The following is a 111,899-nucleotide window of genomic DNA, read 5'->3' as shown; positions in this document are numbered from 1 at the left end:
CAGCTTGCACATTCAAAAGGAATAATTGTTGTAGTCGACGGATGTCAGGGAGCGCCACATTTAAAATTAGATATGCAAGATTTAGATTGTGATTTCTATGCAATATCATGTCACAAAATGTATGGACCTACAGGTTTGGGAGTTCTTTACGGCAAGAAAAAATGGTTAGAAGAATTACCTCCATATCAAGGTGGTGGAGGAATGATAAATGAAGTTAAAAAAGATAGGATTTCCTATGGCGAATTGCCAAATAAATACGAGGCAGGAACAATGGCCACAGCACAAGTAATTGCTTTCGACCAATCAATAAAATTTTTAGATAGCATTGGTATAGAAAATGTTATGAAACATGAAGCAGATCTAGTTGAATATGGACAAGAGCTGTTACAAAAAAATAACTCAGTTAAACTTATAGGAAATCCAAAAAATAAAGGTGGGGTTTTATCATTCACTATAGAAGGAGTTCACCCTCATGATATTGCAACTATCTTAGATGAAGACGGTGTTGCAATAAGAGCAGGACATCATTGTTGTCAAATTCTACATGATAAATTAAATATCCCAGCTAGTGCAAGAGCATCAGTTGGTATTTATAATACAAAAGAAGATTTAGATCAGCTAAACCAGTCAATAAACAACTGTAAAAAAATATTTAATTTATAATGAATTTAAAAGAGCTATATCAAGAAATTATATTAGAACACGGCAAGAATCCCAGAAATCTTAGAAAGACAGAAGGTTTTAATAAAGATGCTAAAGGTAATAATCCTCTTTGTGGTGATAATGTTCATGTTTACCTAAAACTAAATGGACAAAAAATCGTAGAAGACGCATCCTTCGAAGGGAGTGGTTGTGCGATTTCAATGGCCTCAGCTTCTATAATGACAGATCTAATTAAAGGAAAAAATGAGCATGAGGCTAAAGAAATAGTTGAGGACTTTTTAAACATGATTAAGGAAAATCCTGAATTAAAATCTGAGTACTTGAGCGAAGATGAAAAAACTAAACTAATGTGTTTATCTGGTGTTAAGCAATATCCAATGAGAGTTAAATGTGCAACTTTATCTTGGCATACAATGGTTTCGGCTTTTGATGAAAAAACAGAGGAAGTAAAAACTGAGAATTAAATTATGACAAAAAAAGATGAAATAATTGAGGAAATAAGAAAAATTTATGACCCTGAGTTACCTGTAAATATCTACGAATTAGGTTTGATTTATGATATAAAAGTAAAAGATGAAAAGTTTGCTATTATTAAAATGACACTGACAACTCCAAACTGTCCAGTTGCAGAAAGTTTACCAAAAGAAGTTAAAGAAGGTGCAATGCAAGTTGAAGGTATTGAGGATGTTGATCTTGAATTAGTTTGGGATCCTCCATGGAATAAAGATATGATGTCAGAAGCAGCAAAATTGGAATTGAATTTGTAATGAACCCGATAATTAAGTTAAGTAATAACGCAGCTTTAAGAATAAAAGAGATAATGTCTAATGCTGAAAAAGATTCTATTGGTGTAAGAGTATCAGTTAAATCAGGTGGTTGTGCAGGGATGTCCTATGTAATGGAGTATACAAAAGAGTTAAATCCTAACGATGAAGTTATTGAGGATAAGGGTGTCAAAGTATTCGTTGATTCAGCTGCTATTATGTATCTGCTTGGTACTGAAATGGATTATAAAAAAGAGGAATTATCCTCGTCATTTGTATTTAATAATCCTAATGAAACTGAGAGATGTGGTTGCGGGGAGTCCTTCAAAATATCATAAGTTGTATTATCCCATTACTTGCATATCTGTATTGCATTATATGCATATCTGATATATAGATTCTTTATGAACAAATTTGAGTTTAAAAATCTTGTTAAAAACCTAAAAGATTCTTTAAAAGAAAAAACATTTTTTAAAGAACTACGTAAAGAAGTGGAAACCGGTGCTAATGGAACACAGGATTATGTAGTCAAAAAAGGTGTTAACAAAGATACAATTGCAACAACTAGACAGTAATTAATTTTATTAGCTACTGTAATACATCTCAAACTCTACAGGGTGAGGTGCATGTTCAAATTTGTGAATTTCTTCAAACTTTAGAGCTATGTAAGCATCAATTTGATCGTCAGTAAAGACACCACCTTGAGTTAAAAACTCTCTGTCTTTATCTAAACTTTCCATTGCTTCTCTTAAAGAGCCACAAACTGTTGGTATGGCTTTTACTTCTTCAGGTGGTAACTCATATAAATCTTTATCAAAAGACTCACCTGGATGTATTTTATTTTTAATTCCGTCAATTCCAGCCATTAACATAGCTGCGAAAGTTAAATACGGGTTTCCAGCAGCATCTGGAAATCTAATTTCACATCTAGCACCTTTTTTGCTTAATGTGATCGGTATTCTACAAGAAGCTGATCTATTTCTTGCTGAATATGCAAGAAGAACTGGAGCTTCAAAACCAGGAATTAATCTTTTGTAACTGTTTGTTGTAGAGTTAGCAAAAGCATTAATTGCTTTAGCGTGTTTAAGAATTCCACCAATGTAATGTAGTGCAGTTTCACTTAATCCAGAATACGCATCACCTGAAAATACCGGCGTATCGCCTTTCCAAATAGATTGATGGATGTGCATTCCTGAGCCATTATCGCCAGCAACTGGTTTTGGCATAAAAGTTGCGGTTTTTCCAAATGAATGTGTAACCATTTGAACAACATATTTATATAATTGTACGTTATCAGCTTGGTTTACCAAAGTTCCAAAATACATTCCAAGTTCGTGCTGACTAGGAGCAACTTCATGGTGATGTTTTTCAACTTTAATACCAACTTCTTTTAAATTTTTTAGATATTCACCACGCATGTCTTGTTCACTATCAACTGGTGGCACTGGGAAATATCCTCCTTTAATTTGAGGCCTATGACCCATATTTCCATTTTCATATTCTTTACCTGAGTTGTAAGGACCTTCTTTGCTATCTAATTTAAATCCACATTCATTCATATCATTTTTGATTCTTACATCGTCAAACACAAAAAATTCTGGCTCAGGTCCAAAAAAGGCTTTATCACCTATACCTGAAGCTTTTAAATATTCTTCTGCTTTTTTAGCAACACCTCTTGGATCTCTTTCATAAGGATCTTTCTTAATTGCATCTAGAATGTCACAAAACAAAACTACAGTATTATGAGACGTAAAAGGATCCATAAACATTCTTGTAGTATCAGGTTTTAAAATCATGTCAGACTCGTTAATTGCTTTCCAACCAGCTATAGATGAACCGTCAAAAAATACACCTTCGTTCAACATACCTTCATCAACTACTGAAGCATCCATTGTTAAATGTTGCAATTTTCCTCTTGGATCAGTAAATCTTAGATCCACAAATTCTGCTTCTTTCTCTTTGATAAATTTTAATACGTTTGCTGAACTCATTTTGTCTCCTATGTAATTTTGTTTGGCCTAATTAGCAAAAAAATGCTTAAAAATATTGCTTATTTAATAAATAACACCTATGCAATTTTCACATAAGTAGTGTAATTAGTCACTAAAATAATAAATATATTAAATCTGTGAATTCAATATTAAATAAAGAGCCAGTTTTAAGAGCAGAAAAATCTCTAAAACAATTTAACCCAGATCTTAAAGTGATTGTTTTAGAGCAAACTGCAAGAACAGCTAACGATGCAGCTACAGCTTTAGGTTGCAAAGTAGGGGCAATTGTCAAAAGCTTACTTTTTAAAGCAGGGGATAGTTTTGTTTTATGTTTAGTTTCTGGAGACAAAAGGTGTTCATTAAATAAATTAAAAAAAATTTTAGGTGAAAAAGATGTTTCAATGGCCAACCCAGAAGATGTTAAAAAAATTACTGGATATACAATTGGCGGAGTATCTCCAACAGGACATTTAAAAAAATTAAAAATTTTGATTGATGAAACTTTAAATAGATTTTCTTCTATTTTTGCAGCTGCAGGCCATCCTAATGCGGTTTTCGAAATAAATTTTGAAAATTTAATTGAATTAACTTCTGGTGAGATAAAAGAGATAACTGAATGAGACAACCAAAATTAATTGATTACTTTCTATTAACAATATTATCTCTAATATGGGCTTCTGCGTTCTTTAATATAAAAATAGCAACTTATTCTTTTGGCCCAGTTACAATTGCTTTCCTAAGGGTATTTTTTGGAGCAATTCCAGTTTTACTATTGTGTTATTTTAAAAATATTAAAGTTGAAGCTTTTTCTAAAGATTGGCATTGGTTTGCAATGATAGGGTTTATTAATTTGGTAGCTCCATTTTTTCTAATTGCTTATGGAGTTAAATCAGTTCAAAGTAATTTGGCAGCTATATTGATGTCAACTACTCCTTTAAGCTCCACAGTGCTAGCTCATTTTTATACAAAAAACGAAAAATTTAATTTAGTAAAAACTATTGGAATTTTAATTGGGTTTTCTGGAATAGTTTTTTTATTTTCTGATAAACTTTTAATAGATGAAAATAATTTTGTATCAGCTTTATTGATATTACTTGGATCCACCTGTTATGTTGTAGGTGGGGTATTAACACTAAAAATAAGTAAGAAAAAAAACGAAAATGTAACAGGATCTATTTTAATTTGGGCAATAATTATTTTGTTACCATTAACATTTTTTATTGAACAGCCCTTTCAAGATATACCAAGAACAGACTCTTTGATATCGGTAATTTATTTAGGAATTGTTCCTACAGGTATTGCTTGGTTGTTACGTTTTAGAATTTTGACTACAAACGGATTAATTTTTCAATCTCAAGTTTCTTATTTGATACCAATTTTTGGAACCATTTTAGGATACATATTTTTAAGAGAATTGATAACGTTAAAGGTTTTAGTTTCTTTAATTGCAGTTTGTATAGGTATTTACTTTGTTAAAAAAGGTGGAAACAATCAAAGTGTTTAATTTTTACAATTGCTTTATTGTATGCTGTAAATATTTTAAAACTATCTGGTTAAAATAACTTTTGCATTAAAAGAAAAGGATCTTCTTTCAGAATTTATATTAAATGGATAAGCAGTATGCATTAAATAATTTGGAAAAATTATTAAGTCTCTTTCTTTAGGCACAACATTATAAATACTTTTGCTTAAAAAGCCTCTCTGTCCGTTTATAAAATCAATTGTGCCGTTAGTCTTATCTTTTTTGTTTTTTAAAAATTTATTTTTAGTCATATTTTTTGGTACTTTTAAATAACCAACGCCAGATAAATCTCCATCATGATAATGGATAGGATTATACTCATCTTTAAATTGACTAACTACCCATAAATTTAATATCTTTATATCTTTCACTTTTTTAATCTTTTCATTTTTAAGAAAATTTTTGATATTTTTTTTTATTTCCTTTTCCAAATTTTTTTTTAAAAAATTATTTGAAATTTTAATTTCTTTTTTAATCTGACTAGCTAATTTAGAACTATAATCATTTTTTTTTGTTAAAACTTTATTATCAATCTCTTTATTTAAGATATCTAAAAATTTCTTTGAAATTTTTGTTTTTCCTATAGATGGACCAAAAGGCTTGATATTTTTCATAATGCTCTAAATATCTTAAAAGTAAATTTATTCAATATTAAACCATAAGTTTAATTCCCATTCTTATTGCGACAAAAATTACAAGAAATGAAGTTAGAAGAGCTAAAATTTTGTTCGATAAGAATTTAATGTTTAAGAAGCTACCAATTTGTCCCCCAATAAGCACAATTAAAAATAATGGCCAATAGTTAATAACTTGATCTAAAGCCTGATTCTTTGTCAGTTGTCCAGCTATTCCAAAGATAGAATTGATTAAAATAAATAAAGATGCGCTACTGGTGATATGTACAGGGTATCCAGCTTTCATTAAAAATAGAATAGGGCTTAAAAATATTCCTCCACCAATTCCTACTAACCCTGACATAAAGCCAATTATCGATCCAATAGAAATTGACAGTAATTTTGGTATTTGATTAATTTTAATTTGCTCTTTATTAAAAGATTGACTCTCAATTAATAAAAAAATTCCTGCAGCTAACAAAACACAAAATAATAAAATCTCAAATAAACTTTTTTCAATTACTATTGATCCTCCAATAAAGGCAAAAGGTATGGAGCCTATTAAATAAGGAAATAGTAAATAAAAGTTTATATTTTTAGATCTTATAAAATTAATAGAATTACCAGATACTACAATAATATTACATACAAGGGCTATAATGGGAAATATTGTGTAAGGCACACCCCAAATTAAAAGTATTGCAAGATATGTTGACCCTCCTCCAAAACCAATACTTGCGTATATTAATGCCGTTACAAAGAAAAGAATTGATAATATAATCATTTTTAAATTATGGATGTAAATATAGCTTTATTGACTGTAACAGATACAAGAACATTTGATAATGATAAATCAGGCTCAATCTTGGTTGAAAAAATTAAAGAAGCTAAACATCAATTAATTGATAGAAAAATTTGCAAAGACAATAAAGAAGAGATTGTCAAAATTTTAAAAGAATGGACAAGCCAAAAAGATATAGACGTCATAATTACTACCGGAGGAACAGGTCTTACAGGGAGAGATATAACTCCTGAAGCATTAGAAGAAATTGCTGATAAACATATACCTGGATTTGGAGAAGTTTTTAGAACAATTAGCTTAAAAACAGTTGGTACATCATCAATTCAATCTAGAGCTTGTGCAATCTTATCTAACGGAAAATATATTTTTGCGTTACCTGGTTCCTCAGGTGGTGTAACAGATGCATGGGATGAGATCTTAAAACATCAATTAGATATTAATCACAAACCTTGTAACTTTGTTGAATTATTTCCAAGACTCAAAGAAAAATAATTATTTTTGATATTTTTCTTTCCATTCAGAATAAGGCATTCCATATATATGTTCTCTGGCATCTGGATCAGATATCTCTACTCCTTTTTTTTCTGCCTCTTCTCTATACCATCTAGATAAACAATTTCTGCAAAAACCAGCTAAATTCATTAGATCGATATTTTGAACATCTTTTCTTTCATTTAAATGACTCATTAATCTTTCAAGGGTAGCTGATTGAATTTCTTTTTTTAAATTTTCATCCATAATTTATATTCCTATTTTTAATCTTAATTCTTAAAGCTAACAAAACAAGTATAATTATTAAATAAACCAAAGGTCTAAAAAAAATTGTTTTTGATAACCATATATAATGAAGGGATCCAAAAATTGCGATTACATAAATTAATCTGTGTAATTTTTTCCAATTATTTTTTAGTAATCTAACCATTTTTTGGGAAGATGTAGCAGCCAAAGGGAGTAAAAGTAACCATGCTGCAAAACCGATGAATATATATTTTTTTTTAACAACATCGTCTAATATGGGAGACCAATTAAATCTATAATCTAAACCTACATAAGTTAATAAATGAAGCGTTGCATAAAAAAAAACAAAAAGACCCAATGTTCTTCTGAAACTTATCCACACAGTTAATTTTGTAAATCTTTTGAGAGGACTCATAGATAGTGTTAGGCAAATAAATATTAAAGTCCACTCACCCGTAAAATGAGTAATTTCTTTTACTGGTTCAGGGCCAAGTTTATTTAAAAAAATTTTGTATAAAATTATTAAAAATGGAGTTGAACTTAAAAAAAATACACCTGGTTTTAAATATTTTTTCATTAAAAATATTTTTTAAGATCCATACCAGCGTATAAGCCCGCAACCTCATCTCCATAGCCATTGAACATCAGTGTTTTTACTCTTGGCGCCCAAACCCCTTCGCCAATTATTCTTTCAGTTGCTTGTGACCATCTAGGATGATCTACATTTGGGTTTACATTCGAATAAAATCCATACTCTCTCGGAGAAGCCCACATCCATGAAGAAGTAGGCATATTTTCAACAAATTTAATTTTAACAATTGCTTTTGCACTTTTAAAACCATACTTCCAAGGAATAAAAATTCTTAATGGTGCTCCGTTTTGATTTGGAAGTTTTTTGCCATATAAACCTGTGACTACCGTAGTTAAAGGATGCATTGCCTCATCAATTCTCAAGCCTTCATTGTATGGCCAGTTTAAAACAGGGTATCTTTGTCCTTTCATTTGTGCAGGATCATATACACTTTCAAATTCAACAAATTTTGCTTTATTAGTTGGTTTAACTTTTGATAGTAATTCGCTTAAAGAAAAACCCATCCATGGGATAACCATTGACCAACCTTCAACACATCTTAGTCGATATATTCTTTCTTCAGAAATAAACATTTCTGAGATTTCCTCCATTGATAATTTAATTGGTTTTTCAACTTCCCCTTCAATAGCTATTTCCCAAGGCGTTGTTTTAAATGTTTGAGAATTTCTATAAGGGTCACTTTTTGATGTTCCAAATTCATAATAATTATTATAGGTCGTTATGTCCTTATAACTTGTTAATTTATTTCTTTCACTTGCTAAAGATTTATTTGCAAAGGGTATAGCAGATATCGCTAAAGAGCTTGCACCAAGACCTATAGATTTAATGAACGATCTTCTGTTTTTATAAATATTTTCTGGTGTAACTTCTGAACTTTTAAATTTTATCATTTTAATTATTTAAAGATATCCCCTTTAACCATTCGCTTTCTTTATTTTTATAATGTTCTTTTTTCCAAATCGGTGATCTTTTTTTAATTTCCTCAATTATATATCTAGACAATACAAATGCTTGATCTCTATGTTTGCAAGCTACACCAATAATAATACTTTTTTCTTTTAAACCCACATATCCTTTAACATGCTCAATAAATACTGCTTTGTCTTTAATACTTAACTTATTATCTGCATCTTCGTAAATTTCCTCAAAACTTCTGATCACCATACTGTCTTTGGTATCATAAGTAATACCAGTTACTAATTTATTTTCATTTAAATCTCTTACAGTTCCAACAAAATATATTATAGCTCCAAATTTTGATTGATTTAAAAAATTTTCTGCTTTCGAAATTTCAATACTCTCTTTTTTTGAAGTATCAATAATTTTAGCATGTAGCATTAACCGCCTCCTATTGGAGGTATAATGCTAAAGTTTTGTTTTTTAACTATTTTATAATTGTCTGAGACAATTTTATCATCAGAGGAACAAAAAGCTGATGATTTAATAATCTTTTTGAATGTTTCATTTCCTCTAAAATTTAGATCAACAAAATCTATCATTTGGTTTCTTAGATCTTTAATTGAGGAATTTTCAACTAATTCAAAGTCTAAATGCGCTTTAGTACTAAATTCTCTTGCTACGCCAAATAATTCAACTGATACTTTCATTAAAAAATATTTTTTAAAAAATCTGGAAGTCCATCAGGGTTTTTCCATAATCCACTTTTTCCACCTTCTTTAATTAACAATTTTACGTTATCAATTTTAAGATGTGGATTTACTATTTTGCTTAAATCGTAAATTGTTATCAAGGCAGAATTAACACCCATTATAGCTTCCATCTCAACACCTGTTTTTGCCACTGCTGAAACCACACAAAAAACTTCTAATGAACTGTCTAATTCATTCAAAGTTATTTTGGTAGCTATATGGTCAATTGGAAGTGGGTGACATAAAGGAATAAGTTCACTTGTTTTTTTTACACCCAGCAAAGCTGATATCTCAGCTAAAGTAATAGGGTCTCCTTTAGGCATCTTCTTATTTTTAATTAGATTAAAAACTTCTTTTCCTACATAAATTTTACCCGACGCAAGAGCTCTTCTAAAAGTTTCTTTTTTTGAAGAAACATCAACCATGTTGAAAGAATTTTTTTGAAATATTTCTTTCGCCCAATCTTTAAGTTCATCTTGATTTATAATTTTTAATTTTGACATTAGCCGCCTGTGGTAGATAAATTTTTAGTTAAACCAGTTTCACCAAGCTCTAAATAGTGGGTTTCTTTTTTAAATTTTATTTGTCCCATTATGAGATCTTGCAATTCATCTATTTGATTATCTTTTTGCAACAAATGTCTTATACTTATTCCAGTGTTGCCAAATAAGCATAATCTAAGATCTCCTCTTGATGTAATTCTTAATCTATTACAACTTCTACAAAAATCTTTAGAGTAAGGCGCTATAATTCCAAATTTCCCTTTATATCCTGGATTGATAAAATTTAGTGATGGCCCTGCATCCTTGCCTAATGTTTGAAAAATCCAATTATTTTTATTTAAGTATTCTTTGAAGATTTTCGAAGACATATGGTATTTTTTAAAATATTCTACGTTATCTCCTGTTTGCATTAATTCTATATATCTAAAATTAACTTTGTTAGCTTTAATAAATTCTGCCCAAGTTTCAAAATCTTTATAAGATGAATTTATTCCATTTAAAAGCACGGCATTAATCTTAATATTTTCAAAATATAAATCTTGAAGATTTTGTATTCCTTTTAAAATTTCAGGTAATCGATCATGACCTGTAACTTTTTTAAATGTATTTCTATCCAAACTATCAATACTAATATTAATACCATTTAAACCACTATCCACTAACATCTTTGCTTTTTTATCTAAGTGATAACCATTTGTGGTAATTACAACTTTTTTTATTCCTGCTTCATGTTTCAAGATCTTAATTATATCAAAAAAATCTTTTCTTACCGTTGGTTCGCCACCGGTAAGTCTAATTTTACATACACCCAATTTTGAAAAAACTTTTGCTAAACGTTTAATTTCTTCTAAGTGAAGAAATTTTCTATTGTCGCTCTTATCAATTTGATAGCCATTAGGTAAACAGTATCCACATTTAAAGTTACATACATCAGTAATTGAAAGCCTTATATATGGAAAAGTTCTACCAAAACTATCTCTTAAAATTTTCATTTTAGTTAAAGATATCATAATTAATAAAATTAATCATGATTGAATTAACTTAAAAATTATGAATAAATACTTAAAAACAATATTAACTCAAGATGGCAGAGATAAATATTTCGAATATAAATAAATCTTTTGGGTCTACACATGTCATCAAAGATGTATCTCTAGACATAAAAAGCGAATCTTTCACTGTATTTGTTGGGCCAAGTGGCTGTGGTAAGTCAACAATGCTAAGAATGATTGCTGGTTTAGAAGAGGTTAACTCAGGAACAATTTCAATTGATGGACAAGTTATTAATGATCTTCCACCATCAGAAAGAAATATAGCAATGGTCTTTCAATCATATGCTTTGTATCCACACATGACAGTGTTCGATAACATGGCTTTTGGTTTAGAAATTGAAAAAAAATCTAAAGAAGAAATTACAGAGAGAGTTATGGAGGCTGCTAAAATTCTTCAAATTGAGGAATACTTGGAGAGAAAACCAAAACAATTGTCAGGAGGACAAAGACAAAGAGTTGCAATTGGTAGAGCAATTACAAGAAAGCCAAAAGTATTTTTATTTGATGAACCTTTGTCTAATTTAGATGCAGCTTTAAGAGTTCAGATGAGAGTAGAGCTTGCTAAATTACATGATCAATTAAATGCAACAATGATTTATGTTACTCACGATCAAACTGAAGCAATGACACTTGCAGATGACATAGTTGTATTAGATCATGGAATAGTATCTCAAAAAGGATCACCTTTAAAATTATATAATGAACCAGAAAATTTATTTGTCGGTGGTTTTATTGGTTCACCAAAGATGAACTTTATCAATTCTAAAGTTATAAGCTCTAATAGCTCTGGAACCGAAGTTGAAATTTCAGGACAAGGAAAAATTATTGTTCCAAAAACTTCAGATAAAGTTTTACCTGGCGATAGTGTAAAGATTGGTATCAGACCTGAACATATATTAATTAATACTGGTGAAAAATGCTGGAATAGCAAGGTATTCGTAATTGAAAAATTAGGTTCATCTACATTTCTATATCTAGAGAAAGATGGGGAACCATTAGTTGTTCAAACAGATGGTGATAATTCAGCTAATATTGGAGACAGTTTAAGCTTAAGTTTTGATCTAAATAAATGTCATTTATTTGACGAAAATAATTTAGCTTTTAAATAATTTATCATTTTTAATAAGTTTCTATTTAGATTTAATAAATTAAAAATCTAAAGGAATCGAATTTTGTTCCACAAGCTTTTTGAAAAAATAGTATGATTTTTTAGGTGTTCTTTTTAAAGTGTTAAAATCAACATGCACTATTCCAAATCTCTTTTCAAATCCTAACGCCCATTCAAAATTATCCATGAATGTCCATGCAAAGTAGCTTTTAACTTTAGCTCCATCATCAATAGATTTTTTTACAGCACTTAAATATTTTTTAAAATAATCAATACGATCGCTGTCGTTTATTTCTCCAGTTTTTTCTATTAAATCTGGATATGCTGCACCATTTTCAGTTAGATAAATATCCGGATTTCCATAATTATTTTTTAAATCCATAATTTGATCATAATAAGCATCTGGAACAATTTCCCATCCCATAAGAGTTAACTTTGCATCTTTGCCCTCAAGACCAAAAGGCAATTCATCATTGAATGCTCCTCTTGCTTTAAGTAAACTTTTATTATCAGCTTTAATTCTAATATGTTGATAATGATTTAATCCAATAAAATCATTTTTTTGAAAAATATTTTTCATATCATCTTGTTGAATATGTTTTGAGACATCATCAATTAGTAATTCAGGATATCTTCCAAGATACATAGGGTCGGCAAATGATCTATTCCAATAAGTATCGAATAATTTAGTTGCATGAAGATCTTCACTTGATTTTGTGGCAGGAATACATGGCGCCATATTGAAAGTGCAGCCAATTTTTATATTATTATTTAAAGATTTCATTGCTTGGAAAGCTTTGCCATGTGCAACATTAACATTATGTATTGATGCAAAGTATTTTTCTAAATCTTTGTATCCTGGAGCCATGTAACCATCTACATATCCATGAATAGTAAATACTTGTGGTTCATTAAATGTGATAAAATGATTACATCTATCTCCAAAATTTTTAACAATAGCCTCTGAATAATCTGAAAATATATTTGTTATGTCTTTATTTGCCCAACCCCCTTTGTCTTGCAGTGATTGAGGAAGGTCCCAATGATATAAAGTTATGAAAGGCTCAATATTTTTTTCTAAACACTTGTCTATCAACCTTGAATAAAAATCTACTCCTTTAGGGTTTATTTTACCTATCCCTTCAGGGATAATCCTGGTCCAAGCTAAAGAAAATCTATATGAATTTAAATTTATATTAGCCATCAGCTCAATATCTTCTTCGTACCTATGATAATGGTCTACAGCAGTATCTCCGTTTTCATTATTTTTAACTTTTCCAGGTGTATGAGTAAAAGTATCCCAAATACTTTTGCTTTTTCCATCTTTATCTGTAGCACCCTCTATTTGGTAACTTGCTGTAGCCGTTCCCCAAAAAAAATCATTAGGAAATTTATTTTTCATGTTAGTTAAATTCTGGTATCCAATTTTTATGAGCTTTTAATAACTCATCTACCATAGAACTAATTTGATCTAAACTTAATAAAGAAGAAGTAAGTGGATCTAACATAGCCGCATGATAAATGGTCTCTTTTTTTTTGGTTCTTAAAGCTTCAACAGTTAATTGTTGAACATTTATATTAGTTTTCATTAGGTTTGCTAAATGCATAGGTAAATCCCCAACTTTTTGAGGGTTAATTCCCTCATTATTTATTTTACATGGTACCTCAACACAACAATCATCTGGTAAATTAGAAATTAACTTGTTATTCAAAACATTTCCATTAACCGTGTCTTCTTTTCCGTCAACAATTGATACAATTATCCGTGAAGCATACTCTAAAGATTTCTCACAAACAAATTTTTCTCCATCTAATAAATTTTGCTCTTGTTGATCCCACTCTTTAATTTGTTTTTTGCACCTTCGAATATATTCATTAATTGGAATATTGAATTCACTTAATAAGTCCTCTCTGTTATTTTTAATAAACCAAGGAGTATATTCTGCAAAGTGTTCGGATGACTCAGTAACAAAATATCCAAATTTTTCTAAAACTTTATATCTAACTTCGTTCGTGCATCCATCCCAATTAGTACCAAATGTTTTTTCTTTTCCAGCTTTAAAAATTTTAGGATAAAGATTTTCTTTTTTTCCATCAGGATTAATTTTTTCAAACTTAGTATAAAAAGACATATGATTGATACCTGAACATTCATAACTAATGTTCTTTATATCCTCGCCAATATCTTTTGCTAAATCTTCAGCAGTTCCTTGTACAGAATGACAAAGTCCAATATATTTAAGCTCAGGTGCAAATTTAGACAATGCTAAACAATTAATTGCCATAGGATTAACATACTGCAACATAGTTGCGCTTGGACAAACTTCATTCATATCTTTTACAACTGACAATAAAGCGGGGACAGTTCTCAATCCTCTCATGATCCCACCTATTCCTAAAGTATCACCAATAGTTTGTTTTAGTCCATACTTTGCCGGAATTTCAAAATCAATAACTGTAGAGGGCTCATAACCTCCTATTTGAAACATTAATATTACAAAGTCAGCTCCACTAAGTGCTTTTTTTTGATTTTTTTCGATTATAATCTTTGGATTTGCACTTATTGATTTTGCAACTTTTTCTGCAACCAAATTTGAGGTTTTTAATCTTCTATCATCAATATCTTGCAAAACTATTTCACAGTTACTGAAATTTTTTTCAAGCAAAATATCTGTTAGAATATTTTTCATAAATACAGTGCTTCCTGCTCCAATAAAAGTAATTTTAATCATACTAACCTTTAGTTGCTCCAAGAGTTAATCCAGCAATAAAATGTTTTTGCATTAAAAAAAACATAATAACCGGAGGTATTGCAGCAACAATAGATCCAGTTGATAGCAAGTGATAAGCTGTAATCCATTGACCATTTAATGATTTTAATCCAGCAGTAATTGGCATTGCATGATCACCTTGTATTAAAACGGTTGCCCAAAAATAATCGTTCCATATAAATGTAAAAATTAAAACACACAGTGCTGCAATAGCGGGTCTTGTCAAAGGTAATATAATCTTCCAAAATATTCTAAATTCAGATGCTCCATCCATTCTCGCAGCCTCGATAAGCTCTTGAGGTAACGCTTTAATAAAATTTCTCATAAAAAGTGTGCAAAAACCCGTTTGAAAAGCTACATGAAATAAAACCAATCCTGTAATAGTGTTGTATAGACCAATTTTAAAAGTCAGATCTCTAACCGGTATCATTAAAATTTGAAATGGAACAAAGTTTCCAGCTATAAAAATAAAAAATATTATTAAATTTGTCTTAAACTTATAATTCGCAAGAGCAAAGCCAGTCATACAACTTAAAGCAACCGCTCCTAACATTGTTGGTATAGTTACTTTAAAACTATTTAGAGTGTATTTGATCATTGGAGTGTTAGTGAAAACATCGTATAAATTTGAAAAAAGTAAAAATTCACTTGGTGTTCCCCACATATTTCCAGCAGTAATATCTCCTAAACCTCTTATTGATGTCATTAAAATACCAAAAATCGGTATCAACCAAATAATTAATGAGATAGGTAAAAATATTTTATAAATATATTGATTTACGATTGGTCTTTTATGAATTGGAGTAGGGAACATTTAGTTATTATCCTCCCTTTCGTTTCGATACATTCTGTATATAAAAAATAAAATATAAAACATCATTATTGTAAACAAAACAGTTGCTATCGCTGACCCGTATCCCATTCTATAACCGTATTCACTTAAAGCTTGCTCAAACATGTAATACGCTAAGACATTTGAATAACCATAAGGTCCACCTTGAGTCATTATCGCCACCATATCAAAACTTCTAAGAGCACCAATCACAGTTACTACAATTGCTAAAAAGGTAGCGTGTCTTAGTTGTGGAAGCACTATATTCCAAAATAAATGAAATCCTTTGGCGCCATCCATTCTCCCAGCCTCAATTTGTTCAGGGTTAATATTGTTAAGTCCTGTTAAATATAAAATTAAACAATAAGCAATTTGTGGATATAGACCTGCAAATATTATCCCATAAGTTGCAGTATTTTCATTTGCTAGAATTGAAAATCCTTCTAATCCAATAAAATTTAGAAAGGGTGCAATAACCCCATAATTTGGTTGGTAAAACCAAGTAAAAATAAGTCCAATGACTACTTGAGAAATAACAAATGGAAAAAAAAATAGAGATTTAATTAATCTTATTCCAAAAACAATTTGATTTAAAAATATTGCTAGTCCTAAGCCAATAGGAACTGCTAACATAAAAAATATTAACCATTTAAGATTATTCCAAAGTGAAATATAAAAATATTCATCATCTAAAAGTTCAATATAATTTTGAAGACCAATATATATAGATGGAGATAATCCATCCCATTGATAAAAAGAAATACCAATAGATACAAATATCGGTGCTATTACATAAATGGAAAAAAATATTAATCCTGGAGCAAGAAAAATCCATGGGCTTATTTTAATTTGATTTTTTTGCCACCAAGTAATTCTTTTAGCTTTTGGATTATTTAGTTCCATATATTTATATTTTAAAAATTGATGAAATCGAATTTTTAACTGAGGGGCCAGTAAGCCCCACAGTTAAGCTAAAAGTTTATTTATAAACTTTTTGACGTACTTTTTCTAATCTTTCTAAGATTTTTTGTCTTCTGTCAGGATTAGACATATATTCTTGAAAGCCTTTCATACCCTCTGATGCCATTTGAGCTGGAGCATCTCTATCGTAGAATTGCGCCATTGCATAAGCATTATTTAGCATATTCAATCCTGCTTTTAAGAACGGATCTCCCTGTTTAACACTAGAGTTCTTGTTAATAGGAAGCTGACCTAATATTTTATTGATCTCTTCTTGCACATCTGCTCGAGACATAAATATTAAGAAACGCTTAGCATCAGTTTTATTTTTAGCTTTAGAAGGTATATGCACAGTGTCCGTAGGTGCTTCTTCAGCCATTGGGATACCTGGTGTGATTTCAGGGAACTGGAAGAAACCTAAATTAGAATCTCTTAAGCCAGCCTCTTTTAAAGGAGCAACAGCAAAGTTACCCATTACATACATTGCTGCTTCACCGTTCACCATAGGAGTTAAAGCTTCTTGCCAACTAAGTGCTGCATGATTTTCTAAGAAGTAACCAGGCTTTACAAGCTCATCCCATTTATCAAATACTGCTTGCACTTTTGGATCTGTGTAAGGAACCTTACCTAGTGTTAAATCCATATGGAACTCATAGCCATTTGTTCTAAGATTTAAATAATCAAAAACACCAGCTGTTGTCCAAAGATACTTTGATCCAATTGTAATAGGTGTAATACCTGCTGCTTTTAACGTAGCGCATGCAGCTACAAAATCATCCCATGTTTTTGGTACAGATATTCCATTTGCTGTAAATAAATCTTTCCTATAATACACGCCCCACTGATAATAAGTGTAAGGAATACCCCATTGCTTACCACCAATCGTCATAGATTTTTTAGCATGCTCCATATTTTCAGAAAGGTTTCCGTCTACCCAACCTGAGTCTTTCCAAATATCAGAGACATCTTCAAACAAACCTGCTCTTACAAATGGTAACATTCTATTTCCAGCATACCAGTTTGCAACATCAGGTGGATCAGTGTTTAAAAAATTTCTTATGGATTGTTTGTAACCTTCATGGTCAAAAACATTCCATTTTACTGTGACGTCTGGGTTCTCTTCTTCAAATTTTTTAATAATATATTCAAAAGCTTCTTTTGGTGCTGCATCAGATGTATCTGTATTAATCACCAAAGTACCAGCAAATGAATTTGAAGAGATTATTCCAAACATCATTATTAATGAGATAATAACCTTTTTCATTTATGCTCCTTTTTTAATTTATGTTTGATAGATTATGTATTTTTAAAATTGATTACAATTAAAAATTATCCCCAGAAATTGTTGATTATTAAATTAACAAAATAAATATATAAATATATTATTCATTAATTCTTAAAATTTATCCAGGTGTGAATATTCTTTCAGACTCTGGATCTTTTGTTGAGTAAGGTAATTTTAAAAGTTCTTTCCAAAATTTTTCTGGGATACTTGTTTGAGCCCATGATAAGTTTTTTTCAATACTCTGAACACTAGTAACACCGCATAGAGTAGAAGTGATTCTTTTATCTTTCATTGAAAACTGTAAAGCAGCTGCGCCCATTTCAACATTATATTTTTTACAAACTTTTTCTATTTCTCTGGCAGGCGCAAGTTTTTCTTCGGTAACATCTTGATAAGTTATTTTTTTAAAGTTATTTGGACCTTTTGCTAAGACACCACCAGCGTAAGGAGCGGCATTAAAAATAGATATATTTTTACTGTGAGCATAGCTGTACATCTCATCCGCTTCTCTATTTAATAAAGTATATCTGTTATGATTAATTATCACATCAAAGTCCCAATTTTTTAAAATAGGAAACATTATATTTATTTTTCCCATTGCTAAACCGACTGCTTTAGCCAAGCCTTCTTCTTTTATTTTAAATAACTCATCCAATGCACCATCTTTTTTAGTGACATCATTTACATCTTTTACGTATTCTGGATCATGAAGAAATAAAATATCAACAGAATCTACATTTAAAGTTTTTAAACTTTCTTCAATAGATTCTCTTGTTCTTTTTTTATCAAGAACTAGCGTTTCCATGTTTCTATCAATTTTAGTTGATAAGATAAAATTCTCTGGCCAACCTCCATTTTCCTTTATTGCAATTCCAATCCTTTTTTCACTTTCTCCCATTGCATAATTTCTTGAAGTATCAAGCATATTTACTGGACCTTGAAAAAATCTTTTTAAAGTTTCTTGAGCTCTCTGTTCTGGTACTTCATAACCATAAGTATCTGGCATACTCCCCAGAGAGGATGTTCCAAAACTTAATTCTGTAACTTCCAAACCAGTATCTTTGATTTTATTTTTTTTCATAATTTAATTTAATTAGGTTCACTCTCCTAAAATACTATCATCTAATACCTTTGTGTCATATGCTGAATAAGAATGCCATCCGGCAACTGTTTGATCAAAATCAACAATACTACCAGTCATAATTCCTGACTCATCTGAGCACAAGAAAGCCAAAATCTTAGCAACATCTAAAGGTTTGTTTAATCTTTTAAAAGGAACTTTTGACTCAGCTTTTTTTAACCAATTATCATCTGCGTTGTGAAATTTTTTCTGAATTACGGTTTCTGCTGGTGTATCTGTCCATCCTAGATTTACACCATTCACTCTTATTTGATGACCAGAAACTGAATTTGCAACATTTTTAATCATTACTGCTAATGCTGCTTTAGAGGAGCTGTAAGCAGTTAAGAAAGGCATACCACTATATCCAGCCATTGATAAAATATGAGCTATAGTTCCTTTTTTTTTATCTCTAATCATTATTTTTATAACGTCTTGCATCATAAAAAGAGGAGCTTTTACATTTACATTAAAATTTTTATCATAATTTTCCTCTGTTGTGCTTAAGATAGTTCCTCTCTCAGTAAAAGCGGCAACATTTATAAAAGAATCTACCGTATTAAATTTTTTATCAGTTTCAGAAACTATTTTTTTACAGTCTTCAAGTTTTTCTAAATCTGCTTGAACGTATAGGCATTCTGCACCCATGCTTTCTATTTCAGATTTTACCTTGTTTCCTTTTTCATTATTTCTTCCACAAATAGTTATTCCCTTAGCACCTCTATTTGCTAGTAATTTTGCAGTCTCAGCTCCACTTCCTTGGGTACTTCCTGTTACAATTATTATCTTATTTTTAAATTGGTTAGATTGTTCAGATATATATTTATTAGACATGTTAAAATTTTATATCTATTACTTTACCACTTTCAAAGGATTCATATGCTGCATTAGCTATTATTAAGGCGTTTCTTCCATCCTCAAATCCTACTAATGGTTTTGTTTTATTTTCAATGCATTTTACAAACTCATTAAATTGATCTCTGTAAGCTTGCTCATATCTCTCAATAAAAAAGAAATGTATAGGTTCTTTTTCATTTGTTGATTTGCTTGTATATCTTTCTAAAGAAGTAGGAGTTTGATTATCAGAGATTACCATTCCTTTACTACCAAATACTTCAACTCTTTGATCATATCCGTAAACTGCTCGTCGTGAGTTGTTAATATGAATTAAAACACCATTTTTTGATTTTAAAATAAACATAGCAGTATCTAGATCTTTTACTTGTTGTGAATTTTTATCAAATAAAGCACCTCCAAATGCTGATACTTGAACTATAGGATCATCTCCCAATATAAATCTAGTTAAATCAAAATCATGAATAGTAGTATCTCTAAAAAATCCTCCAGCAGCTTTTAAATAGTCAATTCCAGGAGGTTCAGGATCTCTACTAGTAATAACAACCATTTCCAATTCACCAATTTCCTTTTTTACCCTTGCCTCTTGTGCCTTTGCATGACTGGAATCAAACCTTCTGTTAAATCCAATTTGAATAGGAACGTTTGTTCCTTTGATATTTTCCATGCACTCATTTACTTTATTGATATCCAAATCAATTGGCTTTTCACAAAAAATTGCTTTTCCTGCTTTTGCTGCCATTGTAATAAATTGAGTATGAGTTGGAGTAGCAGAAGCTATAAGAACTGCGTCTATATCATCTGCATTAATTGCGTCCTCTGGTGAAGAAGCAATTGAGCACCCTGTTGATTTTGCTACTTCTTCAGCGAATTCAGAATTAATATCGTAAATGTATTTTAATTTTGCTTTTGGATGTGCTGCAATAAATTTAGCATGCATTTTTCCAATCCGTCCTGCTCCCATTAACGAAAAGTTAATCATAAGAATATAGAACAGAATTAAAAAACAAAATCAAGAAACATTTTTAATGATGAATTAAACACTAATTAAAATATAATTTTCTTGATGCATATAACATCATCATTTAAAAATGATTTAACTTTTTAATAAATTTTATGTCAGTAAAATTAGGAATAGCACCAATTGCATGGAGTAACGATGATATGCCTGAATTAGGTGGCGATACTTCTTTAGAACAATGTTTGTCAGAAGCTAGTCAGGCAGGATTTATTGGAATTGAGTCTGGTGGTAAATTTCCAAAAAAATCAGAAGAATTAATCCCTAAACTTAATGAATTTAATCTAAATCTTTGTTCAGGTTGGTATGGCGCTAATTTAAGAACAAATAGTGTGAATGAAGAAAAAAAAGTTATTCAAGGTCAACTTAAACTTTTCAAAGATTGTAATTCACCTTGTATGGTTTTTGCGGAAGTTTCTGGTTCAATTCAAGGAGACCCAGATCGAAAATTATCTACAAGACCTCAAATGGATCTTGATGAGTCTAAAAAATATTATGAAAAAATTTCAGAAATGGGAAAATATCTCGAAGATGAAGGTATGCCACTTGCTTATCATCATCATATGGGTACGATAATAGAGACTGAAGAGGATACGGTAAGACTACTTGAAAACACACATGATAGTGTAAAACTTACATTAGATACTGGCCACATGTTATTCGCTCAAGGAGACTCTTTAAAAATATTAAATGATTTTAGCGAAAGATTAATTCATATGCATTGTAAGGATATTAGAAAAAGTGTCTTAGAAAAATCTTTAAAAGAAGACTTAAGTTTTAGAGGGGCATTTTTAGAAGGTGCATTTACAGTTCCAGGTGATGGATGTATTGATTATAAACCATTGTTTGATGTATTGAAGAAAAAAAATTATTCTGGATGGTTGGTAGTAGAGGCGGAACAAGATCCTGCAAAAGCAAACCCATTTGAATACGCAAAAATAGGTTATAAGTATTTAACTGAAACTTTAAATCTTAGTGGTATCGAGATTTATAAAAGCTAACTTTTAAAACGATATATCTTACTACAATCTTACAATTTTTGATTTTTCTAATGTATCATCGAAATAATCAATTATATTTTGAATTGTTTCTACACCCATTCTTGTCATACATTCATCAGTAAAAGCAGCAGTATGTGGACTTAAATAAACTTTGTTATTTTTTAAAAGAGGATTATCATTTTCTGGTGGTTCTTGTTTGAATACATCAATTCCTGCTCCAAAAATTAAATCTTCATTTAAAGCTTTATTAAGATCTTCTTCATTTATAATCCCACCTCTAGCAGCATTAATGATGATACAATTTTTCTTCATTGTTTTAAGCAAATTATAATTAATAAGGTTTTCTGTTTTGTCTGTTAAAGGCATGTGTAGAGATATTACATCCATTGTTTTTACTGCCTCTTCAATATTATTAACTTTTTTCCCACCAAGCTTATCTATTATATCTTTATCTACAAATGGATCATAGACGTAAACATTCATTTCAAATCCCAAACACCTTTTAATTAGTGCTTTACCTATTCTACCAAATCCCATAATTAGGAAATTTTTTTTCCATATTTCAATGGTTTTAGGTAATTTATTTCTGTCCTTAAAATTACCTTCTTTAACTGTCGTATGATAAAGTTCTCTTCTTTTTGCAATATTTAGCAGGACAAACATAACATGCTCAGCAACTGTAACTGCATTTGCATTAGCTGTAATAGCAATTTTTATATCTCTTTCTTTAGCTGTTTTTAAATCAATATTATCGTAGCCAACTCCATGTCTAGAAATTATTTTAAGATTTTTTGCTTCATTAATTACATCACCTGATAATTTTGCTATTCTAATTGAAGCGCCATCACAATCTTTTATTTTAGATTTTAAATTTTCTACAGAGGTATCATCAGTTACTTCAACATCAAAGTTAGGGTGGTTATTAATTAATTCCATACCTTTTTCATGGACTTTTTGAATAATCAATATCTTTTTTTTATTACTCATAATTGTATATAAATTTTTTAGAGAGCATTTTTAATACGAGAATTATTATATAAAGTAAATTAGTTTTTTGATTAAAGTTGTATTTATTAAATAATTAAAATAAATTTAGCTGTGAATTTGACAATTAATATTCTCCTATTTGTTTTTAATATCCTTGAGAAAATAAATACTTTTTTTTTAAGAATTGGCAGACAATTTGCATGGATAGCAATACTTTTGATGGTGATTGTTATCTTAATACAAGTATTTTTTAGATATGTATTAAATAATGCGTTGCCATGGCCTGATGAGGTTGCTAGATTTTTGATGTTATGGATGACAGGACTGATTGCACCTTCTGCTTATAGATGGGGCGGATTTGTTTCAATTGATTTATTAGAGAGATTTTTACCAAAACTTATATCAACTTTTTTAACTTTGTTTTTGTTAATTGTATCTCTTTTTGTCTTAGTTATAGGTTTAGAATTAGGTTTTAAACATATTAATGCAGGGTGGATATTTAATTCTTCTTCGATAAAAATTCCTTTTCATTTAATTGGTGGAAAAGCAGAACCAATAAAATTAGCTTGGATGTACATGTCTTTACCAGTTGGGATTATATTTTTAATATCTGTGAACATAGAATTAATTTTGAGAAATATTCTTACGAATTTTACTAGGTTAGATTTACCTGAAGATTACGATAAACAAAAGTTGGAGACACAATAATGTTAGTTTGGTTCCTTCCTTTGTTTTTATTATTTCTATTAATTGGCTTACCAGTATTTTTTGGTTTGTTAGCGGCACCAGGAATTTTACTTTGGTTAAATGACCAGGCCAGAGATGGTGCAATGTTGTATAGGAATATTTATAATGGAATAGATAGTTTTCCACTTATGGCTATTCCTTTTTTCATGTTAGCTGGGGAGTTAATGAATAGAGGGGGAATAACACATCGTCTTGTAGAGTTTAGTCAGGCGATGATGGGTCATTTAAAAGGTGGTTTGGCTCATGTGAATGTATTGACTTCAATGTTATTTGCAGGTTTATCGGGTTCAGCTGTAGCTGATACATCAGCAATTGGATCAATGCTTATTCCTGCAATGGAAAAGCAAGGATATACAAAAAAATTTGCAGCTGCTATTACCGCAGCTAGTTCTGTGATAGGACCAATTATTCCTCCGTCAGGGATTATGATTATTTATGCTTATGTAATGGGCGAGAGTGTTGCTGCATTATTTTTAGCAGGGATTGTACCTGGCATTTTAGTAGGAGTTAGTTTGATGGTCACAATAAAATTTATGGCTAAGAGATATAATTTTCCAGCAGTGACAGAAAAAACAACTTGGAGCCAAAGAGGCAAAGCATCTCTTAAAGCTTTTTTTCCTTTAATGACACCAGTAATAATTTTAGGAGGTATTCTTGGTGGAATTTTTACTCCAACAGAAGCATCAGCTGTAGCAGCTGCTTACGCAATGTTTATCGGTTTGTTTGTTTTGAAATCATTAAAATGGAAAGATGTTCCTAAAGTGATGACAAAAGCAGCGATGGTATCTTCAGTAGTTCTTCTTTTAGTAGGCGCTGCAATGGCTTTTAAAACCGTTGTAAGTTTATCACATGCTCCTGAGCATCTTGCCGCTTTTGTTTTAGGATTAACTGATAACCCTTATGTTTTATTATTTCTTATAAATATTTTATTATTTGTTGTTGGAATGTTTTTAGATGCAGGTCCAGCTATAATTATTTTGGGGCCTATTCTTGGACCAGTTTTTGTTGAGCTTGGAGTTCATCCTGTACATTTTGCAATTATTATGTCTGTAAATTTAACTGTTGGTTTAGCAACCCCACCCATGGGTCTTGTGTTATTTGTTGCATCCTCTGTTTCTGGGGAAAGAGTAGAAACAATTGCAAAAGCTATATTGCCATTCTTAGCTGTAGAAGCTATAGTTATATTTTTAATAACATATTTTCCATCAATTTCGATGACGATTCCTTTACTTACTGGATTCGCAAAATAAATTTTTTTTTTTACTAGTCGATAGACTCTCGAATTCAATTTAAGTATAGTTTTTGTACATAAATATTTAATGAGAGGGGAAATAATTATGAGTAAATTAATAAAATCATTTTTTTCATTATTATTCTTGATCAGTTTTACTGCGTCAGTTTCGGCTGCAGATTATAACTTAAGAATGACAATGAACTCTAATGATCAAGATGAAGACTATGATGGTGCTGTAGTATTTAAAAACTACGTTGAAGCAGCTTCAAATGGAAAAATAGCTGTAGAACTTTTTGTAGGTACTCAGCTATGTTCAAAGGGTGCTGAGTGTTTACAAGGTGTATCTGATGGAAGTATAGATATTTACATTTCTACTTCTGGAGGTGCTGCAGGTGTATTTCCATATGTTCAAGTTTTAGATTTACCTTATCTAATGGCTGATGACAGAATTGCTGAAGATGTAATGCAAGGTGATTTTGTAAGAACAATGAGAAAAATGGCTCTAAAAGATTCTAATGATTCAATTAGATTGATGACAATTGGAAATACTGGAGGATGGAGAAATTTTGCAAATACAAAAAGAAGAATTGCAAATCCATCCGACATGAAAGGTTTAAAAATCAGAACGGTTGTAGCTGATTTACCTCAGGAGCTTGTAAGAGCGTTAGGTGCATCTCCAACTCCTATTCCATGGCCAGAATTATTTACATCATTTCAAACTGGTGTAGTTGAGGGTTCTAAAAATGGAATTACTGACATTATGAACATGAAGTTTCCTGATGCAGGCCTAAAATATGTTACTTTAGACGGTCACGCATACATGGGAGCATTATGGTGGATGAATAATGCAAAATACGAATCAATGTCATCAGATCTTAAAAAAGTAGTGACTGATGGTTTCTATGCTTTGCAGCAAGCAACTTTTGCTTCGCCTAAGAGAAAATCAATCAAAGCTTATGAGGATTTTGTAGCTGGTGGAGGAGATTTGTATGTTCCTACGCCTGATCAAAAAGCTAGTTTTAAAAAAGAAGCTAGCCCTGTGTATGATTGGTTTAAAGCTAATGTTAAAGGTGGAAAAGAAATTTTCAACGCTTTAACTAAGGCAGTAGCTAAAGCAGAGAAAAAAGCGTCGAGCGCATACAAAAAAGATTTGTAATTTTAAATTAATATAATGGGGCGGATTTTAGTTCGCCTCATTATCTGAAAGGATATATCCAAGATTTATAATCTTTTATGAGAATATGAGCTTTTTCAATTTGTTCAGGAGTCATTTTTTTAATAACTTCTTCCTGAGAAATTGCAGCATCAGGATCTCCACCAATAGCAGACAAACCATACCACATATAAGCTCTAACAAGATCGGGAGCAGGAAGTCCTCTACCAATTTCGTAATACCATCCAACACCAGATTGAGCACCAGGATGACCTTTCATAGAAGATCTGAGATACCATTCAAAAGCTCTAACATCATCTCTTTCAACACCAAGACCCATAGCGTACATAATTCCAATAAGCTCCTCAGCATCAGCATTACCAGATCTAGCAGCTGGCATAAGTTCTTCCATAGCTTCTTTAAATTTTCCATCTTCCATCAAATCTCGAGCATTTTCTATTTCTGCAAAAAGTATGGATGGAAGAAACAAAAGTATAGAAAGATATTTAATCATTTAAAAATAATATTATTTATAATTCCATTTTTAATTTCAGTAAATAAAACTTACGCAACTGATTTACCAAAACCACTAAAGAGCGAAGATTTTCATGAAGTTGATATAGAAAAAGTTAAAATTGGAAGACTTTTATTTCATGACAAAATTTTATCTGCAAATCGAAACATTGCTTGCGCAACCTGCCATAGCCATGATCTAGGTGGTTCAGATGGACTTTCGTTAGGTATTGGTGAAGGAGGTCAAGGTATAGGTTTAGAGAGAACTGCAGGTGCGGGTGATGATAAAATAAAAAAACGAATTCCAAGAAATGCTTTAGCTTTATGGAATTTAGGATTTAAAGATATTACAACATTGCTTCATGACGGTAGAGTGACTAAATCTGATACATTTGGCAATGGTTTTAATACCCCAGCGCAAGAACTACTTCCAAAAGGACTTGATAATATAGTTGCAGTTCAAGCTTTGTTTCCAATGACTAGACAGTTTGAGATGGCAGGAAACCCAGGTGAAAATGAAATTATAGGTTTAGTCTCTAAAGTTGGAAAAGATAGTATGAGAATTGATAGGGTATGGCCTGTAATTACACACAGGATTAGAGGAATTCCAGAGTATGTTGAGTTATTTAAAAATGCTTTTGATGATGTTAACGGTCCTTTAGATATAAACATTACACATATTGTTAATTCAATTGCTGCATTTGAAATTCATGAATGGACATCTTTTGACTCTCCCTTTGATGAATATTTGAATGGAGATAAACATGCTTTAACTTTAAAGCAAATAAATGGGATGAATTTATTTTATGGAAAAGCAAACTGTAGTTCTTGTCATTCAGGATCTTTGTTGTCAGATCAAAAATTTCATTCAATAGGAATTCCCCAGTTTGGTCCTGGAAGGACACGCCCTTTTGATCCTTATGCACGTGACGTCGGCCGAATGGTCGAAACGGATAACATAAACGACATGTATAAATTTAAAACGCCAGCATTGAGAAACGTTTCTTTAACAGCTCCCTACGGTCATAATGGTGCTTATCCAACTTTAAAATCAATAATTAAGCATCATTTAAATCCAATTAAAATGAACAAGAATTGGAAACCTGAATATGCAAATTTACCTAAGGCAACTTGGTTAGAAGAAATTGATTTTGTAACCTTTTCAGACAAAAGAGAACAAGACAGAATTCTATCAAGCATTGACATACAGCCTATAGAATTGAATGATAAAGAAATTGATGAACTTGTTTCTTTTCTCAAATCTTTAACAGGCAGAAGTGGAAATCAGAGACCACTGGGTAAACCAGATAAAGTGCCAAGCGGGCTAAGTATTGATTAAGTTTTTAAATTAAACTGATACAAACATAATATGAAAAAAATAAAATATGGAATTATCGGAGCAGGGACAATGGCTCGAGAACATATTTTAAATATATCATTAATTGATAATGCTGAAGTAGTTGCACTTGCTGATCCTCATGAAGTTTCATTAAATCAATGTAAAGAAATTCTAAAAACAAAAGTTTTTTGTTTTAAAAATCATTTAGAAATGATTGAAAAAAATATCGTTGATGTGTACTTAATTTCATCTCCTAACTTTACTCATATAGAAATCTTGAAAGATGTAATCAAAACTAAAAAACACATATTAATAGAAAAACCATTATGCACTAATACAAAAGATTGCTTAGAAATAAAAAAACTTACAAAAGATTATCCTTCAGTATTTTGGACTGCAATGGAGTATAGATATATGCCGCCAGTTTCAAAGTTTATTAATGAAATTCATAATAACAAAATTGGTAATTTAAAAACTTTAACCATAAGGGAACATAGATTTCCTTTTTTAAAAAAAGTAAATGATTGGAATCGTTTTGAAGAAAATACCGGTGGTACACTTGTTGAAAAATGCTGCCATTTCTTTGATTTAATGAGATTGATTATTCAAAGTAAGCCGCTCAGTGTTTATGCAAGTGGTGGTCAAGACGTTAACCATTTGGATGAAGTGTATAATGAAAAAAAGCCAGACATCATTGATAATGCCTATGTGATTGTAAATTTTGAAAATGGAGCAAGAAGTTTGCTTGAGCTTTGCATGTTTGCAGAAAATTCTGACATGCAAGAAGAGCTTGTAGCCACAGGAAATAAAGGCAAAATTGAAACTTCGGTCCCTTCTAATGATTCAGGTAAAACCTCATCAAATATAAGAATTGGAATGAGAGATGGTAAAACACATATCGAAAATATTGAAGTAGATAAAAAAATTCTTGAGGCCGGCCACCATCATGGATCTACTTACTACGAACACTTAGCTTTTTTGAAAGCTATTGAAAGTAATTCAGATCCAGAGGTTTCATTACAAGATGGTTTAATTGCTGTTGCAATGGGTGAGGCTGCAGAAAAATCAATAAAACAAGGTCGATTGATAAATCTAGAGGAAATAATTAATTAAAAAAATCTGTAATTTTTTTAACTATAAAGTCACTTACTCTAATGTTTGACTCTGTTGTTACACCAGAGATATGAGGTGTCAAAATACAATTCATACCTGGTTTTATTTTGTGATAAAATTTGCTCTCTATTGGTTCATTTTCAAAAACATCTAGAGCAAATCCAGAAATAATATTTTTATGGTAAGCTTCAATTAAATCACTTTCATTTATTATACCTCCTCTTGAGGTATTTATTATAATTGGTTTATTCTTCATTTGAGAAAATGAAAATTCATTTACCATGTTTTTTGTTTCATCTGTTAAAGGCAAGTGTATGGAAATGATATCTGATTTTTCATATATCTCCTTTAAACTTGATAATTTAGCGTCAATTTCTTTATCATTTATTTCTTTAACATAAGGATCGTAGGCTAAAATCTTTAAACCATTTTTTGAAGAATACTCAGCAACTTTTTTTCCAATTATCCCAAATCCTATTATCCCTAAATTTTTTTGGTTTATTTCTATGGACTCAATTGTTGTTCTTGGCCATTCACCTTTGATAGTTCCATTATGAAACATTGGGATTTTTTTTATAAGAGACATTGATGAAGAAACGACATATTCAGCAACAGAATCTGCATTCATTCCTGTAGCTGGTTGAACATGAATTTTTTTATTTTTGCAATATTCTGTATCAATATTATCTAAGCCAACACCCAACCTTCCAATAAATTTTAACTTTAAGGCATTTTTTAAAATGTCTAAATTTACCTGAGTTTTATTTCTAACAATTAGACCTTCATAATCTTTAATCATGGTTGTTAGTTGTTTTTCATTTTCATATAATTTTTCATCATACTTAACATCAAATTTTTTATTTAAATTTTCTAAACTACTTTGATTGATAAATTCTGTAATTAAAATTTTAGTCATTAATTTTTTTAAATATCAAACTAAATTTGACAAGTCTCTTTTATTATTCTTAAATGTCGGTAAAGGATACTTAAATGCATGTTTTCCGATACGTCTTTCTTTAGCATTCTCCCAAAGAGATAACCATTGTTTAAAATTTTGAACTTTAAGATTGTTTTTATTTTTACTTCTAACATAGAAGTTTGGAAGCGGCTCCCTGCCTGATGGTTGTCCTGCAACATTATACCTTAAATCAGCACTAATTCTAAAATCATTTGATCTATTTGGTAAAGAGCAGTGAATAGAATGTTTGTGCAATAATATTATATCACCTACATTTGCTTCTAAATAAATGTGCTCCATATCATCAAGTAATTTACTATTTTTTAATTCCACCTGTCCTCTATATCCAGATACATGGTTTAATAATCCCATTTTATTAATTTTTTTTACTGTAATCATACATCCATTCTTTTTAGTAGTTTTGGTGAAAGGAATCCACACTGTAACCATATCAGTTAATTTTTGTCCTCTAGAATTTAAAACTGCAGCGTCTTGATGCCATGGTGTTCTACCACTTAAGCCGTCATTAATTGATCCTCTTGGTAATTTTTTTTCAGGTTGTTTGATTCTAGTATTTTGAACAGGGTTAGACATTATTTCTTTCCCTAAAATTTTTTCAACAACATCTAAAATTCTTTTATTTGTAATTAAATTCCATAATGATTGAGTAGCGAAATAATCACTATCTTTTTTAACATGGTCTCTTGGTAATCTTGTATTAAAATATTGATCCAGATCATAAATATTAAGTTTTGATATATATGAATATTTTTTTTTAAAATTTAGAGTAAGAACTTTTTTAATTTCGGTTTTTTTTGCATACTTTTGAATGAGACAATCCATGACAAATTCCATATCATTAAGAACTGGTTTTAAGTCTCTTCTATAGTCAAGTATATTTTTAACAATCAAGTACCCACTCTCGTATAATTTTTTTTGAAGAGTATTTGTCATTGTTTAAATTTATTTTATCATAGAAATAATTTCAATGTTTTGGTGCTATGGTTAAATAGTTCACGTCATGAAAAGAGGTTAACATTCTTTTTTTGTTGCTAATTATATGAGGATAATATGAGATTCCTTTGTAATTCCATATAACTGGTTTATTTAAAGCATAACTTCCATAAATAAAAAAACGTTTTGGACAATTTTTCTCCATAAAGCGCTTTACTCCATGATAGGAATTTGGAGTAGATTGAAAAAAAACAACAGTCCCTTTTTTGGGTGTAAAAGATTTAACTATTTCAAGCTCATCTATTTTTGGAAATCTTCTAAAACTTTTTCTTAAATTTTTTTTTGCCTTTTTCCTGTAGATAGTAAGAGAGCCACCATTCTTTTTTGGTATGTCTGTTAAATAAATTAAGAAATTATATAACCTAGTTATATCATCCCTATGAGGTCTTAATCTATATCCTCCTTTGGATACTGAAAAGTCAATATCTAAATTTACTTTAGGATTAGTATAATTATTACCCAACATTTTTTTCAATTCTTTAGAATTTACTTTTTTTTTAATAGTAAACTTTTTAGGATTAAAGGATTTTGGTTTATGTAAATTAACCCACGATCCATCTTTAAAATTTTTAATAAAAATACTCTCAATTTTTTTATAAAAAGTCTTGCTATTTAAAAGCTTAAAAAGTTTTGCAGAGTTAACTGAGTTTTTGATATATGAATTAAAATTTTTCGAACCTTTATTTATTCTGCTTCTGCCACCCATAATCATATCATCAAATGATTTAGAGTTACTGATTTCTTCAATTAATAAATTACAGATACTTTTAGAAACAACATTGTCACCAACTAAAACTGGAAAGTTACTTTTGATTTTTTTTAATTTATTTGTACTAAGCATTTAGCTGTACATACCTTCTTTCACTTTAATCATTTTATACATAAGGTCGTTTAATGGTGTCTTAACACCATGTTTTTTACCTATTTTTGAAACAGCACCACTAATAAAATCAATTTCAGTTTTTCTTTTATATTGAACATCAAAGGCCATTGAAGATTTGTTAGTTTGCATAGAATCTACAATTTTATTGAACATAAATAGACATTCATCTTCAGAAACATTTACACCATCAGCAAGTGCAACGTCTCTAGTTTCTAAAATTATTTCCTTACCCAAACCTCGAGATACTTCGTTTGCTTTATTATTTATATATAAATCTGTATGATGAAGATCAAAAATTGCAGATAATGGTCCAATTGCTGTTAAAGCGAAAAGTTTCATCCATTTTCTTTTCTTTACATCTTCCGCAGCAATCATTTCAAGATTATGTGCTGTAAAAGTATCTGCTATTTCTTTAATTCGATCAGTAATTCCTCCTTCGTACTCACCAATCCAAGATGGTAACGAACCATGATTCATTATATGACCTGGTCCTAAAATATTTGAAGCTTGAGTAGTTGTCCCACCAATTACTTTTTCATCACCCACAATACTTTGAATAATTGCTTCATGACCAATACCATTTTGAAATGACATAAACACTGTTTTATCTCCTATGATATTTTTAATACTGTTTAATGCTGGCTCTAAAGCTGTAGCTTTGCACATGACTATTACAGCATCTACTTTATCTAACCAGGATGGATCTGAAGTGGCTTTAACTTTTATTACTCGATTTCCGCCATGTCCATCCATCTTTAAACCATCTTTATTAATTGCATCAACATGCTCCTTCCAAACGTCAATTAAAATTACATTTAAACCTTTTTCAGAAAGTAAACCGCCAAACAAGCAACCCATTGCTCCTGCACCAAGTACAGCCACTTTTAAATCTTTGTTAATCATCGTTATCTTATTTAAAATTATTTATGTATAGAAATTATATATATTATCTATAGACAATATGCAAAATAAATTATAGCTTATTATTGTCATGCAATTAAAAATAGAAAAAGGAACTTTTAAAGATTATCCATTAGAGGATATTTCAGATGCGTTAAGAAAAGGATTGTCTGAAAATTTCAAAAAAGTTGAAGTAGAAGTGGTAGATTGCCCAAATCTTAGAGATTGGGATTGTCCATCAGAAGGAATTAGTGGAAATCAAAAAATAATAGACGTTGGCGGAGAGCCTTATATGCATGATCCAAAATTTATTGGTGCAGAGTTTGACTATCAAGAAATATCTAAAATGATTGATTCTGAAAAATCTTATGCTTTAGGAGCTGGATCAGGTGCAATGTCATGTTTAGATGGTCATTGTGGAGAATTAGTTATAAATGAAAATTTAATAACTGATGAATCTAAATCAATAATAGCAAGAGTAAGTCCTGACAAAAAATGTATTGTTGAAAAATATTCTGCAAAAAAACACGGTGGACTTGGAAATGTTTATTATACAGATGGCAAACAAGGAAAAGTAATTAAAATTAAAATCAAAGGCAGAAACGGAGAACAAGGTTCTTTGCCTCAAGCAATAAGGTTTTCTTTATTAAAAAATTTGAAAATTAAAGATAATGAGCACATGTCTCTTGCAGGTGTGTTTAGAGTATTAAATGGAAAAATAAGATCTCACGTGCAACCTGATTATAAAGATATTAAACACGAGTATTACGATCCAAAACAAATGAAATGTGTAAAAGATTTTCTTCAATTTTACGAACCTGTTGGACCAAAATTACAATGCTATACAGTTCTTTGGACTGGTGATCCAACTGGGGGAGAATTAAATTTAAGAGAATCTGGCGAACATACTCACTTTCATTCTTACGAGCATGATAGAGACGCCGGCCATTATCATTTTGATGTAACACCAGAGGAAATAGAATACGAATGTTATTTTAATACTGCAACAGAAGTACATAGAGTAAACAACATTTATAAAGAACTATTAAGTAAAAATAGTATTGAATAGAAAACTCAATGAGTTTAAATTTATTTAAATGAAAAGACAGTTCAAGTATCCAAAACACTTTGAAGAACAAAAAAAAATTCCAAAACTTACTCAAAAAAGAATTCAATTAGCAGAAATATCACTTGGTGATTTTGAAGGAAGATTAGCCAATGAATTATTGAATTGGTTTTCTTTAACCCCACAACATTGGATAATGTTGCATATGGTTATGCTTGCTTATTACAAAAATAAATCAATTACCAAAAATCAATTACTTAAAGTAATTGAGAAATCATATTTAACCTCAAACGTTTATATCGATACAGCAATTAAAAAAGGTTATTTTAGAATAATTAGAAACGAGAGAGATAAACGGTCTATTTTTATTTTACCTGCAGTAATTACTATCAAAACCTTTGAGGAGTTTATTGACAGAAGAGATATTCTTTATAAAGGAATTAAATGAAGAATATTTATACATGGGCTGCTAAACCAGCGAAGCGAACTTTGACTGTAGCAGATTTAAAAGCAGCTAAAGGAAAAAGAAAATTTACACAAGTAACAGCGAATAGCGTTGAAGAAGCTGATGCGGCAGAAAAGGCAGGCTTTGATATGATTATATCAAACGCAAAAAATGTAATTCCTGCAAGAGAAGGTTCAAAAAATTTATTTTTAACAGCTGCTTTAGTGTTAAATGAGTTTGTAACTGCAGAAGATATTATGCGTGGAGCTTTTAAAGCATTAGAGAATGGTGCTGATGCAGTTATGACACCAAGAAGTATGGACATAGTTGAAATGCTGGCTAAGGAAGATGTTCCTGTGATGGGACATTTAGGTTTAGTTCCAAGAAAATCTACTTGGATAGGTGGACTAAGAGCAGTTGGTAAAACAGCAAATGAAGCTTATGAGTTATTTCAAAAATTTAAAAGGCTAGAAGATGCAGGAGCTTTTTCTGCTGAGTGTGAAGTAATACCTGAAAACGTAATGGGAGAAATTTCTAAACGAACAGATATTGTTACCGTCTCTTTAGGATCTGGAAGAAATGCAGATGTGATGTATTTATTTATGGAAGATATCTGTGGTGATACTGAAAATCCGCCAAGACATTCCAAAGCTTATGGAAACTTATTAAAACTAAGAAATGAAATTAAAGTTGAAAGAGTTAAAGCGCTTAAAGCATTTAAAAAAGATTCGATGTCTGGAAAGTTTCCAGGTAAGAAAGAATCTTCTAATTTAGATAAAAATCAGTTCGAAGAATTTTTAAATCAACTTGATTAATAAGTAGCGTCGTCGTCTTTTTTAGACAAAGAACCTTTCATCTTATCTACAGTTGCTTTTGCGCCAGCGCTTAAAGCTCTTAAATCAGATGCTATTGTAACAAAATCAAAACCTTTTTTGATCATTTTAGTGGCATATTCTGTAGTACCGTTATGAATTCCTGCGAAAATATTATTTTTCTTTGCATGTTCTAAAATTCTCAAAATTTCAGAATAAGCTTTTGTTGTTTCAGCTCTATCAAATCCAGGTTTTTCACCTATTGCTAAACTTAAATCTGCTGGTCCAATATAAATACCATCGACACCTGGTGTAGACATAATCTCATCAAGATTATCTAAAGATTCTTTTGTTTCTATCATTGCTAATTTTAGTATTTCTTCATTAGCGTGATCCGCATAATCAGCTCCACCATAAATTAAACCTCTAATAGGACCAAAACTTCTGTAACCGTCAGGTGGATACATGCACGCTTGAACAAAATTCTCTGCCTCTTTTTTATTACTTACCATCGGACAAACAATTCCATAACATCCAGCATCTAAAATTTTCATAATTTGACCTGGTTCATTCCAATTAACTCTTGCTAAAGGAGTTACATCCGTTGTTGATATTGTTTGAAGCATAGGAAGCGCATTACTGTAGTCAACTAATCCATGTTGCATATCAATAGTTAAAGAGTCCCAACCTTGATGAGCCATTGCTTCAACTGAGGCTGTACTTGGAATAGCACACCAGCCGTTAATAACAGGTTTACCTTCCTTCATCATTTGTTTGATTTTATTTTTTCTCATTTTCTAGATTTTTAATCCCATGTGAGTGTATTTCACATTTAGATAATCTTTTATCGCACCTGAACCACCTTCACGTCCATAACCAGTTTGTTTTATTCCTCCAAAAGGTGCCTCAGCAATAGCAACAACTCCAGTGTTAACTGCAACACAACCAGACTCTAATTTTTCAGATCCAATGTGAGCTTTATCCATAGAGTTAGTGTATAAATAACTACATAATCCTAAGTCATTATCATTTGCTCTTTCAATTACTTCATCAAAAGTTTTAAAAGTTAAAATTGGTACTAGTGGACCAAAAGGCTCTTCTTTCATGATTGTAAAATTGTCTTTAACATCATCAAAGACTGTTGGTTCATAATAGTATCCTTTGTTGAAACCAGAAGGTCTTTGTCCACCCATTAATACTTTTGCTCCTTCTTTTTTAGTAGTTTCAACTAGTTTTTCTATTTCTTCCAATCTTTTAGCAGTAGTTAAAGGTCCAAGATCTACACCTTCGTCCATACCGTTTCCAATTTTTAATTTTTTTGCCCTTTCAATAAAGGCATTAACAAAATCCTCTTTTCTATTTTCTTGGATATAAAATCTATTAGGTGAAATACAGACCTGGCCGTTATTTCTAAATTTACCAGTTATTGCTATATCAGCTACTTTGTTCATATCCACATCTTCACATACAATAAAAGGTGAGTGTCCGCTAAGCTCCATAGTAACTCTTTGAACTTTATCAGCTGCTTTTTTTAAAATAATTTTTCCAACTCTAGTTGATCCAGTAACTGAAACCTTTTTAATAATATCAGATTCCATTAATTCATTTGATATTTCAGCAGGGTCACCTGACAAAAGACTAACCACGCCATCTGGTACACCAGCTTCTTTACAAATGTTTACTAATTCCATCACAGCACCAGGAGTAATTACGTCTGGCTTACAAATTACAGAACATCCTGCAGCTAACGCAGTAGAAATTTTTCTTGATGCCAAAACTATTGGGAAATTCCAAGGAACTAAAGCTGCAACAACTCCTACAGGTTGATAATAAACATGAACTCTAGTATCTGGAAATCTACTTTGTTGTGTTTGACCATAAATTCTTTTTGTTTCCTCAGCATTCCACTCAAAAATATCAGCACCACCACCAACTTCACCAACCGCTTCAGTTAAAGGTTTTCCAACTTCAAGAGTTAACCATTTTGCAATAACATCTTTTTTTTCTCTCATCATGTCAGCAATTTTTCTAAGTACATAAGCTCTCTGCCATGGTGCAGTGTTTTTCCAAACTTCCAAACCTTTTTCTGCAGACTTTAATGCTTTTTGCACTTCAATAGATGAAGCTTTCGATGCTTTTCCAATCACTTCTTCCGTTGCAGGGTTGATTACATCATAAGTTTCTTTTTTTTCAGCTTGTTGCCATTTACCATCAATGAATTGTCCAAATTTTTCGTACATAGAATTTATTTTTAAGTTTACTTAATTAGGTTTTTTAATTTATAATTAAAATTATATATAAACACTATACATATTAAAAGATAAACATATTTATGAAAAAAATTACCCTCACATGTGCTCATGCAATAGTTAAATATTTAATTGCTCAAAAAATATTAATTAATGGCAAAAAAGAACCTTTATTTCCAGGTGTCTTTGGAATTTTTGGACATGGAAATGTAGCCTGCTTAGGTCAAGCATTAGAGGAAAATCAAAAAGAACTTCCAACATATAGAGGGCATCATGAGCAAAATATGGCTCTTACAGGAATTGGTTATGCGAGAGCAAAAAGAAGACAACAAATTTTTGTAGCGACATCCTCTGTTGGACCTGGAGCAACAAATATGGTTACAGCTGCAGCAGTCGCTATGAGCAATAGATTACCAATTTTATTTTTACCTGGTGACACTTATGCAAATAGAATGCCAGATCCAGTACTGCAACAAGTTGAACAATTTAACAACCCAAGCATTACTGCAAATGATGCTTTCAAACCAGTTACGAGATATTTTGATCGTATCACTAGACCTGAACAAATAATTCAATCATTTCAAATAGCAGTTCAGACAATGTTAGATCCTGCTGATTGTGGTCCTGCTTGTATTTCATTGAGTCAAGATATCCAAGGCCAAACTTTTGATTATCCAGCAGAATTTTTTCAAGAAAAAGTTCACACAATTCGAAGACCAAGACCAGATGAATTTCAAATTAAAGAAGCAGCTGATAAAATTAAATCTTCAAAAAATCCAATAATAATATCTGGAGGTGGAGTATTTTATTCAGATGCAATGGAAGAATTAAGTCAGTTTGCAATTAAACACAACATCCCAGTTACACAAACTGTAATGGGCTACTCAACAATGAAGCGAGACCATTCTCATTTTGCAGGTCAAATTGGAGGCCTGGGAGGAAAAAATACAAATACATTAGCAAAAGAAACTGATCTTGCCATTGCGGTTGGAACAAAACTTGCTGATTTTACAACAGGATCATGGGCAAATTTTGAAAACGAAAATTTCAAATTAGTTTCTATTAATGTATCAAGATATGATGCTAATAAACATTTAGCACAAGCAGTTGTTGGAGATGCAAAAGTTTCATTAACTGAACTTTCTCAAGCCTTAGGTAATTGGAAAGTAGGAGAAGATTGGAATAAAAAATCTCAAATTGAGCTTAAGTCATGGAATGAACATATAGATAAAGAGAGTGCCCCGACTAATCAGGAAGTCCCAAGTTATGTCCAAGCAATTGGTGCGATCTATAGAAATTCTGATCCAACAGATATTGCAGTTACAGCTGCAGGAGGTTTAGTTGGTGAGGTAATTCAAGTTTGGAGACCAAGAGAACTCAATACTCATGAAACAGAATGGGGTTTTAGTTGTATGGGTTATGAAATTTCTGGAGCTTTGGGAATTAAAATGGCAAATCCAGATAAAGAAGTAATTTCTTTTGTAGGAGATGGATCTTATCTATTAAATAATACTGACATTTATTCTTCGGTTATCACTAAAAATAAATTGATTATAATTGTTTGCGATAACGGAGGCTTTGCAGTTATTAATCGATTACAATTATTTAAAGGTGGTAAAGAGTACAACAACTTATTAAAGAGTTCTAATACACCTGGCTTAGTTGATGTAGATTTTGCAAAACATGCGGAAAGTATGGGTGCAAAATCTGAACACGTTACTTCACTTTCAGATCTTGAGGCTGCATTTAAGAGAGCAAAAGCATCTGATGTGACTTATGTTATTTCAATTAAAACTCATGCTTACAAATGGGTTGAAGGTTCATCTTTTTGGGATAGCCCTACACTCGAAGTTCCAACCACTAAAGAGAATGAAGAAGCTTTAAAACTTTATAAAGAAGGAAAAGATAAACAAAGACAAGGCGTATAAACCTTTATGAATAAAATTTTTAAGGTCGGTCTTATTGGCTGTGGTCATATTGCTGAGACATACTTTAGGGGGCAACAATATTTTAATAATTTTAAAATAATTGCATGTGCAGATATTGATCAAAAAGCATCCGATAAATGTGCAAAATTATACAATATTAAATCTAAAACAGTTTCAGAAATTTTAAAAGACAATGAAATAGAAGTTATTTTAAACTTAACAATTCCACAATCTCATTATTCAGTCTCAAAAAAAGTTTTGACTTCAGGTAAACATGTTTATTCAGAAAAACCATTAGCAACTTATTTTGCAAAAGGTAAAGAACTCGTCTCACTAGCAAAAAAAAATAAACTTTATCTTGGAAATGCTCCAGATACATTTTTAGGTGGTGGAATTCAAAAAGCTCGAGAATTAATTGACTCTGATTTGATTGGAGAGATTAAATTGGGTAATGCCATTTTTGCATTTCCAGGAGTAGAGTCTTTTCATCCGAAACCTGAGTCATGGTATAAAAAAGAAGGAGGTCCAGTAATAGATATGGGACCGTACTTTTTTACAACTTTAGTAAATTTACTTGGACCAGCAAAACAAGTGCAAGGAAGAACATTAACAGCTTTTAAAAAAAGAATTTATGGAGCGGGTCCAAAAAAAAATAAATCATTTAAAGTTGAAACTCCTACAACATACTTAGCAACAATCCAATTTCACAGCGGTGCTATAATTCAAGTAACACTATCTTTTGATGTAATTAATCATCAAAGAAATCACATGGAGCTTTATGGCACAAAGGGATCGATTATTGTTCCAGATCCTAATATGTTTGGTGGTTCTGTTTTTATTTCTGTTACAGAAGGTGGAAAATGGGGTGAACATAAAACAGATAAGATGCATTTAGGAAAAATAAACATAACTTCTTCTAGTGGAAGATCAAATGAAGCTGCTACTAATGCGAATTATAGGAGCGTTGGTTTATCTGAAATGTTATATTCTATTCAGAAAAATAAAAAGCACAGGTGTTCAGGTGATTTATCTTTACATGTATTAGATATAATCGAGTCAACCATGAGGGCAGCAAATAGTGGAATTCCTCAAAAAATACAAACAAAATGTGATAGACCAAAAAAATTTACCGAAGAAGAAGTAAAAAAAATTTTAATTTAGTGTCAAAACCAATTGTTATATCTGATCCTTTCCCAAGAACACTGGACCTTATTTTTACGAAAAAAAAATTAATAGAATTGAAAACAAAATATAAGGTTTTAATAGCACCTGATAAAAAAAAAAGACAATTTTATGAAAACTATATTGATAAGGCTACTTTTATTATGGGTCAGCCAGACTTAGATAAAAAAATTTTGTCAAAAGCAAAAAAATTGAAAGCAATAATCAATGTTGAAAGTAATTTTATGAATAATGTTGATTATGTTTATTGTGCTAAAAAGGGAATCCATGTAATTGCAACTTCCCCGGTGTTTTCAAATCCTGTTGCTGAAATTGCATTAGGAATGACACTTTCTCTATTAAGGAATATTCATAATGCTCATTTTGATTTTGTAAAAGGTAAAGAAAAATATGGGTTAGAAAGCAATTTAAAATCATCTTTATTATCAAGAAAAAAAATTGGATTACTGGGTTTTGGTGATTTAGCTAAATCTTTATATCCAATGTTACTTCCATTTACTAAAGATATAAACGTTTATGACCCATGGTTATCAAAGAGTAAAATTAAAAGCTTCGGATTTAAACCTGTTAGTTTAAATCAAATGTTTAAAACATGTGAAATTATCTATGTTTTAGCCGCTGTAACAACTAAGAATAAAAATTTAGTTAATAAAAATTTAATTAACAAAATGAAACCTAACTCACTATTCATATTGATGAGTCGAGCAGCAGTTGTAAATTTTAAAGATTTAATCGATAGAGTTAAAAAGGGAGATATTTATGTAGCTACTGATGTATTTCCTGTGGAACCAGTGAGAAAAAATGACCCAATTAGGAAAGTCAAAAATATTTTGTTTTCAGCACATAGAGCAGGAGCTTTGACAGAGGCCTTTTATAGTATGGGGGATATTGTTTTAAAGGACATGCATCTAATTTCAAAAAATTTAAAACCAAAATTTTGCAAAAAAGCTGAATTGAAAACAGTACGATTATTGGCCTCAAAACCAGTTGCAATTAATTGATATTTTAATAATTTTATAAATTATGTCGGCAACTACCAATCCACTCTTAGAAGCTAAAGGGATAACAAAATATTTTGGAACTATTACTGCACTAGAAAATGTTAACTTAAAAGTTCATGCTGGAGAATGTTTGGGTGTAGTTGGAGATAACGGAGCAGGAAAATCAACTTTAATGAAAGTTTTGTCTGGACTTTATAAACCAAGTGCAGGTTCTTTATTTTTCCAAGGCAAAGAAGAAATATTAGAAAGTCCAAGAGACTCTCAAAATTTAGGTTTAGAAATGGTTTATCAAGATCTTGCTTTAGCAGGTAATTTACCTATTGGTGAAAATATTTTTTTAGGAAGAGAGCCAACAAAAAATTTAGGATTTTTAAAACTATTAGATTTTAGTAAAATTAAAGAGTTAACTAATGCTCATTTAGATAAGTTAAAAATAAATGTTAAAAGTGCCGATCAAAAAGTAGAGGAACTTTCAGGTGGTCAAAGACAAGCTGTGGCAATCGCAAGATCAACAGCCTTTAATGCTAAAGTAGTAATTATGGATGAACCGACTGCAGCATTAGCAATCAAAGAAGTGGGTAAAGTTTTAGATCTTATTAATAGTTTAAAAAAAACAGGTGTTGGAGTAATTGTTATAAGTCATAGAATGGATGATATATTTACAGTATGTGACAGAGTGATGGCTTTATTTCAAGGAACTAATTTTGCAGAAGCCAACCTATCAAGTACATCTAGAGATGAAGTGATTGGGTGGATTATGGGAAAAAAATAAATATGGAAGATAAAGATAAAAAAATTGTAAGTCTTCATTTGAAACTAATGCCATATTTAGAAAAATATGGAATTCTTCTTTTATTAGTAATTATGATTTTGGTTATGCACATTTTGCAACCAGATGTTTTTTTATCTTGGAGAAATGTAACTAACGTTTTTAAACAAATATCTTGGCAGTCAATGTTAGCCTTGGGAGTATTTATGGTAATTGTGACTGCTGGGATAGATCTTTCGGTCGGTTCAATCATGATGTTATCATTAATGATATTGGCTGTTGTTGCTAAAGCTGGAGCGCCTTGGTACATTGTAGTTATTACACCTTTGATTGCAGGGTTTTTATGTGGTCTATTTAATGGCCTAGGTATTACCTTACTTCGCATGCCACATCCTTTTATAATGACTTTAGGTACTCTTTATATATTTAGAGGAACTGGAAACTTAATTTCTGGCGGAACCCCAATAAGTGGTTTTACAGATGAAGTTAGGTACCTCGGTCATGGAAGAATTGATCTTCAATGGTTAGGATTAGAAAAATCGCAATACCTTCCAGTAAGTTTAGTATTAATTGCTATTGTGTATATAATTTTTTGGATTTTTTTAAATCATAGCAAAACTGGAAAATGGATTTATGCAATCGGAGGAAATCCAAATGCTGCTAGAGCATCTGGAATAAATGTTAACAAAATTTTAGTTATAGTTTACTCACTATGTGGATTTCTATCAGGTATTGGTGCTTTAATTTTAGCAGGCAGAACTGACTCAGGTTATCCCAACGCTGGACTTCAATCTGAACTCGATGCGATCGCTGCATGTATAATCGGAGGAGCAAGTTTTTTTGGTGGAAGAGGTACAGTTCTAGGAGTATTTGCAGGTGTAATGATAATGGGAATTCTGAGAAATGGTCTCAATTTGATGGATGTTAGTTCTTTTTGGCAGCAAGTTTTGATAGGTTCCATAATAGTTCTTGCAGTTTATGTAGACGTATTAAGAAGAGATTTGGGAACTAGAAAATAAATTATATATATTTACACGCCTTAGTTGTATTCAAAATTGTCTTAGCACACTTATAAATAGTTGAACTCTTCTGAATTTTTTTATTTAATTTAGTTTTAAATAACAATAGGGGAAATAAATGAAAAACTTAACTAGAAAAATTGTTGTTTTTTTTACAGCAATTTTTTTATCGATCAGTATAGGTTCAGCCTCTTTTGCTGATGGACATGGTAAAAAAATTCTATTCAGTATTAAAGGTCCTGGATCAGGAAATCCTTTTTGGGCATCTGTAACAAAAGGTGCTGAAGAGGAAGCTAAAAAACTAGGCGTTAAATTAATTTTAATTGCACCTCCACAAGAAGGAGATGTTCAGGCACAGATAAATCAAGTAGAGGACCAACTGGCAAAAGGTGTTGATGCTTTAGCGCTCGCACCAGGAGATCCAAATGCTTTTGCTCCGATCGTTGATGATGCGATTAAGAGTGGAGTTCCGGTAGTATTTGTTGATACAAAAGGAATAAATGAAGGAGTAACTTTTATTGGAACAAACAACATGAATGGTGCAGAGTTAGCTGCAAAATTTATATGTGATAAAACTCCTAAAGGTTCAGATGTTGCAATTTTAACTGGTATTGAGTCACAATCTACAGCGTTGTTAAGAAGAGATGGTGCAATAAAAGGTTTTAAAAATTGTGGATTGAACATTGTTGCAACTCAAACTGCTGAGTGGGACACTGCGAAAGGTAGATCTGTAACTGAGTCGATTATTTTAAAAAATCCAAATATTAAAGCAATATTTGCTTCAAATGATAATATGGGCTTAGGTGCTATGCAGGCTCTTAAAGATGCAGACATGAATGATGTTGTTGTAGTAGGATTTGATGCTACTCCAGATGCAGCTACAAGTATCTTAAAAGGAGAAATGACAGCAACAATTGCTCAGTTTTCTTACAACATGGGCGCATATGGAGTAAAATATGCTTTAGAGTTAGCTAATGGTGGAAGTATTGATCCAAACATTGATACAGGAACACAATTAGTAACAAAAGAAAACGCCAACGATTTTAAATAATCGATAGGTATATAATTTAAAAAAAAGGGTGGAATTTAATTCCACCCTTTTTTTTTATGTAATATAATAATTCATGCTTATTAAAATTGATCCAGTATTAAGCCCAGATTTACTTTTTCATCTAAGATCTATGGGTCATGGAGAAAAACTGATATTAGCTGATGCTAATTTTCCAGCATATACTACAAATGAAAAAGTAATAAGATTAGACGGAGTTGGTATAAAAGAAGCAGCCTGTGCCATACTTTCGGTTTTTCCACTAGATAGTTTTATTAATTCAAAAGGAGGATCTCCAGCTTTAAGAATGGAAGTAGATGATAAACCTGAGGAGTTAACTGAAACACATAAAGAATTTATTGAAGTTGTAAAAAAAATCTCAGGAGAAAATTGGAATGTGGGATCAATTTCAAGACAAGAATTTTATCAAGAGGCTAAAAAAGCTTATTGCATCGTTACTACAACAGATGCAAGACCGTTTGGCTGTTTTATACTTACCAAAGGAGTCATTTTACCTGACGGAAACGTTTGGACTTAAAAAATGAAAACCATTTCAGTTTTTGGTGTATTTGTTGCAGATCTCTGTTTTATATCTAATGCGATTCCTGAAAAAGGACAAACTATTCTAGGTTCACAACATATTATTGGACCAGGTGGAAAAGGGTCAAACCAAGCAATTGCAGCAGCTAAACTCAATGGGAGCGTAAATTTTATTTCAAAAATTGGCAAAGACAAAAATGGTGAAATGGCTTTAACTTTATATAAAGAATTGGGTATAAACACTGCCTGTATAATCCAAGACGAAAATCACTCAACTGGAGTTGCGGGAATAATGGTAAATGAAAAAACAGGCGAGAATGCAATAAATATAATACCTGGTGCTGCTGGAACTCTTACCCATAATGATATTGAAAAAAATTTAAATTTAATTACAAAAGCAGAAATATTTTTAACACAACTAGAAACACCTTATGAGGTTACTAGCTATGTATTAAAAAAAGCTAAAGTCAAGGGACTAGCCACAATATTAAATCCAGCACCAGCATGCAAAATTAAAAATGATGATTTTAAATTAATAGATTTTTTTACACCTAATGAAACTGAGGCAGAATTTTATTTAAATAAAAAAATTGAAACAGAAAAAGATATCAAAAATGCTTCAGAAGAATTTTTAAAAAAAGGTATTAAAAACATTGTTATAACATTAGGAGAAAGAGGATGTTATTTTGCAAATAAAAAAGAAAATTTTTTCTTAGAAGCATTCAAACTTAAAGACCCTGTCCTTGATACTACAGGCGCAGGTGATGCTTTCAATGGTGCATTAGCTGTAGGGTTATCAAAAGATTTACAAATTAAAGAAGTGCTTACTTTTGCAAATAAAGTTGCAGCAATTTCAACCACTAAACAAGGTGCAGCGGCTTCAATGCCATCTTTGGAAGATATAAAGAGTTATTAATATTATTTTTAAAAATGAAAACTGAATATTTTGATCTTAAAAATAAAAGAGCCTTAATTTCAGGAGGAGCTTCTGGGATTGGTTCTTCAATTGTTGAACATCTTTGTGAACAAGGAGTGGAAGTGTATTTTTTCGATATTGATAAAAAAGAGGCAAAAAAAACTATTAATAAGATCAAAAAGAAAAAATTTAAAATTCCAAATTTTGTGGAATGTGACATTAAAAATATTAAAAAATATATATTATCAATTTTAAACATTATCAAAAAAAACGGTCCTATTGATATTTTAGTCAACAACGCTTCTAATGACCAAAGGCATAGTTTAGAGAAAATTACAGAAAAATATTGGGATGATAGAATGGCGATTAATTTAAAGCATTATTTGTTTGCAATACAATCAGTTAAAAAAAGCATGATAAAAAACAAAGGTGGATCAATAATAAATTTAGGTTCTGTAAGTTGGGTTAGGGGAGCAGTAATGTTTCCAGCATACAGTATTGCAAAAGCAGGAATTTATGGATTAACAAAATCTTTAGCAAGAGATTTAGGAAAACATAATATAAGAATTAACTCGATTGCACCTGGTTCAATCGCAACAGCTAGACAATCCAAATTGTGGCTTAATCCAAAATTTAAAAAGGAAATATTAAAAAATCAGGCTTTAAAAAAACAATTATTACCTGAAGATGTTTCAAAAATGGTATTATTCTTAGCGTCTGATGTTTCATCAGGATGTACAAAACAAAACTTTACAGTAGACGCAGGATTAATTTAGTTTTTCTTATTTTGCGACATTGATAAAGCAATTTTAAAAGAGTTTAAAATTGGAGCTAGATTAGCTTTATTTTTTCCAGCGATAGCAAATGCTGATCCATGAGCTGTAGTCGTTACTGGTACAGTCAATCCACCTTGAACTGTTACTCCTCTATCAAAGCCAAATGCTTTAAGACCAGATTGAAGTGCATCATGATACATACCAACCATACAATCATGGTTTTTATTTTTGTAGGCTACTACAAAAGATGTATCGCATGGCAATGGACCATCGACATTGTAGCCAAGTTTTTTTGCCTCTTCAATCGCAGGAATGATTTCATCTTTTTCCTCTGTCCCAAACTCTGCGTGTGGATTTAGAGCTTGAATGGCAATTCTAGGGTTTTTTATACCGTTTAACTCCATAACTTCATTTATTAATTTTATAGGCTTCATGATATTTTCTTTAGTAATATGTTGAGCAACTTCTTTAATTGGAATGTGAGATGTTACTCTTGCTGTCCAAAAATTATCTATAACATTAAACTCACAACAAAAACTATTTACTTCAAGTTTTTCAGCCATTAACTGTAATTCATCTGAATGTTTATTGCCACCAAGTTTTAAACTAGTCTTATTCATTGGCGCAAAATTAATTGCATCTATTTTTTTTTCTTTAGCTAGTGTTAAGGCTAAATCTAAAGCTTGTAATACGCTTTCTCCAGATTCTTTTGATGGTTCTGCTAATTTATATTTATGATTTTTTCCTTTAGAAATATCTAACAAAAATTTATTTGCTTTATCAAAATTTACCTCATCAAAATTTTCTACAACATCTATATTATGTGAAATTCCTGTAATACTATTTCCACTTTCAAATACTTGCTTCTCACCAATTATGACAATGTTTGCTTTTTTTGTCATTTCATCATTTAAAAGCTTTGAAATTAATTCTGGCCCAATCCCAGCTGGATCACCAAGTAGAAGAGCAATGTTAGATTTATTTTCAGTCATTTTTTTCTTTACGTCTTGTAGCAGATTATGTTTAAATTATTAAATATAAATTAACTCAAGAGGGAAATAATGAAAAAAAGCTTTAAACTATTTTTAGCAGCTGCTTTTCTAGTAACTGAATTTTTTGTTGTAGCTCTTCCATTAATGATCACATCAGCTAGAGCTGATAGTCATCCAATACAGGCAATTACTCACGCTGGTTTTGGTGGTGGAACTGACGTTACTACTAGAATGATGTTATTGAGAGCAAGAAGAGTCCTTAAGCAAGACATGCAATTAGTAAACAAAAAAGGTGGTGGTGGGGCCGCATCTATGGATTATATGATGTCTTTACCAGCTGATGGAAATCACACTTTAACTTGGACAACAGGTCATGCTGTTTCTATGGCTTTAGGAAAAACTAAAGTCAAGTTAAGTGATATGCAACCACTAGCTAGAGGAACAGACGACCCTCAGTTATTTGTTGTAAATTGTAAAAACGACATCAAAGATGCTAAAAAATTTATTAGTACTCAAAAATCAAAATCACTAAAATATGGAACTACTCATACTGGCGGTATTGATGATGTTAGCGCGATTGCATTTACAAAAAAAGGTGGATTAAAAGATCCAACTATTGTTGCTTACAAAGGTGTTGCTCCAATTAAAACTAACCTTATCAAAGGAGATATTGATGTAGGTGTTTTAAACTTAGGTGAGGCTTTAACTGAAATTAATGAAGGTAAGCTTTGTGTTTCAGTTGTATTAGCAAATAATAGAATGGCAAAAATTGGAGATTCTCCAACAGCAAAAGAATTAGGTATACCTGTTTCTTTATCTACTGTTAGAGGTTTTGTAACTAAAAAAGGTGCTCCAGCAGACAGAGTAAAACAATTAGAAGCTGGAATGATGAAAGCTATGAGCCACAACTATTACAAAAATTTCTTAACTGAAATTGGTCTTGATGATACTAGTGTAGTTGGTGCCGACGAGTGGGGTAAGCAAATGGAAGAAATGCTTACTGAAATGACTGCTCAGCTTAAAGCTTTAGGTTATATTAACTAATCTAATTAAAAGTACATTTGCATATGAAAAATGTACAAAAACAAAAAAGGGCAAACAAAGGTTTGCCCTTTTTTTTTAGAGACGAATTTAAAGTCTCTTTTATAATTATTTTAATATCTGTAGCATTATTAATAACTACATTTACTTTCGATATTGTTCCTCCTATTTTAAATAGAGGAATACAACCAGCAACATTTCCAAAAGCTCTTTTGATTTTAATAATAGTGATGACGTTATTGATATATTATTCTGCAAATAAAAATCCTTGGAAGGTTCAAAACAAATTACCAAAATCATTCTTTTTAACACTTCTAAGTTTTTTGATTTTCGTTGTTATTTCAAAAACTTTGGATTTCTTTTTGGCAATTTCAGCTTTATCTGTTTTTGTTTCCTATTATTGGGGGGAGAAAAGAATAATTTATTTATTACTTGTTGGAATTATTTTTCCAGTTATCGTATTTGTTTTTTTTGAAACAATTCTGGGATTAAGATTTCCACCTGGAATTATAACCAATATTTATTATAGCTAGATGGACAATTTAATATTAATGATGTCTCCTTTGCTTAGCTCAAAGCTATTGTTAGTTTTATTTTTTGGAACTTTGTTTGGTTTAATATTAGGTGTTCTACCTGGTTTAGGACCAACGACTGGTGGTGCATTAATTTTACCTTTTACAATGACGCTCGACCCATTATCAGCAATTGTATTGTTAACCTCAATTTATTGTGCAGGTACATATGGAGGTGCAATTACTGCAGTTCTGATTAATACACCTGGAACCCCAGCTGCTGCAGCAACTTGTTTAGACGGTTACCCTTTAGCACAAAAGGGAGAGGCTGGAAGAGCTTTAGGTATGGCTACTGTTTCTAGTGCAGTAGGGGGTACATTTAGTGTTATTATTCTTGTCTTTTTCGCACCTATTTTAGCTCAACTTGCTTATGAATTTGGTCAACCAGAATATTTTGCATTAGCTATTTTTGGTTTAACGATGCTTGCATCAATAGGAGAGGGAAGTCCAATTAAGAATTTAATTGCAGGTGCATTTGGAATTTTAATTTCAACTGTTGGCAAAGATTTTATGACTTCAATTGATCGATTTACTTTTGGAATCAATGAATTAACTGAAGGGATTGGTTTTATTCCTGTTGTTGTTGGTTTATTTGCAATGAGCGAGATGTTAACTCAATCAACTTTAATTAACCAAGTATTTAATAGAATAGCTTTAAAAGCCATAAAACTTCCAAGTAAAGATGATTATAAAAAAACCTGGAAAACAATTTTAAGATCCAGTGGTATTGGTTCATTTATTGGAGTGTTACCTGCTGAAGGCGGAACAGTTGCCTCTTTAATTGGATATTCAGAAGCAAAAAGGTTTTCGAAAAAACCTGAAGAGTTTGGAAAAGGTTCTATAGAGGGTATTGCGGGTGCAGAGGCAGCAAATAATGCAGCAACAGGAGGTGCGATGGTTCCAACACTTGCACTTGGAATTCCTGGTAGTGCAACAACAGCTGTTATCCTAACTGGATTAATTATACATGGGGTTAGACCTGGACCTGATTTATTTAGAGAACAGCCTGATTTTTTATATGGAATCTTTGGAGCAATGTTAATTGCTAATGTTTTGTTTTTTATATTTGGGTTCTTTGGAGCAAAAATTTTTGCAAGAATAACACTAGTGCCAAATAAGATTTTATGGCCAATGATTTTTGCAGTTTCAGTTTGTGGAACCTATTCATTAAACCAATCTATAATAGATGTTTGGATAATGTTATTTTTTGGTGTTCTAGGTTTCTTTATGAGAAGATATGGTTTCTCAGTTGTGCCAGTTATTATCGGATTGATTTTAGGTGAGTTAGTTGAGGGTACTTTAAGACAATCTCTGGTTATATTTGGTGGAAATTGGTTAATGTTTTTCACAAGACCAATAGCTTTAACGTTCTTTATTTTGTCTTTAATTGCCTTAGCTTTTCCTTTAATAAGATCAAAAAAATTTAAAAAATAAAGATGATTAAATATGATTTAAAAAATAGAGTAGCAATTGTAACAGGTGGAGCTCAAGGATTTGGTTTAGCTATCACTGAAAGATTTATTGAGTCTGGAGCTAAAGTAGTAATTTGGGATATTGACGAAGGTGAAGCCAAAAAAGCTTTAGAAAAAGTAAATTCTGAAAACTTAACTTATCAAATAGTTGATGTGAGCAATTATGAAGCAATAAATTCAAAATTATCTGAAGTTGAAAAATCACATGATAAGATTGATATCTTTATTAACAATGCGGGTGTGGCTGGAATGAACACTACAGTTGCAGAATATCCAATAGAAGAGTGGAATAAGGTAATTAACTTAAATTTAAATGCAGTTTTTTACTGTTGCAAAGCAGTTGTTCCATTTATGGCTAAGAATGATTATGGAAGAATTGTAAATATTGCGTCTATAGCAGGTAAAGAAGGAAACCCAAACGCAAGCGCTTACAGTACATCTAAGGCAGGTGTTATAGGTTTAACAAAATCTCTAGGTAAAGAGCTTGCGCAAAAAAATATAGCAGTAAATTGTGTAACACCAGCAGCAGCAAAGACCAGGATATTTGATCAAATGACAGAAGAACATATAAATTATATGTTATCAAAAATTCCTAGAAATAAATTTGCAAAAGTAGAAGAATTAGCATCATTAGTAACATGGTTAGCCAGCGAAGAAAATTCATTTTCAACTGCAGCAGTTTTTGATTTAAGTGGTGGAAGAGCCACATATTAGTTATGCAAGTAGGTATTGATGTTGGTGCAACCAAAATAGAGAGTGTTGTTCTTGAAGAAAATGGGAACGAAAAACACAGATCAAGAATATCGTGTCCAAAGGAGTATACCCAAATTATAACTGCTATAAGAGATATTCATAGACAATTAGAACAAGAGTTTAAACAAGAACTTCCAATTGGAGTTTGTCATCCAGGAGTTCATTCTCCTCAAACTGGATTAGTAAAAAATGCCCCAAATATATCCTGGTTAGAAAAAAAACCATTTCAAAGTGATCTACGTAAAGCACTTGGAAAAGAAGTATTTTGTGAAAATGATGCAAATTGTTTTTCTTTATCAGAAGCAATAGATGGATCAGGCAAACATTACAAAATTGTTTATGGAATTATATTAGGTTCAGGAGTTGGAGGTGGTTTAGTAATAGACAAAAAAATTATTACTGGCTCAAATGGAGTAGCAGGAGAATGGGGACATAACCAAATTCCATATTTTGCCGCTAAGAAAGAAAATTTTGACTCAAGCAATGCTAGGGAAGCAGAGATTGAAAGTTTTTTATCTGGTTTAAGTTTAGCAAAAAGATTTAAGAAACTTTATGGAAAAAATTTAAAAACAAATGAAATTTTTGAATTGAACAGAAAACATGATTTAGATGCCGAAAGATTTATTGATGATTTTAAAGTGAATTTAGCAATGTCACTTTCAAGTATAATAAATATTTTAGATCCTGATGCTTTTATTTTTGGAGGTGGAGTTTCGAATGAAATTGATTTTTTACATGAAATAGATTCGTTAGTCAGAAAATTTGTTATTGGCAGAGAATACGAAGGTGTTTTTTTAAAACCTAAATACGGAGATGCTAGTGGCGTTAGAGGTGCCGCGAGATTAGGAAGAAGTGCGACGTATTAGAAAATTCAATTAATAATTTAATAAAAAAAAATTAAATTTTTCTAAAAATTTAAAAAATATATTAAAAATTATAAAAAATTATTATCAACTAAGGGTTGAATTTATTTTAATTTTACCAAATTAGAATTAGATATAGAAATTATATATAAATTGTTATTAATTTTATTTTTTACTTTACTACTTATGTTTGAATGTGTTTATATTCCGACTTAATAATTAATATATATATATTAACTAAACTAACTAATAAGAGGGAAATAATGAAAAAACTTATACTTTCGATTGCAGCTCTTGCATTATTTGCAACTTCTGCGTTCGCTGAAAGATACGTAATGATTACTCATGGTGAAGGTAAAGATCCTTTTTGGCCGGTAGTTCAAAAAGGTGGTGAAGATGCAGCTAGAGCAATCGGTGCTGACTTTGAATACATCTACAACCCTTCTGCTGATATGGCTGATATGGCAAGCTCAATTCAAGCTGCTGCAGCTACTCAACCAGACGGAATGGTAATTTCTTTGCCAGACCCAGATGCATTAGGCCCAGCTATTAAAGCTGCTGTTGCTGCTGGTGTTCCAGTAATTACAATGAATTCTGGTTTAGAGTCTTCTGCTAGCCTAGGTGCTTTAATGCACGTTGGTCAGCCTGAATTACTTGCTGGACAAAAAGCTGGTGAAAGAGCAAAATCTGAAGGTGCTACTAAAGCACTTTGTATGATTCAAGAAGCATACAACACAGCTCTTGTAGACAGATGTGAAGGTTACGGTGCAGCTGTTCCTATGCAAATGACTGATACTACATCTGACCCTGCAACTATTCAAACTAGAGCAACTGCTGCTTTACAAGCTAACAGTGATATCGATGCGATCCTTTCAGTAGGACCACACGTATGTGAAGCTGTTGATAAAGCTTTAGTTGATCTTGGTATGACAGTACACCACTCTTGCTTCGACTTGAGTCCTGCAGTTATGGACTTAATCGGATCTGGAAGAGTTTCTTTCACTATCGATCAACAACAAAGATTACAAGGTTATATGCCAGTTATCGTATTACACTTGTACAATAACAGTGCTGGACTTTTACCAGGAGCTAACATCCCTTCAGGACCTGGCTTCGTTGACAAGTCTAACGCTTCTTCAGTTGCTGCTTTAGCAGGTATTGATAGATAGTCTGTAATAATTTAAAGGGTCGATTATTCAATCGGCCCTTTTTTTTTAACACAATTAATAAGTCTTTTATAAATGAATACATCAACAACAAAAAAACCAAGACAAGAGTCAGACCGACAAGGTGAAAAAAAATGGTACTCTGCATTTACGTCTCGTCCAGAGGTTGGACCTTTTGGAGTGATGATTTTACTTTTTTGTATGTTGGGATACTTTTCAATTCCTGAAGGACAATTTTCTCTTAATCCTTTTTCTGGTGAAGGATTTAACGCTTTAGGAATTAGAAATAATTTTAGGGTTATTGCACAATTAGGGATCGTTGCACTTGCTGCTGGAATGTTAATTATAGCAGGTGAATTTGATCTTTCTGTTGGTTCAATGATTGGTTTTGCTGGCGGTTGTATGGCAATGATACTAAAATGGGGTTTTGCTGTTGTTATTCCTTACATATCTTTTGAAGGAGGTTTTCATTTTGAAGGATACACATTATTTAAAATTAAAGATGTTTCACCACTACTAGCAATATTAATTACACTATGTATGACGCTATCTTTTGGATGGATACAAGGATGGATAATAGTTAAAAGTGGTATAGCATCTTTCATTGTAACGCTAGGTGGACTTTTCTTTTTACGAGGTTTAACAGAAGTTTCGTATAGAGCATTTAACAGAGCTCCTGATCAAACTGCTGGATCAACAACTGTTACAGATTTACCAGATATTAAAAACATTATAAATGTTCCAGGTCATGGAGAAATGGAAAGAGATGCGGCTAAAGCTTTACCAAATGACCAATTATTAGAAATTCTTAGCACTGTACCAGCGAGCACGGTAGCAAAATTAACTGAACGACTAACATATATAAACGAAAAAGTTGCAGCTTACAAAACCGAAGCAAATGCTGAAAAAATGATTTCAACTTTAGAAAAATCATTAGCTGGAGCAAAAAAATCTGGCAATGATTCAATGGTCGAAATTTTGACAAAGAAAATAGAAGCTGGAGTTAATGTTCCTGATGTTGCTGCAAAAGCGGTTACTGATATTGATATAGCAAGAGCTTACATAGATACAATAGTTACTGCAAGACCGGTTGCTAATTTTTTTGGAGGCGACATTATGGAGCCAGTATTTAATTGGTTATATTATACGGTAGATTGGAATGTAAATAACTATGGGAATATTTTTGCTAAAGGAATGTATTCTGCATTAATGATTTGGGGACTTATAGCGTTTATTTGTTATTTAATTTTGAGTAAAACTCAAGCAGGTAATTGGATTTATTCAACTGGTGGAAATCTTAGTGCTGCAAAAGCTAACGGTGTGCCAACTAATAAAGTTAAGATTTCATTATTTATGTTTACTGCGTTCTGCGCAACTATGTTTGCTGCGTGCCAGGTATTTGAAGTTAATACTGCGGATACAGCAAAAGGTAATTTAAAAGAATTAGAAGCAATTGCTGCAGCGGTTATAGGTGGTGTTGTGCTGACAGGAGGTTTTGGAACAATAGGTGGAATAATCCTCGGAACAATTATTTTTGGAATTGCAAAAGAAGCCTTCTTTTATATTCCAGGAATTGATGGATCGTTCTACAGGGTTTTCCTTGGAGCAGTTCTTGTTACTGCTGCCTTAACAAATGAGAATATCAGAAAACGAATTATGGGAAATATCTAATGGATAAAAAACCATTAATTGAAATAAAGAATTTAGTAAAAAAATTTGGAACTTTTACCGCTTTAAATGGTGTTTCATTAGATGTTTATCCGGGCGAAGTTCACGCGCTTTTAGGTGACAATGGTGCTGGAAAGTCAACTTTGATCAAAGTATTATCTGGGGTTCATCCAATGACAAGTGGAGAAATAAAAGTAGATGGAGAAATTGTTAACTTTACTACACCACGTCAAGCATCTGATGCAGGTATTGGAACAGTTTATCAAGATTTGGCACTCAATGCTTTAACTTCAGTAACAAGGAATTTTTTTCTTGGACGTGAATTAATAAAAGGACCTAGCGGATTTGGTTTAATGCAAATGGATGAGATGGATAGAATAACAACAGAGGAAATGTCTAAAATTGGAATTAATATTGCAAACCCTAATCAGCCAGTTGGAACAATGTCAGGTGGACAAAGACAAACTTTGGCTATTGCAAGAGCAATTTACTTTGGTGCAAAGATACTAATATTAGATGAGCCTACTTCAGCATTAGGTCAAAAGCAGCAAATGGAAGTTTTAAAAACAATTAAAAAAGTGCAAAGTTTAGGAAATATTGCAATCATACTTATTACACACAATGAAATTCATGCGCGTCTTATAGCTGATCGATATACTTTCTTAAGTTTAGGAGAGGTAATTGGTTCAGGATTGTCTTCAGAACTTGGTAATGAAGATGTGAAAAGATTGATGGCAGGTGGTGCTAAAATTGGCGATCTAGCTAAAGAATTAGAGTTATAATTATTTTTATTTTTTTTTAATTTTTTTCAATTAAAATTTATCTATGCGCAAATTTTCGAGAGAAAGTTTTAATATTACTCAAGCAATAAATGAATTAATGCATGAATCTGGAGTTATAATTATTGAAAATGCATATAATTTAAATGATATCAAAGAAGCAAGAGAGATTGTTAATCATTTTGCTGATACACAGGAACAAAAAGAAACTCACTTTAATGCTGAGGCTGAAGCATCTGATAAGATTAAACTTCAGCAAAGGATATGGAATTTATTTGGTAAAGGAGAGGTATTTAGTAAGTTAATTACTAATGACATTATTTTCAGCTTAATGTCTAAACTTTTAGGTTCAGAATTTTTTTGTGGATCTTACTGCGCAAGTAGATTGCTACCAGGGTCTATAGGACAGGAACTCCATATAGATTATCCGTATTGGGATTTTTATAATAGTGAGACTTTTCCTATGGGTCTTAACAGTTCATTTGCACAAAACTGTCAGGCTACTATACCTCTAGATATTTGTTCAGAACAATCAGGTGCAACTGCATATATACCGGGATCACAGAAGAAATTACATTACCCAAATGAAAATGACGATTTTTCAAATAAACAACAAATGATTGCAAATCCTGGAGATTTAGTTTTTTTTAATGGTAACTGTTGGCATGGAGCATCACCGAATAAATCAAATAACCAAAGAGCAGCATTGTTGATAGAGTTTCTTCCTAAATATATAAAACCAGTAGAGGATTTAGTCACTTATTTATCTGAGGACTTCAAAAGTAATTCAAGTCCAAAAGTGCGACAGCTTTTAGGATTAAATTATGAATATCCAAAAATTATGGATGCGAGTAAAAAAATAAATAATATTGGTTTAGGTTATAAAGCTAAATAAAATCTATATTTTTAATTTAAATTCTCTATAAGTATTAAAAATTAAAAAAACAAAAAAATATTAAGCTGATATAATTTGTAAAAATTACGATTTTAAAAACAAAAGAGCATTTATAACAGGCGGAGGATTAGCAAAATGAAAGTAAAATATTATGATCTAGAAAATAAAAGAGTATTTATTACAGGTGGAGGATCAGGAATTGGAGCTTCAATTGTTGAACATTTTTGTGAACAAGGTTCTGAGGTTTACTTCATAGATATTAAAGTGTCAGAAGCTGAAAAATTAATTGAAGATATAAAAAATAAAAAATATTCAATACCAACTTTTATTGAATGTGATTTGTTAAATATAAAACAACTTCAAAAGACAATTGCAGACATCATTGATCAAAAAGGCCCAATTGATATCTTAATCAACAATGCTGCTAATGACACAAGACACAAAATTGATGATGTTACAGAAGAATATTGGAACGAAAGAATGAATGTAAACCTAAGACATTATTTTTTCACGGTTCAGTCAGTCAAAAAATCAATGATTGAAAACAAGGGTGGTGTAATTGTTAATATAGGATCTTCATCTTGGATGGTCGGACAAGGTGGAATGGCAGCTTATACAGCTGCAAAATCTGGAGTAGTTGGTTTAACAAGATCATTCGCAAGAGATTTAGGTGAATTTAACATTAGGGTTAACTCAGTTGTACCAGGCTGGGTTTTAACACAAAGACAAATTGATCTTTGGTTAAACGAGGAATCCGAAAAAGATTTGATGAAAAACCAATGTCTAAAAGAGAGATTGTTACCACATGAGCTTGCTCAAGCAGTATTGTTTTTTTCGTCAGAACAATCAGGTGGATGCACAAATCAATCTTATATTGTTGATAAAGGTTGGTTGTAATAAGCTTTTTGAAAGTACAAAGCTCAATAATAGAAAATAAATATTTAAGAGTTAGATCAATTAATATTGGAGCTTGTTTGTATGAAGTTTATGATAAGCAAAAGAAGATAAATTTAATTTTAAATCTTGGCTCTAAAGTAAATTATAGTAATAAAAATTTTTATGTAGGTGCTACGTGTGGTCGGTACGCAGGAAGAATATCAAATTCAAGATTTAAGATTAAAAACAAGATTTATAAACTCGATGGCAATGAAGGAAGAAATACACTTCATGGAGGAAAAATAGGATTTGATAGTTTGGAATGGAAAATACACCATCATTCAAAAGCTAAAATAATTTATCAACTATTATCTAAAAATCTAGATCAAGGTTTTCCAGGAGATCTAAATTCACAGTGTATTTTTGAAATTAAGAATAAAAGTTTATTTATCAAATATCAATACAAATCAAATAAATTAACGCATGTGAGTTTAACAAATCATAGTTATTGGAATTTAAATAAAAATAAAAAAGAAACAATTTTTAATCATGAATTAAAAATTAATTCTGAAAAATATCTTGAGGTGAACAATAAATTGATCCCAACTGGCAAATTTAAAAAAGTTAAAAATACTATTAATGATTTTAATAAGTTTCAAAATATTGGAGAAAAAATAAATATTATCAAAAATAAAAAAACAAAAATAACACTAAATAAAATAAATGCATTAGGATTTGATTTAACATTTTGTGTTAAAAAAAATTCCAAAAATTATTTAGCCTCATTAAAAAATAAAAAAACTAATATTCAATTAGATTTTTACTCAAATCTTCCTGGGATACAGCTTTATACTAGTCAGGGTTTGAGATATAAAAACAAACTTTATCCTTACCAGGGTGTTTGTTTAGAAACTCAACACTATCCAGATGCACCAAATAACAAAAATTTTCCAAGTACTTTAATTAAACCCAAAAAACTTTATAAGTACTTCACAAAGATAAAAATTTCATAAAATGAAAAAAAAAATAAACATATCAATTGTTGGAACAGGACTAATGGGTTTACAACATATAAAAGCTATTCAAAAATCAAAGAAAGCAAATCTTCATTCGATAGTAGAGATTGGTGATAACGCTAAAATTTTATCTAAAAAATACAAGATCCCATTGTATTCAAATACAGGTGAACTGTTAAATTCAAAAAATTTAGACGCAGTGATTGTTGCTACTCCAAATCAACTCCATGAAAAGCATACAGTAAGTTTTTTAAAAAATAAAATTCCAGTATTGTTAGAAAAACCTATTTCAGATAATATATATTCAGCTAAAAAAATTATTAGTAGTGCTAATAAAAATAAAACACCTTTATTGATAGGTTATCACAGAAGACATAACTCAATAGTTTCAAAGGTAAAAGGTCTAATTGATAAAGGAAAATTAGGAAATATAGTTTCAGCAAATATTTTATGTTGGCTTTATAAACACAAAGCCTATTACAAAGAAAAATGGAGAGTAAGTAAAGGTGGTGGGCCTTTAGGCATCAATTTAGTTCATGACATTGATATGATTTGTTATTTATTGGGTTCAATAAAATATGTTCAAGCGTTTACAACAAATATAACCAGAAAATTTCAAGTAGAAGATACAGCTACAATAAGTTTGATCTTTAATTCAGGAGCGCTTTGTACACTAAATTTGTCAGATACAATTGTTGCACCTTGGAGTTATGAATTAACCGCTGGAGAAAATCCTGCATACCCAATTACAAACCAATCTGCATATATGATTGGAGGTACAAAAGGTTCTTTACAGTTTCCTAATCTTAGATATTGGTTCTATAAAAAAGAACGAAGCTGGTGGAATAAGATTTTTGTAAATGAAGATAAAAACAAAAAAGATGACAATACATTAGTAAATCAAATAGACCATTTTGCTGATGTGGTTACTAAAAAAGCTAAACCAAAAGTGAATGGTAATGATGGTTTAATTTCTCTCAAAATTTTTGCAGCAATAACCAAAAGTGCAAAAACTGGTAAAAAAGTAAGAATATAAATTTTTTATTAAAATTTAAATCATTCATTGTTTTGACATATTTTATTTGTTAACTTTTTATATGAAAAAAATTATCTTACTTGCTTTATTTTGTTTTTTATTTTTTACAAATTCAAATGCTGCATGTGACGATCCTTTAACAGAAGGTGTAGATTATTCTAATTGTAGATTTTCAGACTCTCAAGACCTACAAGGAAGTTATCTTCCAAATTCAAATCTTTCTTTTGCAAGTTTTATTCAAGTAAATTTTGATAAAAGCATTATGATGACTTCAAATTTATCATTTGGAACTTTCCCAGAGTCTACATTTGTAAGAGCTAATCTTTATGAATCTGTTTCAATTGGTGCGAATTTTGAAAAAACCAACTTTACTGGAGCAAACTTAACTAGAGTTGATTTTATGGGCGCAACATTAATCGAAGCTAATTTTCAAAACTCTAATTTGATGGAAGCTAACTTTACATCATCTAACATTACCAATGCTAATTTTGATGGAGCTAATTTAACTGGAGCTACTTGGACCAATGGTCAAACGTGTGGTCCAGAGTCGATTGGTACTTGTAAACAATAGTTAATGAATACCTCAGTAAATACTGATGATGTTATTTTTAATTTTTTTAAACAAATTTGTGATGAAAAAGATGATCAAAAATGTGTTGAGCTTGGTAAAGAATGGATAAAAGCAATGGAAACAAATTTGTCTGAAATGGAGAAAAACTTAAATGGAGCTGATTACATTAAACATAAAGATGATATTCAAAGTAACAGAAACCATCTTAATAGCTTAAAAAATAAAACTTCATCTGAGTGGAGAGAATACGCCACACAATGTATGATCGAAATAATGAACCACAAAAGTCAGAAATAATTAAATTTTAAAAAGACTTTCAATAATAAACAAAATATATTAAGTATATCAATAAGGGGTGTCTTAACAGACTGAGATCATACCCTAAGAACCTGTCCGGTAATTCAGAAAGGGATAAAATGGATAAAACATATTTTTTAACTCAATCAACCTCATTAATATTAGTTTTTACAATTAGTTTAATATTTGCTTTCTTAGGAATTTTTCATTCTAAAAAATTTAGAGGAATTAATAATTATTTAACTGCAAATAGAAACATTGGTTTATTTCCACTAACCACAAGTCTAGTAGCATCAGCTTTAGGAGCCTGGATTCTATTTGGTCCAGTTGCGGCTGCAACATGGGGTGGAGTAGGTGCTGTTATTGGATATGCATTAGGCACAGCTTTTCCGATGATTTTCTTAATATATTTTGGAAAAAAAATTAGAAAGGAGTTTCCAAAAGGGTCTTCTTTAGTTGAGTTTATGAGAAAGAAATTTAGCAAAAGCCTATTTAAGTTAATTTTGTTAATGACAATTTTTTATATGTTTATTTTTCTTTGTGCAGAAGTAACAGCAGTTGCTGTATTGATTAATTATATATCTGGAACTGAATTGTGGATTACAGCGTTAATAGTTCTGGTAGCTACCTTAAGCTACACACTTTATGGGGGGCTAAGAGCATCAATATTTACTGATAATATTCAAATGATTGTAATTGGTTTTTTATTATTTATTTTGATTTCAATCATTAGTTCATCTTCAGGAGATAATTTTTCTTTTTCTTTAGTTAAAGAGAAAAACCCTCAACTAATAAGTTCAAAATATATTCCAGGATATACTTCTGGATTAACTTTTTTTATAGCAGTTGCAGCAACTAATTTATTTCATCAAGGAAATTGGCAAAGAGTATATGCAGCAAAAGATTATAAAACATTAAAAACTGGTTTGATAATTTCTTTCTTTATTATTGTTCCAATAGTTTTTTTAATGGGATTTATTGGAATGGTTTCATTTTCTATAGATCCATCTGTTAGACCTGATTTAGGATTTTTTAGTTTATTATTAGAAGATCAAACAGAAATTTTGTCCTTATTAATTGTTATCCTTGGTCTTGCACTAACAATTTCAACTGTTGATACTTTGGTTAATGCTATTTCTAGCTTGTTTGTAGTCGATGGCAAAGCAACTTTTAACTTAGATAAAAAAACTGATTACTTGAAAATATCTAAGTATTTTATTTTAATTTTGTCTGTAATTGCTTTTGGTGTTGCTTCAAAAGGATTTGATATTTTATATTTATTCTTACTTGCAGATTTATTTTGTTGCGCATTTGTAGTGACTGTTTTTTACAGTTTCTATAATAAAGTAAATGAAAATACTGCTTATTTTTCAATTATAATTGGTCTAGTTACTGGATTTTTAATGTTTCCATTTCCTGATTTTTCCAAAAGTTTATTAGTGGGAGTAATTTTTTCTAAAGATTTATTTTCACCTTTTATAGCTCAATCTTTATTATTTTTATCTTTTTTAGTTGCAACTTTCTTACCTGCAATAATTTTAAAAATTAAATTTAGATAGAAGAGTTTAAAGCTTCATAAATAAGTTCTTTAGTGGTCTCACCAATACTTCTGTAAACTTCTTTATTATCTTTAAAAATTAAAAGTGTTGTTTGATATTGAACATTAAAAAACTGAGCAATTTCTTTATTTGTTACATCAAAAGCAAAGTATTCCATATTTTTAAAATCTTTTTTTGCTTTCTTTAAGACTTCCATTTGACCTGCACATGATGAGCAATATTTAATCCAAGAACTTACCACAACAACTTTTCCTTCTGATATAGCTTTATCAAATAATTGTTTATCATAAGTCGTTTCTTTACCAGTTGCGTTGGAAGTCAATGCCAATACAAAATAAATAAATATTAAAAATTTTTTCATAGATAAATTCACTTAGCGTAAATTTTAATTTATTGTAATACAATAAATTGTCTCTATATATGATTATCAAATGTCTAGCGATCAAATTACCATAAATAATCTTTCAAAAGTATACGACAATGGTTTTGAAGCATTAAAAAACATAAATCTTAATATTAAAAAAGGTGAAATTTTTGCAATGCTTGGACCAAATGGCGCAGGGAAAACAACTCTTATAAGTATTATTTGCGGGATAGTAAGACCATCTTCTGGAAAGGTTACAGTAGACAAATTTGATATAGTTGATGATTACAGAGAAACAAGGTCAAAAATTGGTTTAGTTCCACAAGAGTTAACTCTGGAACAATTTGAAACAGTATTTAATAACGTTTCCTATTCTAGAGGTTTGTATGGAAAGAAACCTGACGCAAAACATATTGAGAAAGTTTTAAAAGATTTAAGTTTATGGGATAAAAAAGACTTAAGACTCCGACAATTGTCCGGTGGAATGAAAAGAAGAGTTTTGATTGCTAAAGCATTATCTCATGAACCAACTATTTTGTTTTTAGATGAACCAACTGCTGGAGTAGATGTTGAGTTAAGACAAGACATGTGGAAAGTTGTTGAAAGTTTAAGAAAAACTGGCGTTACAATAATTTTAACCACACACTACATAGAAGAAGCAGAGGCTATTGCGGATAGAGTAGGAGTTATCAACCAAGGAGAAATTATAGTTGTTGATGAAACAAAAGAATTATTAAAGAAAATGGGTCATAAGAAACTTACGATAGAATTACAGGAAGACATTAAAGAAATACCAAATAGTTTAGTAAAATACAATCTTGAGATTGGAAAAGATAAAATGTCAATTGATTATACTTACAATGTTCAAGCAAAACAAACAGGTATTACAAATTTACTTCAAGATTTAAAAGATGCAGGATTTAAACTAAAGGATCTAAAAACAGAACAGAGTACACTAGAAAAAATTTTTGTAAGTTTAGTAAAGGAAAACAATGAAATTTAATTATTACGCATTTAAAGCAATTTATCTTCATGAGATGGATAGATTTAGAAGAACATTGATGCAATCTTTATTATCACCAGTTTTATCTACCTCTTTATATTTTATAGTTTTTGGCTCAGTAATTGGAGGATATGTTGAAAATATTGATGGCATTAGTTATGGATCATACATCGTACCTGGTTTGTTGATGCTTACATTATTAACCCAATCAATAAGTAACACATCTTTTGGTATTTTTTTCCCTAAATTTAATGGAACAATTTATGAAATTTTAGCTGCACCAATTTCAACTTTAGAAATAGTTCTTGCATTTGTTGGTGCAGGAGCAACTAAAACTTTAATTGTAGGTTGTATGATATTTATTACTTCAACTTTTTTTGTTGAAGTTGAAGTGCAATTTCCAATATTAATGATTTTTCTTTTAGTATTAGTCTCATTTACTTTTGCATTATTCGGTTTTTTAATTGGATTGATGAGTTCTAATTTCGAACAAATGTCAATCATACCAACTCTTGTTATAACTCCAATGGTTTTTTTAGGTGGAAGCTTATATTCTTTAGATATGCTTCCAGAATTTTGGCAAATAGTTACATATTTTAATCCAGTAGTATATCTGATAAATGGATTAAGATTTTCATTTTATGGAGTATCAGATTTTAATATATGGATAAGTGTTGGTTTAATGTTAAGCTTTTTGATTATTTGTATAGTGATTGTAACATCGCTTCTTAAAAATGGTTATAATATAAAAGCATAAATAATGATTAAATATATTCTTCCAGCTATTATAATTTTTTTGATTGTTTTGTTCTGGGATAAAATTACCGAATTTGTAGAAAAAAAATTTAATATTAAGCTTAATTATATTGTTGTTAGCTCCATAATTGCTGCACTAGCAGTAATTCTTTTGCTCCTTAATTACTAGGATTTATGAACATTCTTGATGTTTCAAATTTTGAAATAAAGGAAACGGATGGAGTTTTTACCTTTAAAAATGAAAATACAACAATAGGCTTTGTTAGATTTAATGAGATAGGAGAGGTAGAGTATATTTTTGTTAATCCAATTTTTAGAAAAAAAGGATTAGCAACCAAATTATTAGAATTAGTAAAAGAAAAAACTGGAAAAGAAATAATACTTCAAGAACCGATAAGCCCTTTAGGATTGAAATTATTAAAATCGTTAAATAGATGGAAATAAACTTTTTATTTTTCTTAACGGTTGTTCCTGCCATTATTTTATATGGAATTGCAAAATCAGGTCTAGGTGGTTCCATGACTTTAATTTCTGTTCCTTTAATGACAATAGTGATGCCATTAAACCAAGCTTTAGGAATTATTTTACCAATTTTAATATTTTCAGATTTTATTGCTGTTTATAAATATAGAAAGGAATTTGACTTAGGAACTTTAAAATTAATGGTTCCATTTGCAGCAATTGGGATATTTATTGGATCATTAACTTTTTCATATTTTTCAGAGGAATTATTAAAATTTATTATTGGAGTTATGGGCTTCTTGTTTGCTGGTCATTACTTTTTTTTTAAAAAAAATAAAGAAAAAAAGTCAGAAAAAAACTTTTTTAAAGGCGGTACTTGTTCAGTCGTGGCAGGATTTACAAGTTTTTGCGTACATGCTGGAGGAACTCCAACTAGTCTTTATTTACTCCCGCTTAGAATGAAAAAAGAAATTTATGTAGGTACAAGAATATTTTTTTTCACTTTTGTAAATTTAATTAAACTTCCCTTGTACATTAGTTTATCTATGACAAACTTAGAGTCTTTTAAACAGTCAGCAACATTGTTTCCGGTTGCATTATTGGGAATATTGATTGGATATCAATTACTTAAAATTATTGAAGAGAAATTATTTTACAATATTTTATATGCTTTAATTTTTGTTACTAGTGTGAAGCTTTTGTATGATTATCTGGTATGATTTAATTACGCATTTAAACTGTAAAATAAATGGTAGATAATTATTAAAATGAAAAAAAAATTTAACCCAAGAATTAAAGCTAGATTAAGAAAAAATAGACAGGTTTTAACTAAAAATATTGATAATTTTTTTGCGTGGGTCAAAGGCGCAAAACTTGTCGAGCTTAAAGAATGCAATACAGATGAAGATCCTGTTAGACCAGAGTTAGATAACAAGTTTAGAACAGGATATGGAAGAAAAATTTTTGGTGTTGAATATCAAGGAGAAATTCACGCTGTAATGTGTTTTGCTTATACAAATGAAATTCCAAAAAGTGTTGAAGAGTTAGAAAAGTTAAGCACTGATGCATTTTTACAAACTGCTATGAGAGATCAATCAGGTGGTCAAATAGCTGTTGCTTATACTGTCTGGTCCAAAAAAAAAGGTGGGGGAAAATTGATTGTAAAAGAAGTTTTTAACAATATAAAAAAATCTAATCATTTAAATAGATTAGTAACCCTTTCACCATTAACAGAAATGGCAACTAACTTTCATGAAAGAAATGGTGCTAAATTAATTCAAATTAATGAAACTACACAAAATTTTGAATATAAAGTTATGTAACAATGAGAATTATTAAATTTTATTTAATAGTATTTTGTACTTTATTTATTTTACCATATTCTAAAGTTATGGCCTACGAAGAAGCAAATTATGAAGTTGTCACTAAAAATGAAATATATGAGATTAGAAAATATTCTGATCGTTTAGCGGTAGAAACGGTAACATCTGGAATAGATAGTAATTTTAGAAAATTATTCAATTACATTTCAGGTAGAAATGATACTCAGGAAAAAATTAAAATGACAACTCCAGTTACACAATTTGAGAAAAATGGAAATATGAGTATGCAATTTTATTTACCCTCTAAATTCAACTTAGAAAATGTACCAAATCCAAGCAGGAAAGATGTAAAAATAGTTAATATCGAGGGTGGACACTACGCGGTGCTGAAATATTCTGGACGAGCGTCAGACGGAAACTTTCTTAAGCATAAAGAAATTTTAGAAAAAGAGTTACAAAAAAATAATATATCAATTATAAGCCCACCAATTAGAGCAACCTATGATAGTCCATTTACTCTACCAATGAATAGAAGAAATGAGGCTATGTTTAAAGTGGAATTAAATTGAAGAAATCAAAATTTAAAGCAATGGTATTATCTTGTATAGATCCAAGATTTCAACATATAGTCCACAATCATTTACTGAAAAAAAAATTAATAGGAAAATACAGCGCTTTTACAATTGCAGGTGCAGCTGTTGGGGTTACACATAATAAATTTAAGCAATGGCATAAAACGTTTTATGATAATTTAGAAACTTCTATTCAATTGCATAAAATAGAAAAATTAATTATTATTAATCATAAAGATTGTGGTGCTGCCAAAATTGCAAATGGAAAAAAAGAATTTACCTCAGCTAATGAAAAAAAAATTCATAAAGAGTCGTTCTCAAAAATTAAAAAACAAATAAAAAAGAAATTTCCAAAATTGAAAGTAGAATTAAATCTAATTTCTTTGGATAGTAAAATTACTAAATTCTAATTATTGATTTCTTATTAGAGGATAAACTTTAGGATTTAGATATTTTAAATTTGTTAGTAATATGAAAATTAAAGTAACAAAGCCAATTGAAAATCCTAGATAAATTAAAACTTTAAAGTCAAACATCCATACTAGCTCAAAAATATTTTCCATAATAAATTTTGAACCAAGTACTGCAAAGAATATTGCAATCAAAATTACAGATTTAAAAATAATAATGAATTCAATTAGTGATGAAAAAATAATTTGTTTTTTTGAAAAACCCAAAATTTTAAAGACTAAATTTTGATATTCTTTTACTTTCCCTTGAACCATAATTGCACTCGAAATTACGATTAATCCTATAACAATAGTAACCGCAGAGATTAATGTAACTGCAATAAATACTTTATTTAAAACAGCTGTAACTTTAGATAAATAATCTGCAATTTTTATCATTGATAAACTTGGCATGATTTCAAGCATTTCAGTTTCATCAAATTTATTTGAATTAAATTTTGCAGTAGCTAAATATTCATGAGGTATATTTTTTGCAAATTGAGGATTAAATAACATTGCAAAATTGATGCTTAAATCTCGATAATCTACTTCTCTGAAATTAATGACCTCTCCTTCAATTTCTCGTCCATAAACATTTAAAGTAAAAATATCACCTAACTGAATGTTAAAATCTTTAGCAACTTTTGCATCAAGAGATATTTGAAGTTGATCTGGGTTTGATAAATCCCACCATTTACCAGCTAAAATTACATTATCTTCAGGTATATTTTCGACCCAGGAAGATCTTCTTTCACTACCAATTACCCAATAACTATCATTATCTGGTTTAATATAAGTGTTAGGATCCACACCATTAATTTTTACAATTCCAGAGGATACCATTGGCACAATTTCTATAGATGCATTTGGATCCATATTTAAAATACCTTGTTCAAATTTCTCTCTTTCACCTTTTTGAATACCGACAAAAAAATAATCAGGCGCAATATCAGGAATAGATTTCGCAATTTCTCTTTGAAAATTTGTACCAACTAAAGCTAATGTTAATAATAAAGTAACCCCTAAGCCAAGAGACATAACTGTAATGGGAGTTATACTTTTTGTTTGGGTAATATTTTTAATTGAAACTTTTAAAGAAATTATTGGACTAGATTTGAATTTTTTTAGAAAAAAAATAATTAATTTTGAAAGTAAGAAAAATACAATTAAACACACAAAAAAGGCAGCAAAGTAACCCAAACTATATGAAGGCTGTTCAGATCCAACTGTGAATAATAAAATTAAAATAGATAATAAAATAAAGCTTAGAATAACTGATCTCTTAGAATAATAAAATTGAAGGTTTTGAAATACGTTTCTAAATAAATTAGAAGCCTTCACTTGGTCAATAGAACTGATTGTTGGGATAGAAAAAATTACAAGTACCAGTAATCCTACTAAAAATATTTTAAGAAAATTAATAATTGAAAATACTGGATAAACATTTAATCCCAATCCATCAGATAAATATTTATCTACTAGTGGTACAATTAAGAAACTCGATCCATAAGCAACAACAGTAATGATAAATAAAAGTATAAATAACTGCAGATAATATAGTATTTTAATATTGCCCGAATAAAAGCCAACTGCTTTTCTTACAGCTATCGACATGTTGTTTTGATTAATAAAAGAAAGCAGAGTATTTGCTATTCCAATACCAGCTATCAACATTGCACTGATAGATACAAGGGATAAAAATTGAGAAAAATTATTTATAATTCTCTTTATCCCACTTGCAGAATTTTCAGGATATCTAAGTTTAACTTTTTGATCGTCTTTAAAGATTTCTTCAATTCGTTCTTCAATTTCTTCTGGCTTATCATTTTCATTAAACTTTACTTTATATTCATAGTTTAAAAAGCTTCCAATTCCATTTAGTTTTAAAATTTCTAAAGTTTGTTTTCCTGCTAAAGCCCAATCGCCAAATGCAACAAATCCACTTACATCTGGTACTGATTTAATAATTCCAATTACTTTAAAATTTTTATCTTGTACTTTTACTAATTCATTAATTTTAATATTCAGGGTTTTTGATAAACTTTCATTGATAAGGATTGTTTTAGGTTCTTTTTGCATTCTTTCATAAGCACCAATTGGCTCATATACAACATTTCCATATAAAGGATATTTTTCATCTACAGTTTTAATTCTAGTAAATAATGATTTATTTTTTTCTCTGCCAGTAGTTGAAAGCATAGTGCTGAACTCAATCATTTGAGAAACAGTTGCAAATTCTTTTACTTTGTTAACTAGATCTAAATTTCCTTGATTACGATTGTAATCAATCTCTAAATCTCCACCTAAAAGTGCTTTAGCATTATCATTTAGTTCTTTTTTAAGACTATCTTCAATTGTGAAAATAGCACTTAAGATAAATAAACTTATAAAGAGTGTAACAATGATACTGGAAATTTTATGATAATTTCTGCTTAAGTCCTTTAAAGCATATTTAATGATCAAACTAAATTCTGAAGGATTATTTAATTTTTCCATCTTTAATTTTTATTTTTCTTTTTGCTTTGTCTGCAAGTTTAGGATCATGAGTTACCATGATTAAAGACGAACCTTCTTCTTTGACGTACTTAAATAAAATATTTGCAATCATTATAGAATTTTCAGTATCTAAGTTTCCTGTTGGTTCATCTGCTAAGATTAATTCTGGTTTCATCGCAATTGCTCTAGCGATAGCAACTCTTTGTTGCTCACCACCTGATAATTGACTTGGAAGATTATTAAAACGATGCTTCAAACCAAAACGATCTAATAAAATTTTCGCTTCTTTTTCTGGATTTTTAAAATTATTAAGTTCAAGAGTTAAAGCAACATTTTCAACTGCTGTGTAATTAGGAATTAAATAAAAAGACTGAAATATTATTCCAATATTTTTCTTTCTTATCTCAGATACTTTGTCTTCACTAAGGCCTGTTATGTCAAGATCATTAAAAATTACTTTACCAGAAGTTGGTTTTTCTAAGCCCCCAATTAACATTATTAAACTTGTTTTCCCTGAACCACTTTCTCCAACTACTGAAACAGTTTCTTTTTTCTTAATATTTAAATCAATATTTTTTAAAACACTGATAGTATCTTTACCAGTTTGGTATTTGAGATTTATTTTTTTTAATTTAAGAAGAGTACTCATGAACAAAAGTTTATTTACAAAAATTTTGATAATCTTTCTAGTGCACATAAACGCAAGTGCAATAGAAAAGGTAGTTTTATTTGGTGATAGTTTGATGGCTGGTTATGGATTACCTAAAGAACAGCATTTATCAATAGTTTTAGAAAACAATCTAAAGCAAGCTGGGTTAAATATTAAAGTCATTAATGGAAGTGTCTCTGGTAGCACGTCATCAGGTGGATTAAATAGAGCTAATTGGAGTTTATCAGAGCCAGGCATTGATTTAATAATTTTAGGTTTAGGTGCTAATGATATGCTTAGAGGAATCCAACCAGAGGAAACGGAAAAAAATTTAGAACAAATAATAAAAGTTGCTCAGAATAAAAAAATTAAAATTATTTTAGCTGGAATGATGGCACCAGATACTCATGGGGAAAAATATAAAAAAGAGTTTGATGCTATTTATCCAAAGTTATCAAAAAAATATAATTTAGCGTTAATCCCATTTCTTCTTGAAGGTGTGGCACTTAATCCAAGTTTGAATCAACAGGACGGTATACACCCCAACAAAGATGGAACAATAAAAGTAAGTGAAACAATAAAAAAAAGTATTATTAATATAATAAATTAAATGAAAGTCTTTCTATCAATATTTAGCTTATTGTGTTGCTTTAGTTTTGCTCAAGCTCAAAATACAAATATTACATTAAATTCTGATTTGAATTTAAATTGCAAATTTGAAAAAGTAATTTTGAAAAATCCAGACCATAACTTTGAATCTTTCACAAAAGATCAAATTAATAGAAAAGATATTAATAAGTTAATAATCGAGTCTAAAACACCAGACATTCTAAATGTTAAAAATTTATCAGAATTTTTTAATAAAATTGATTTAGAGGTTAAAATTTCTAATAAGGATATATTTTTAATTCAAGCGTTCGATAAAGAGAGGAATTATTCTGAGTCCGCAGTCTATACTAGAAAAACAGGTGAACTTATTCATGAAATCACAATCAATATAAAACAACAGGAAAAAGAAAAAGATATTTCTTTTTATAGTTGTAAAAATAACAACAAAGACACTTAAGACCAAAGACTCTAATTCTAATATTTGATAATATTAAATGATGAAGAAAGTATTCCTAGTAATTTTGTTTTATTTATTTTCACAAGTTAGTTCTTTAGCAAACGAAAGAGATATTAGACTGAACCAATTGTTTAATGAGTTAAAAGCAAATAAATCGAAAGTAGCTTTTATAATTGAACAAGAAATTTGGGCCTTGTGGAGTACCCATCCAACAGATGAAAAACTTACTGCAAGATTAGAAGAGGGCTCACAATTTGTGAGAGATCAAAACTATATAAAAGCAAAAGATATTTTTACTGAAGTAATTAATCTTGATCAAAATTGGGCTGAGGCATGGAATAAAAGAGCAACCGTACTTTATATGCTAGGAGAATTTCAAAAATCCCAAGATGATATAGATCAAGTATTAGCCTTAGAACAAAGACACTTTGGAGCTTTAGCAGGTCAGGGTTTAGTAAATATTCAACTCAAGAATTATGAAAAAGCGATTAGAAGTTACGAGCAAGCGCAAGAAATTTATCCTGCTATGAGATCACCAAAAATTATGATTAAACAAATAGAAGAATTAATGAAACAGCAAACAATATAATGTGTGGAAGATACGTAGTAAAAAACCCCGTAACAAAAACAAATAAATTGGTTAAATCTGCAATTTATGTTGAAGATGTTGAAAACTATAATGCTCATCCATATCAAAAACTTCCTGTAATTAAAAAATATAAAAATGGAAATACTTTAGAAAATCTACAATGGGGTTTAGTTCCAGGATGGGCTAAAGATAAGAATTTTAAAGCTTTAATAAATGCAAGGTTAGAGACTATTGATGAAAAGGTTTCATTTAAAAAACTTATAAAAAACAATCGATGTATTGCAGTTGCAGATGGTTTTTATGAATGGAAAAGAGAAGAAAAAGAAAAAACTCCACATTATTTTACTCGTGAAGACACAAACCCTATTTTTTTTGCTGGTATCTTTGAAAATGATCAGTTCTGTTTAATTACAGAAGAAGCAAAAGAAAACATAAATGAAATTCATCACAGACAACCAGTTATTTTAAATCAAGCTGATATTAATCGTTATTTAAATTTAGAATTACAAGGTTCAGTGTTTTTAAAAGAACGTAAAATTCCAAATTTAATTTTTCATGAAGTTTCAAAAGATGTTAATAAGCCTACAAATAATAGTGCATCCTTAATTCAAAAAGTTTAATTAGTCTCTAAAATTAACAAAATCAATTGGAAGCCCAATATCAATTTTTTTGATTGCAGCGATAGCTCCTTGCAGGTCGTCTTTTTTTTTGCCATCTACTCTTAATTCATCGCCTTGGATTTTAATTTGAATTTTAAGTTTAAGTTTTTTAATGTCAGCAATAACTTTTTTAGCATTTTCTTGGCTAATTCCCTCTTTTAATTCACTGACTTGTCTAATGGATCCTCCCGAAGCTCCTTCAGAACTTTTAACCTCTAAAATTCTTGGATCTACTTTTCTTCTAACTAAATGGGTCTGTAATAATTCATTTACTTGCTTTAATTTTAATTCATCAGGTGCAGTGGTAGTCACCGCTTTATCTTTTCGCTCAATTGAAATATCATGTCCTTTAAAATCATAACGGTTACTAATTTCTCTTAAACAATTAGCTAAACCATTATCAAATTCTTGATAATTTATTTTACTAATTACATCAAATGAAGGCATATTTGTAGTATACAGTATTAATGATCAAAATTTAAACTAAAATATAAATTCTAGCAATAATAAGGCATTTTAGCTTATTGAGTTAATTATAAATAATAATATATTAAACGCATGCTCAGTTATATCATTCCATTTTTAATACTTATCTTAGTAGTAGTTTTTATACATGAATATGGACACTACTATTTTGCAAGAAAATATGGAGTAGGTGTTACAGATTTTTCAATTGGTTTTGGTAAAGAGTTATTTGGTTGGAATGATAAATCAGGTACAAGATGGAAAATATGTGCAATTCCTCTAGGTGGTTATGTTAAATTTTTTGGTGATAGAAATGTTTATTCTCAGGCTGATCATCAAGAAATTTTAGAAAAATATAATGAAGAGGAGCGGGAAAAATTATTTATTTTAAAACCTTTATACCAGAGAGTTTTAATTGTATTTGGCGGACCTTTGGCTAATTTTTTATTAGCTTTAGTAATATTTTTTTCAATTTATACCTTTATAGGTAAAGATTTTACTCCTGCAGTTATTAATGAAGTCCAGAAAGATAGTCCTGCAATGGCAGGAGGGCTAAAAGCTGAGGATATAATTTTAGAAATAGACGGTAATGAAGTTAAAAGTATTATGGAAGTTTCTAAATTTATCACAATGTCTACTGGTGACTTTATAGACTTTAAAGTTAAGCGTTCTTATCATGAATTAATATTAAAAGTAAAACCCAATATTGTTGAAGGTGATGATGGATTAGGGAATAAGATAAATAAAAGAATGGTAGGTATTAAGCTTGGTGCCTATAATAATAAAGTTAACCATGTTAAATTAGGACCTGCTCAGGCTTTATATCATGCAAGTTATGAAGTTTATTTTGTAAGCGTTTCCTCATTAAAATACATCGGAGGAATGATTTTAGGTAAAGCAGATACTTCTCAATTGGGAGGTCCAATTAGAATTGCTAAAATTTCTGGACAAGTTGCAACTTTTGGAGTGTTGGCGTTTATCAGTATGATGGCTTATATTTCAATAAGTTTAGGGCTTATTAATCTATTTCCAATACCAATGTTAGATGGGGGACATTTAATGTTTTATGCATTTGAGAAAGTGTTAGGCCGACCTTTATCTCAAAAAACTCAAGAGGGTTTTTTTCGAATCGGATTGTTTTTGTTGCTATCATTAATGTTTTTCACCACATTTAATGATCTAAAAGACCTAGGTTTATTTAGATAATTTACATTCTAAAAAGTTTAAAAAAGTCAATAAATCCAACATTTATTTAAGTTTTTACAAGATGTTGTGTGTTTTAGAAAACTAAACACTAAAAAAAAGCTTGATTTATCAACGTTTATGACAAGTATAAATATTAACCAACAAAACCGGAGCTAAAATGAACAAAAAACAACTAATTGCTAAGCTTTCTGGCTCATTAAATTTGAGCAAAGCAGATGCTGAGCGAACTTTTGATACAATTACCAACACTATTTTAGATGCTCTAAAAGGTGATGATTCAGTAAAAATTGCTGGGTTCGGTACGTACAAAGTTGCTAAGAGAAAAGCAAGAGTTGGAAGAAACCCTAGAACAGGTGAGCAGATTCAAATCGCTGCTTCTCAAAAGGTAAAATTCTTACCAGCCAAAGCTTTAAAAGAAGTATTCAACAGATAATATTCTTTTTCTACAGCCCTAAACGTTTTAAAAGCACGTTCAGGGCTGTTTCTATATGCAAAAACTGCATAGCCACTTTTCCTAATCAGCGTTACTTTTAAATTTAATTAAAACTATAAAACATCACTTAACAAGTGGAGGTCTTATGACTAAATTTATAAAAAAAATGTCCGCACCAATTCTTAGTTTGATATTTTTATTAAACATGAGCAGTGCGGGTATGGCAGAAACAACAGTTTCTGCTGAAGTTCAAGCTATATTCAATTCACTATTGTTTTTAATGTGTGGTTTCATGGTCATGTTCATGGCAGCGGGTTTTGCAATGCTAGAATCTGGTATGGTAACTTCCAAAAGTGTTTCTGTAATTTGTGCAAAGAACATTGGTCTTTACTCAATTGCCGGAATTATGTTTTGGTTATTTGGATATAACTTAGCGTATGGTATACCTGAAGGTGGATACATTGGAACATTTACACCTTGGTCTGATGCAAGTTCAGTTGATACTGGATATGCTGATGGGTCTGATTGGTATTTTCAAATGGTTTTTTGTGCAACAACAGTTTCAATTTGTTCAGGTGCAATGGCTGAAAGAGTAAAACTTTGGCCATTTTTTCTATTTGCAGCTATCTTATCTGGAATTATTTATCCAATCGTTATGGGTTGGCAATGGGGTGGAGGCTGGTTAGCAGAACTGGGCTTCTCTGATTTTGCTGGTTCAACACTAGTTCACTCAACAGGTGGTGCAGCAGCTTTAGCTGGTATTATGTTGTTAGGTGCTAGATATGGAAGATTTGGTAGTAAAGGTGAAGCGAAAGCTATTAGACCTTTTGCTGCTTCATCAATTCCGCTGGTAACAGTTGGTGTTTTCATCTTGTGGTTGGGTTGGTTTGGATTCAATGGTGGATCTCAACTTGCTATAGGAACATTTGACGATGCAGTTGCTGTATCAAGTATTTTTATTAACACTAATCTTGCTGCTGCTGGTGGTGTAATGGCTGCTGCAATAATCACAAGATTAATGTTTGGTAAAACTGATGTTATTCAAATGTTAAACGGAGCAATTGGTGGTCTCGTGGCTGTAACAGCTGAACCATTAGCACCATCGCCTTTAGCAGCTATTTTCATAGGAGCTGTAGGTGGTTTAATCGTTGTATTTGGAACTAAGTTACTTTTCAGTTTCAAACTTGATGATGTAGTAGGTGCAATTCCGGCTCACATGTTTGCTGGAATATGGGGAACATTAGCTGTGCCATTAACTAACACTGATGCATCTTTTAGTGCCCAATTAATTGGTGTGCTATCAATTAACATTTTTGTATTTGTGGTGTCGTACATCGTGTTCTCTGCTATGAAAGCTACTTTTGGAATAAGACTAAGTAAAGAGGCTGAAGCCAAAGGTACTGACGTAACTGAAACAGGAGTAATAGCATACGCAATACGTGACTAATTGCATGTAATATAGAGGCTCTTCGATCTCCATGTCGTTATCTCATTGAAGAGCCTCTAAAATTAAAAAAAAATTAACTATAATCTCTCTCTCTAGTTAGTTAACAGAAGGCCTCGGTAACGGGGCCTTTTTATTTTTTACTGATATTTTCTAAAGTTTCCAAGACCTCTTGAGCATGTCCATTAACTTTTACATTGTTCCAAATTTTTAATATTTTACCCTTTTTGTCGATCAGAAAAGTTGTTCTAACTATTCCTAAAAACTCTCGACCCATGAACTTTTTTTTTGCCCATACCTTATATTTTTTAAGTACTTTTTTTTCTTCATCAGCCAATAAATCAAATTTAATCTTGTATTTATTTTTAAATTTTTCATGACTATTTAAATTATCTTTAGAAATTCCTAATATTTCGCAATTTAATTTTTTAAATTTTGGAAGCAATTTATTAAAATCGTTAGTTTCAGTTGTGCAACCTGGCGTATCATCTTTGGGATAAAAATAAATAATGACATAATTACCTTTAGAGTTTTTAAGAGAGTAATCTTTGTTACTTGTAGATGGTAATTTAAAATCTGGTGCCTTTGTATTTTCTTTAATCATTTATTTCATTTTCCTCCCAAAGTTTTTTATAATCAATTAATGGTGATAAGCCGTAACTTGAATTAATATTTGTTAAATGTAGTGATAAACTTTTTAAGGGAGAAATACAAATTTCTTTTAAATATATTTCATTTAAATATTTCTCAAATGGATCGTGTCTATCTAGACAATTCTTATAAAAGTTGTCCCAATATTTATCTAATAAGTTTTTAGTTGTCATGAAGGTACATAGTGTTTTATCTACAGTTCTCCAATGACGTTTATTTCCAATTAATACATTTGTTTTAGCATTATTCATGTAAAGATAAGGATAATCAGATGGACACATAAAAATATCCTTGTTTAGTTGTGATGCAATTCTTTCAAAAGAAGCTACCATTTCCTCCAACATTGGTTCAAAATGCAAATAATCATCCTCAATAAAGTAAATTAAATCTTCGCCAGCATTTTTTCCAATCTCAAAACTTTGAAGTAAACTCGCAAGGTTTGCAAAAGTTTCTTTATTTTTTTGTTCTGATATTTTTTTTTTATATTTTGAGTAATCTAAATTAATTATCTGTATATTATTTCTATCAATTACTTTTTTAATTATATTAAGTTTTTCAATACTTGAATTATCATCAACAATTATTGTTTTAACATTTATGGTTGGATATTTATTTTTTAAAAAATCAATTGATCTAATAAGCGAATTTAATGATCTTTTAGTATATTCAATTTTTGGATGCTCAAATAACCTTCTTCTATTTTGATCCCAAATCTCAATATCTGTATTCATTCTTAGTACAATGAGTATTGAATTTACTTTTTTTGTAATTTTGACCTCTCCTAAAGGTAAAACTATAGATTTTTCATTCAAAATTGATAATTCTTCATTTAATTCCTTTCCTAATGTTGGAGACGAAAAATTATTTTGATCTAAAATTTCGTATCCTAAAAATTTAGAGATTTTTATAAAAAATTTTTTCATAATGTGTTATAGGTTTTACAATATTATGGTCATTAAATCATTACAAACGCTAGTTAATGAAACTTTAAAAGAGATTAAAACAATTAATGCAGATCAAGCTTATCAAATGGTCCAAGATAAAAATTGTAATCTAATCGACATAAGAGAAAGTAATGAACTAGAAAATACAGGAAGCGTTGAAGGAGCAAGTCATATTCCAAGAGGAATGCTTGAAGTATATTTAGATCCTAATAGTCCTGTATTTCAAAATGGACAAATAGACCAAAATAAAGAATTTGTTTTATTTTGTGCGGGAGGTGTAAGATCAGCTTTAGCTGTAAAATCATTAAAAGATATGGGATATCAAAAAGTATCACATATTGATGGTGGCTTTGGATCTATAGCTAGCAGCAAATTTAAAATAATTTAATCAGCATTAAATTCTTCTAAAGCATATTCAAGTCTATCTTGTCCCCAAAAAATTTTATTATTGACTATAAAGGTTGGAGTTCCAAAAACTTCTTTTTGAAAAGCATCAGCAGTTAATTTAATCAATTTATCTTTAACTGATTGTTCCTTTATATTTTGAAAAAATTCTTCACTATCAATATTTAAATTCTTTAATAATTTAGAAATATTTTCACTATTTGATAAGTCATGATTATCTTTCCAATATGCATCAAAAAAGCAATTTAAGTAATCGTTTTGCTTATCCTTACTAACACTAATATATCCTCTCATTATATTTAATGAATTTATTGGAAAATTAGAATTCCATTTAAATTTAATGTTATTTTTTTCAGATACTAAATTGCAATCATTTATATTATTTTTTAATTTATATTTATTAAATGCAGGAGAATCAATTCCAGCTAGTTTATGAAGACCTCCTAAATAAATTGGTTTGTAATTAAATAAGATACTTTTAATTTTAAGAATTTTTTTGTGTGCGATATATGCATAAGGGCTAATTATATCGAAATAAAAGTCTATATGATTACTCATATAAACTAATTCTTTTTGCGTAAAAAATTCTAATTATCCAGTATAAAAATAAACCTATTGGACCAATTAAATAAGTAACTATTAATGGTACAGCCATCAAAACTTTGTTTATAGAAAACTTTTGAGAATCTTTAACAATCCAACCACCAATAAATAAGTTTATTGCTATGAAATGAGTCCAAAAAATCATTATGTACAAATGGTCTTCAAATAATCTAGATAGCTCGCTTAGACCCAAGTAAAGAGAGAAATTGCCATCAAAATCATAACCAATTAAATAAGATTTGTATAGAATGAAGATATATACACCACTTAATATGAAAAAAGGAAAAATTGATGTTACAAAAATTCTACTTAAATGTGATTGAGGAAACACTATCAAGATAAACCAAAAAGGCAGAACTCCAAGGTTGATCCACATGTAAAGTGTCTCTATTGTGAAATAAGTATAAATTTGTTCAATCATTTAGATATATTATATTAATTCTAACAATGATTCCTATAAGAAATAGAAAAAAAACACTTCAAGTAACCGTTGATGAGATGCGTAATTTTGCCTTTGCTTATGTTGAAAAGTATGCTCCTTCAAAACAACAACTTAAAACTTATTTATTAAAAAAATATATGAAACTATCTGCGTCTGATGTGAGAAAAAAAGATGTTAATAAATTGATTGATATTGTTTTGTCCGACTTAGAAAAAAACAGATTTATAAATGATCAATTTTATTCTGAAAGTAAAGCTAAAAGCATGATCCAAAGAGGAAACTCAATTAACAAGATTAGAAATTATTTAATTGGAAAAGGAATTGACGAGACATTTATTAAGGGCACGGTCGAGAAAATAAAGGAAAATAATTCTGATCAAGATTTTTTTTCAGCAATAAAATTATGTAAAAAGAAAAGAATTGGCCCAGCTAGAGCAGAGGATAATAGAACTTTATTTTATAAAAAAGATATATCTCTACTTGCAAGAAATGGTTTTGATTTTGATACATCAAAAAAGGTAATGGATATAGAAAAAGATGAATATCTTAAAATAATTAATCTACTTTAAATTTTTATCTTTTTCTTCTTTAACAAGCTGATTTATTTTATTTCTTATATAATTTTTTACGAAAACAAATAATAACAACCCAAAAATTGAAACAGAAACAATTATTATTAGTATTATTCTTAATTGTTCATCCATTATAAAATATTTTTATTTTTCAAAATTATACTTGGATTTTTAAAATCTTTTTTACCATACAAAATTTCATTTCCTTCAAAATCAGTTACAGTTCCACCCGAATGTTCTAGAATTGCATGGCCAGCAGCTATATCCCATTCATAAGCTCTTGGTTCAGCAACATAACCATCATATTCACCAGCAGCAACGACACAGAATTTTAAAGAACTTTTCATTCTAATATTTTCTTTTACTCCCAAATCATCATAAATTTTTTGAATTTCAGGCTTTATTATATTTGAGTATGAAATAAATTTTAAATTTTCTTTTTTCTTAGCAGTTAAATTACTTAAGTTTGTTTTTTTACTGTTTCTTAGCTCAAATGCATTACCTTTCTCATATGAATAAAACATTCTTTTTTTTGCAGGAGCATTTATTAATCCTGCAACAGGTTTGTTATTAACTATCAAACCAGCATTAATGGTAAATTCTTCTAAATTATTAATATAATCATAAGTTCCATCAATAGGATCAATAAGCCAGAAATCTTTTAAATTTAGGTTATCTTTATTTTCAGAGGTCTCCTCTGAAATGATAGGTAAATTAGGAGTAATCTCAGAAATTTTTTTTAATAAAAATTTGTTAACTTCCAAATCGCCATTACTTACTGGTGTATTGTCTGATTTTATTTTTTTTTCCAAACCCTTTTCTCTTAATTGAATAGCCAAATCTCCAGCCTCTAAAAAATTATCGATTAAATTTTCAACAATCTCTTTTAATTTTAACTTCATTTTCCTAGTTTTTTTAATTCAACATTTTTTGCGTTAATTACTTTTTTTCCAGCATTTTCAAAATTAACTGTCACTTTATCGTTAATTATAGATTGCACTTGCCCAATTCCCCATTCTTTTTTTTGAGGATTAGTGACTTTGTCACCTGGTTCATAGTCTAAAATCATTTAATTTAACTTATATTGTAAATAAGTATAAATACCACCTTATGAATAAAAATTTAAATTCTATCGGTTTAGATAAGAAACCTTCAGATACTACCGTAGTAGTCGCAATGTCAGGTGGAGTAGATTCCTCCACTGTTGCAGGCATTATGAAAAAAGAGGGATATAAAGTGATTGGAATAACCTTGAAGCTTTATGACGATGGTAAAGAAGTCGCTGCATCAAAGCAGTGCTGTTCAGGTCAAGATATAATGGACGCAAAACGCGTTGCACATAAGCTAGGTATAGAACATAAAATTTTATATTACCAAGATAAGTTTAAACAAGGTGTTATAGATAATTTTGTTCAAAGCTATTTAAAAGGTGAAACGCCAATTCCATGTGTTCAGTGTAATCAAACTGTTAAATTTAAAGATTTATTTGAAGTTTCAAAAGAACTCAAAGCTGATGCATTAGTAACAGGTCACTATGTAAAAAGTGTTACAGAAAATAAAACCACAAACATGTATAGAGCAATAGATGAAAATAGAGACCAAAGTTATTTTTTATTCAACACAACTAGGGAACAATTAGACTATTTAAGATTTCCATTAGGTGGAATGTTAAAAGATAAAACTAGAGAGATTGCAAAAAATTTAGATTTAAACGTTGCAGATAAACCTGACAGTCAGGACATCTGTTTTGTCCCGAATGGCGATTATTCTTCTGTGATACAAAAGTTCAGACCTGACTCGTTTCAAAAAGGAAATATAAAAAATTTAGATGGTAATGTAATTGGTGTTCATGATGGAATTATCAATTTTACAATTGGACAAAGAAAAGGCATTAAAGTTTCAGACAAAGAAGCTCTATATGTATTAAAGATTAATTCTGATAAAAATGAAATAATAGTTGGACCTAAAGAAAAACTTGGGAAAAAAACAATTTCATTAAAGGAAATAAATTTATTAACCAACAAAGAGGATTTAGATCAAAATCTATTTGTTAAAGTTAGATCTACCGGAAGTCTTTTAGAGGCAAAGGTTGATTTAATAGATAACAAAAATGCAAAAGTTAATTTAGCTTTTCCGGAAGACGGCATTTCACCTGGTCAGGCATGTGTATTCTACCGCAAAGACCAGTTTGGTCACAAAGTTCTTGGTGGCGGATGGATTAAAGAATAGTAGAAGAATTATTTCTTTTTATTTTTTCTTTTAGCTCTTCTTTTTTTAGACCCTTGTTTTCTTCGGCCTCTATGTTTTTTTGGGTAACTCATTTAATCCTATGTTAATTTTATTGACATTTTAGTGGGATATAGCATTGTCTTATAAACATATCAAATTTTTTATGGGTAATTCTTTTAAAACATTCCTTAAACATACAGCAAAAGATTTTCATAACCAGTCAGTAAATCCTCCAGTAGTTAGAGCCTCTACAATTATCTTTAAATCTATGCAGGATATTAAAAAAACACAAAATAAATATTTGAAAGATCCAGTTAGCGGAAATTTTGATTATGGGAGACAGGGAACATCTACTACTTATGCATTGCAACAAATTTTACGAAAAATTGAAGAATGCTATAAAGTTTATCTAACCCCTACTGGTTTTGGTGCTATATTTCTTGGGGTATTAAGTGTTGTTAAACCAGATGATGAAATACTTGTAACTGACTCTGTTTACTCGCCCTCACGACTTTTGACAGAAACATACTTAAAGAAATTTAATATTAAAGCAGTATTTTATAATCCAAATGATTTAAATGATTTAAAAAATAAAATTACAAAAAAAACAAAACTTATTTTAGTAGAAAATCCTGGAAGTAACACTTTTGAGTTTCAAGATTTATCTAAAATTGTGTCATTAGCCAAAAAAAACCAAATTTATACAGCAATAGATAACACTTGGGGAACGCCATATTTTTTAAAGCCAATTAAATTAGGTTTCGATATGTCAATTGTTTCTGCAACAAAATATTACTCAGGTCACTCTGATGTTATGGGTGGTAGTTTGGCAATAAGTAAAAGAGTTTTTAAATTAGTAGAAGCGACAAGTAAGGTTTCGGGTTTAAGATTGGGTCCTGATGATGCCTACTTAATTCTTAGAGGTATCAGAACCTTAGATGTAAGATTGGAAAAACACCAAGAAAATGCATTTAAAGTCTCTAAGTTTTTATCAAAACAGAAAAAAATAATTAAAGTTTTTTATCCGTATAAAAAAAGTAGTCAAAATTATAAATTATGGAAAAAATATTATTCTGGAGCATCGGGTTTATTAGGATTTAAAATAAAATCAAAAAATAAAAAATCAGTTTTAAAATTTGTTAATTCTTTAAAACTTTTTGGGTATGGATTTAGTTGGGGAGGTTTTGAAAGCTTAGCACTTTATCAAACACACCAAGCACTAGGAAAGAGACAATTTACACATATAAATAAGGATGAACATATAATAAGGATGCATATTGGACTTGAAGATCCTAAAGATATTATAGATGATATAAAACAAGCATTAAAATTTATTAAATGAATTCAGAAAGTTTTACTATTAGCAAAAAAGCACTAATCACTTTAATTGCCGCTTCTATAGTTGTAATTATTTCTTTAGGAATAAGACAGACCTTTGGATTGTTTTATTTTGATTTTAATACTGACTTAGATATTTCAATATCCCATTTTGGTTTTGTTATGGGATTGCAGTTATTACTTTGGGGGGTATTCAGTCCGTTGTTTGGTGTAATTACTGATAAATACGGAGGAGCTGTTGCAATATTTATTGGTTTTGTTTTTTATTTAGTTGGGGTTTTGCTTTTTTATTCTGGCTATAATACTGGAGGTTATTTTACTTTAACTATAGGAGTGATGATTGGAATAGGCTTAGGCTCCACTGCAATAGGTATTCCGGTATCAGTGGTAGCTAAACATTTTCCAGCATCTAATAGAACTATTGCAACTGGAATTGTTACATGTGCAGGTTCATTCGGATATTTTGTATCACCTTTACTTGTAAGATATTCCTTAGTTGAAACAGGCTGGGAAAATACACTTTTATATTTTTCTCTTCTTTTAGGTTTAGGATTAGTGGTAGCTTTGTTTGTTAGTACTCCAAAAATACCTGTAGGAGTTAATCAAGATAACAATCAAACAGCAATAGATGCTCTAAAAGAGGCATTTGCAAACAAAAGTTTTATTTATCTCACTTTAGGTTTTTTTGTTTGTGGTTGGCATATTGCTTTAGTAGCAACACACATTCCTACTTATATGGCAGACAAAGGTTTGCCTAACTGGACGCCTGCAATGGTTTTAGCTTTGATTGGTATATTTAATATGGCTGGTACGATTACCAGCGGTTATTTAGCAACAAGGTATAGTAAGAAAAAAATTTTAAGTGCCATTTATCTATTAAGAGGAATTTCTATAATTTATTTTATTTTCTTACCACCAAGTATATTTAACTCGATAGTTTTTGGAGTTACTTTTGGTTTTTTATGGTTATCCACAGTTCCTCCAACAAATGGAATTGTTGCACACATTTTTGGTACAAAATATGTTGGACTGTTATATGGAATAGTTTTTGTAAGCCATCAAATTGGTTCTTTCCTAGGAGCATATCTTGGTGGTGTATTTTATGAGTTAAATGGAAATTTTGATTATGCATGGTACGGATCTATCGCATTATCAATTTTTGCAGGTCTGATACATTTACCTATAGTAGAAAAAGCAATTGAAAGAACTCAGCCAGCATAAGTTTAAATTTAACCCATATTTAGAGGATCTGTATCAATCAGATAAACCTTTAATTATTTATAAAGTAGATGATGGGTATAATATTTACACTGATTTTTCCAAAAAAATTGTTTTAACAAAAAAAAATATACATAATTTTCTTAAATCGTTAGAGAAAAAAAAATACAAAAAAGAGACAGATTTATATCTTGGTTTTTTTGGTTACGAAATTTTATGTAATTTAATTGGTATTAATTTAAAAAATAAAAAAAGGATAAATTTTTATAAAGGGGTTTTTTATAAACCTGAGACAATAATTAAAATCAGAAAAGATATTAAAGTTATATCTAGTATAAAAAAACATACATTCAATTATCAATTCAGCAAAACTCAAATACTAAGTCCCTTTAAGATCAATATTTCTTATGAAAAATATAAAAAAATATTTGAATTATTTTCAAAAAAAATAAGACAAGGTGAAACTTATCAAATTAAAATTTGTACAAAATATAAAAATAAATCTTTAATTAATCCTATTAATTTTTTTTGGAAATTAATGCGTGTTAATGCTTCCCCAGAGTCATTTATGATAAAAGACAAGGATTATTCGATAGTAAGTTGCTCTCCAGAAACATTGATAGATAAGAAAAAAAACAAAATAATTACAAAACCAATTGCTGGTACTTTTAAGAAAAAATACTCTTCTAATAAAAATATAGCTCTTAAATATTTTAAAAATAATGAGAAAGAAACCAAAGAACACAACATGATAGTTGATATGGAAAGAAGTGATTTATCTAAAATTTGTAAACCAGGAAGTGTTAAAATACTCAAAAAAAAATATGTTGAGGAATACAAGCATCTTTTTCACTATGTGACTTCAATAGGTGGAATATTAAATAAAAATACAAAATTGATTGATATTATTAGAGCGATGATGCCTGGAGGATCCGTAATTGGTTGCCCTAAAATAAGAACATTAGAACTTTTAAATAATCAAGAAAAAGAAAGCAGAAATATTTTTACAGGTAGTTTTGGATTTATTAAATTTAATCAAGATATGAAGTTTAATATTATTATTAGATCTATATTAAATTATAAAAATCAATCAGAGATCTCTGCTGCATCTGGTGTAGTGTTAGACAGCTCACCAAAGAAAGAGTTCAATGAAAATTATATTAAAGCAAAATCTTTACTGGAGTTATTTAAATGATTTACATAATTGATCATCAAGATTCTTTTACTTGGAATGTTGTTCATCAATTTGCAAAATTTGATAAAGTAATTTGCGCAAACTATTATGAAGTAAATGATAAATCGCTTGATAAAAGTGATGCGATCGTTTTATCTCCAGGACCTGGTTCACCAAAAGATTATCCAACAACATCAAAAATTTATAAAAAATATAAAGGAAAGAAAAAAATTATTGGTATTTGTCTTGGTTATCAAATGATTTTGTATAATGAAGGAGGTAAAATCATACAGCAAAAAAGAATATATCATGGATTTCAATCAAAAATAAAAACAAATAATCAAAGTAAAATTTTTAAAAATAATCAACAATTTAAAGTTGGTAGATATCATTCATTAAAATTAATGGAGCCATTCAAATCGAATTCAATTAAAATAACTATGAGATGTAGTAAAACAAAAATACCAATGGGCCTTGAGGATAATAAAAACAAAATATATGGGTTTCAATTTCATCCAGAATCTTTTTTAACAGAAAATGGCAACACTCTTATTAAAAAAATCTTATCAGCTTAGTAATCTTAAAGAAGTTCATTTTAATGATCTTTGGGGGTCTAGAGGTGTATTTACCACAATGCGAATGGTTGGAAAACCTCCTAAGTTTATACTTTTAAAACCGCATTTAGAGAACCTAATAAAATCTACAAAAAAATATGGAATAAGAAAAAACAATTTAGAAAATATTATTAAAGATTTAATTAACAAAAATACTCTACAAAAAGGTTCTGATAATTTATTTCGTATAGCGTTAAATAAAAAACTGATATCAGTCTCAATTAGAAAAAGACCAAAACCAAAAAGTAAATTTAATCTTTTATTGTTTAAATATAAACGAGTAGAACCAAATTATAAAAATCTCTATTATAAAAAAATATTATCAAAATTAAGTAAAGTTGACTCAACTAAATTTGATATTGCCCTAGTCGCTAATGATAAAATTTTAGAAACTGGTACTTCAAATTTAGTTTTTGTGAAAAATGGAAAGATTTTTTCACCTAAAAAAAATTGTTATTTTGGAAACACACTTAAATTTATAAGTAAGAAAATTAAAATTAATTTTAAAGATATTTCTATTAAATCAATTGATGATTATGATGAAATAATTCTTATTGGATCTGGTAAAGGAGTAACATCAGTTTCAAAAATAAATGATCTTAAATGGAAGAGAAGAAAGACTGGTTGTTACACTAAGTTAAATAAAATATATAATTCTCTTATTTAAACATGAAAGATCCAAACAACCCTTGTATATTTTGTAAAATTAAAAAAGAAGAACTACAGTTTGAAAATCAATCAGCATACTCATGCATAGATAGCTATCCTGTCTCAGAATTTCATAGTCTTATCGTTCCAAAAAGACATGTAGAGACATACTTTGATCTTACTAAAGAGGAAATTCAGGCATGTAATGAGTTAATTTTAAAAACTAAAGAAAAAATTTTAAAACAAGATTCTAGTGTTAAAGGTTTTAATATAGGCACAAATGCAGGTAAATCTGCAGGCCAATCAATTATGCATTGTCATATTCATCTAATTCCAAGAAGAGAAGGGGATGTCAAAAATCCTCAGGGTGGTATTAGGTCAGTGATTCCTAATAAACAACACTACAAACGCAAACTCTAAGTTGTTATTAAAAAAGACAAATTGACCAATACTTTTGATTGAAGTCTTTAGATAACTAGATTAGAAAACTCTAAACTAATTCAAAATTATTTTAAGGGTATTTAATGTTCACGATCAATCCTTTTTCAGTACTGGCAGAAACAGTTCCATCTATACTTATACAAGGCTTTGTAGTTTTAATGCTTTTATTGATTGTTACAGGTACACTTTTGGACATAATTCATAAAAAGAATGTGAAATACTTTTTTGAAAACGCTAAGAAAGCAAAAAAAAATGCGACTAAAGAACTATCGACTGGTGAAAGAATAGCAGTGGTTTCAAAAACAATTGCATACGACATTGGAACTACATCGGAACTAGGTGCAGGAAAAAGAAGAGTAGCACATGTTCTTGGTATGTATGGAACTATTCTTTTTTGGGTAGGATCTGTAGTAATGATATTCGGGTATTCTTCGGCAAATTCTGAAACTCCAACTATATGGCCTATGATTTGGCACATTGGTGCTTTAATGACTATTTTGGGGGGATCATGGTTTTGGTTCTTCTTAAGGGTAGATGTATATTCTGAAGCGCAACCATGGTACAGAATTATTAAAGCAGATTTATTTGTGCTAGCATTAATTGCAACTTCATTGACAGGATTTATTTGGTCATATCTTCAAAGTTTAAATTTGGATGGAAGATGGGACGCAAATTTATTTTTAGTATTATTTATAGTTTCAAATTTAGTTTTATTTGGTGGAGTTTATTGGTCAAAATTTGCTCACATGTTTTATAAGCCTGGTGCCGCAATACAAAAGAATTTAGCAGAAGCAGATGGTTCAAGAGACAATTTGCCTCCACCAGCAGATGCACCTGAGCAATTTGGATTGGGTATAAAAAGAGAGAAACCTAAACACTATTAATTGAAAATAATTATGATAAAAATAATAAAGGAGAAAAAATAATTATGTCAACTTTTGTTTATATGACTAGATGTGATGGATGTGGTCATTGTGTGGATATTTGTCCATCAGATATAATGCATATTGACGAAAATATTAGACGAGCAAAAAATATTGAACCTAATTTTTGTTGGGAATGCTATTCATGTGTCAAAGCATGTCCTAATCACGCAATTGATGTAAGAGGCTACGCTGATTTTGCTCCAATGGGGCATAGTGTTAGAGTAAGAAGAGAAGAGGAAAAAGGTACTATCTCTTGGAAAATTAAATTTAGAAATGGAACTGAAAAAAACTTTGTTTCTCCAATAACTACAAAACCTTGGGGAAAATTTATTCCAAAACTTGCAGAAGGTGAAAAAGTTAAACAAGGTGAGTTAAATTCTCAAAGATTATATACTGAACCAGAAGGTTTGAATATTGATGGAGAACTTCCATCTGTGCCTAAAGAGTCTTTCAAAAAAGGAGTTTATTATTAATGGCTAGTCATAAAACTCATTACGAAGATTGCGATATATTAGTTGTTGGTGGAGGTATGGCTGGTACGGGTGCTACCTTTGAAGCAAGACACTGGGGTAGAGATATGAAAATTGTTTGTGTCGAAAAAGCTAACATCGATAGAAGTGGAGCTGTTGCTCAAGGACTTTATGCAATTAACTGTTACATGGGAATGCAATGGGGTGAGAACCAACCAGAGGACCACGTCAGATATGCAAGAAATGACTTAATGGGAATGGTTAGAGAAGATTTAGGTTATGACATGGCACGTCACGTAGATTCTACAGTTCATATGTTTGATGAATGGGGTCTTCCAATGATGAAGAATGAGGAAACTGGTAGATATTTAAGAGAAGGTAAATGGCAAATAATGATCCATGGAGAAAGTTATAAACCAATTGTTGCTGAGGCAGCAAAAAAATCTGCCGATAAAATTTATAACAGAATAATGGTTACACATCTTTTAATGGACGAGTCTCAAGAAAATAGAATTGGTGGTGCAGTTGGATTTAACATGAGAACAGGTGATTTCCATGTATTTAGAGCAAAAGCGGTAATTGTTGCTGCTGGAGGAGCTTCACACATTTTTAAACCAAGAGCGGTTGGAGAAGGAATGGGTAGAACTTGGTATGCTCCATGGAGTAATGGATCTGCATATGCATTACCTATTGCTGCTGGTGCAAAGATGACCCAAATGGAAAACAGAATTGTATTATGTAGATTTAAAGATGGGTATGGACCAGTTGGGGCATATTTCCTTCATTTAAAAACGTACACACAAAATGCAAATGGCGAAAATTATGAAAAAAAATGGTATAACCAAACCAAAGAGTTAGTTGGTGAATATATCGATCATCATCCAACACCAACTTGTTTGAGAAATCATGCATTTATTCAAGAAGTAGCTGCTGGTGGTGGACCAATCCATATGGTGACTACTGAGGCATTCCAAGATCCACATTTAGAAACAGTAGGTTGGGAAAATTTCTTAGGAATGACTGTTGGTCAAGCTGTTGTTTGGGCTTCCCAAAATATTGATCCAAAATACACAAATCCAGAGTTGACTACATCTGAGCCCTATGTAATGGGTTCTCATGCTACTTGTTCTGGCGCATGGGTGAGTGGCCCTGAAGATTTATCACCACCAGAATATTTCTGGGGTTATAACAGAATGCTGACTATTGACGGTTTATTTGGTGCAGGAGATACAGTTGGTGGAAGCGCACATAAGTTTTCATCTGGATCCTTTACAGAAGGTAGATTAGCTGCAAAAGCTGCCGTTAAATATATTGAAGACAAAAAAGCAGAAGGGGTTAAAGTTTCAGATAAACAGTGTGAGGATTTCAAAACTGCAGTTTATAAACCATTAGAAAACTATACAGTTGCTAGAAATGAGATTACTGGTGGGACAGTTTCTCCTAGCTATATATCTCCTATCCAAGGCCTTCAAAGGTTACAGAAAATCATGGATGAATATGTTGGTGGAATTACTTCAAATTATATGACTAATGGTAATATGCTAAAAAGAGGATTAGAATTGTTAGCTTGGCTTGAGGAAGATCTTGAAAACGTGGGAGCTGAGGATTATCACCAGCTTATGAGAGCCTGGGAATTAAAACACAGAGCTTTGACTTCTCAGTGTGTAACAGAACATACATTATTTAGGGAAGAGACTAGATGGCCAGGATATTATTATAGAGGTGATCATATGAAACTTGATGATGAAAATTGGCATTGTTTAACAGTTTCTAGACGTGACCCTAAAACTGGTAAGTTTAGTATGGAGAAAGTTCCTGTGTACCATATAGTGGATGAGAACGAGAAGAAAAAAGCTTCTTAATAAACTTTTCAAATAAATTTTATGGATATTTTATCTAAAACAGATGATGAGATATTTGAAATAGCCAAACCTATTTGGAACAATTTAGTTAAATCATCTAATCTCAAAGATTATGGTGGTTTTACTAAAGATTTCTCCACTCAAATGCTTTTTGGTGCTAACGAAGTAGAGCTTGGTAAGCAGTGGGCTAATAACAAGCTAATTACTAATCTTAAAGAGACTTTTGAACCGTTTGGATGTCTTAGAAGAGGAGACCATATAACTGTTCTAATTAAACAGACAAATAAAGAGATCCCAGGAGAGTTCCTTGGAAGATTGGTTTTAGGAGTTGAGGACGATACAATTAAAGTTTTTGGGGCTACCATCTACTAAGCAAAAAAAATTGCTTAATAACAAATAATTGTTTGACAAATTTCGTTGTGGGTGTATTGACGAATTTAATGTTACTCTCTAACGTAAAAATTATTAATAAACTCTCAAATTTTAAAACTACATTTATTAAGGCAGGAATTATAGTAAGCTTAACAGCTTACTGGGGAGTGATTTTAGTTGGAACTTTTATCACTTTTAACTAAGTTGTTTTTTTAACAACTTTTAAATTTTTTATGGAAGTATTTTTACCGATAGCTCAAGTTTTTGTTAACCCAATCGAGATACTTTTACTTAGTGCAATTGTTGGAGTGCTTTCAGGTTTATTTGGTGTTGGTGGTGGGTTTTTGATGACACCTTTTCTAATTTTTTTAGGAATACCTCCTGCATACGCAGTTGCCAATGAAGCAAATAATATTTTAGCTACTTCAGTTTCTGGATCTACCACGCATTACTTAAAAAATACTTTAGATTATAAAATGGGCTCAATGATTGTGATTGGAGGTGTAATTGGAACTTCTTTAGGAATTTACACTTTTACTTATTTTAAAGGTATTGGAAAAATTGATACAGTAATCTCTCTAGCTTATATGTATATATTGGCAATTATCGGAACTTTAATGTTGGTTGAGAGTTTGGGTGAAATAGATAAAGCAAAAAGAAACATCGTAGTTAAAAAAAAATTACATGTTCATTATTGGATACATGGACTTCCATTAAGGATGAGATTTCCAAAGTCAAAATTATATGAGAGTATTTTTACACCAATTATAATTGGTCTATTAGTTGGATTTATTGCAGCTATTATGGGAATTGGAGGTGCGTTTATTTTAGTTCCAGCAATGATTTATATTATTAAAATGCCTACTAAATTAGTTCCTGGTACATCTTTATTTGTAACAATTTTTGTAAGTGTGGTTGTTACTTTTCTTCATTCATTTAATTATGGATCTATAGATTTATTTCTAGTCCTTATGTTGGTTATAGGATCGATCATAGGAGTTCAGGTTGGACAAAAATTAGGAGAAAGAATTGATAGTTCTGGTTTAAGAGCTTTATTAGCAATTTTATTACTGATAGTGGGTATAGCGATTGCATACGATACTTTTTTTGCAGAAAAAATTATAAATGGCGGTGTTAAAGCAACTAGTTCAGATTTAAACTTCTTTTCTAAATTTATAATTGATTTTTCAAAGGAGATGCCATTCTTTTATGGACTATTTACAATTATGTTTGCAGTAATTTTAGGTGTTGGAGCTGCTTTTATAAGACGATTCATTTCAAATTTTAGAAAAAAATTATTAGTTAAATCTTAATTAAAATAATTTAGATATAATTCGATAGTTGTAATACAAACTAAACCAACAGTTGCCATACTTATAAAACCAACAACAAATGGTTTATAACCCATATTTTTAATTTCTTTTAAATTAGTTGAAAGACCTATTGCTGCCATCGCCATTGTTAAAAATATTTTTGAGGACAATTGAATACCTTCAATTGTAACCAACCATTTGTAATTATTTGAGTACATTAGATCGCCTAAATTTCTAATAATTATCATTGCTACAAAACCTAATACAAAGTAAGGAAAAATACCTATTATTGAGTATTTTTTTTCTGTAGTTTTTCCCCGATTATAAAGAAATGCAAATAAAGGGATCATGATAATCAAGAAGGTATTCCTTATTAATTTCGTTACTGTTGCGATATTTAAAGTTTCAGGACTATTAAACTGTTGGTCATAAATTAATCCTGCAGCTGCAACTTGAGAGGTTTCATGAATAGATGTTCCCAAAAACAATCCAATTAATAATGGCTCACTTTCAAAATAAAAGTTAGCAAAGTAAGGATAAATAAGCATTGAAAGTATTCCAAACAATGTAATATTAGCAATTGCATACGACACCTCGTTTTTTTTTGCACCAATAACGGGAGCAGTAGCCATAATTGCTGTGGTGCCACAAACAGTACTGCCTATTGATATTAGGTAAGCCATTCTTGTCGGTATTTTTAATTTTTTAATAAGAAGTTTAATTACTATTAACACACTGATTATACAGATTATAATTAATGGAATAGCTATTGCTCCAAATTCTAAAAACTCAAATGGCTTAAGTTGAATACCCAAACAGATAATACCAAGTTTTAAAATATATTTTTGTGTAAAATCCAATCCTTTTCGAAAAGATTCTCTAATTTGAAAAAAATTTCCAAAAAACATACCTAGCAAAATAGCAATCATTGCTGTAGAAATTGGACTTTTTTCATAGCCCAATAACTCAATACCTATGATATTATTAAAGCCTTCAGATAAAGTGTAAAGAACGAAAGCTAATATAATACCTGGTAATAGTACCAGATATTTTTCAGTTTTCATGTTAGTCTGAATTTATCAAGCACTTCTGTAAAGTTTAGTCATAACAAATTCTCTATGACCTAAAGCTTCAGCGCAAGTTAATCTACCGTTTGCCACTCTTAGTGTAGTTTTAATTAATTCATCACCCGCTTCAGATAAATTCATTTCTCTTGAAAGAATTTTTGAAACATCACAATCAATGTGCTCTCCCATACCTTTTACAGTTAATGGATTAGCTGTTAATTTAACAACAGGTTCAATTGGATTACCGACAATATTACCTTGTCCAGTTGGAAATAAATGAATATTAAAACCAGCAGCAGCTTGAAGTGTCACACATTCAGCAGCAGCAGATGATGTGTCCATAAAATATAAACCTTTTCCTTTAGTTGGTTCTTCGGCTGGTTCAAGAACGTCAATAAATTTACAATTTCCAATTTTTTGAAAATTCCCAAAAGCTTTTTCTTCAATTGTTGTAAGTCCTCCAGCTATATTCCCTGCTGTTGGTTGACTTTCAGAAAGATCATCTGTCGCTTCTTTTAAAATAAAATCATTATAAGAGCTCCAGGTTTTCATAAATTTGTCAGAAGCTTCTTTTGTAGCACCTCTTGTTGCACAAACTTGTTCTGCACCAGTTAATTCAGATGTTTCACCAAAACATAAATGAACACCTAATGGTTCAAGTTTGTCCATTAAGTTTCCAACAGTTGGGTTTGCAGCTAATCCTGATGTAGTATCAGACTCTCCACACTTAACTGAGATCCATAAATCACTTAAAGGACATTCTTCTCTTTGTTTTTCTGAAGCCCACATCACAAATTCTTGTGCTTTTTTTGATGCTTTCATTGTCGTACCAATGTCACCTGTACGCTCAATATGAAATCCTTCAACAGGTTTTCCAGTTTTAGCAATTCCATCTACAATTTTTTTTGTCCATTTCGGTTCAATACCGATGACAATTACAGCTGCAACGTTTGGATTACATCCAGTTCCTATCATTGTTCTAAAATGAAGCTCTAAATCTGCACCAAACTGAAGTCTTCCGTAAGAATGAGGAAGAGCGATTGTACCTTTAATGTTATTTGCAACTGCCTCTGCACATGCGTTCGAAATATCATCAACTGGCAAAATAATTACATGATTTCTTGTTCCAGCTCTGCCGTTTTCTCTTTTATAACCTAAAAAGCTCTTTGGGATTTCCATACTATTACCATTTCTTTGTTTTTACGTTGTGAACATGTACATGCTCACCTTTTTTGATTGATTTAACAACTTTACCAATATCGTGACCATACTTTAAAATAGTATCACCCTCTTTAAGATCAACCATTGCAATTTTATGACCTAAAGGTATTTCATCTACGGATTGAATATTTGTTGAACTGTCGTCTTCCATTATCCAGCATTTACAGTCTTGTTTAGGAGTGATTTTTTCAATAACAACTACTCCCACGTTGTCTTTTTTATCATGTATGATTATATCTGTTGCCATATCGTGTCGATTTGTTTGTTTGAATTTCGTAAAAACTTATATATTAATCGCACAAATTAACAAACGAATTTTATAAATAGTATAATTACACTTTAGAGAGGTTCTAGTTTTATGACAAAAATGACAACAGAGGAAGCTTTTGTAAAAGTTTTACAAATGCACGGTATTGAACATGCGTTTGGAATTATCGGTTCAGCCTTTATGCCAATTTCAGATATTTTTCCAGATGCAGGTATTACTTTCTGGGATGTCGCTCATGAAACAAATGGTGGTTTAATTGCTGATGGTTACACGCGGGCTACTGGTAAAATGTCAATGGTTATTGCTCAGAACGGACCTGGAATTACTGGATTAGTTACACCAATCAAAACAGCTTATTGGAATCATACTCCTCTTTTATTAGTGACACCGCAAGCAGCAAACAAAACAATAGGGCAAGGTGGATTTCAAGAAGTAGAGCAAATGAATTTATTCAAAGACATGGTTTGTTATCAAGAAGAAGTAAGAGATCCATCAAGAATGGCTGAAGTACTAAATAGAGTTATAGAAAAAGCTATAAGAGGATCAGCGCCAGCACAAATTAATGTTCCAAGAGATTATTGGTGTCAAGTAATTGATATCGATCTTCCTCCAATTGTAAGACTTGAAAGACAAGGGGGAGGAAATGATGCTGTAGCTCAAGCAGCTGACTTGCTATCTAAAGCAAAGTTTCCAGTAATTTTATCAGGAGCAGGTGTCGTTATTGGAGGAGCTATAGAAGCTACAAAAAAACTTGCAGAAAAATTAGATTCACCTGTTTGTTCAGGTTATCAACATAATGACAGTTTCCCAGGGAGCCATCCTTTAGCAGTTGGTCCTTTAGGATATAATGGATCAAAAGCTGCAATGGAATTAATTTCAAAAGCTGACGTAGTGCTAGCTTTGGGAACTAGATTAAATCCATTTTCGACTTTACCTGGTTATGGAATTGATTATTGGCCAAAAAATGCAAATATCATTCAAGTTGATATTAATCCTGACAGAATAGGTTTAACTAAAAAAGTTACTGTAGGAATAAGTGGTGATGCAAAATTAGTTGCTGAACAAATTTTTGAAAAATTATCTTCAAATGCTGGTGACGCTGACAGACAAGCTAGAAAAGACTTAATTCATCAAACTAAGTCAGCTTGGTTACAAAAGCTCTCAAGTTTAGATCATGAAGACGATGATGAGGGAACAGTCTGGAACAAAGAGGCAAGAGAAAGAGATGCAGATAGAATGTCACCAAGACAAGCTTGGAGAGCAATTCAAGCAGGAATGCCTGATGATGTAATTATATCAAGTGATATTGGCAATAACTGTGCGATAGGTAATGCTTACCCAACGTTTGAAAAGCCAAGAAAATATTTAGCACCAGGTTTATTTGGTCCTTGTGGTTACGGCTTTCCATCAATATTGGGAGCAAAAATTGGTTGTCCGGATACTCCTGTTATTGGATTTGCTGGTGATGGTGCTTTTGGAATAAGCATGAACGAAATGAGCTCATGTGCAAGGGAAGAGTGGCCCGCAATAACAATGGTTATTTTCAGAAATTATCAATGGGGTGCGGAAAAAAGAAATACGACACTTTGGTTTGATAATAACTTTGTCGGCACAGAATTAGATCCAGAATTAAGTTATGCTAAAGTTGCTGACGCATGTGGCTTAAAAGGTGTAACTGTTAGAACAATGGAAGAAACTACAAATGCAATCAAGCAATCTTGTGAGGATCAGAAGAAAGGAATTACAACATTTATTGAGGTAATTCTTAATCAAGAGCTTGGAGAACCATTTAGAAGAGATGCTATGAAAAAACCAGTAAGAGTAGCTGGCATTAAAAAAGAGGATATGAAGAAGCAGCCTTCTTTAAATTCTTAAAATCTTTTAAATCACAACCAATTATCGTAATCTTCTTTCATGGAAGTATTAAACGATAATAGCTGTAGCTGGGTTAATGATTTAATTCCAAGAAATGATATTGTAACAATTTCATCTGATATAGATTGTGAATGGTTAATTGTAGGAGCGGGTTATACAGGATTATCTGCAGCAAGAAAATTAGGTCAACTTTACCCAAATCAAAAAATATTATTAGTTGATGCTCAGCTAGCAGGCGAGGGTGCTAGCTCAAGAAACTCAGGATACTTAGTGGATACAACACTTAATGATGGTTTTACTTCTAATAAAGAATTATATAATTATAAAAAAAAAGCAGACATCTATAAATTGGGAATAGATGTTATTAAAAAATTTATTAAAGAATATCAGGTAGATTGTGATTGGAATGAATGTGGCAAATATTTTGCATCATCAAAGCAAGAAGATAAAAAAATATTAGAAAATTTTTCAGACACTTTATCAAAATTAGGTTTTGAACATAATTTGCTATCAAAAAAAGAACTTAAAAAAAGATTAGGCACCAATTTTTACAATATTGCTCTTCATACAAAGGGAGGGATTTTATTACATCCAGGTAAATTGGTTAGAGCTATGATTGATACATTGCCAGAAAACGTAAATCTTTATGAAAATTCTTCATTATTAAATTGGAAAAAGAAAAATGATACAGTCATTTGTAAATTTAAAAATGGTTCAATTAAAACTAAAAAGATTATTTTTGCTACAAATGGGTTTCTGAAGTCATTAGGAATAAAATCAAATTATAATTTTCCAATTACTTTAACAGCTAGTATGACCAGATCTTTATCAGATGAAGAGTTTATATCTCTTGGTGAGCCTAAAGAGTGGGGAGTTTTACCTGTAAGGCCAATGGGGGCCACTATCAGGATGACTAAAGATAGAAGAATTTTAATTAGAAATACTGCAGAAGTTTTTAATCCTTATCAAATGTCTAAATCTGAATTAACCAAAAGATCATTGAAACAAAAGATTGGAATAAAAAAAAGATTTCCGGAATTACCTGATGATATTATTCAATCTTCTTGGTCAGGGATTGTTTCAAGAACAAGAAATAGTTCTCAAATTTTTGAAAAAATAGATGAAAATATATTTGTTGCAGGTTGTTATAATGGCTCTGGTATTGGAGTTGGTACTTTATTTGGAGAGCAAATAGCAATCAAAGCAAGTAATGAAAACACAAAAGAGATAGAAACTATTGAAGCAAGAAATAAACCCACTTGGCTTCCTCCTGATCCAATTTTAAGTTTAGGAGTTAGAGCTAGATTAATTTATGAACGTTTTAGAGCAAAATCTGAGATTTAGTTCAAAACAGACATGGGATCAAGTCTAGTTTGAAACCAATTCACTCTAAAATCTAAATGTGGTCCTGTTGATCTTCCTGTTGATCCTACAGTTCCTATTATTTCTCCTTGATTTATCTGATCACCAACTGAGACTAATACATTTTCTAAATGAGAATATATTGTTGATATCCCATGACCATGATCCATAATAACTGTGCCACCAGTATAGTATAAATCATCTTCAGCCATAGTAACGACACCTGTGCCAGAAGATTTAATCATCGTTCCTTGTTTAGCAGCAATATCTATTCCATAGTGAGGCCATCTTGGTTTACCATTCAAAATTCTTTGACTACCATAAACACCACTGATTATTCCTTCAACTGGCATGATAAATTTTTCTTTAAAAAATTGTAGATCTGAATTAATTGCTCTTGCTTCTCCAATTGCATTATTTTCTTTTTTAATTCTTTTATAAACAGACTCAGGTGGAGTGACTTTACTTTCTGCCAAACCATCTATTCTTTGTATATTATATTTTCTCTTTAAAACTTTTTTTGTAGTCATTGATTTTTTTCCATTAATAATTTTTGTAAATGTTAGGTCGTATTTTTGATCTCGATCTATACCAAAGACAAAAAAACCATCTTTTGAGACTTTAACTTCTTTTTTTCCAACCAAAATTTTAGCATCAGGATTAGTTTTACCTAATATAAAATGACCTTGTAGAAATTTACCTTGGAATTCAATAGCTTTTACTGGTGATATAAAAATTAAAAAAACAAAAAAAAGTCTATAAATTATTGAGCTGTCCATCCACCATCTATAATTATTGATGTTCCAGTTATCATTGAAGATGCTGATGATGCCAAAAAGCATACTGTTGTAGCAACATCACTTTCAGTGGCCGCTTTTCCTATTGGTATATTTCCAAGGGCTAATTTTTTAAATTTTTTGTTTTTAAAAAATTTTTTAACCATAGGTGTTTCAACAAAAGTAGGTGCTACCGTATTAACTCTGATATCTTTTTTTGCTAACTCTACACCCATTCCCTTAGTTAGTCCTTCTATTCCAAATTTTGTCATATTGTATATGTTTCTACCGCTCATACCAACATGACCTAGTTGAGACGACATATTAATAATTGACCCAGGTCTTTTTTTATTTTTTAGCATCTTTTTTACAACAAGTTGTGCCACGTTAAATGCTGCTTTTAAATTTAAATCTACAAGGTAATTCATGCTTTTTTGTTTAATTTTTTCAAAGGGCTCCGGAATATTAGTCCCTGCATTGTTCACTAGTACATCAATTATTTTAATTTTTTCTAATTTTTGTTTTAAATCTTCATAATTCATTACATCACATGAAACCTTAATAATTTTACCTTTAACTTTTTTTATATCCTTCTCTAATTTATTAAGATCCGAAGATGTTCTGCTTAAAGCAATAACTGTTGCACCTGCTTCAGCTAATGCAATTGAACATGCTCTTCCTAGTCCTTTACCTGCTCCTGTAACTAAAGCATATTTGTTTTTAAGATTTATTTTTTGAAGATACATTAAAAGAATAATATTTTAATATCTGTGTAAATCAACTCAACTGCTACAATTAAAATAGCAAATAATCCAAGCCAAGCTATCCATCTATATTTTTTAATCCATCCTGAAATTAAAGTTGCTGCGGTTGCCATTAAAACAATTGATAAAACTAACCCAAAAACAAGAAGTCCATAATGTTCACCAGCTGCACCTGCTACACCCAGGACATTATCTAAACTCATTGTAAAATCAGCTAATAGAACAGTCCAAATAGCCTTTAAAAAACTAGAGCTATCTACCTTTATGCCTTCTTCGGTCTGTGAGCCTTTTATTACATCCACATAAAGTTTGTAAACAATATAAAGAAGCAGCAATCCCCCTATTAACCTTAAACCTGTAATTTGTAAAAGATATGCAGTAAGCAATGTTAAAATTATTCTTAAAATAACTGCACCACCAATTCCCCAAAAGATAACTTTTTTTCTTTGTTCAGGTGGAAATTTAGATGCAACCATTCCAATTATAATTGCATTGTCTCCAGCTAAAACTAAATCAATAAGAATAATTTGAGTTAATATTGCTATTTGCTCAGGTGTAAAAAATTCTGCAAACATTATTGTTGTAGTATCATGTCTGCACCTTTTTCTGCAATCATTATTGTTGGGGCATTTGTATTACCTGAAGTGATGTTTGGCATTATTGATGCATCTATAACTCTCAAATTATTAATTCCTCTAACCTTAAGTTTTTCATCTACTACAGACATTTCATCTTGACCCATTTTACAAGTTCCAACTGGGTGAAAAATAGTTTGAGCATAATTAGAGGCTTCTTTAACTAATTCCTCATCGTCATTTAAATGAATGCCAGGTCTGTATTCTTCTGGAGTGTATTTTTTGAAAGTTTTCGACTCCATTATAATTTTTCTAGTTAATTTAAGTCCTTTAGCTGCAATCATTCTATCGTGATCAGTTGATAGATAATTTTGTTTTATTTTTGCATAAGTTCTTGAGTCTTTATCAACAATGCTAACATGCCCTCTACTTGTTGGTCTGATATTTGAAACAGTAGGGGTGAATGCATGAAAATCGTGATTTTTTGTTGCTCCCAAAGTATCCATACTCATAGGTTGAACATGCCATTGTAAGTCTGGTAGTTCTAAAGATGGATCGCTTTTAGCAAACATACAAAGTTGACTAGCACCCATAGTCATTGGGCCGCTTCTTTTAAAAACGTATTCAAGGCCAATCATTAAATTTCCAAATAAACTATTTATTTTTTTATTTAAGGATTTTAATCCATTAATTTTATAAATTGGTCTAAGCATTAAATGATCATGTAAGTTCTCTCCAACCCCATTTAAATTTAGCACCATATCAATTCCAAGATTTTTAAGTTTTTCAGGATTTCCTATACCAGAAACTTGTAAAATTTGAGGAGAGCCAATAGCTCCTAATGAAATAATAATTTCTTTATTTGCTTGTACTTTTTTTAATTCGTTTCCTTCCCAATACTCAACTTCCTTGGCAGTTTTATTTTCAAAATTTATTTTTTTGACATGTGAATTAGTTAAAATTTTTAAATTTTGTCTGCTCTTGATTGGGTTTAGATATCCAACAGCTGTACTACATCTAAAGCCATCTTTTTCTGTTACTTGGAAATAACCACAGCCATGATTATCACCAGTATTAAAATCTTTAGTTTTTGGAATACCAAATTCTTCGGCAGCATTTTGAAATTCATCTAAAAGAGGCAGATGTATTCTTTGATCTGAAACAGATAAAGGACCTCCAACCCCATGAAACTCATCTTTTCCTCTTTCTTGGTTTTCTGCTTTGATGAAATAAGGCAAAACATCATCCCATCCCCAACCTGTGTTACCTAATTGTCTCCAAATATCATAATCTCTATGTTGACCTCTTATGTAAAGTAGACCATTTATAGAAGAACTACCTCCTAAAGTTTTTCCTCTAGGATATCTGATGGAAATGTTGTTCATACTCTCATCAGGCTCTGTTTTGTAGCACCAGTCAGTCTTTGGATTATGCATTGTTTTGAAATAACCAACAGGAATATGTATCCAAGGGTAATTATCCTTCCCTCCAGCTTCAATTAATAGCACTTTGTTTGAAGGATTTTCAGACAACCTATTAGCAAGCACACATCCTGCAGATCCAGCTCCAAGAATTATAAAATCAAAATTATCCATTACTTAGAACTCTTATAAATTAAATTTTTTTTATTTGTAATATTTCTGTACACAAAAAAATTAAAATAATCCAATATTAGCACTTGTTTTAGATTTCATTCTTTGACAAGCTTTAATTTTTAAAAATATAGAGAGGGAAAAACGATATGAAAAAAATCATTTCAATGTTATTTGCAGTTGCGATGGTATTTGGATTTATTTCAAATGCTAATGCTGCAAAAACACTAAAATGTCAGACAGTTCTTAACACTAAAGCTGACGAAGTTAAGATGTTAAAGGACTTTACTGATACAGTAACTGAATTAACTGGTGGATCTTTAAAATTCGAAATCTTACCTGCAGGAGCAGTTGTTGGAGTTAAAGAGACTCTTGATGCTGTTGACAAAGGTTTGATTGACTGTGGATTTGCATGGACTCACTACTGGTCAGGTGAACACCCTGCTGCAATGCTATTTGGTTCTCCAGTAGCTGGTGGTGGAATAGGTATAGATAATTTAGCGTTTTTATCTTGGTTCCAATATGGCGGTGGAAAAGCGCTTTATGATCAATTATGGAAAGAGATGAACAGAGACATTAAAGGATTTATGCTTCAACCTGTTGGACCAGAGGCTTTAGGTTGGTTTCCAAAACCAATTAAAGATATGGCTGACTTTAGAAAATATAAGTTCAGAACTCCTCCAGGAATTCCAGGACAAACTTATAAAGACATCGGTATAGCATCTGTTGCAATGGGAGGTGGAGATATTCTACCAGCTTTAGAAGCAGGAACTATTGATGCTGCTGAATGGTGTTGTCCAAAACCAGACTTAACATTTGGTTTCCAAAAAGTTTTAAAGCACTATTACTTACAAGGTTTACACCAAGTGGTGGTAAATGCTGACTTTTATATTACTGGAAAAACATATGATGCTATGACTGCACATGAGAAGAAGTCTCTTGAAGTTGCTGCGGATGCGTCTTTGATAAAATCTTTAAGTTATAGAATTTTATCAAATGGTGAAGCTTTACAAGAACTTACAACAAAACATGGAGTGATTTTAGAAGATACTCCATCTGACTACTTCACTGAGTATATGGCAGCTGCTAAAGCAACTTTGAACAAAAATGCTGAAAAAAATGCATTTTTCAAAGAAGTTTATGACTCTATGAAAGTATTTGCTGATAAAGCAGTTCCTTTCTGGAGTGGTGCTCAAATGTCAAATGCGAAGCTAGGAATGGCTCACGCAGCGACATTAAAGTAATCATTAAATAATTAGAATATTAGAGCGGACTAATAAGTCCGCTCTAATTTTTTTTAATAAAAATTTCTATGGCAGACGAACCAAGTAAATTAGATATTTCTGACGAAATGATTGCCGAAAGGCGAGGTGGTTCAGGAAAAATGCCAGAGGACATGCCAACTTGGATGGCAAAGTCCATAATTAATATAGATAAATTTAGTAAGTGGATTGGTAGTGTAGTTTGCTGGATATTAATGCCACTTATTTTTGCTATGACCTATGAGGTACTAGCAAGAAAATTATTTTTAGCACCAACAATATGGGCTTACGATATAAGTAGATTTTTATATGGGGCTCTTTTTATGTTGGGCGCAGGTTATGCACTTTCAAGAGGAGTTCATATTAGAGCAGATTTCTTATACAGAAATTTTAAAATCAAAAATCAAGGATTAATTGATTTTTGGCTGTATCTCTTGTTTTATTTCCCAGGTCTTATTGTCTTTTTATATATGACTTTTGGATTTGTTTTAGAGTCTATCCAAAGAGGTGAAAGAGGAATGGATACTACCTGGATGCCATATATGTGGCCAATCAAAACATGTTTATTAATTGGAATTATATTTTTACTTATCCAGGGATTTTCAGAATTACTTAAAAGCTACTGGGCAGCTAAAAAGGGTGAATGGCCAGGAGAAGATAAATGATAGCAGAATTAATTGATCCAGCTATTTTAGGTTTTATTTTAGTTGGGGTGATGCTTTTTGCAATTTTTGTTGGATTTCCAATTTCTTTCACTTTGATTTTTTTAGGTTTTGTATTTGGTTATTTAGGTTTTGGAAAATTAGTTTTTTATTTAATGACGCTCCAATTTTCGATGGTTATGACCGAACAAACCCTCGCCGCCGTTCCACTCTTCGTGTTTATGGGAATTATGATGGAACAAGCAGGTTTAATGGAAAGACTATTTTCAGCCTTCCAGATGATGTTAGCAAGAGTAAAGGGATCATTATACTACGCAGTATTATTTGTTTCAGTTATTTTTGCAGCTGCAACTGGAATAGTTGGTGCCTCAGTTACTATCTTAGGAATTATGGCTGCAAAATCAATGAACAGATCAAATTACGATGTAAAACTTGCTGCAGGTACAATTACAGCTGGTGGAACTTTGGGTATTTTAATACCACCAAGTATCATGCTTGTGGTTATGGGGCCAATAATGGAAATTCCAGTTATAGATTTATTTGCTGCTGCAATTATTCCAGGAATTCTTCTTGCAAGTTTATATGCAGGCTACACAACAATCAGATGTATGATAAACCCAAAACTTGGGCCCGTGCTACCTGAGGAAATGCGTGCAGCTAGTATGAAAGAAGTTTGGATTGAGTTTTTTTTAGGTTTAGTTCCACCCGCAGCATTAGTTTTTGCAGCATTAGGAAGTATTTTATTTGGTTTTGCTACACCGACAGAGGCTGCTGGGTGTGGTGCAATGGGTGCATTGCTACTTTCATTAGCATATAAAAAATTAACTTTATCAAAACTTCAAGAAGCTTTAGTTAAAACTTTAGAGATTACTGCTTTAATAATGGTTTTAGTTGCTGCCTCAAATTTTTTTGGAGCAGTATTTGCTAGATTGGGAACACCAACTTTATTAACAGAATTTTTATTAGGTTTAGAAATGAATAAATATCTGATCTTAGGAATGATTATGGTCATGATATTTTTGCTAGGTTGGCCATTAGAATGGGTACCGATAGTTATGATTATTGTTCCAATAATTTTGCCACTAGTAGAAGCATTAGGATTTAATTTAACTTGGTTTGCAATTCTGGTTGCTGTCAATCTCCAGACCGCCTGGCTATCTCCACCTGTTGCACTCTCAGCATATTTTTTAAAAGGAGTAGTTCCAGAATGGGATTTAAAAGATATTTATTACGGAATGATGCAATTTATGGTTCTACAAATAATAGGTTTGGTTTTAATTATTATATTTCCTAAAATTGCCTTATGGTTGCCAACTCTCTTATATGGACAGTAGAATTTATTAGTTTAAAATAAATTTAGTGAATCAGCCAAAAGTAAAATATTCTCTTTCAAATTGGGACCTGGTGACAGTTAACCCAAATTACAAAACTTGGAATTGGAAAGATCTATTTTGTTTTTGGGGAACTAATGTACAAAGTGTAATTGGTTTCTCATTAATCTCTTCTCTTTACTTAATGTATAGCTTGAATGTGTTTGTAGTATTTTTTGGAATAATATTGGGATCTTTTTTTGTTTATTTATTTTCAAATGCAATTGGAAAGCCTTCTCAAAAATTTGGTTTACCTTTTGCAGTATTGTTAAGATCCTCTTTAGGATTTAATGGTGCTAAATTATTTGGATTAATTAGAAGTTTGGTTGGGATTTTTTTATTTGGTATCCAAACTTATTTTTTATCTAAAATATTAGTTTACCTGATAAGGATAACAATTTTTTCAATTGATAATTCCTTATTGGAGCAAGAAATTTTTATTATCTTTTATTTTGGTTTAAATATTATTGACTGGTTTGCAATAGTTATATCAATTGTTCTACAGACTTTGCTTTTTACTGTTGGTATGCAATATAACAAAAAAATAATTAATTTTTCAGCAATGACGGTCTATGCTGGTATGCTTATTTTTTTCTTTGTTGTTTTATTAAGTGATGTAAAAATAACTACTGAAGCTTTTTCAAATATTTTTAGTCAAAATAATTTTTTAGACGTTAATAATTTGGCCCCTTTACTAACAGTTGCCGGAACAATATTTGCTTATTTTTCAATTTTAATCATTAGTTTTGGTGACTTTTCTAGATATTTAAAAAATGAGCAAGAATTAAAAAAAGGGAATTTAAGTTTAATTTTGAATTTAATTATTTTTTCTTTTTTATCTGTTTTTGTTGTTACAGGTTCTGATGTTTTTCTTAATCAGAAATTTTCAGATATAGATAGAATTTTTACTAATCCTACAGATATAGTTGGAAAGTTTGACAATATACAAATAACAATAGTAGTTTTATTTTTTATTATAATCGCCTCAGCCTCAACAAATTTAGTTGCTAATTTCATACCATCTCAATACTCTTTAATAAATTTTGCTCCTTCAAAATTAGGCCTAAAAAGCGTGAGTTATTTAATTTCATTTTTTGGTTTGTTGATTGCAATCTTCTGGCTGACTATATTGAGCCAAATAGGAATTTTATCCTTTGTTGATACTTTCGGTGCTTTTTTTGGACCTTTGTTTGGAGTGTTGGTAGCTGATTATTATTTAATTAAAAATCAAGAATTAAGTAATAAAGATCTATATTCTATAGATAAAGAGAGCGCTTATTATTATTCAGGTGGCTGGCATATAAAAGGTGTTTATTCTATAATATTAGGATTTATTTTTTCAGCATCTACAATTTGGAATACTAATTTAATGTTTTTACAATCTTATTCTTGGATAATAGGTGCATTTGTTGCTTGGATAACATACTACTTGTTAGCAAAAAAATAATTTTAATGCACAAATTTGATTTTAAAAATAGAACAGCTGTAGTTACTGGTGGAGCTCAAGGTTTTGGTTTAGATGTTGCAAAAAGATTTTTAGAGTCTGGTGCTAAAGTATTTATATGGGATATCGATGAAAAGCTTCTTAAATCAGCAGCTGATGAGGTTAAAAACCCCAATTTATTTTATAGAGTTGTTGATATTGCAAATTATCAAGATGTAGAGAAAAACGTTGCAGAAATAACCTCAAAAATAAATATTGATATTTTAATCAATAATGCTGGGATTACAGGTCCTACAGGTCCTCTATGGGAGTATGATGTCGATATGTGGAACAAAATAGTTCAGATAAATTTAATTGGCACTTTTAACTGCTGTAGAGCGATTGTGCCAAATATGATTAAAAATAATTATGGAAGAATTGTTAATGTTGCCTCTGTTGCAGGTAAAGATGGTAATGCAAATGCAAGCGCATATAGCTCTGGAAAAGCTGGCGCAATTGGATTAACTAAGGCTTTAGGTAAAGAATTAGCTAGCAAAGATATAGCCGTAAACGCTGTCACACCAGCAGGTGCTAAAACTAGAATTTTAGATCAAATGAGTAAAGAGCATGTGCAAAGAATGCTGTCAAAGGTTCCAAGAGGAAGATTTCTTGAAATACACGAGTTTACTTCACTAGTTTGCTGGCTCTCTTCTCAAGAGAACACTTTTTCAACGGCTGCGGTATTCGATATCAGTGGTGGTAGATCCACATATTAGTCTCAAAAATTTGAAACTATTTTTAGAACTTTGTTTTGATTTTTAATAGAATTTTTACTCATAACTGGTGCTGAGATCATTATTGACCAATAGATAAGAAGTATAAATACAGAAATTATTTTCATAGTATTCATTTAGCAATCAATTTTGAATTTAGAATGTTTAAATTGTGACTGAATATTGAATTTATAAATAATTTATTTATAAGAAGATCATGTTTAAAATTTTTTATATTTTTATTACATCATTAATTTTTCTTAACTCTGCACTCGCTGAAAATATGAATATTTTCAAATTTACAGAGCAAGAGCTTTCAGAGCTCGATGTTCGTAAGGTGAGAGGAGCAGATAATAAAACAGTTTATTCTGTTGGATCAAATGAGAATGGTAATTATTTAAAAGCAGTAGCTGATAATGCTGCTTCAGGCCTTGGAAAAGAGATCAAAATTGACCTAAATAAAACACCTTTTATCAATATTACATGGAAAATTGAGAAGGATCTTCGGGGGATTAAAGAGAATACCAAAAAAGGACATGATTATGCCGCCCGTGTTTTTGCGATTAAAAAAACTGGAGCCACACCTTTATCAAATAGAGCAATTAATTATGTTTTTTCAAGTAATAGTGAAGTTGGTGAAAATAGACCCAGCCCTTATACAAAAAAATCTATAGACAATGTGTTAGCAACTACAAAAGATAATCTGAATGTTTGGGTAACGGTAAAAGCCAATGTTAAGGAAGATTTTAAAAAATTTCATGATTTAGACGTGAATGAATTAGACGGCTTAGCTATAATGGCAGATACTGATAATTCAAAAATGAAATCAATTGCTTATTTTCAGAATATTTTTTTTTCAGCAGATTAATTAATATTTTAAATACTTTTTTAATCCAATACTTAAAAATGATAATAAAATAGCCACGATAACATCAGCGATTGGAATTGCATTTGGAAATCCAAAGTTCCACAAAATTACTCCAATTAACCAAATTATATAAATTTTCATCTAAGATATTATATCTAAGTTTCTATTAATTTTTTTTATTTATTTGATATTATTAATTTATGCATAAAAGCTTTACTCATAAAGTGAAAGTGTATTATGAGGATACAGACGCTGGTGGTGTTGTGTACTATGCTAATTATTTAAAATATTTAGAAAGAGCTAGAACTGAAGCGTTATCAACTATTGGATTAAGCAATAGAAAAATAAAAAATGATTATGGTGCTCTTATAATAGTTAAATCATGTAATATTGAATATAAAAAATCTTCACATTTAGAAGATGATTTGCAAATTAAATCTTTTGTAGAATCTACATCAAAAACTTCTTTTTTAATGAACCAATCAATATTTAAAGATGAGGAATTGATAGTAGAAGCTAAAATTTATCTAGTTTTTATAAATGAAAAATTTAAGCCAGTTAAAATTCCAGAAAAAATCTTATCTGATTTTAAACCCTATACTTCTGGTTTATAGATACTTTCTAACTTTTTTTAATAAATCTACAATCATTCTTTCAGATATAAGCTTGGTATTTACATTTCTGGGGCTAGGGTGATAACAGGCAATTAATTTAATATTTCCTGGTAGTAAATAGGATTTTCCGTGAATAAATTTTATCTTTTCTTTTAAATTGTATTTTTTTTTATAAATTTTAACACAATTATCAAATGCCACTTTTCCCAAAGCAATAATAGTTTTTAATTTTTTTAAATTATAAATCTCACTATGAAAGTATTTTGAACAATTATTAAGCTCTTCTATTTTAGGTTTGTCTCCTGGAGGAACACATTTTAAAATGTTAGTTATATATGTTGATTTTAATTTAAGACCATCATTAAGATTTTCTGAATTTGGTTGGTTTGAAATTTTAGCTTTAAATAAACATTTAAATAAAAAATCTCCAGATTTATCTCCTGTGAACACTCTTCCTGTTCGTGTGCCTCCATGGGCTGCTGGAGCCAATCCAATTATTAAAATTTTCGCATCAATTGCACCAAAACCTGTGACTGGTTTTCCCCAGTATGTTTCGTTTATATTTTGTTTTCTTTTTTCTGTTGAAATTTTTTTTATAAAATCAACAAGCCTTGGACATTTTTTACATTTAAGAATTGTATTATTTAAACTATCTATTTTAATATTCATAAATGAAAATTTTAAATTTTTTAGTCATAATATTTATATGTATTAATCCCTCAGTTAAAGCAGATTCAAAAAAAACTTTAATTGAAGAACTGCGAAAGGGTGGAAAATTAATTTTCATAAGACATGCGTATGCACCTGGTGGTGGTGATCCAGATAATTTTGATATTAACGATTGTACAACTCAAAGAAATTTAAGCGATAGTGGCAGAGCACAATCGCAAAAAATTGGTAATTTTTTTAAGGAAAATAAAATTTTAATAGGAAAAGTCTATTCTAGTGAATGGTGCAGATGCATAGAAACTGCATCTATTGCTTTTAAAAAATATGAAACTAAAAATTTTCTCAACTCTTTTTTTAGTTCAAAATTTGCAAATAATAGAAAAAAGCAAATTCTTGATTTTGATAAATTTATTAGTTCTTGGGATAAAAATAAAAATTTAGTTTTTGTTACACATTATGTAGTAATTTTTGAAATTTTAAATTATGCACCGTCATCTGGGGAGATTATCGTAGCAGATAAAAATTTAAAATTAATTGATTCAATTAAGATAAAATATTAGTTTAAAATTTATTAAGTATGAATTTAAAAAAATTATTTCAAAATTTTTTTTATAAAACTTCAAAATATTCACAAGCAGGTCAAGATTTGTTTGCTTTAGAGCTTTTTGGAGATGAGGGTTCTTATATAGATATTGGCGCAGGAGTTCCAATAAAAGATAACAATACTTATAAGTTAGAAGTCGAGCATAATTGGAAAGGGTATTCAATTGAAATTCTAGAACATTACAAAGATCTTTGGAAAAATTGTAAAGAAAGAAAAAATAAAATTTATTGGGTAGATGCATTAACTTTTGATTACAAAAAAGCAATTATAGAAAATAATTTAAATTCAAATATCGATTTTTTATCATGTGATATTGATCCTCAAGAAAAAACTTTTTTAGCATTAAAAAAATTAATTAATGATGGAATTAAACCAAAATTAATTACTTTTGAGACAGATTTTTACCGAGAAGAAATAGATTATTCAATTTTAGCATACGATTTTTTAAAACCTTTTGGTTATAAATATGCTGTAAAAAATGTTTATTCTAACTTAAAAAAACGAAAAATTTTTGAAACATGGTTTATTAAAAGTGATATAAAATTTGAAACATTAGATTACAGCAAATGGGTAAAAAAAAATGTCTTCTAAACGTGCAATGAAACAAGCTCAAAAACAAGCTTTTGCTAAGCATAGATCAAATATCATAAATAATAGATTTGAAAATAAGAAAAAATTTCAAACAAAAAATAAAGAAGAAGAAAAAAAAAATAAAAACTAACTTTCTTGATCAAATTTCTCTATTTTTTTACAAGTTGACATTTTTGATAAACTTTCAACATCGTTTAAAACAGCTTTGATATAAATATCTGGTTTATCTTTTTCAAATAATATTTGAGTATAAAATTGTGGATACCCATGTTTTAATGTAAGTATTTTTCCATTTTCCTCATAAATATTTCTAACATATGAGTTTTTCTTTTTAACGCTTAAATCGGTGATCTTATATTTTTGATAAGTTTTTTCATTATAAACATAATTTCTTGTCATAATTAATTCATTCAGATTCAAAATATATTCATTTTTTAAAAAACTATCCTCCTTATGATCACATTTACTTAATACAATAATCTCTGATTGTGAATTTAAAGAAATAAAAAAAAATGATAAAAAAAATATTAAAAATTTATTTTCTCTCATTTTTATCTACAAAAAATAAAGCAATAATAAATATTACAGTCCATGCAAATACAGATAATGTTTTTAAAGGAGTAGTATCTACACCCCAAACATCAAAGAATAAAGCACCAATAATTATACCTACAGCATAGATAATACTTACAATTTTAACTTTACTCATAGTTTAAATTACTCTTTAATTAAATTTTTCTTGAAAAGAGACATACCATTCTTGATTTTATAGGAATAAGACTCCCTAAAACTCTCTAGCTGCCAACCAGTAAGCCTTTTTTCAATTTCGATTATATTTTCTTTTTTCCAATCATCAGTTGTTTCTTCAAGCTTCCAAAGTCTTTTTTCCTCATTACTTCTTCCACAACCATAACAATAGCCTGTTGATGGATCAGTTTTGCAAATGCTTATGCAAGGTGAAATAATCATTTTCTATAAATTAGTATAAATTTTATTAGATAAATAGATAATTTTTTAACAATTGTCATTGGACAAATAGTTTCAATAATATATAAAACCTCATAATTTGTGGGGCGATGGCGGAATTGGTAGACGCGTTGGTCTTAGGAACCAATATGGCAACATGTGAAGGTTCGAGTCCTTTTCGCCCTACCATAAAAATATTATGAAAGTTACATTAGAAAATAAAAAAGGTTTAAATAAAGATCTTAAAATTTTTATCGACAAAGAGACAATGAACTCTTATATGGATGAAAAATATGAAGAGATCAAAGGTAGTGTAAATCTGAAAGGATTTAGACCAGGTAAAGTTCCAAAAGAAATTTTAAAAAGACAATTTGGCAAAGCAGTTTTTGGAGAAGTTTTAGATAAAGTTTTAAAAGAAACATCAACTAAAGCATTAGAGGACAATAAGATTA

The 111,899-nt window shown here is 30.4% G+C and carries 133 protein-coding genes and 1 tRNA gene (2 of these 134 cut by a window edge); 84 read left to right on the top strand and 50 right to left on the bottom strand.

Annotated elements, in window-relative coordinates; all coding sequences use genetic code 11:
* From ACTT9Y_RS04200 to ACTT9Y_RS04180, 5 genes are all read left to right on the top strand, one after another.
* Positions 1-663 carry the 3' portion of an aminotransferase class V-fold PLP-dependent enzyme gene (locus tag ACTT9Y_RS04200; RefSeq protein WP_440933148.1) on the top strand. The gene continues 555 nt to the left of window position 1, outside the view, so only the last 663 of its 1,218 coding nucleotides appear in the window; the start codon falls outside the window, past its left edge; it ends in the stop codon at positions 661-663.
* Complete coding sequence (gene sufU, locus ACTT9Y_RS04195; protein ID WP_440933147.1) at positions 663-1,127, top strand: Fe-S cluster assembly sulfur transfer protein SufU; 465 nt, start codon at positions 663-665, stop codon at positions 1,125-1,127. Before ACTT9Y_RS04200 ends, sufU begins: the two co-directional genes overlap by 1 nt.
* A 3-nt stretch (positions 1,128-1,130) precedes the next feature.
* A complete protein-coding gene (locus tag ACTT9Y_RS04190; protein ID WP_072091217.1) occupies positions 1,131-1,430 on the top strand; it encodes an SUF system Fe-S cluster assembly protein in 300 nt (99 codons plus the stop codon).
* A complete protein-coding gene (locus ACTT9Y_RS04185) occupies positions 1,430-1,765 on the top strand; it encodes a HesB/IscA family protein (protein ID WP_440933146.1) in 336 nt (111 codons plus the stop codon). Before ACTT9Y_RS04190 ends, ACTT9Y_RS04185 begins: the two co-directional genes overlap by 1 nt.
* Positions 1,766-1,831: 66 nt before the next feature.
* Positions 1,832-2,002: a hypothetical protein gene (locus tag ACTT9Y_RS04180; RefSeq protein ID WP_023855029.1), complete on the top strand. Its 171-nt coding sequence runs from the start codon at positions 1,832-1,834 to the stop codon at positions 2,000-2,002.
* Between the two features lie 9 nt (positions 2,003-2,011).
* Here ACTT9Y_RS04180 and glnA read toward each other — a convergent pair whose 3' ends face one another.
* Positions 2,012-3,418: a type I glutamate--ammonia ligase gene (glnA, locus tag ACTT9Y_RS04175; RefSeq protein ID WP_440933145.1), complete on the bottom strand. Its 1,407-nt coding sequence runs from the start codon at positions 3,416-3,418 to the stop codon at positions 2,012-2,014.
* A gap of 137 nt (positions 3,419-3,555) precedes the next feature.
* Here glnA and ACTT9Y_RS04170 point away from each other — a divergent pair, with 137 nt between their 5' ends.
* Positions 3,556-4,038, top strand: coding sequence for a YbaK/EbsC family protein (locus tag ACTT9Y_RS04170; protein ID WP_440933144.1), 483 nt, complete (start codon positions 3,556-3,558; stop codon positions 4,036-4,038).
* Positions 4,035-4,922: a DMT family transporter gene (locus ACTT9Y_RS04165; protein ID WP_440933143.1), complete on the top strand. Its 888-nt coding sequence runs from the start codon at positions 4,035-4,037 to the stop codon at positions 4,920-4,922. Before ACTT9Y_RS04170 ends, ACTT9Y_RS04165 begins: the two co-directional genes overlap by 4 nt.
* Before the next feature lie 41 nt (positions 4,923-4,963).
* Here the strand turns inward: ACTT9Y_RS04165 and ACTT9Y_RS04160 are convergent, their stop codons facing one another.
* Positions 4,964-5,554, bottom strand: coding sequence for a putative 2OG-Fe(II) oxygenase (locus ACTT9Y_RS04160; RefSeq protein ID WP_440933142.1), 591 nt, complete (start codon positions 5,552-5,554; stop codon positions 4,964-4,966).
* A gap of 37 nt (positions 5,555-5,591) precedes the next feature.
* Positions 5,592-6,338, bottom strand: coding sequence for a sulfite exporter TauE/SafE family protein (locus tag ACTT9Y_RS04155; RefSeq protein WP_440933141.1), 747 nt, complete (start codon positions 6,336-6,338; stop codon positions 5,592-5,594).
* 9 nt (positions 6,339-6,347) lie between these two features.
* Between ACTT9Y_RS04155 and moaB the strand changes: the two genes are divergently transcribed.
* On the top strand, positions 6,348-6,848 hold the full coding sequence (gene moaB, locus ACTT9Y_RS04150) for a molybdenum cofactor biosynthesis protein B (protein ID WP_440933140.1): 501 nt from the start codon (positions 6,348-6,350) through the stop codon (positions 6,846-6,848).
* On the opposite strand, the gene ACTT9Y_RS04145 is transcribed toward moaB, so the two are convergent.
* Genes ACTT9Y_RS04145 through moaA form a run of 7 tightly spaced genes read right to left on the bottom strand, consistent with a single transcriptional unit; the run spans position 6,849 to position 10,830 of the window.
* A complete protein-coding gene (locus tag ACTT9Y_RS04145) occupies positions 6,849-7,094 on the bottom strand; it encodes a DUF1244 domain-containing protein (protein WP_440933139.1) in 246 nt (81 codons plus the stop codon).
* The gene (locus ACTT9Y_RS04140) at positions 7,087-7,671 is read right to left on the bottom strand and encodes a sulfite oxidase heme-binding subunit YedZ (RefSeq protein ID WP_440933138.1); all 585 of its coding nucleotides are present in this window, start codon (positions 7,669-7,671) and stop codon (positions 7,087-7,089) included. Before ACTT9Y_RS04140 ends, ACTT9Y_RS04145 begins: the two co-directional genes overlap by 8 nt.
* A complete protein-coding gene (msrP, locus tag ACTT9Y_RS04135; protein WP_440933137.1) occupies positions 7,671-8,576 on the bottom strand; it encodes a protein-methionine-sulfoxide reductase catalytic subunit MsrP in 906 nt (301 codons plus the stop codon). The genes ACTT9Y_RS04140 and msrP overlap by 1 nt, the downstream gene beginning before the upstream one ends.
* Before the next feature lies 1 nt (position 8,577).
* Positions 8,578-9,024 carry a molybdopterin synthase catalytic subunit gene (locus ACTT9Y_RS04130; RefSeq protein WP_440933136.1) on the bottom strand — a complete coding sequence of 149 codons (447 nt, stop codon included), beginning with the start codon at positions 9,022-9,024 and terminating at the stop codon, positions 8,578-8,580.
* Entirely contained in the window at positions 9,024-9,293 is a 270-nt protein-coding gene (locus tag ACTT9Y_RS04125; protein ID WP_440933135.1) for a MoaD/ThiS family protein, read from the bottom strand. The genes ACTT9Y_RS04130 and ACTT9Y_RS04125 overlap by 1 nt, the downstream gene beginning before the upstream one ends.
* Positions 9,293-9,838, bottom strand: coding sequence for a cyclic pyranopterin monophosphate synthase MoaC (gene moaC / locus ACTT9Y_RS04120; RefSeq protein ID WP_440933134.1), 546 nt, complete (start codon positions 9,836-9,838; stop codon positions 9,293-9,295). The genes ACTT9Y_RS04125 and moaC overlap by 1 nt, the downstream gene beginning before the upstream one ends.
* Complete coding sequence (moaA, locus tag ACTT9Y_RS04115; protein ID WP_440933133.1) at positions 9,838-10,830, bottom strand: GTP 3',8-cyclase MoaA; 993 nt, start codon at positions 10,828-10,830, stop codon at positions 9,838-9,840. Before moaA ends, moaC begins: the two co-directional genes overlap by 1 nt.
* A gap of 92 nt (positions 10,831-10,922) precedes the next feature.
* Between moaA and ACTT9Y_RS04110 the strand changes: the two genes are divergently transcribed.
* The gene (locus ACTT9Y_RS04110) at positions 10,923-11,999 is read left to right on the top strand and encodes an ABC transporter ATP-binding protein (RefSeq protein WP_440933132.1); all 1,077 of its coding nucleotides are present in this window, start codon (positions 10,923-10,925) and stop codon (positions 11,997-11,999) included.
* Between the two features lie 39 nt (positions 12,000-12,038).
* Here the strand turns inward: ACTT9Y_RS04110 and ACTT9Y_RS04105 are convergent, their stop codons facing one another.
* The 8 genes from ACTT9Y_RS04105 to iolG form a co-directional block, all read right to left on the bottom strand.
* Complete coding sequence (locus ACTT9Y_RS04105; protein ID WP_440933131.1) at positions 12,039-13,400, bottom strand: GH1 family beta-glucosidase; 1,362 nt, start codon at positions 13,398-13,400, stop codon at positions 12,039-12,041.
* A 1-nt stretch (position 13,401) separates the two neighbouring features.
* Complete coding sequence (locus ACTT9Y_RS04100; protein ID WP_440933130.1) at positions 13,402-14,730, bottom strand: alpha-glucosidase/alpha-galactosidase; 1,329 nt, start codon at positions 14,728-14,730, stop codon at positions 13,402-13,404.
* A 1-nt stretch (position 14,731) separates the two neighbouring features.
* Positions 14,732-15,583 (bottom strand): carbohydrate ABC transporter permease, encoded by an 852-nt coding sequence (locus ACTT9Y_RS04095; RefSeq protein WP_440933129.1) that lies wholly within the window; start codon positions 15,581-15,583, stop codon positions 14,732-14,734.
* Complete coding sequence (locus ACTT9Y_RS04090) at positions 15,584-16,504, bottom strand: carbohydrate ABC transporter permease (RefSeq protein ID WP_440933128.1); 921 nt, start codon at positions 16,502-16,504, stop codon at positions 15,584-15,586.
* A gap of 76 nt (positions 16,505-16,580) precedes the next feature.
* Positions 16,581-17,825: an ABC transporter substrate-binding protein gene (locus tag ACTT9Y_RS04085; protein ID WP_440933127.1), complete on the bottom strand. Its 1,245-nt coding sequence runs from the start codon at positions 17,823-17,825 to the stop codon at positions 16,581-16,583.
* A 139-nt stretch (positions 17,826-17,964) separates the two neighbouring features.
* Positions 17,965-18,927 (bottom strand): aldo/keto reductase, encoded by a 963-nt coding sequence (locus tag ACTT9Y_RS04080; RefSeq protein ID WP_440933126.1) that lies wholly within the window; start codon positions 18,925-18,927, stop codon positions 17,965-17,967.
* 18 nt (positions 18,928-18,945) lie between these two features.
* The gene (locus tag ACTT9Y_RS04075) at positions 18,946-19,800 is read right to left on the bottom strand and encodes an SDR family oxidoreductase (RefSeq protein WP_440933125.1); all 855 of its coding nucleotides are present in this window, start codon (positions 19,798-19,800) and stop codon (positions 18,946-18,948) included.
* A gap of 1 nt (position 19,801) precedes the next feature.
* Positions 19,802-20,803: an inositol 2-dehydrogenase gene (gene iolG / locus ACTT9Y_RS04070; protein WP_440933124.1), complete on the bottom strand. Its 1,002-nt coding sequence runs from the start codon at positions 20,801-20,803 to the stop codon at positions 19,802-19,804.
* A gap of 134 nt (positions 20,804-20,937) precedes the next feature.
* On the opposite strand from iolG, the gene iolE reads away from it, so the two are divergent.
* Entirely contained in the window at positions 20,938-21,840 is a 903-nt protein-coding gene (gene iolE, locus ACTT9Y_RS04065) for a myo-inosose-2 dehydratase (protein WP_440933123.1), read from the top strand.
* A 21-nt stretch (positions 21,841-21,861) separates the two neighbouring features.
* Here the strand turns inward: iolE and ACTT9Y_RS04060 are convergent, their stop codons facing one another.
* Positions 21,862-22,827, bottom strand: coding sequence for a hydroxyacid dehydrogenase (locus ACTT9Y_RS04060; protein ID WP_440933122.1), 966 nt, complete (start codon positions 22,825-22,827; stop codon positions 21,862-21,864).
* 111 nt (positions 22,828-22,938) lie between these two features.
* Between ACTT9Y_RS04060 and ACTT9Y_RS04055 the strand changes: the two genes are divergently transcribed.
* From ACTT9Y_RS04055 to ACTT9Y_RS04045, 3 genes are all read left to right on the top strand, one after another.
* On the top strand, positions 22,939-23,535 hold the full coding sequence (locus ACTT9Y_RS04055; protein WP_440933121.1) for a TRAP transporter small permease: 597 nt from the start codon (positions 22,939-22,941) through the stop codon (positions 23,533-23,535).
* Positions 23,535-24,824, top strand: coding sequence for a TRAP transporter large permease (locus ACTT9Y_RS04050; RefSeq protein ID WP_440933120.1), 1,290 nt, complete (start codon positions 23,535-23,537; stop codon positions 24,822-24,824). Before ACTT9Y_RS04055 ends, ACTT9Y_RS04050 begins: the two co-directional genes overlap by 1 nt.
* A gap of 87 nt (positions 24,825-24,911) precedes the next feature.
* Complete coding sequence (locus tag ACTT9Y_RS04045) at positions 24,912-25,964, top strand: TRAP transporter substrate-binding protein (protein WP_440925441.1); 1,053 nt, start codon at positions 24,912-24,914, stop codon at positions 25,962-25,964.
* Positions 25,965-26,004: 40 nt separating this feature from the next.
* On the opposite strand, the gene ACTT9Y_RS04040 is transcribed toward ACTT9Y_RS04045, so the two are convergent.
* A complete protein-coding gene (locus ACTT9Y_RS04040; protein ID WP_440925440.1) occupies positions 26,005-26,475 on the bottom strand; it encodes a tetratricopeptide repeat protein in 471 nt (156 codons plus the stop codon).
* On the opposite strand from ACTT9Y_RS04040, the gene ACTT9Y_RS04035 reads away from it, so the two are divergent.
* Positions 26,392-27,813 carry a cytochrome-c peroxidase gene (locus ACTT9Y_RS04035; protein ID WP_440933156.1) on the top strand — a complete coding sequence of 474 codons (1,422 nt, stop codon included), beginning with the start codon at positions 26,392-26,394 and terminating at the stop codon, positions 27,811-27,813. The genes ACTT9Y_RS04040 and ACTT9Y_RS04035 overlap by 84 nt on opposite strands.
* A gap of 30 nt (positions 27,814-27,843) precedes the next feature.
* Entirely contained in the window at positions 27,844-28,926 is a 1,083-nt protein-coding gene (locus tag ACTT9Y_RS04030; RefSeq protein ID WP_440925439.1) for a Gfo/Idh/MocA family protein, read from the top strand.
* Here the strand turns inward: ACTT9Y_RS04030 and ACTT9Y_RS04025 are convergent.
* From ACTT9Y_RS04025 to ACTT9Y_RS04010, 4 genes are read right to left on the bottom strand one after another with little or no spacing between them, the layout of a single operon-like run.
* Entirely contained in the window at positions 28,919-29,842 is a 924-nt protein-coding gene (locus ACTT9Y_RS04025) for an NAD(P)-dependent oxidoreductase (RefSeq protein WP_440933119.1), read from the bottom strand. The two genes, ACTT9Y_RS04030 and ACTT9Y_RS04025, sit on opposite strands and share 8 nt — an antisense overlap.
* Positions 29,843-29,857: 15 nt before the next feature.
* A complete protein-coding gene (locus ACTT9Y_RS04020; RefSeq protein WP_440925437.1) occupies positions 29,858-30,838 on the bottom strand; it encodes a phytanoyl-CoA dioxygenase family protein in 981 nt (326 codons plus the stop codon).
* Positions 30,839-30,869: 31 nt separating this feature from the next.
* Positions 30,870-31,739, bottom strand: coding sequence for a 2OG-Fe(II) oxygenase (locus tag ACTT9Y_RS04015; protein WP_440933118.1), 870 nt, complete (start codon positions 31,737-31,739; stop codon positions 30,870-30,872).
* Positions 31,740-32,684 (bottom strand): ketopantoate reductase family protein, encoded by a 945-nt coding sequence (locus tag ACTT9Y_RS04010; protein ID WP_440933117.1) that lies wholly within the window; start codon positions 32,682-32,684, stop codon positions 31,740-31,742.
* An 88-nt stretch (positions 32,685-32,772) separates the two neighbouring features.
* On the opposite strand from ACTT9Y_RS04010, the gene ACTT9Y_RS04005 reads away from it, so the two are divergent.
* Genes ACTT9Y_RS04005 through ACTT9Y_RS03995 form a run of 3 tightly spaced genes read left to right on the top strand, consistent with a single transcriptional unit; the run spans position 32,773 to position 35,007 of the window.
* Positions 32,773-33,750 carry a DUF1907 domain-containing protein gene (locus ACTT9Y_RS04005; RefSeq protein ID WP_440933116.1) on the top strand — a complete coding sequence of 326 codons (978 nt, stop codon included), beginning with the start codon at positions 32,773-32,775 and terminating at the stop codon, positions 33,748-33,750.
* Positions 33,751-33,778: 28 nt separating this feature from the next.
* Positions 33,779-34,195, top strand: a complete 417-nt coding sequence (locus tag ACTT9Y_RS04000; protein ID WP_440925433.1) for a MarR family transcriptional regulator — start codon at positions 33,779-33,781, stop codon at positions 34,193-34,195.
* Complete coding sequence (locus ACTT9Y_RS03995) at positions 34,192-35,007, top strand: 3-methyl-2-oxobutanoate hydroxymethyltransferase (protein WP_440933115.1); 816 nt, start codon at positions 34,192-34,194, stop codon at positions 35,005-35,007. The genes ACTT9Y_RS04000 and ACTT9Y_RS03995 overlap by 4 nt, the downstream gene beginning before the upstream one ends.
* On the opposite strand, the gene ACTT9Y_RS03990 is transcribed toward ACTT9Y_RS03995, so the two are convergent.
* Positions 35,004-35,798, bottom strand: a complete 795-nt coding sequence (locus ACTT9Y_RS03990) for an HpcH/HpaI aldolase family protein (RefSeq protein ID WP_440933114.1) — start codon at positions 35,796-35,798, stop codon at positions 35,004-35,006. The two genes, ACTT9Y_RS03995 and ACTT9Y_RS03990, sit on opposite strands and share 4 nt — an antisense overlap.
* 3 nt (positions 35,799-35,801) lie before the next feature.
* Positions 35,802-37,244, bottom strand: a complete 1,443-nt coding sequence (locus tag ACTT9Y_RS03985; RefSeq protein ID WP_440933113.1) for an NAD-dependent succinate-semialdehyde dehydrogenase — start codon at positions 37,242-37,244, stop codon at positions 35,802-35,804.
* Between the two features lie 92 nt (positions 37,245-37,336).
* Between ACTT9Y_RS03985 and iolD the strand changes: the two genes are divergently transcribed.
* The 9 genes from iolD to ACTT9Y_RS03940 all read left to right on the top strand — a co-directional run bounded on the left by iolD (position 37,337) and on the right by ACTT9Y_RS03940 (position 46,432).
* The gene (iolD, locus tag ACTT9Y_RS03980) at positions 37,337-39,181 is read left to right on the top strand and encodes a 3D-(3,5/4)-trihydroxycyclohexane-1,2-dione acylhydrolase (decyclizing) (protein WP_440933112.1); all 1,845 of its coding nucleotides are present in this window, start codon (positions 37,337-37,339) and stop codon (positions 39,179-39,181) included.
* A 6-nt stretch (positions 39,182-39,187) separates the two neighbouring features.
* A complete protein-coding gene (locus ACTT9Y_RS03975; protein ID WP_440933111.1) occupies positions 39,188-40,342 on the top strand; it encodes a Gfo/Idh/MocA family protein in 1,155 nt (384 codons plus the stop codon).
* Positions 40,342-41,364: an NAD(P)-dependent oxidoreductase gene (locus ACTT9Y_RS03970; RefSeq protein ID WP_440933110.1), complete on the top strand. Its 1,023-nt coding sequence runs from the start codon at positions 40,342-40,344 to the stop codon at positions 41,362-41,364. Before ACTT9Y_RS03975 ends, ACTT9Y_RS03970 begins: the two co-directional genes overlap by 1 nt.
* A 22-nt stretch (positions 41,365-41,386) precedes the next feature.
* Positions 41,387-42,136 carry an ATP-binding cassette domain-containing protein gene (locus ACTT9Y_RS03965; protein WP_440933109.1) on the top strand — a complete coding sequence of 250 codons (750 nt, stop codon included), beginning with the start codon at positions 41,387-41,389 and terminating at the stop codon, positions 42,134-42,136.
* 2 nt (positions 42,137-42,138) lie between these two features.
* Positions 42,139-43,152: an ABC transporter permease gene (locus ACTT9Y_RS03960; protein WP_440927515.1), complete on the top strand. Its 1,014-nt coding sequence runs from the start codon at positions 42,139-42,141 to the stop codon at positions 43,150-43,152.
* A gap of 118 nt (positions 43,153-43,270) precedes the next feature.
* Positions 43,271-44,203, top strand: a complete 933-nt coding sequence (locus tag ACTT9Y_RS03955; protein WP_440933108.1) for a sugar ABC transporter substrate-binding protein — start codon at positions 43,271-43,273, stop codon at positions 44,201-44,203.
* Positions 44,204-44,276: 73 nt separating this feature from the next.
* Positions 44,277-44,738 carry an RbsD/FucU family protein gene (locus ACTT9Y_RS03950; protein WP_440925424.1) on the top strand — a complete coding sequence of 154 codons (462 nt, stop codon included), beginning with the start codon at positions 44,277-44,279 and terminating at the stop codon, positions 44,736-44,738.
* 3 nt (positions 44,739-44,741) lie between these two features.
* Entirely contained in the window at positions 44,742-45,656 is a 915-nt protein-coding gene (rbsK, locus tag ACTT9Y_RS03945; protein ID WP_440933107.1) for a ribokinase, read from the top strand.
* A gap of 14 nt (positions 45,657-45,670) precedes the next feature.
* A complete protein-coding gene (locus ACTT9Y_RS03940) occupies positions 45,671-46,432 on the top strand; it encodes an SDR family NAD(P)-dependent oxidoreductase (RefSeq protein WP_440933106.1) in 762 nt (253 codons plus the stop codon).
* On the opposite strand, the gene ACTT9Y_RS03935 is transcribed toward ACTT9Y_RS03940, so the two are convergent.
* Positions 46,429-47,424, bottom strand: a complete 996-nt coding sequence (locus ACTT9Y_RS03935) for a 4-hydroxythreonine-4-phosphate dehydrogenase PdxA (protein WP_440933105.1) — start codon at positions 47,422-47,424, stop codon at positions 46,429-46,431. The genes ACTT9Y_RS03940 and ACTT9Y_RS03935 overlap by 4 nt on opposite strands.
* A 69-nt stretch (positions 47,425-47,493) precedes the next feature.
* On the opposite strand from ACTT9Y_RS03935, the gene ACTT9Y_RS03930 reads away from it, so the two are divergent.
* The 15 genes from ACTT9Y_RS03930 (at position 47,494) to ACTT9Y_RS03860 (ending at position 61,988) form a co-directional block, all read left to right on the top strand.
* Complete coding sequence (locus ACTT9Y_RS03930; RefSeq protein WP_440933104.1) at positions 47,494-48,468, top strand: Bug family tripartite tricarboxylate transporter substrate binding protein; 975 nt, start codon at positions 47,494-47,496, stop codon at positions 48,466-48,468.
* A 23-nt stretch (positions 48,469-48,491) separates the two neighbouring features.
* A complete protein-coding gene (locus ACTT9Y_RS03925) occupies positions 48,492-48,998 on the top strand; it encodes a tripartite tricarboxylate transporter TctB family protein (RefSeq protein WP_440933103.1) in 507 nt (168 codons plus the stop codon).
* The gene (locus ACTT9Y_RS03920; protein WP_440933102.1) at positions 48,999-50,471 is read left to right on the top strand and encodes a tripartite tricarboxylate transporter permease; all 1,473 of its coding nucleotides are present in this window, start codon (positions 48,999-49,001) and stop codon (positions 50,469-50,471) included.
* Between the two features lie 2 nt (positions 50,472-50,473).
* Positions 50,474-51,223, top strand: coding sequence for an SDR family NAD(P)-dependent oxidoreductase (locus tag ACTT9Y_RS03915; protein WP_440933101.1), 750 nt, complete (start codon positions 50,474-50,476; stop codon positions 51,221-51,223).
* Between the two features lie 2 nt (positions 51,224-51,225).
* Positions 51,226-52,128, top strand: coding sequence for an ROK family protein (locus ACTT9Y_RS03910; protein ID WP_440933100.1), 903 nt, complete (start codon positions 51,226-51,228; stop codon positions 52,126-52,128).
* Between the two features lie 260 nt (positions 52,129-52,388).
* Positions 52,389-53,294, top strand: a complete 906-nt coding sequence (locus tag ACTT9Y_RS03905) for a sugar ABC transporter substrate-binding protein (RefSeq protein ID WP_440933099.1) — start codon at positions 52,389-52,391, stop codon at positions 53,292-53,294.
* Positions 53,295-53,366: 72 nt separating this feature from the next.
* Positions 53,367-54,962, top strand: coding sequence for an ABC transporter permease (locus ACTT9Y_RS03900; RefSeq protein ID WP_440933098.1), 1,596 nt, complete (start codon positions 53,367-53,369; stop codon positions 54,960-54,962).
* On the top strand, positions 54,962-55,741 hold the full coding sequence (locus ACTT9Y_RS03895) for an ATP-binding cassette domain-containing protein (protein ID WP_075485963.1): 780 nt from the start codon (positions 54,962-54,964) through the stop codon (positions 55,739-55,741). The genes ACTT9Y_RS03900 and ACTT9Y_RS03895 overlap by 1 nt, the downstream gene beginning before the upstream one ends.
* A gap of 43 nt (positions 55,742-55,784) precedes the next feature.
* Positions 55,785-56,633, top strand: coding sequence for a phytanoyl-CoA dioxygenase family protein (locus tag ACTT9Y_RS03890; RefSeq protein WP_440933097.1), 849 nt, complete (start codon positions 55,785-55,787; stop codon positions 56,631-56,633).
* Between the two features lie 135 nt (positions 56,634-56,768).
* On the top strand, positions 56,769-57,530 hold the full coding sequence (locus tag ACTT9Y_RS03885; protein ID WP_075485964.1) for an SDR family NAD(P)-dependent oxidoreductase: 762 nt from the start codon (positions 56,769-56,771) through the stop codon (positions 57,528-57,530).
* A gap of 8 nt (positions 57,531-57,538) precedes the next feature.
* A complete protein-coding gene (locus tag ACTT9Y_RS03880; RefSeq protein WP_440933096.1) occupies positions 57,539-58,522 on the top strand; it encodes an aldose epimerase family protein in 984 nt (327 codons plus the stop codon).
* A gap of 1 nt (position 58,523) precedes the next feature.
* Positions 58,524-59,561: a Gfo/Idh/MocA family protein gene (locus ACTT9Y_RS03875; RefSeq protein ID WP_440933095.1), complete on the top strand. Its 1,038-nt coding sequence runs from the start codon at positions 58,524-58,526 to the stop codon at positions 59,559-59,561.
* Positions 59,562-59,622: 61 nt separating this feature from the next.
* On the top strand, positions 59,623-60,132 hold the full coding sequence (locus ACTT9Y_RS03870) for a pentapeptide repeat-containing protein (protein ID WP_440933094.1): 510 nt from the start codon (positions 59,623-59,625) through the stop codon (positions 60,130-60,132).
* Positions 60,133-60,135: 3 nt separating this feature from the next.
* The gene (locus ACTT9Y_RS03865) at positions 60,136-60,429 is read left to right on the top strand and encodes a hypothetical protein (protein ID WP_440933093.1); all 294 of its coding nucleotides are present in this window, start codon (positions 60,136-60,138) and stop codon (positions 60,427-60,429) included.
* A 119-nt stretch (positions 60,430-60,548) separates the two neighbouring features.
* A complete protein-coding gene (locus ACTT9Y_RS03860) occupies positions 60,549-61,988 on the top strand; it encodes a sodium:solute symporter family transporter (protein ID WP_440933092.1) in 1,440 nt (479 codons plus the stop codon).
* Here ACTT9Y_RS03860 and ACTT9Y_RS03855 read toward each other — a convergent pair.
* Entirely contained in the window at positions 61,981-62,349 is a 369-nt protein-coding gene (locus ACTT9Y_RS03855) for a thioredoxin family protein (protein ID WP_440933091.1), read from the bottom strand. The two genes, ACTT9Y_RS03860 and ACTT9Y_RS03855, sit on opposite strands and share 8 nt — an antisense overlap.
* Before the next feature lie 70 nt (positions 62,350-62,419).
* On the opposite strand from ACTT9Y_RS03855, the gene ACTT9Y_RS03850 reads away from it, so the two are divergent.
* The 7 genes from ACTT9Y_RS03850 (at position 62,420) to ACTT9Y_RS03820 (ending at position 66,877) form a co-directional block, all read left to right on the top strand.
* Positions 62,420-63,355, top strand: a complete 936-nt coding sequence (locus ACTT9Y_RS03850; RefSeq protein WP_440933090.1) for an ABC transporter ATP-binding protein — start codon at positions 62,420-62,422, stop codon at positions 63,353-63,355.
* The gene (locus tag ACTT9Y_RS03845; RefSeq protein ID WP_440933089.1) at positions 63,345-64,112 is read left to right on the top strand and encodes an ABC transporter permease; all 768 of its coding nucleotides are present in this window, start codon (positions 63,345-63,347) and stop codon (positions 64,110-64,112) included. The genes ACTT9Y_RS03850 and ACTT9Y_RS03845 overlap by 11 nt, the downstream gene beginning before the upstream one ends.
* 173 nt (positions 64,113-64,285) lie before the next feature.
* On the top strand, positions 64,286-64,555 hold the full coding sequence (locus tag ACTT9Y_RS03840) for a GNAT family N-acetyltransferase (protein ID WP_440927535.1): 270 nt from the start codon (positions 64,286-64,288) through the stop codon (positions 64,553-64,555).
* Positions 64,546-65,292 carry a sulfite exporter TauE/SafE family protein gene (locus ACTT9Y_RS03835; RefSeq protein WP_440933088.1) on the top strand — a complete coding sequence of 249 codons (747 nt, stop codon included), beginning with the start codon at positions 64,546-64,548 and terminating at the stop codon, positions 65,290-65,292. Before ACTT9Y_RS03840 ends, ACTT9Y_RS03835 begins: the two co-directional genes overlap by 10 nt.
* A 48-nt stretch (positions 65,293-65,340) precedes the next feature.
* Positions 65,341-65,895, top strand: a complete 555-nt coding sequence (locus tag ACTT9Y_RS03830; protein WP_440933087.1) for a hypothetical protein — start codon at positions 65,341-65,343, stop codon at positions 65,893-65,895.
* Between the two features lie 2 nt (positions 65,896-65,897).
* On the top strand, positions 65,898-66,464 hold the full coding sequence (locus ACTT9Y_RS03825) for an SOUL family heme-binding protein (RefSeq protein ID WP_440933086.1): 567 nt from the start codon (positions 65,898-65,900) through the stop codon (positions 66,462-66,464).
* The gene (locus ACTT9Y_RS03820) at positions 66,461-66,877 is read left to right on the top strand and encodes a carbonic anhydrase (RefSeq protein WP_440933085.1); all 417 of its coding nucleotides are present in this window, start codon (positions 66,461-66,463) and stop codon (positions 66,875-66,877) included. The genes ACTT9Y_RS03825 and ACTT9Y_RS03820 overlap by 4 nt, the downstream gene beginning before the upstream one ends.
* On the opposite strand, the gene ACTT9Y_RS03815 is transcribed toward ACTT9Y_RS03820, so the two are convergent.
* The gene (locus ACTT9Y_RS03815) at positions 66,878-69,412 is read right to left on the bottom strand and encodes an ABC transporter permease (RefSeq protein ID WP_440933084.1); all 2,535 of its coding nucleotides are present in this window, start codon (positions 69,410-69,412) and stop codon (positions 66,878-66,880) included.
* Positions 69,396-70,061 carry an ABC transporter ATP-binding protein gene (locus tag ACTT9Y_RS03810; protein ID WP_440933083.1) on the bottom strand — a complete coding sequence of 222 codons (666 nt, stop codon included), beginning with the start codon at positions 70,059-70,061 and terminating at the stop codon, positions 69,396-69,398. The genes ACTT9Y_RS03815 and ACTT9Y_RS03810 overlap by 17 nt, the downstream gene beginning before the upstream one ends.
* Here ACTT9Y_RS03810 and ACTT9Y_RS03805 point away from each other — a divergent pair.
* The 4 genes from ACTT9Y_RS03805 to ACTT9Y_RS03790 are packed head-to-tail and all read left to right on the top strand — an operon-like array spanning position 70,060 to position 72,336.
* Entirely contained in the window at positions 70,060-70,671 is a 612-nt protein-coding gene (locus ACTT9Y_RS03805) for an arylesterase (protein ID WP_440933082.1), read from the top strand. The two genes, ACTT9Y_RS03810 and ACTT9Y_RS03805, sit on opposite strands and share 2 nt — an antisense overlap.
* The gene (locus ACTT9Y_RS03800) at positions 70,672-71,127 is read left to right on the top strand and encodes a hypothetical protein (protein ID WP_440933081.1); all 456 of its coding nucleotides are present in this window, start codon (positions 70,672-70,674) and stop codon (positions 71,125-71,127) included.
* Between the two features lie 40 nt (positions 71,128-71,167).
* Positions 71,168-71,716: a tetratricopeptide repeat protein gene (locus ACTT9Y_RS03795; protein WP_440933080.1), complete on the top strand. Its 549-nt coding sequence runs from the start codon at positions 71,168-71,170 to the stop codon at positions 71,714-71,716.
* Complete coding sequence (locus tag ACTT9Y_RS03790) at positions 71,716-72,336, top strand: SOS response-associated peptidase (protein ID WP_440933079.1); 621 nt, start codon at positions 71,716-71,718, stop codon at positions 72,334-72,336. Before ACTT9Y_RS03795 ends, ACTT9Y_RS03790 begins: the two co-directional genes overlap by 1 nt.
* On the opposite strand, the gene ACTT9Y_RS03785 is transcribed toward ACTT9Y_RS03790, so the two are convergent.
* Entirely contained in the window at positions 72,337-72,822 is a 486-nt protein-coding gene (locus tag ACTT9Y_RS03785; RefSeq protein WP_440933078.1) for a YajQ family cyclic di-GMP-binding protein, read from the bottom strand.
* Positions 72,823-72,933: 111 nt separating this feature from the next.
* On the opposite strand from ACTT9Y_RS03785, the gene rseP reads away from it, so the two are divergent.
* The 3 genes from rseP (at position 72,934) to ACTT9Y_RS03770 (ending at position 75,926) form a co-directional block, all read left to right on the top strand.
* A complete protein-coding gene (gene rseP / locus ACTT9Y_RS03780; protein ID WP_440933077.1) occupies positions 72,934-74,046 on the top strand; it encodes an RIP metalloprotease RseP in 1,113 nt (370 codons plus the stop codon).
* A gap of 157 nt (positions 74,047-74,203) precedes the next feature.
* Positions 74,204-74,479 carry an HU family DNA-binding protein gene (locus ACTT9Y_RS03775; RefSeq protein ID WP_023853992.1) on the top strand — a complete coding sequence of 92 codons (276 nt, stop codon included), beginning with the start codon at positions 74,204-74,206 and terminating at the stop codon, positions 74,477-74,479.
* Positions 74,480-74,624: 145 nt separating this feature from the next.
* Positions 74,625-75,926: an ammonium transporter gene (locus tag ACTT9Y_RS03770; RefSeq protein WP_075484304.1), complete on the top strand. Its 1,302-nt coding sequence runs from the start codon at positions 74,625-74,627 to the stop codon at positions 75,924-75,926.
* 130 nt (positions 75,927-76,056) lie between these two features.
* Here the strand turns inward: ACTT9Y_RS03770 and bcp are convergent, their stop codons facing one another.
* The gene (gene bcp, locus ACTT9Y_RS03765) at positions 76,057-76,527 is read right to left on the bottom strand and encodes a thioredoxin-dependent thiol peroxidase (RefSeq protein WP_440933076.1); all 471 of its coding nucleotides are present in this window, start codon (positions 76,525-76,527) and stop codon (positions 76,057-76,059) included.
* Positions 76,520-77,497, bottom strand: coding sequence for a glycosyltransferase family A protein (locus tag ACTT9Y_RS03760; protein ID WP_440933075.1), 978 nt, complete (start codon positions 77,495-77,497; stop codon positions 76,520-76,522). Before ACTT9Y_RS03760 ends, bcp begins: the two co-directional genes overlap by 8 nt.
* A gap of 25 nt (positions 77,498-77,522) precedes the next feature.
* On the opposite strand from ACTT9Y_RS03760, the gene ACTT9Y_RS03755 reads away from it, so the two are divergent.
* Positions 77,523-77,906: a rhodanese-like domain-containing protein gene (locus tag ACTT9Y_RS03755; RefSeq protein WP_440933074.1), complete on the top strand. Its 384-nt coding sequence runs from the start codon at positions 77,523-77,525 to the stop codon at positions 77,904-77,906.
* On the opposite strand, the gene ACTT9Y_RS03750 is transcribed toward ACTT9Y_RS03755, so the two are convergent.
* Positions 77,903-78,481: a 2-hydroxychromene-2-carboxylate isomerase gene (locus ACTT9Y_RS03750; protein WP_440933073.1), complete on the bottom strand. Its 579-nt coding sequence runs from the start codon at positions 78,479-78,481 to the stop codon at positions 77,903-77,905. The two genes, ACTT9Y_RS03755 and ACTT9Y_RS03750, sit on opposite strands and share 4 nt — an antisense overlap.
* Positions 78,474-78,947, bottom strand: coding sequence for an ABA4-like family protein (locus ACTT9Y_RS03745; protein ID WP_075484617.1), 474 nt, complete (start codon positions 78,945-78,947; stop codon positions 78,474-78,476). Before ACTT9Y_RS03745 ends, ACTT9Y_RS03750 begins: the two co-directional genes overlap by 8 nt.
* A 26-nt stretch (positions 78,948-78,973) precedes the next feature.
* On the opposite strand from ACTT9Y_RS03745, the gene ACTT9Y_RS03740 reads away from it, so the two are divergent.
* Positions 78,974-79,537 (top strand): regulatory protein RecX, encoded by a 564-nt coding sequence (locus ACTT9Y_RS03740; protein WP_440933072.1) that lies wholly within the window; start codon positions 78,974-78,976, stop codon positions 79,535-79,537.
* Between the two features lie 134 nt (positions 79,538-79,671).
* Here the strand turns inward: ACTT9Y_RS03740 and ACTT9Y_RS03735 are convergent, their stop codons facing one another.
* Together ACTT9Y_RS03735 and ACTT9Y_RS03730 are read right to left on the bottom strand one after the other, a co-directional pair.
* Positions 79,672-80,442, bottom strand: a complete 771-nt coding sequence (locus ACTT9Y_RS03735; protein WP_440933071.1) for a 3'(2'),5'-bisphosphate nucleotidase CysQ family protein — start codon at positions 80,440-80,442, stop codon at positions 79,672-79,674.
* Complete coding sequence (locus ACTT9Y_RS03730) at positions 80,439-80,609, bottom strand: DUF3553 domain-containing protein (protein WP_075484623.1); 171 nt, start codon at positions 80,607-80,609, stop codon at positions 80,439-80,441. The genes ACTT9Y_RS03735 and ACTT9Y_RS03730 overlap by 4 nt, the downstream gene beginning before the upstream one ends.
* 41 nt (positions 80,610-80,650) lie before the next feature.
* On the opposite strand from ACTT9Y_RS03730, the gene mnmA reads away from it, so the two are divergent.
* The 12 genes from mnmA (at position 80,651) to ACTT9Y_RS03670 (ending at position 92,145) form a co-directional block, all read left to right on the top strand.
* Positions 80,651-81,769, top strand: a complete 1,119-nt coding sequence (gene mnmA / locus ACTT9Y_RS03725; RefSeq protein WP_440933070.1) for a tRNA 2-thiouridine(34) synthase MnmA — start codon at positions 80,651-80,653, stop codon at positions 81,767-81,769.
* Between the two features lie 163 nt (positions 81,770-81,932).
* Positions 81,933-83,111: a trans-sulfuration enzyme family protein gene (locus ACTT9Y_RS03720; RefSeq protein ID WP_440933069.1), complete on the top strand. Its 1,179-nt coding sequence runs from the start codon at positions 81,933-81,935 to the stop codon at positions 83,109-83,111.
* The gene (locus tag ACTT9Y_RS03715; protein WP_440933068.1) at positions 83,108-84,328 is read left to right on the top strand and encodes an MFS transporter; all 1,221 of its coding nucleotides are present in this window, start codon (positions 83,108-83,110) and stop codon (positions 84,326-84,328) included. The genes ACTT9Y_RS03720 and ACTT9Y_RS03715 overlap by 4 nt, the downstream gene beginning before the upstream one ends.
* Entirely contained in the window at positions 84,306-85,520 is a 1,215-nt protein-coding gene (locus tag ACTT9Y_RS03710) for a chorismate-binding protein (protein WP_440933067.1), read from the top strand. The genes ACTT9Y_RS03715 and ACTT9Y_RS03710 overlap by 23 nt, the downstream gene beginning before the upstream one ends.
* Positions 85,517-86,074, top strand: coding sequence for an aminodeoxychorismate/anthranilate synthase component II (locus tag ACTT9Y_RS03705; RefSeq protein WP_075484633.1), 558 nt, complete (start codon positions 85,517-85,519; stop codon positions 86,072-86,074). The genes ACTT9Y_RS03710 and ACTT9Y_RS03705 overlap by 4 nt, the downstream gene beginning before the upstream one ends.
* Positions 86,037-86,780, top strand: coding sequence for an aminotransferase class IV (locus ACTT9Y_RS03700; protein WP_440933066.1), 744 nt, complete (start codon positions 86,037-86,039; stop codon positions 86,778-86,780). Before ACTT9Y_RS03705 ends, ACTT9Y_RS03700 begins: the two co-directional genes overlap by 38 nt.
* 2 nt (positions 86,781-86,782) lie before the next feature.
* On the top strand, positions 86,783-87,181 hold the full coding sequence (locus tag ACTT9Y_RS03695; protein WP_440933065.1) for an HIT family protein: 399 nt from the start codon (positions 86,783-86,785) through the stop codon (positions 87,179-87,181).
* A gap of 104 nt (positions 87,182-87,285) precedes the next feature.
* Positions 87,286-88,086 (top strand): adenylyl-sulfate reductase, encoded by an 801-nt coding sequence (locus ACTT9Y_RS03690; protein ID WP_440933064.1) that lies wholly within the window; start codon positions 87,286-87,288, stop codon positions 88,084-88,086.
* Positions 88,087-88,130: 44 nt separating this feature from the next.
* A complete protein-coding gene (gene aprB / locus ACTT9Y_RS03685; RefSeq protein WP_440933063.1) occupies positions 88,131-88,601 on the top strand; it encodes an adenylyl-sulfate reductase subunit beta in 471 nt (156 codons plus the stop codon).
* Positions 88,601-90,460, top strand: a complete 1,860-nt coding sequence (gene aprA / locus ACTT9Y_RS03680) for an adenylyl-sulfate reductase subunit alpha (protein ID WP_440933062.1) — start codon at positions 88,601-88,603, stop codon at positions 90,458-90,460. The genes aprB and aprA overlap by 1 nt, the downstream gene beginning before the upstream one ends.
* Before the next feature lie 21 nt (positions 90,461-90,481).
* Positions 90,482-90,832: a hypothetical protein gene (locus ACTT9Y_RS03675; protein ID WP_440933061.1), complete on the top strand. Its 351-nt coding sequence runs from the start codon at positions 90,482-90,484 to the stop codon at positions 90,830-90,832.
* A gap of 233 nt (positions 90,833-91,065) precedes the next feature.
* Positions 91,066-92,145 carry a TSUP family transporter gene (locus ACTT9Y_RS03670; protein ID WP_440933060.1) on the top strand — a complete coding sequence of 360 codons (1,080 nt, stop codon included), beginning with the start codon at positions 91,066-91,068 and terminating at the stop codon, positions 92,143-92,145.
* Here ACTT9Y_RS03670 and ACTT9Y_RS03665 read toward each other — a convergent pair.
* Genes ACTT9Y_RS03665 through ACTT9Y_RS03655 form a run of 3 tightly spaced genes read right to left on the bottom strand, consistent with a single transcriptional unit; the run spans position 92,142 to position 94,680 of the window.
* The gene (locus tag ACTT9Y_RS03665; RefSeq protein WP_440933059.1) at positions 92,142-93,209 is read right to left on the bottom strand and encodes a YeiH family protein; all 1,068 of its coding nucleotides are present in this window, start codon (positions 93,207-93,209) and stop codon (positions 92,142-92,144) included. The genes ACTT9Y_RS03670 and ACTT9Y_RS03665 overlap by 4 nt on opposite strands.
* Before the next feature lie 15 nt (positions 93,210-93,224).
* A complete protein-coding gene (locus ACTT9Y_RS03660) occupies positions 93,225-94,391 on the bottom strand; it encodes a UxaA family hydrolase (RefSeq protein WP_075536164.1) in 1,167 nt (388 codons plus the stop codon).
* Between the two features lie 4 nt (positions 94,392-94,395).
* Complete coding sequence (locus ACTT9Y_RS03655; RefSeq protein WP_440933058.1) at positions 94,396-94,680, bottom strand: UxaA family hydrolase; 285 nt, start codon at positions 94,678-94,680, stop codon at positions 94,396-94,398.
* Between the two features lie 111 nt (positions 94,681-94,791).
* Between ACTT9Y_RS03655 and xsc the strand changes: the two genes are divergently transcribed.
* Together xsc and ACTT9Y_RS03645 are read left to right on the top strand one after the other, a co-directional pair.
* A complete protein-coding gene (gene xsc, locus ACTT9Y_RS03650) occupies positions 94,792-96,576 on the top strand; it encodes a sulfoacetaldehyde acetyltransferase (protein ID WP_440933057.1) in 1,785 nt (594 codons plus the stop codon).
* A 39-nt stretch (positions 96,577-96,615) separates the two neighbouring features.
* Positions 96,616-97,920, top strand: coding sequence for an NAD(P)/FAD-dependent oxidoreductase (locus ACTT9Y_RS03645; RefSeq protein ID WP_440933056.1), 1,305 nt, complete (start codon positions 96,616-96,618; stop codon positions 97,918-97,920).
* Here the strand turns inward: ACTT9Y_RS03645 and ACTT9Y_RS03640 are convergent.
* The 4 genes from ACTT9Y_RS03640 to ACTT9Y_RS03625 are packed head-to-tail and all read right to left on the bottom strand — an operon-like array spanning position 97,917 to position 101,648.
* Entirely contained in the window at positions 97,917-98,717 is an 801-nt protein-coding gene (locus ACTT9Y_RS03640) for a M23 family metallopeptidase (RefSeq protein ID WP_440933055.1), read from the bottom strand. The genes ACTT9Y_RS03645 and ACTT9Y_RS03640 overlap by 4 nt on opposite strands.
* Positions 98,702-99,460: an SDR family NAD(P)-dependent oxidoreductase gene (locus ACTT9Y_RS03635; protein WP_440933054.1), complete on the bottom strand. Its 759-nt coding sequence runs from the start codon at positions 99,458-99,460 to the stop codon at positions 98,702-98,704. Before ACTT9Y_RS03635 ends, ACTT9Y_RS03640 begins: the two co-directional genes overlap by 16 nt.
* Complete coding sequence (locus ACTT9Y_RS03630) at positions 99,460-100,053, bottom strand: TerC family protein (protein WP_440933053.1); 594 nt, start codon at positions 100,051-100,053, stop codon at positions 99,460-99,462. Before ACTT9Y_RS03630 ends, ACTT9Y_RS03635 begins: the two co-directional genes overlap by 1 nt.
* Positions 100,053-101,648, bottom strand: coding sequence for a GMC family oxidoreductase (locus ACTT9Y_RS03625; protein ID WP_440933052.1), 1,596 nt, complete (start codon positions 101,646-101,648; stop codon positions 100,053-100,055). The genes ACTT9Y_RS03630 and ACTT9Y_RS03625 overlap by 1 nt, the downstream gene beginning before the upstream one ends.
* Before the next feature lie 146 nt (positions 101,649-101,794).
* Here ACTT9Y_RS03625 and ACTT9Y_RS03620 point away from each other — a divergent pair, with 146 nt between their 5' ends.
* The 5 genes from ACTT9Y_RS03620 to ACTT9Y_RS03600 all read left to right on the top strand — a co-directional run bounded on the left by ACTT9Y_RS03620 (position 101,795) and on the right by ACTT9Y_RS03600 (position 107,138).
* Entirely contained in the window at positions 101,795-102,889 is a 1,095-nt protein-coding gene (locus ACTT9Y_RS03620; protein ID WP_075485551.1) for a TRAP transporter substrate-binding protein, read from the top strand.
* Positions 102,890-102,957: 68 nt separating this feature from the next.
* On the top strand, positions 102,958-103,572 hold the full coding sequence (locus ACTT9Y_RS03615; RefSeq protein ID WP_440933051.1) for a TRAP transporter small permease subunit: 615 nt from the start codon (positions 102,958-102,960) through the stop codon (positions 103,570-103,572).
* Positions 103,569-104,903 (top strand): TRAP transporter large permease, encoded by a 1,335-nt coding sequence (locus ACTT9Y_RS03610; RefSeq protein ID WP_082255027.1) that lies wholly within the window; start codon positions 103,569-103,571, stop codon positions 104,901-104,903. The genes ACTT9Y_RS03615 and ACTT9Y_RS03610 overlap by 4 nt, the downstream gene beginning before the upstream one ends.
* 25 nt (positions 104,904-104,928) lie before the next feature.
* Entirely contained in the window at positions 104,929-106,386 is a 1,458-nt protein-coding gene (locus ACTT9Y_RS03605; RefSeq protein ID WP_440933050.1) for a cytosine permease, read from the top strand.
* A 5-nt stretch (positions 106,387-106,391) separates the two neighbouring features.
* Entirely contained in the window at positions 106,392-107,138 is a 747-nt protein-coding gene (locus ACTT9Y_RS03600) for an SDR family NAD(P)-dependent oxidoreductase (RefSeq protein WP_440933049.1), read from the top strand.
* A gap of 2 nt (positions 107,139-107,140) precedes the next feature.
* Here the strand turns inward: ACTT9Y_RS03600 and ACTT9Y_RS03595 are convergent, their stop codons facing one another.
* Positions 107,141-107,272: a hypothetical protein gene (locus ACTT9Y_RS03595; protein WP_440933048.1), complete on the bottom strand. Its 132-nt coding sequence runs from the start codon at positions 107,270-107,272 to the stop codon at positions 107,141-107,143.
* A gap of 146 nt (positions 107,273-107,418) precedes the next feature.
* On the opposite strand from ACTT9Y_RS03595, the gene ACTT9Y_RS03590 reads away from it, so the two are divergent.
* Positions 107,419-108,003 carry a DUF3047 domain-containing protein gene (locus ACTT9Y_RS03590; RefSeq protein WP_440933047.1) on the top strand — a complete coding sequence of 195 codons (585 nt, stop codon included), beginning with the start codon at positions 107,419-107,421 and terminating at the stop codon, positions 108,001-108,003.
* Here ACTT9Y_RS03590 and ACTT9Y_RS03585 read toward each other — a convergent pair whose 3' ends face one another.
* Positions 108,004-108,144, bottom strand: a complete 141-nt coding sequence (locus ACTT9Y_RS03585) for a hypothetical protein (RefSeq protein ID WP_440933046.1) — start codon at positions 108,142-108,144, stop codon at positions 108,004-108,006.
* Positions 108,145-108,203: 59 nt separating this feature from the next.
* Between ACTT9Y_RS03585 and ACTT9Y_RS03580 the strand changes: the two genes are divergently transcribed.
* Complete coding sequence (locus ACTT9Y_RS03580; protein WP_440933045.1) at positions 108,204-108,617, top strand: YbgC/FadM family acyl-CoA thioesterase; 414 nt, start codon at positions 108,204-108,206, stop codon at positions 108,615-108,617.
* Here ACTT9Y_RS03580 and ACTT9Y_RS03575 read toward each other — a convergent pair.
* A complete protein-coding gene (locus ACTT9Y_RS03575) occupies positions 108,612-109,286 on the bottom strand; it encodes a uracil-DNA glycosylase (RefSeq protein ID WP_440933044.1) in 675 nt (224 codons plus the stop codon). The two genes, ACTT9Y_RS03580 and ACTT9Y_RS03575, sit on opposite strands and share 6 nt — an antisense overlap.
* 2 nt (positions 109,287-109,288) lie before the next feature.
* Between ACTT9Y_RS03575 and ACTT9Y_RS03570 the strand changes: the two genes are divergently transcribed.
* Genes ACTT9Y_RS03570 through ACTT9Y_RS03560 form a run of 3 tightly spaced genes read left to right on the top strand, consistent with a single transcriptional unit; the run spans position 109,289 to position 110,611 of the window.
* Positions 109,289-109,846: a histidine phosphatase family protein gene (locus tag ACTT9Y_RS03570; RefSeq protein ID WP_440933043.1), complete on the top strand. Its 558-nt coding sequence runs from the start codon at positions 109,289-109,291 to the stop codon at positions 109,844-109,846.
* A 17-nt stretch (positions 109,847-109,863) separates the two neighbouring features.
* Positions 109,864-110,481 (top strand): hypothetical protein, encoded by a 618-nt coding sequence (locus ACTT9Y_RS03565; RefSeq protein WP_440933042.1) that lies wholly within the window; start codon positions 109,864-109,866, stop codon positions 110,479-110,481.
* Complete coding sequence (locus ACTT9Y_RS03560) at positions 110,471-110,611, top strand: hypothetical protein (RefSeq protein ID WP_440933041.1); 141 nt, start codon at positions 110,471-110,473, stop codon at positions 110,609-110,611. The genes ACTT9Y_RS03565 and ACTT9Y_RS03560 overlap by 11 nt, the downstream gene beginning before the upstream one ends.
* Here ACTT9Y_RS03560 and ACTT9Y_RS03555 read toward each other — a convergent pair.
* From ACTT9Y_RS03555 to ACTT9Y_RS03545, 3 genes are read right to left on the bottom strand one after another with little or no spacing between them, the layout of a single operon-like run.
* Positions 110,608-111,030, bottom strand: a complete 423-nt coding sequence (locus ACTT9Y_RS03555; protein ID WP_440933040.1) for a hypothetical protein — start codon at positions 111,028-111,030, stop codon at positions 110,608-110,610. The two genes, ACTT9Y_RS03560 and ACTT9Y_RS03555, sit on opposite strands and share 4 nt — an antisense overlap.
* Entirely contained in the window at positions 111,017-111,190 is a 174-nt protein-coding gene (locus tag ACTT9Y_RS03550) for a hypothetical protein (protein ID WP_440933039.1), read from the bottom strand. The genes ACTT9Y_RS03555 and ACTT9Y_RS03550 overlap by 14 nt, the downstream gene beginning before the upstream one ends.
* Positions 111,191-111,198: 8 nt before the next feature.
* Positions 111,199-111,450: a DUF1289 domain-containing protein gene (locus ACTT9Y_RS03545; protein ID WP_440933038.1), complete on the bottom strand. Its 252-nt coding sequence runs from the start codon at positions 111,448-111,450 to the stop codon at positions 111,199-111,201.
* 101 nt (positions 111,451-111,551) lie between these two features.
* On the opposite strand from ACTT9Y_RS03545, the gene ACTT9Y_RS03540 reads away from it, so the two are divergent.
* Together ACTT9Y_RS03540 and tig are read left to right on the top strand one after the other, a co-directional pair.
* Positions 111,552-111,636 (top strand) — tRNA-Leu (locus tag ACTT9Y_RS03540).
* A 10-nt stretch (positions 111,637-111,646) separates the two neighbouring features.
* A protein-coding gene (gene tig / locus ACTT9Y_RS03535; protein WP_440933037.1) for a trigger factor crosses the window boundary here: on the top strand, positions 111,647-111,899 show its 5' end (the start). It continues 1,178 nt past the right edge of the window; 253 of the gene's 1,431 nt are visible here — the first part of the coding sequence; its start codon is at positions 111,647-111,649; the stop codon falls past the right edge of the window.

Source organism: Candidatus Pelagibacter sp. (assembly GCF_052049995.1).
Taxonomy (GTDB): Bacteria; Pseudomonadota; Alphaproteobacteria; order Pelagibacterales; family Pelagibacteraceae; genus Pelagibacter.
The sequence above is the reverse complement of the archived record's forward strand: the minus strand, read 5'-3'. Positions and strand labels throughout refer to the sequence as shown.

Coding starts and splice junctions, on each gene's coding strand:
- sufU (WP_440933147.1), top strand. CDS start 663: ATGAATTTAAAAGAGCTATATCAAGAAATTATATTAGAACACGGCAAG.
- ACTT9Y_RS04190 (WP_072091217.1), top strand. CDS start 1,131: ATGACAAAAAAAGATGAAATAATTGAGGAAATAAGAAAAATTTATGAC.
- ACTT9Y_RS04185 (WP_440933146.1), top strand. CDS start 1,430: ATGAACCCGATAATTAAGTTAAGTAATAACGCAGCTTTAAGAATAAAA.
- ACTT9Y_RS04180 (WP_023855029.1), top strand. CDS start 1,832: ATGAACAAATTTGAGTTTAAAAATCTTGTTAAAAACCTAAAAGATTCT.
- glnA (WP_440933145.1), bottom strand. CDS start 3,418: ATGAGTTCAGCAAACGTATTAAAATTTATCAAAGAGAAAGAAGCAGAA.
- ACTT9Y_RS04165 (WP_440933143.1), top strand. CDS start 4,035: ATGAGACAACCAAAATTAATTGATTACTTTCTATTAACAATATTATCT.
- ACTT9Y_RS04160 (WP_440933142.1), bottom strand. CDS start 5,554: ATGAAAAATATCAAGCCTTTTGGTCCATCTATAGGAAAAACAAAAATT.
- ACTT9Y_RS04155 (WP_440933141.1), bottom strand. CDS start 6,338: ATGATTATATTATCAATTCTTTTCTTTGTAACGGCATTAATATACGCA.
- moaB (WP_440933140.1), top strand. CDS start 6,348: ATGGATGTAAATATAGCTTTATTGACTGTAACAGATACAAGAACATTT.
- ACTT9Y_RS04145 (WP_440933139.1), bottom strand. CDS start 7,094: ATGGATGAAAATTTAAAAAAAGAAATTCAATCAGCTACCCTTGAAAGA.
- ACTT9Y_RS04140 (WP_440933138.1), bottom strand. CDS start 7,671: ATGAAAAAATATTTAAAACCAGGTGTATTTTTTTTAAGTTCAACTCCA.
- msrP (WP_440933137.1), bottom strand. CDS start 8,576: ATGATAAAATTTAAAAGTTCAGAAGTTACACCAGAAAATATTTATAAA.
- ACTT9Y_RS04130 (WP_440933136.1), bottom strand. CDS start 9,024: ATGCTACATGCTAAAATTATTGATACTTCAAAAAAAGAGAGTATTGAA.
- ACTT9Y_RS04125 (WP_440933135.1), bottom strand. CDS start 9,293: ATGAAAGTATCAGTTGAATTATTTGGCGTAGCAAGAGAATTTAGTACT.
- moaC (WP_440933134.1), bottom strand. CDS start 9,838: ATGTCAAAATTAAAAATTATAAATCAAGATGAACTTAAAGATTGGGCG.
- moaA (WP_440933133.1), bottom strand. CDS start 10,830: ATGAAAATTTTAAGAGATAGTTTTGGTAGAACTTTTCCATATATAAGG.
- ACTT9Y_RS04110 (WP_440933132.1), top strand. CDS start 10,923: ATGGCAGAGATAAATATTTCGAATATAAATAAATCTTTTGGGTCTACA.
- ACTT9Y_RS04105 (WP_440933131.1), bottom strand. CDS start 13,400: ATGAAAAATAAATTTCCTAATGATTTTTTTTGGGGAACGGCTACAGCA.
- ACTT9Y_RS04100 (WP_440933130.1), bottom strand. CDS start 14,730: ATGATTAAAATTACTTTTATTGGAGCAGGAAGCACTGTATTTATGAAA.
- ACTT9Y_RS04095 (WP_440933129.1), bottom strand. CDS start 15,583: ATGTTCCCTACTCCAATTCATAAAAGACCAATCGTAAATCAATATATT.
- ACTT9Y_RS04090 (WP_440933128.1), bottom strand. CDS start 16,504: ATGGAACTAAATAATCCAAAAGCTAAAAGAATTACTTGGTGGCAAAAA.
- ACTT9Y_RS04085 (WP_440933127.1), bottom strand. CDS start 17,825: ATGAAAAAGGTTATTATCTCATTAATAATGATGTTTGGAATAATCTCT.
- ACTT9Y_RS04080 (WP_440933126.1), bottom strand. CDS start 18,927: ATGAAAAAAAATAAAATCAAAGATACTGGTTTGGAAGTTACAGAATTA.
- ACTT9Y_RS04075 (WP_440933125.1), bottom strand. CDS start 19,800: ATGTCTAATAAATATATATCTGAACAATCTAACCAATTTAAAAATAAG.
- iolG (WP_440933124.1), bottom strand. CDS start 20,803: ATGATTAACTTTTCGTTAATGGGAGCAGGACGGATTGGAAAAATGCAT.
- iolE (WP_440933123.1), top strand. CDS start 20,938: ATGTCAGTAAAATTAGGAATAGCACCAATTGCATGGAGTAACGATGAT.
- ACTT9Y_RS04060 (WP_440933122.1), bottom strand. CDS start 22,827: ATGAGTAATAAAAAAAAGATATTGATTATTCAAAAAGTCCATGAAAAA.
- ACTT9Y_RS04050 (WP_440933120.1), top strand. CDS start 23,535: ATGTTAGTTTGGTTCCTTCCTTTGTTTTTATTATTTCTATTAATTGGC.
- ACTT9Y_RS04045 (WP_440925441.1), top strand. CDS start 24,912: ATGAGTAAATTAATAAAATCATTTTTTTCATTATTATTCTTGATCAGT.
- ACTT9Y_RS04040 (WP_440925440.1), bottom strand. CDS start 26,475: ATGATTAAATATCTTTCTATACTTTTGTTTCTTCCATCCATACTTTTT.
- ACTT9Y_RS04030 (WP_440925439.1), top strand. CDS start 27,844: ATGAAAAAAATAAAATATGGAATTATCGGAGCAGGGACAATGGCTCGA.
- ACTT9Y_RS04025 (WP_440933119.1), bottom strand. CDS start 29,842: ATGACTAAAATTTTAATTACAGAATTTATCAATCAAAGTAGTTTAGAA.
- ACTT9Y_RS04020 (WP_440925437.1), bottom strand. CDS start 30,838: ATGACAAATACTCTTCAAAAAAAATTATACGAGAGTGGGTACTTGATT.
- ACTT9Y_RS04015 (WP_440933118.1), bottom strand. CDS start 31,739: ATGCTTAGTACAAATAAATTAAAAAAAATCAAAAGTAACTTTCCAGTT.
- ACTT9Y_RS04010 (WP_440933117.1), bottom strand. CDS start 32,684: ATGATTAACAAAGATTTAAAAGTGGCTGTACTTGGTGCAGGAGCAATG.
- ACTT9Y_RS04005 (WP_440933116.1), top strand. CDS start 32,773: ATGCAATTAAAAATAGAAAAAGGAACTTTTAAAGATTATCCATTAGAG.
- ACTT9Y_RS04000 (WP_440925433.1), top strand. CDS start 33,779: ATGAAAAGACAGTTCAAGTATCCAAAACACTTTGAAGAACAAAAAAAA.
- ACTT9Y_RS03995 (WP_440933115.1), top strand. CDS start 34,192: ATGAAGAATATTTATACATGGGCTGCTAAACCAGCGAAGCGAACTTTG.
- ACTT9Y_RS03990 (WP_440933114.1), bottom strand. CDS start 35,798: ATGAGAAAAAATAAAATCAAACAAATGATGAAGGAAGGTAAACCTGTT.
- ACTT9Y_RS03985 (WP_440933113.1), bottom strand. CDS start 37,244: ATGTACGAAAAATTTGGACAATTCATTGATGGTAAATGGCAACAAGCT.
- iolD (WP_440933112.1), top strand. CDS start 37,337: ATGAAAAAAATTACCCTCACATGTGCTCATGCAATAGTTAAATATTTA.
- ACTT9Y_RS03975 (WP_440933111.1), top strand. CDS start 39,188: ATGAATAAAATTTTTAAGGTCGGTCTTATTGGCTGTGGTCATATTGCT.
- ACTT9Y_RS03965 (WP_440933109.1), top strand. CDS start 41,387: ATGTCGGCAACTACCAATCCACTCTTAGAAGCTAAAGGGATAACAAAA.
- ACTT9Y_RS03960 (WP_440927515.1), top strand. CDS start 42,139: ATGGAAGATAAAGATAAAAAAATTGTAAGTCTTCATTTGAAACTAATG.
- ACTT9Y_RS03955 (WP_440933108.1), top strand. CDS start 43,271: ATGAAAAACTTAACTAGAAAAATTGTTGTTTTTTTTACAGCAATTTTT.
- ACTT9Y_RS03950 (WP_440925424.1), top strand. CDS start 44,277: ATGCTTATTAAAATTGATCCAGTATTAAGCCCAGATTTACTTTTTCAT.
- rbsK (WP_440933107.1), top strand. CDS start 44,742: ATGAAAACCATTTCAGTTTTTGGTGTATTTGTTGCAGATCTCTGTTTT.
- ACTT9Y_RS03940 (WP_440933106.1), top strand. CDS start 45,671: ATGAAAACTGAATATTTTGATCTTAAAAATAAAAGAGCCTTAATTTCA.
- ACTT9Y_RS03935 (WP_440933105.1), bottom strand. CDS start 47,424: ATGACTGAAAATAAATCTAACATTGCTCTTCTACTTGGTGATCCAGCT.
- ACTT9Y_RS03930 (WP_440933104.1), top strand. CDS start 47,494: ATGAAAAAAAGCTTTAAACTATTTTTAGCAGCTGCTTTTCTAGTAACT.
- ACTT9Y_RS03925 (WP_440933103.1), top strand. CDS start 48,492: ATGAAAAATGTACAAAAACAAAAAAGGGCAAACAAAGGTTTGCCCTTT.
- ACTT9Y_RS03920 (WP_440933102.1), top strand. CDS start 48,999: ATGGACAATTTAATATTAATGATGTCTCCTTTGCTTAGCTCAAAGCTA.
- ACTT9Y_RS03915 (WP_440933101.1), top strand. CDS start 50,474: ATGATTAAATATGATTTAAAAAATAGAGTAGCAATTGTAACAGGTGGA.
- ACTT9Y_RS03910 (WP_440933100.1), top strand. CDS start 51,226: ATGCAAGTAGGTATTGATGTTGGTGCAACCAAAATAGAGAGTGTTGTT.
- ACTT9Y_RS03905 (WP_440933099.1), top strand. CDS start 52,389: ATGAAAAAACTTATACTTTCGATTGCAGCTCTTGCATTATTTGCAACT.
- ACTT9Y_RS03900 (WP_440933098.1), top strand. CDS start 53,367: ATGAATACATCAACAACAAAAAAACCAAGACAAGAGTCAGACCGACAA.
- ACTT9Y_RS03895 (WP_075485963.1), top strand. CDS start 54,962: ATGGATAAAAAACCATTAATTGAAATAAAGAATTTAGTAAAAAAATTT.
- ACTT9Y_RS03890 (WP_440933097.1), top strand. CDS start 55,785: ATGCGCAAATTTTCGAGAGAAAGTTTTAATATTACTCAAGCAATAAAT.
- ACTT9Y_RS03885 (WP_075485964.1), top strand. CDS start 56,769: ATGAAAGTAAAATATTATGATCTAGAAAATAAAAGAGTATTTATTACA.
- ACTT9Y_RS03875 (WP_440933095.1), top strand. CDS start 58,524: ATGAAAAAAAAAATAAACATATCAATTGTTGGAACAGGACTAATGGGT.
- ACTT9Y_RS03870 (WP_440933094.1), top strand. CDS start 59,623: ATGAAAAAAATTATCTTACTTGCTTTATTTTGTTTTTTATTTTTTACA.
- ACTT9Y_RS03865 (WP_440933093.1), top strand. CDS start 60,136: ATGAATACCTCAGTAAATACTGATGATGTTATTTTTAATTTTTTTAAA.
- ACTT9Y_RS03860 (WP_440933092.1), top strand. CDS start 60,549: ATGGATAAAACATATTTTTTAACTCAATCAACCTCATTAATATTAGTT.
- ACTT9Y_RS03855 (WP_440933091.1), bottom strand. CDS start 62,349: ATGAAAAAATTTTTAATATTTATTTATTTTGTATTGGCATTGACTTCC.
- ACTT9Y_RS03850 (WP_440933090.1), top strand. CDS start 62,420: ATGTCTAGCGATCAAATTACCATAAATAATCTTTCAAAAGTATACGAC.
- ACTT9Y_RS03845 (WP_440933089.1), top strand. CDS start 63,345: ATGAAATTTAATTATTACGCATTTAAAGCAATTTATCTTCATGAGATG.
- ACTT9Y_RS03840 (WP_440927535.1), top strand. CDS start 64,286: ATGAACATTCTTGATGTTTCAAATTTTGAAATAAAGGAAACGGATGGA.
- ACTT9Y_RS03835 (WP_440933088.1), top strand. CDS start 64,546: ATGGAAATAAACTTTTTATTTTTCTTAACGGTTGTTCCTGCCATTATT.
- ACTT9Y_RS03830 (WP_440933087.1), top strand. CDS start 65,341: ATGAAAAAAAAATTTAACCCAAGAATTAAAGCTAGATTAAGAAAAAAT.
- ACTT9Y_RS03825 (WP_440933086.1), top strand. CDS start 65,898: ATGAGAATTATTAAATTTTATTTAATAGTATTTTGTACTTTATTTATT.
- ACTT9Y_RS03815 (WP_440933084.1), bottom strand. CDS start 69,412: ATGGAAAAATTAAATAATCCTTCAGAATTTAGTTTGATCATTAAATAT.
- ACTT9Y_RS03805 (WP_440933082.1), top strand. CDS start 70,060: ATGAACAAAAGTTTATTTACAAAAATTTTGATAATCTTTCTAGTGCAC.
- ACTT9Y_RS03810 (WP_440933083.1), bottom strand. CDS start 70,061: ATGAGTACTCTTCTTAAATTAAAAAAAATAAATCTCAAATACCAAACT.
- ACTT9Y_RS03800 (WP_440933081.1), top strand. CDS start 70,672: ATGAAAGTCTTTCTATCAATATTTAGCTTATTGTGTTGCTTTAGTTTT.
- ACTT9Y_RS03795 (WP_440933080.1), top strand. CDS start 71,168: ATGAAGAAAGTATTCCTAGTAATTTTGTTTTATTTATTTTCACAAGTT.
- ACTT9Y_RS03790 (WP_440933079.1), top strand. CDS start 71,716: ATGTGTGGAAGATACGTAGTAAAAAACCCCGTAACAAAAACAAATAAA.
- ACTT9Y_RS03785 (WP_440933078.1), bottom strand. CDS start 72,822: ATGCCTTCATTTGATGTAATTAGTAAAATAAATTATCAAGAATTTGAT.
- rseP (WP_440933077.1), top strand. CDS start 72,934: ATGCTCAGTTATATCATTCCATTTTTAATACTTATCTTAGTAGTAGTT.
- ACTT9Y_RS03775 (WP_023853992.1), top strand. CDS start 74,204: ATGAACAAAAAACAACTAATTGCTAAGCTTTCTGGCTCATTAAATTTG.
- ACTT9Y_RS03770 (WP_075484304.1), top strand. CDS start 74,625: ATGACTAAATTTATAAAAAAAATGTCCGCACCAATTCTTAGTTTGATA.
- bcp (WP_440933076.1), bottom strand. CDS start 76,527: ATGATTAAAGAAAATACAAAGGCACCAGATTTTAAATTACCATCTACA.
- ACTT9Y_RS03760 (WP_440933075.1), bottom strand. CDS start 77,497: ATGAAAAAATTTTTTATAAAAATCTCTAAATTTTTAGGATACGAAATT.
- ACTT9Y_RS03755 (WP_440933074.1), top strand. CDS start 77,523: ATGGTCATTAAATCATTACAAACGCTAGTTAATGAAACTTTAAAAGAG.
- ACTT9Y_RS03750 (WP_440933073.1), bottom strand. CDS start 78,481: ATGAGTAATCATATAGACTTTTATTTCGATATAATTAGCCCTTATGCA.
- ACTT9Y_RS03745 (WP_075484617.1), bottom strand. CDS start 78,947: ATGATTGAACAAATTTATACTTATTTCACAATAGAGACACTTTACATG.
- ACTT9Y_RS03740 (WP_440933072.1), top strand. CDS start 78,974: ATGATTCCTATAAGAAATAGAAAAAAAACACTTCAAGTAACCGTTGAT.
- ACTT9Y_RS03735 (WP_440933071.1), bottom strand. CDS start 80,442: ATGAAGTTAAAATTAAAAGAGATTGTTGAAAATTTAATCGATAATTTT.
- ACTT9Y_RS03730 (WP_075484623.1), bottom strand. CDS start 80,609: ATGATTTTAGACTATGAACCAGGTGACAAAGTCACTAATCCTCAAAAA.
- mnmA (WP_440933070.1), top strand. CDS start 80,651: ATGAATAAAAATTTAAATTCTATCGGTTTAGATAAGAAACCTTCAGAT.
- ACTT9Y_RS03720 (WP_440933069.1), top strand. CDS start 81,933: ATGGGTAATTCTTTTAAAACATTCCTTAAACATACAGCAAAAGATTTT.
- ACTT9Y_RS03715 (WP_440933068.1), top strand. CDS start 83,108: ATGAATTCAGAAAGTTTTACTATTAGCAAAAAAGCACTAATCACTTTA.
- ACTT9Y_RS03705 (WP_075484633.1), top strand. CDS start 85,517: ATGATTTACATAATTGATCATCAAGATTCTTTTACTTGGAATGTTGTT.
- ACTT9Y_RS03700 (WP_440933066.1), top strand. CDS start 86,037: ATGGCAACACTCTTATTAAAAAAATCTTATCAGCTTAGTAATCTTAAA.
- ACTT9Y_RS03695 (WP_440933065.1), top strand. CDS start 86,783: ATGAAAGATCCAAACAACCCTTGTATATTTTGTAAAATTAAAAAAGAA.
- ACTT9Y_RS03690 (WP_440933064.1), top strand. CDS start 87,286: ATGTTCACGATCAATCCTTTTTCAGTACTGGCAGAAACAGTTCCATCT.
- aprB (WP_440933063.1), top strand. CDS start 88,131: ATGTCAACTTTTGTTTATATGACTAGATGTGATGGATGTGGTCATTGT.
- aprA (WP_440933062.1), top strand. CDS start 88,601: ATGGCTAGTCATAAAACTCATTACGAAGATTGCGATATATTAGTTGTT.
- ACTT9Y_RS03675 (WP_440933061.1), top strand. CDS start 90,482: ATGGATATTTTATCTAAAACAGATGATGAGATATTTGAAATAGCCAAA.
- ACTT9Y_RS03670 (WP_440933060.1), top strand. CDS start 91,066: ATGGAAGTATTTTTACCGATAGCTCAAGTTTTTGTTAACCCAATCGAG.
- ACTT9Y_RS03665 (WP_440933059.1), bottom strand. CDS start 93,209: ATGAAAACTGAAAAATATCTGGTACTATTACCAGGTATTATATTAGCT.
- ACTT9Y_RS03660 (WP_075536164.1), bottom strand. CDS start 94,391: ATGGAAATCCCAAAGAGCTTTTTAGGTTATAAAAGAGAAAACGGCAGA.
- ACTT9Y_RS03655 (WP_440933058.1), bottom strand. CDS start 94,680: ATGGCAACAGATATAATCATACATGATAAAAAAGACAACGTGGGAGTA.
- xsc (WP_440933057.1), top strand. CDS start 94,792: ATGACAAAAATGACAACAGAGGAAGCTTTTGTAAAAGTTTTACAAATG.
- ACTT9Y_RS03645 (WP_440933056.1), top strand. CDS start 96,616: ATGGAAGTATTAAACGATAATAGCTGTAGCTGGGTTAATGATTTAATT.
- ACTT9Y_RS03640 (WP_440933055.1), bottom strand. CDS start 98,717: ATGGACAGCTCAATAATTTATAGACTTTTTTTTGTTTTTTTAATTTTT.
- ACTT9Y_RS03635 (WP_440933054.1), bottom strand. CDS start 99,460: ATGTATCTTCAAAAAATAAATCTTAAAAACAAATATGCTTTAGTTACA.
- ACTT9Y_RS03630 (WP_440933053.1), bottom strand. CDS start 100,053: ATGTTTGCAGAATTTTTTACACCTGAGCAAATAGCAATATTAACTCAA.
- ACTT9Y_RS03625 (WP_440933052.1), bottom strand. CDS start 101,648: ATGGATAATTTTGATTTTATAATTCTTGGAGCTGGATCTGCAGGATGT.
- ACTT9Y_RS03620 (WP_075485551.1), top strand. CDS start 101,795: ATGAAAAAAATCATTTCAATGTTATTTGCAGTTGCGATGGTATTTGGA.
- ACTT9Y_RS03615 (WP_440933051.1), top strand. CDS start 102,958: ATGGCAGACGAACCAAGTAAATTAGATATTTCTGACGAAATGATTGCC.
- ACTT9Y_RS03610 (WP_082255027.1), top strand. CDS start 103,569: ATGATAGCAGAATTAATTGATCCAGCTATTTTAGGTTTTATTTTAGTT.
- ACTT9Y_RS03600 (WP_440933049.1), top strand. CDS start 106,392: ATGCACAAATTTGATTTTAAAAATAGAACAGCTGTAGTTACTGGTGGA.
- ACTT9Y_RS03595 (WP_440933048.1), bottom strand. CDS start 107,272: ATGAATACTATGAAAATAATTTCTGTATTTATACTTCTTATCTATTGG.
- ACTT9Y_RS03590 (WP_440933047.1), top strand. CDS start 107,419: ATGAATATTTTCAAATTTACAGAGCAAGAGCTTTCAGAGCTCGATGTT.
- ACTT9Y_RS03585 (WP_440933046.1), bottom strand. CDS start 108,144: ATGAAAATTTATATAATTTGGTTAATTGGAGTAATTTTGTGGAACTTT.
- ACTT9Y_RS03580 (WP_440933045.1), top strand. CDS start 108,204: ATGCATAAAAGCTTTACTCATAAAGTGAAAGTGTATTATGAGGATACA.
- ACTT9Y_RS03575 (WP_440933044.1), bottom strand. CDS start 109,286: ATGAATATTAAAATAGATAGTTTAAATAATACAATTCTTAAATGTAAA.
- ACTT9Y_RS03570 (WP_440933043.1), top strand. CDS start 109,289: ATGAAAATTTTAAATTTTTTAGTCATAATATTTATATGTATTAATCCC.
- ACTT9Y_RS03565 (WP_440933042.1), top strand. CDS start 109,864: ATGAATTTAAAAAAATTATTTCAAAATTTTTTTTATAAAACTTCAAAA.
- ACTT9Y_RS03560 (WP_440933041.1), top strand. CDS start 110,471: ATGTCTTCTAAACGTGCAATGAAACAAGCTCAAAAACAAGCTTTTGCT.
- ACTT9Y_RS03555 (WP_440933040.1), bottom strand. CDS start 111,030: ATGAGAGAAAATAAATTTTTAATATTTTTTTTATCATTTTTTTTTATT.
- ACTT9Y_RS03550 (WP_440933039.1), bottom strand. CDS start 111,190: ATGAGTAAAGTTAAAATTGTAAGTATTATCTATGCTGTAGGTATAATT.
- ACTT9Y_RS03545 (WP_440933038.1), bottom strand. CDS start 111,450: ATGATTATTTCACCTTGCATAAGCATTTGCAAAACTGATCCATCAACA.